This is a genomic window from Pseudoflavonifractor phocaeensis, from assembly GCF_038439875.1.
In the GTDB taxonomy this organism is placed as follows: domain Bacteria; phylum Bacillota; class Clostridia; order Oscillospirales; family Oscillospiraceae; genus Vermiculatibacterium.
In genome coordinates this window covers 113,725-222,887 of the sequence record NZ_JBCDMT010000007.1, presented here as the reverse complement: position 1 = coordinate 222,887, position 109,163 = coordinate 113,725, and the positions used below count along the sequence as shown (strand labels likewise).

At 62.9% G+C, this 109,163-nt stretch carries 116 protein-coding genes and 1 tRNA gene (1 of these 117 running past the window's edge); 93 read left to right on the top strand and 24 right to left on the bottom strand.

All coding sequences use genetic code 11. The features are described 5' to 3' along the window. The 3 genes from AAEU42_RS14250 to AAEU42_RS14240 all read right to left on the bottom strand — a co-directional run. On the bottom strand, positions 1 to 843 hold the 5' portion of the coding sequence (locus tag AAEU42_RS14250) for a relaxase/mobilization nuclease domain-containing protein (protein ID WP_342234231.1). 507 nt of this gene lie to the left of the window's left edge; only the first 843 of its 1,350 coding nucleotides appear in the window; its start codon is at positions 841 to 843; its stop codon lies beyond the left edge, outside the window. Further along, the gene (locus AAEU42_RS14245; protein WP_342234230.1) at positions 804 to 1,133 is read right to left on the bottom strand and encodes a plasmid mobilization protein; all 330 of its coding nucleotides are present in this window, start codon (positions 1,131 to 1,133) and stop codon (positions 804 to 806) included. Before AAEU42_RS14245 ends, AAEU42_RS14250 begins: the two co-directional genes overlap by 40 nt. A 239-nt stretch (positions 1,134 to 1,372) precedes the next feature. Further along, complete coding sequence (locus tag AAEU42_RS14240) at positions 1,373 to 1,729, bottom strand: helix-turn-helix domain-containing protein (protein ID WP_342234269.1); 357 nt, start codon at positions 1,727 to 1,729, stop codon at positions 1,373 to 1,375. A 398-nt stretch (positions 1,730 to 2,127) separates the two neighbouring features. Here AAEU42_RS14240 and AAEU42_RS14235 point away from each other — a divergent pair, with 398 nt between their 5' ends. From AAEU42_RS14235 to AAEU42_RS14210, 6 genes are all read left to right on the top strand, one after another. Then, entirely contained in the window at positions 2,128 to 2,313 is a 186-nt protein-coding gene (locus AAEU42_RS14235; protein ID WP_003431289.1) for a cysteine-rich KTR domain-containing protein, read from the top strand. 16 nt (positions 2,314 to 2,329) lie between these two features. Continuing rightward, on the top strand, positions 2,330 to 3,316 hold the full coding sequence (gene rlmN / locus AAEU42_RS14230; protein ID WP_006774449.1) for a 23S rRNA (adenine(2503)-C(2))-methyltransferase RlmN: 987 nt from the start codon (positions 2,330 to 2,332) through the stop codon (positions 3,314 to 3,316). 469 nt (positions 3,317 to 3,785) lie between these two features. Continuing rightward, complete coding sequence (locus AAEU42_RS14225) at positions 3,786 to 4,223, top strand: sigma-70 family RNA polymerase sigma factor (RefSeq protein ID WP_002604474.1); 438 nt, start codon at positions 3,786 to 3,788, stop codon at positions 4,221 to 4,223. Continuing rightward, complete coding sequence (locus AAEU42_RS14220) at positions 4,207 to 4,449, top strand: helix-turn-helix domain-containing protein (protein ID WP_002604473.1); 243 nt, start codon at positions 4,207 to 4,209, stop codon at positions 4,447 to 4,449. Before AAEU42_RS14225 ends, AAEU42_RS14220 begins: the two co-directional genes overlap by 17 nt. A 590-nt stretch (positions 4,450 to 5,039) precedes the next feature. Then, positions 5,040 to 5,246 (top strand): helix-turn-helix domain-containing protein, encoded by a 207-nt coding sequence (locus AAEU42_RS14215; RefSeq protein WP_003510854.1) that lies wholly within the window; start codon positions 5,040 to 5,042, stop codon positions 5,244 to 5,246. A gap of 20 nt (positions 5,247 to 5,266) precedes the next feature. Continuing rightward, complete coding sequence (locus tag AAEU42_RS14210; RefSeq protein ID WP_342234229.1) at positions 5,267 to 6,661, top strand: site-specific integrase; 1,395 nt, start codon at positions 5,267 to 5,269, stop codon at positions 6,659 to 6,661. 186 nt (positions 6,662 to 6,847) lie between these two features. On the opposite strand, the gene AAEU42_RS14205 is transcribed toward AAEU42_RS14210, so the two are convergent. Both AAEU42_RS14205 and AAEU42_RS14200 read right to left on the bottom strand, forming a co-directional pair. Beyond that, a tRNA-Arg gene (locus AAEU42_RS14205) sits at positions 6,848 to 6,924 on the bottom strand. A 131-nt stretch (positions 6,925 to 7,055) separates the two neighbouring features. Beyond that, positions 7,056 to 7,235: a hypothetical protein gene (locus tag AAEU42_RS14200; protein ID WP_342234228.1), complete on the bottom strand. Its 180-nt coding sequence runs from the start codon at positions 7,233 to 7,235 to the stop codon at positions 7,056 to 7,058. Between the two features lie 133 nt (positions 7,236 to 7,368). Here AAEU42_RS14200 and AAEU42_RS14195 point away from each other — a divergent pair, with 133 nt between their 5' ends. Continuing rightward, a complete protein-coding gene (locus AAEU42_RS14195) occupies positions 7,369 to 8,001 on the top strand; it encodes an HAD family hydrolase (protein ID WP_342234227.1) in 633 nt (210 codons plus the stop codon). A 33-nt stretch (positions 8,002 to 8,034) separates the two neighbouring features. Here AAEU42_RS14195 and AAEU42_RS14190 read toward each other — a convergent pair whose 3' ends face one another. After that, the gene (locus AAEU42_RS14190; RefSeq protein WP_342234226.1) at positions 8,035 to 8,823 is read right to left on the bottom strand and encodes a MerR family transcriptional regulator; all 789 of its coding nucleotides are present in this window, start codon (positions 8,821 to 8,823) and stop codon (positions 8,035 to 8,037) included. A 221-nt stretch (positions 8,824 to 9,044) separates the two neighbouring features. Between AAEU42_RS14190 and AAEU42_RS14185 the strand changes: the two genes are divergently transcribed. From AAEU42_RS14185 to AAEU42_RS14175, 3 genes are all read left to right on the top strand, one after another. After that, positions 9,045 to 10,652 (top strand): peptide chain release factor 3, encoded by a 1,608-nt coding sequence (locus AAEU42_RS14185; RefSeq protein WP_342234225.1) that lies wholly within the window; start codon positions 9,045 to 9,047, stop codon positions 10,650 to 10,652. Positions 10,653 to 10,799: 147 nt separating this feature from the next. Then, positions 10,800 to 11,924, top strand: a complete 1,125-nt coding sequence (locus tag AAEU42_RS14180) for a LuxE/PaaK family acyltransferase (RefSeq protein WP_342234224.1) — start codon at positions 10,800 to 10,802, stop codon at positions 11,922 to 11,924. Next, positions 11,921 to 13,186, top strand: a complete 1,266-nt coding sequence (locus AAEU42_RS14175; protein ID WP_342234223.1) for an acyl-CoA reductase — start codon at positions 11,921 to 11,923, stop codon at positions 13,184 to 13,186. The genes AAEU42_RS14180 and AAEU42_RS14175 overlap by 4 nt, the downstream gene beginning before the upstream one ends. Positions 13,187 to 13,258: 72 nt before the next feature. Here AAEU42_RS14175 and AAEU42_RS14170 read toward each other — a convergent pair whose 3' ends face one another. From AAEU42_RS14170 to AAEU42_RS14150, 5 genes are all read right to left on the bottom strand, one after another. Beyond that, on the bottom strand, positions 13,259 to 14,191 hold the full coding sequence (locus AAEU42_RS14170; RefSeq protein WP_342234222.1) for a TIGR03943 family putative permease subunit: 933 nt from the start codon (positions 14,189 to 14,191) through the stop codon (positions 13,259 to 13,261). Positions 14,192 to 14,208: 17 nt separating this feature from the next. Next, entirely contained in the window at positions 14,209 to 15,255 is a 1,047-nt protein-coding gene (locus AAEU42_RS14165; protein WP_342234221.1) for a CobW family GTP-binding protein, read from the bottom strand. A gap of 146 nt (positions 15,256 to 15,401) precedes the next feature. Beyond that, on the bottom strand, positions 15,402 to 16,019 hold the full coding sequence (locus AAEU42_RS14160; protein WP_342234220.1) for a TatD family nuclease-associated radical SAM protein: 618 nt from the start codon (positions 16,017 to 16,019) through the stop codon (positions 15,402 to 15,404). Beyond that, positions 16,016 to 16,828, bottom strand: a complete 813-nt coding sequence (locus AAEU42_RS14155; RefSeq protein WP_342234219.1) for a TatD family hydrolase — start codon at positions 16,826 to 16,828, stop codon at positions 16,016 to 16,018. Before AAEU42_RS14155 ends, AAEU42_RS14160 begins: the two co-directional genes overlap by 4 nt. Before the next feature lie 513 nt (positions 16,829 to 17,341). Continuing rightward, the gene (locus AAEU42_RS14150) at positions 17,342 to 17,851 is read right to left on the bottom strand and encodes a TIGR04002 family protein (RefSeq protein ID WP_342234218.1); all 510 of its coding nucleotides are present in this window, start codon (positions 17,849 to 17,851) and stop codon (positions 17,342 to 17,344) included. A gap of 113 nt (positions 17,852 to 17,964) precedes the next feature. Here AAEU42_RS14150 and pdxR point away from each other — a divergent pair, with 113 nt between their 5' ends. The 6 genes from pdxR (at position 17,965) to AAEU42_RS14120 (ending at position 26,215) form a co-directional block, all read left to right on the top strand. Continuing rightward, positions 17,965 to 19,326, top strand: a complete 1,362-nt coding sequence (gene pdxR, locus AAEU42_RS14145) for a MocR-like pyridoxine biosynthesis transcription factor PdxR (protein WP_342234217.1) — start codon at positions 17,965 to 17,967, stop codon at positions 19,324 to 19,326. 87 nt (positions 19,327 to 19,413) lie between these two features. Next, positions 19,414 to 20,670, top strand: coding sequence for a putative DNA modification/repair radical SAM protein (locus tag AAEU42_RS14140; RefSeq protein WP_342234216.1), 1,257 nt, complete (start codon positions 19,414 to 19,416; stop codon positions 20,668 to 20,670). 674 nt (positions 20,671 to 21,344) lie between these two features. Then, positions 21,345 to 22,118 carry a TIGR03915 family putative DNA repair protein gene (locus AAEU42_RS14135; protein WP_342234215.1) on the top strand — a complete coding sequence of 258 codons (774 nt, stop codon included), beginning with the start codon at positions 21,345 to 21,347 and terminating at the stop codon, positions 22,116 to 22,118. Further along, the gene (locus AAEU42_RS14130) at positions 22,115 to 22,807 is read left to right on the top strand and encodes an anaerobic ribonucleoside-triphosphate reductase activating protein (protein WP_342234214.1); all 693 of its coding nucleotides are present in this window, start codon (positions 22,115 to 22,117) and stop codon (positions 22,805 to 22,807) included. The genes AAEU42_RS14135 and AAEU42_RS14130 overlap by 4 nt, the downstream gene beginning before the upstream one ends. Before the next feature lie 122 nt (positions 22,808 to 22,929). Further along, a complete protein-coding gene (locus tag AAEU42_RS14125; protein WP_342234213.1) occupies positions 22,930 to 25,314 on the top strand; it encodes a ribonucleoside triphosphate reductase in 2,385 nt (794 codons plus the stop codon). Continuing rightward, the gene (locus AAEU42_RS14120; RefSeq protein WP_342234212.1) at positions 25,307 to 26,215 is read left to right on the top strand and encodes an NAD(P)/FAD-dependent oxidoreductase; all 909 of its coding nucleotides are present in this window, start codon (positions 25,307 to 25,309) and stop codon (positions 26,213 to 26,215) included. Before AAEU42_RS14125 ends, AAEU42_RS14120 begins: the two co-directional genes overlap by 8 nt. 161 nt (positions 26,216 to 26,376) lie before the next feature. Here AAEU42_RS14120 and AAEU42_RS14115 read toward each other — a convergent pair whose 3' ends face one another. After that, the gene (locus tag AAEU42_RS14115; RefSeq protein ID WP_342234211.1) at positions 26,377 to 27,216 is read right to left on the bottom strand and encodes a zinc dependent phospholipase C family protein; all 840 of its coding nucleotides are present in this window, start codon (positions 27,214 to 27,216) and stop codon (positions 26,377 to 26,379) included. A 269-nt stretch (positions 27,217 to 27,485) separates the two neighbouring features. After that, positions 27,486 to 27,671, bottom strand: coding sequence for a hypothetical protein (locus AAEU42_RS14110; RefSeq protein WP_342234210.1), 186 nt, complete (start codon positions 27,669 to 27,671; stop codon positions 27,486 to 27,488). Positions 27,672 to 27,848: 177 nt separating this feature from the next. Between AAEU42_RS14110 and AAEU42_RS14105 the strand changes: the two genes are divergently transcribed. The 47 genes from AAEU42_RS14105 (at position 27,849) to rplQ (ending at position 59,859) form a co-directional block, all read left to right on the top strand. Further along, on the top strand, positions 27,849 to 28,199 hold the full coding sequence (locus AAEU42_RS14105) for an Asp23/Gls24 family envelope stress response protein (RefSeq protein ID WP_342234209.1): 351 nt from the start codon (positions 27,849 to 27,851) through the stop codon (positions 28,197 to 28,199). Between the two features lie 19 nt (positions 28,200 to 28,218). Next, positions 28,219 to 29,892, top strand: coding sequence for a DAK2 domain-containing protein (locus tag AAEU42_RS14100; protein ID WP_342234208.1), 1,674 nt, complete (start codon positions 28,219 to 28,221; stop codon positions 29,890 to 29,892). A 60-nt stretch (positions 29,893 to 29,952) separates the two neighbouring features. After that, on the top strand, positions 29,953 to 30,249 hold the full coding sequence (locus AAEU42_RS14095) for a hypothetical protein (protein ID WP_342234207.1): 297 nt from the start codon (positions 29,953 to 29,955) through the stop codon (positions 30,247 to 30,249). Positions 30,250 to 30,318: 69 nt separating this feature from the next. Next, positions 30,319 to 31,164: a patatin-like phospholipase family protein gene (locus tag AAEU42_RS14090; protein ID WP_342234206.1), complete on the top strand. Its 846-nt coding sequence runs from the start codon at positions 30,319 to 30,321 to the stop codon at positions 31,162 to 31,164. A 2-nt stretch (positions 31,165 to 31,166) separates the two neighbouring features. Continuing rightward, positions 31,167 to 31,379: a DUF4177 domain-containing protein gene (locus tag AAEU42_RS14085; protein WP_342234205.1), complete on the top strand. Its 213-nt coding sequence runs from the start codon at positions 31,167 to 31,169 to the stop codon at positions 31,377 to 31,379. A 59-nt stretch (positions 31,380 to 31,438) separates the two neighbouring features. Beyond that, positions 31,439 to 32,878: a proline--tRNA ligase gene (gene proS / locus AAEU42_RS14080; protein ID WP_342234204.1), complete on the top strand. Its 1,440-nt coding sequence runs from the start codon at positions 31,439 to 31,441 to the stop codon at positions 32,876 to 32,878. 1,016 nt (positions 32,879 to 33,894) lie between these two features. Then, positions 33,895 to 34,914 carry a 3-deoxy-7-phosphoheptulonate synthase gene (aroF, locus tag AAEU42_RS14075; RefSeq protein WP_342234203.1) on the top strand — a complete coding sequence of 340 codons (1,020 nt, stop codon included), beginning with the start codon at positions 33,895 to 33,897 and terminating at the stop codon, positions 34,912 to 34,914. A 51-nt stretch (positions 34,915 to 34,965) separates the two neighbouring features. Next, on the top strand, positions 34,966 to 36,027 hold the full coding sequence (aroB, locus tag AAEU42_RS14070; RefSeq protein ID WP_342234202.1) for a 3-dehydroquinate synthase: 1,062 nt from the start codon (positions 34,966 to 34,968) through the stop codon (positions 36,025 to 36,027). A 500-nt stretch (positions 36,028 to 36,527) separates the two neighbouring features. Continuing rightward, positions 36,528 to 37,805 (top strand): 3-phosphoshikimate 1-carboxyvinyltransferase, encoded by a 1,278-nt coding sequence (locus AAEU42_RS14065; RefSeq protein ID WP_342234201.1) that lies wholly within the window; start codon positions 36,528 to 36,530, stop codon positions 37,803 to 37,805. After that, positions 37,802 to 38,845, top strand: a complete 1,044-nt coding sequence (aroC, locus tag AAEU42_RS14060; protein WP_342234200.1) for a chorismate synthase — start codon at positions 37,802 to 37,804, stop codon at positions 38,843 to 38,845. The genes AAEU42_RS14065 and aroC overlap by 4 nt, the downstream gene beginning before the upstream one ends. Positions 38,846 to 39,094: 249 nt before the next feature. After that, a complete protein-coding gene (locus AAEU42_RS14055; protein ID WP_342234199.1) occupies positions 39,095 to 40,252 on the top strand; it encodes a bifunctional chorismate mutase/prephenate dehydratase in 1,158 nt (385 codons plus the stop codon). After that, positions 40,249 to 40,740 (top strand): shikimate kinase, encoded by a 492-nt coding sequence (locus AAEU42_RS14050; protein WP_342234198.1) that lies wholly within the window; start codon positions 40,249 to 40,251, stop codon positions 40,738 to 40,740. Before AAEU42_RS14055 ends, AAEU42_RS14050 begins: the two co-directional genes overlap by 4 nt. Beyond that, positions 40,737 to 41,168: a type II 3-dehydroquinate dehydratase gene (gene aroQ / locus AAEU42_RS14045; protein ID WP_342234197.1), complete on the top strand. Its 432-nt coding sequence runs from the start codon at positions 40,737 to 40,739 to the stop codon at positions 41,166 to 41,168. Before AAEU42_RS14050 ends, aroQ begins: the two co-directional genes overlap by 4 nt. A gap of 29 nt (positions 41,169 to 41,197) precedes the next feature. Then, positions 41,198 to 42,604, top strand: a complete 1,407-nt coding sequence (gene aroE / locus AAEU42_RS14040; protein WP_342234196.1) for a shikimate dehydrogenase — start codon at positions 41,198 to 41,200, stop codon at positions 42,602 to 42,604. Then, positions 42,601 to 43,473, top strand: a complete 873-nt coding sequence (locus AAEU42_RS14035; protein WP_342234195.1) for a radical SAM protein — start codon at positions 42,601 to 42,603, stop codon at positions 43,471 to 43,473. The genes aroE and AAEU42_RS14035 overlap by 4 nt, the downstream gene beginning before the upstream one ends. A gap of 596 nt (positions 43,474 to 44,069) precedes the next feature. Next, positions 44,070 to 44,384 carry a 30S ribosomal protein S10 gene (gene rpsJ / locus AAEU42_RS14030; protein ID WP_080906407.1) on the top strand — a complete coding sequence of 105 codons (315 nt, stop codon included), beginning with the start codon at positions 44,070 to 44,072 and terminating at the stop codon, positions 44,382 to 44,384. A 118-nt stretch (positions 44,385 to 44,502) separates the two neighbouring features. Next, positions 44,503 to 45,228, top strand: coding sequence for a 50S ribosomal protein L3 (gene rplC / locus AAEU42_RS14025; RefSeq protein ID WP_342234194.1), 726 nt, complete (start codon positions 44,503 to 44,505; stop codon positions 45,226 to 45,228). Positions 45,229 to 45,246: 18 nt separating this feature from the next. Continuing rightward, a complete protein-coding gene (gene rplD, locus AAEU42_RS14020; protein ID WP_342234193.1) occupies positions 45,247 to 45,861 on the top strand; it encodes a 50S ribosomal protein L4 in 615 nt (204 codons plus the stop codon). After that, positions 45,861 to 46,160 (top strand): 50S ribosomal protein L23, encoded by a 300-nt coding sequence (rplW, locus tag AAEU42_RS14015; RefSeq protein ID WP_342234192.1) that lies wholly within the window; start codon positions 45,861 to 45,863, stop codon positions 46,158 to 46,160. The genes rplD and rplW overlap by 1 nt, the downstream gene beginning before the upstream one ends. A 14-nt stretch (positions 46,161 to 46,174) precedes the next feature. After that, complete coding sequence (rplB, locus tag AAEU42_RS14010; RefSeq protein ID WP_342234191.1) at positions 46,175 to 47,005, top strand: 50S ribosomal protein L2; 831 nt, start codon at positions 46,175 to 46,177, stop codon at positions 47,003 to 47,005. 16 nt (positions 47,006 to 47,021) lie between these two features. Next, positions 47,022 to 47,294 (top strand): 30S ribosomal protein S19, encoded by a 273-nt coding sequence (rpsS, locus tag AAEU42_RS14005; protein ID WP_251445526.1) that lies wholly within the window; start codon positions 47,022 to 47,024, stop codon positions 47,292 to 47,294. A 14-nt stretch (positions 47,295 to 47,308) separates the two neighbouring features. After that, on the top strand, positions 47,309 to 47,650 hold the full coding sequence (rplV, locus tag AAEU42_RS14000) for a 50S ribosomal protein L22 (RefSeq protein WP_342234190.1): 342 nt from the start codon (positions 47,309 to 47,311) through the stop codon (positions 47,648 to 47,650). Position 47,651: 1 nt separating this feature from the next. After that, on the top strand, positions 47,652 to 48,512 hold the full coding sequence (rpsC, locus tag AAEU42_RS13995; protein WP_342234189.1) for a 30S ribosomal protein S3: 861 nt from the start codon (positions 47,652 to 47,654) through the stop codon (positions 48,510 to 48,512). Beyond that, complete coding sequence (gene rplP / locus AAEU42_RS13990) at positions 48,513 to 48,950, top strand: 50S ribosomal protein L16 (RefSeq protein WP_342234188.1); 438 nt, start codon at positions 48,513 to 48,515, stop codon at positions 48,948 to 48,950. Next, positions 48,947 to 49,150 (top strand): 50S ribosomal protein L29, encoded by a 204-nt coding sequence (gene rpmC / locus AAEU42_RS13985; RefSeq protein WP_425288225.1) that lies wholly within the window; start codon positions 48,947 to 48,949, stop codon positions 49,148 to 49,150. The genes rplP and rpmC overlap by 4 nt, the downstream gene beginning before the upstream one ends. Positions 49,151 to 49,163: 13 nt before the next feature. Then, positions 49,164 to 49,430, top strand: coding sequence for a 30S ribosomal protein S17 (rpsQ, locus tag AAEU42_RS13980; protein WP_342234186.1), 267 nt, complete (start codon positions 49,164 to 49,166; stop codon positions 49,428 to 49,430). Between the two features lie 12 nt (positions 49,431 to 49,442). Then, positions 49,443 to 49,811: a 50S ribosomal protein L14 gene (rplN, locus tag AAEU42_RS13975; protein ID WP_342234185.1), complete on the top strand. Its 369-nt coding sequence runs from the start codon at positions 49,443 to 49,445 to the stop codon at positions 49,809 to 49,811. A gap of 18 nt (positions 49,812 to 49,829) precedes the next feature. After that, entirely contained in the window at positions 49,830 to 50,147 is a 318-nt protein-coding gene (gene rplX, locus AAEU42_RS13970) for a 50S ribosomal protein L24 (protein ID WP_342234184.1), read from the top strand. 32 nt (positions 50,148 to 50,179) lie between these two features. Then, entirely contained in the window at positions 50,180 to 50,725 is a 546-nt protein-coding gene (rplE, locus tag AAEU42_RS13965; RefSeq protein WP_425288228.1) for a 50S ribosomal protein L5, read from the top strand. Between the two features lie 12 nt (positions 50,726 to 50,737). After that, entirely contained in the window at positions 50,738 to 50,923 is a 186-nt protein-coding gene (locus AAEU42_RS13960; protein ID WP_342234182.1) for a type Z 30S ribosomal protein S14, read from the top strand. Between the two features lie 130 nt (positions 50,924 to 51,053). Continuing rightward, complete coding sequence (gene rpsH / locus AAEU42_RS13955) at positions 51,054 to 51,455, top strand: 30S ribosomal protein S8 (RefSeq protein ID WP_342234181.1); 402 nt, start codon at positions 51,054 to 51,056, stop codon at positions 51,453 to 51,455. 15 nt (positions 51,456 to 51,470) lie between these two features. Then, positions 51,471 to 52,019, top strand: coding sequence for a 50S ribosomal protein L6 (gene rplF, locus AAEU42_RS13950; RefSeq protein WP_342234180.1), 549 nt, complete (start codon positions 51,471 to 51,473; stop codon positions 52,017 to 52,019). 14 nt (positions 52,020 to 52,033) lie between these two features. Then, positions 52,034 to 52,393, top strand: coding sequence for a 50S ribosomal protein L18 (gene rplR, locus AAEU42_RS13945; protein ID WP_342234179.1), 360 nt, complete (start codon positions 52,034 to 52,036; stop codon positions 52,391 to 52,393). Between the two features lie 17 nt (positions 52,394 to 52,410). Then, a complete protein-coding gene (rpsE, locus tag AAEU42_RS13940; protein ID WP_342234178.1) occupies positions 52,411 to 52,911 on the top strand; it encodes a 30S ribosomal protein S5 in 501 nt (166 codons plus the stop codon). 15 nt (positions 52,912 to 52,926) lie between these two features. Then, a complete protein-coding gene (rpmD, locus tag AAEU42_RS13935; protein WP_342234177.1) occupies positions 52,927 to 53,109 on the top strand; it encodes a 50S ribosomal protein L30 in 183 nt (60 codons plus the stop codon). 15 nt (positions 53,110 to 53,124) lie between these two features. Continuing rightward, complete coding sequence (rplO, locus tag AAEU42_RS13930; protein WP_342234176.1) at positions 53,125 to 53,565, top strand: 50S ribosomal protein L15; 441 nt, start codon at positions 53,125 to 53,127, stop codon at positions 53,563 to 53,565. A 1-nt stretch (position 53,566) separates the two neighbouring features. Further along, positions 53,567 to 54,916, top strand: a complete 1,350-nt coding sequence (secY, locus tag AAEU42_RS13925; protein WP_342234175.1) for a preprotein translocase subunit SecY — start codon at positions 53,567 to 53,569, stop codon at positions 54,914 to 54,916. Between the two features lie 19 nt (positions 54,917 to 54,935). After that, entirely contained in the window at positions 54,936 to 55,568 is a 633-nt protein-coding gene (locus AAEU42_RS13920; protein ID WP_342234268.1) for an adenylate kinase, read from the top strand. A gap of 10 nt (positions 55,569 to 55,578) precedes the next feature. Beyond that, the gene (gene map, locus AAEU42_RS13915; RefSeq protein ID WP_342234267.1) at positions 55,579 to 56,334 is read left to right on the top strand and encodes a type I methionyl aminopeptidase; all 756 of its coding nucleotides are present in this window, start codon (positions 55,579 to 55,581) and stop codon (positions 56,332 to 56,334) included. A gap of 1 nt (position 56,335) precedes the next feature. Further along, the gene (locus tag AAEU42_RS13910; RefSeq protein ID WP_342234174.1) at positions 56,336 to 56,602 is read left to right on the top strand and encodes a KOW domain-containing RNA-binding protein; all 267 of its coding nucleotides are present in this window, start codon (positions 56,336 to 56,338) and stop codon (positions 56,600 to 56,602) included. A gap of 4 nt (positions 56,603 to 56,606) precedes the next feature. Next, positions 56,607 to 56,825 carry a translation initiation factor IF-1 gene (infA, locus tag AAEU42_RS13905; protein WP_342234173.1) on the top strand — a complete coding sequence of 73 codons (219 nt, stop codon included), beginning with the start codon at positions 56,607 to 56,609 and terminating at the stop codon, positions 56,823 to 56,825. A 97-nt stretch (positions 56,826 to 56,922) separates the two neighbouring features. Continuing rightward, a complete protein-coding gene (gene rpmJ, locus AAEU42_RS13900) occupies positions 56,923 to 57,036 on the top strand; it encodes a 50S ribosomal protein L36 (RefSeq protein ID WP_006573428.1) in 114 nt (37 codons plus the stop codon). A 21-nt stretch (positions 57,037 to 57,057) separates the two neighbouring features. After that, on the top strand, positions 57,058 to 57,426 hold the full coding sequence (gene rpsM, locus AAEU42_RS13895; RefSeq protein WP_342234172.1) for a 30S ribosomal protein S13: 369 nt from the start codon (positions 57,058 to 57,060) through the stop codon (positions 57,424 to 57,426). A gap of 13 nt (positions 57,427 to 57,439) precedes the next feature. Then, positions 57,440 to 57,838, top strand: coding sequence for a 30S ribosomal protein S11 (rpsK, locus tag AAEU42_RS13890; protein ID WP_342234171.1), 399 nt, complete (start codon positions 57,440 to 57,442; stop codon positions 57,836 to 57,838). A 20-nt stretch (positions 57,839 to 57,858) separates the two neighbouring features. Beyond that, complete coding sequence (gene rpsD, locus AAEU42_RS13885) at positions 57,859 to 58,461, top strand: 30S ribosomal protein S4 (protein WP_342234170.1); 603 nt, start codon at positions 57,859 to 57,861, stop codon at positions 58,459 to 58,461. Between the two features lie 77 nt (positions 58,462 to 58,538). Further along, entirely contained in the window at positions 58,539 to 59,492 is a 954-nt protein-coding gene (locus tag AAEU42_RS13880; protein ID WP_342234169.1) for a DNA-directed RNA polymerase subunit alpha, read from the top strand. Between the two features lie 25 nt (positions 59,493 to 59,517). Beyond that, complete coding sequence (rplQ, locus tag AAEU42_RS13875; RefSeq protein WP_342234168.1) at positions 59,518 to 59,859, top strand: 50S ribosomal protein L17; 342 nt, start codon at positions 59,518 to 59,520, stop codon at positions 59,857 to 59,859. Between the two features lie 83 nt (positions 59,860 to 59,942). Here the strand turns inward: rplQ and AAEU42_RS13870 are convergent, their stop codons facing one another. Together AAEU42_RS13870 and AAEU42_RS13865 are read right to left on the bottom strand one after the other, a co-directional pair. Beyond that, positions 59,943 to 60,569, bottom strand: coding sequence for a flavodoxin family protein (locus tag AAEU42_RS13870; RefSeq protein WP_342234167.1), 627 nt, complete (start codon positions 60,567 to 60,569; stop codon positions 59,943 to 59,945). Between the two features lie 28 nt (positions 60,570 to 60,597). Beyond that, positions 60,598 to 62,223, bottom strand: a complete 1,626-nt coding sequence (locus AAEU42_RS13865; protein WP_342234166.1) for a 2-dehydropantoate 2-reductase — start codon at positions 62,221 to 62,223, stop codon at positions 60,598 to 60,600. Positions 62,224 to 62,507: 284 nt separating this feature from the next. Between AAEU42_RS13865 and AAEU42_RS13860 the strand changes: the two genes are divergently transcribed. From AAEU42_RS13860 to AAEU42_RS13835, 6 genes are all read left to right on the top strand, one after another. Next, on the top strand, positions 62,508 to 63,560 hold the full coding sequence (locus tag AAEU42_RS13860; RefSeq protein WP_342234165.1) for a TRAP transporter substrate-binding protein: 1,053 nt from the start codon (positions 62,508 to 62,510) through the stop codon (positions 63,558 to 63,560). Positions 63,561 to 63,723: 163 nt separating this feature from the next. Continuing rightward, on the top strand, positions 63,724 to 64,242 hold the full coding sequence (locus tag AAEU42_RS13855; protein WP_342234164.1) for a TRAP transporter small permease: 519 nt from the start codon (positions 63,724 to 63,726) through the stop codon (positions 64,240 to 64,242). Further along, positions 64,239 to 65,534: a TRAP transporter large permease gene (locus tag AAEU42_RS13850; RefSeq protein ID WP_342234163.1), complete on the top strand. Its 1,296-nt coding sequence runs from the start codon at positions 64,239 to 64,241 to the stop codon at positions 65,532 to 65,534. Before AAEU42_RS13855 ends, AAEU42_RS13850 begins: the two co-directional genes overlap by 4 nt. Before the next feature lie 32 nt (positions 65,535 to 65,566). Beyond that, entirely contained in the window at positions 65,567 to 66,925 is a 1,359-nt protein-coding gene (locus tag AAEU42_RS13845) for a sedoheptulokinase (RefSeq protein ID WP_342234162.1), read from the top strand. After that, positions 66,922 to 67,683, top strand: coding sequence for an HpcH/HpaI aldolase family protein (locus tag AAEU42_RS13840; protein ID WP_342234161.1), 762 nt, complete (start codon positions 66,922 to 66,924; stop codon positions 67,681 to 67,683). Before AAEU42_RS13845 ends, AAEU42_RS13840 begins: the two co-directional genes overlap by 4 nt. 7 nt (positions 67,684 to 67,690) lie before the next feature. Continuing rightward, on the top strand, positions 67,691 to 68,614 hold the full coding sequence (locus AAEU42_RS13835; protein ID WP_342234160.1) for an AEC family transporter: 924 nt from the start codon (positions 67,691 to 67,693) through the stop codon (positions 68,612 to 68,614). Positions 68,615 to 68,691: 77 nt separating this feature from the next. Here the strand turns inward: AAEU42_RS13835 and AAEU42_RS13830 are convergent, their stop codons facing one another. From AAEU42_RS13830 to AAEU42_RS13810, 5 genes are all read right to left on the bottom strand, one after another. Further along, on the bottom strand, positions 68,692 to 69,831 hold the full coding sequence (locus tag AAEU42_RS13830; RefSeq protein ID WP_342234159.1) for a hypothetical protein: 1,140 nt from the start codon (positions 69,829 to 69,831) through the stop codon (positions 68,692 to 68,694). Positions 69,832 to 69,882: 51 nt separating this feature from the next. Then, entirely contained in the window at positions 69,883 to 74,088 is a 4,206-nt protein-coding gene (locus tag AAEU42_RS13825; RefSeq protein ID WP_342234158.1) for an S-layer homology domain-containing protein, read from the bottom strand. Between the two features lie 252 nt (positions 74,089 to 74,340). Then, positions 74,341 to 75,693, bottom strand: coding sequence for an MATE family efflux transporter (locus AAEU42_RS13820; protein WP_342234157.1), 1,353 nt, complete (start codon positions 75,691 to 75,693; stop codon positions 74,341 to 74,343). Between the two features lie 61 nt (positions 75,694 to 75,754). Then, positions 75,755 to 77,230 carry an APC family permease gene (locus AAEU42_RS13815; RefSeq protein WP_342234156.1) on the bottom strand — a complete coding sequence of 492 codons (1,476 nt, stop codon included), beginning with the start codon at positions 77,228 to 77,230 and terminating at the stop codon, positions 75,755 to 75,757. Positions 77,231 to 77,348: 118 nt separating this feature from the next. After that, entirely contained in the window at positions 77,349 to 78,014 is a 666-nt protein-coding gene (locus AAEU42_RS13810) for a manganese catalase family protein (RefSeq protein ID WP_342234155.1), read from the bottom strand. Between the two features lie 124 nt (positions 78,015 to 78,138). Between AAEU42_RS13810 and AAEU42_RS13805 the strand changes: the two genes are divergently transcribed. Further along, a complete protein-coding gene (locus AAEU42_RS13805; RefSeq protein ID WP_342234154.1) occupies positions 78,139 to 79,263 on the top strand; it encodes a 2-oxoacid:acceptor oxidoreductase family protein in 1,125 nt (374 codons plus the stop codon). Beyond that, complete coding sequence (locus AAEU42_RS13800) at positions 79,263 to 81,491, top strand: thiamine pyrophosphate-dependent enzyme (protein ID WP_342234266.1); 2,229 nt, start codon at positions 79,263 to 79,265, stop codon at positions 81,489 to 81,491. The genes AAEU42_RS13805 and AAEU42_RS13800 overlap by 1 nt, the downstream gene beginning before the upstream one ends. A gap of 103 nt (positions 81,492 to 81,594) precedes the next feature. On the opposite strand, the gene AAEU42_RS13795 is transcribed toward AAEU42_RS13800, so the two are convergent. Next, positions 81,595 to 82,518, bottom strand: a complete 924-nt coding sequence (locus AAEU42_RS13795; protein WP_342234153.1) for a LysR family transcriptional regulator — start codon at positions 82,516 to 82,518, stop codon at positions 81,595 to 81,597. Between the two features lie 348 nt (positions 82,519 to 82,866). On the opposite strand from AAEU42_RS13795, the gene AAEU42_RS13790 reads away from it, so the two are divergent. The 4 genes from AAEU42_RS13790 to AAEU42_RS13775 all read left to right on the top strand — a co-directional run bounded on the left by AAEU42_RS13790 (position 82,867) and on the right by AAEU42_RS13775 (position 86,641). Continuing rightward, positions 82,867 to 83,799: a flavodoxin family protein gene (locus AAEU42_RS13790; protein WP_342234152.1), complete on the top strand. Its 933-nt coding sequence runs from the start codon at positions 82,867 to 82,869 to the stop codon at positions 83,797 to 83,799. A 12-nt stretch (positions 83,800 to 83,811) separates the two neighbouring features. Then, positions 83,812 to 84,651, top strand: coding sequence for an acetyl-CoA hydrolase (locus AAEU42_RS13785; protein WP_342234151.1), 840 nt, complete (start codon positions 83,812 to 83,814; stop codon positions 84,649 to 84,651). Positions 84,652 to 84,709: 58 nt separating this feature from the next. Beyond that, positions 84,710 to 85,186: a hypothetical protein gene (locus tag AAEU42_RS13780; RefSeq protein WP_342234150.1), complete on the top strand. Its 477-nt coding sequence runs from the start codon at positions 84,710 to 84,712 to the stop codon at positions 85,184 to 85,186. A 72-nt stretch (positions 85,187 to 85,258) separates the two neighbouring features. Then, a complete protein-coding gene (locus tag AAEU42_RS13775; RefSeq protein ID WP_342234149.1) occupies positions 85,259 to 86,641 on the top strand; it encodes an LVIVD repeat-containing protein in 1,383 nt (460 codons plus the stop codon). A 41-nt stretch (positions 86,642 to 86,682) separates the two neighbouring features. On the opposite strand, the gene AAEU42_RS13770 is transcribed toward AAEU42_RS13775, so the two are convergent. Then, entirely contained in the window at positions 86,683 to 87,549 is an 867-nt protein-coding gene (locus AAEU42_RS13770) for a LysR family transcriptional regulator (protein WP_342234148.1), read from the bottom strand. A 167-nt stretch (positions 87,550 to 87,716) separates the two neighbouring features. Between AAEU42_RS13770 and AAEU42_RS13765 the strand changes: the two genes are divergently transcribed. Next, positions 87,717 to 89,090, top strand: coding sequence for an FAD-dependent oxidoreductase (locus tag AAEU42_RS13765; RefSeq protein ID WP_342234147.1), 1,374 nt, complete (start codon positions 87,717 to 87,719; stop codon positions 89,088 to 89,090). Positions 89,091 to 89,127: 37 nt separating this feature from the next. Beyond that, positions 89,128 to 90,573 carry an SLC13 family permease gene (locus AAEU42_RS13760; RefSeq protein ID WP_342234146.1) on the top strand — a complete coding sequence of 482 codons (1,446 nt, stop codon included), beginning with the start codon at positions 89,128 to 89,130 and terminating at the stop codon, positions 90,571 to 90,573. A 45-nt stretch (positions 90,574 to 90,618) separates the two neighbouring features. Here the strand turns inward: AAEU42_RS13760 and AAEU42_RS13755 are convergent, their stop codons facing one another. Continuing rightward, positions 90,619 to 91,263: a GntR family transcriptional regulator gene (locus tag AAEU42_RS13755; protein WP_342234145.1), complete on the bottom strand. Its 645-nt coding sequence runs from the start codon at positions 91,261 to 91,263 to the stop codon at positions 90,619 to 90,621. Positions 91,264 to 91,522: 259 nt separating this feature from the next. Between AAEU42_RS13755 and AAEU42_RS13750 the strand changes: the two genes are divergently transcribed. From AAEU42_RS13750 to AAEU42_RS13715, 8 genes are read left to right on the top strand one after another with little or no spacing between them, the layout of a single operon-like run. After that, entirely contained in the window at positions 91,523 to 92,443 is a 921-nt protein-coding gene (locus tag AAEU42_RS13750; protein WP_342234144.1) for a phosphate acyltransferase, read from the top strand. Then, complete coding sequence (gene buk, locus AAEU42_RS13745; RefSeq protein WP_342234143.1) at positions 92,443 to 93,525, top strand: butyrate kinase; 1,083 nt, start codon at positions 92,443 to 92,445, stop codon at positions 93,523 to 93,525. The genes AAEU42_RS13750 and buk overlap by 1 nt, the downstream gene beginning before the upstream one ends. Then, on the top strand, positions 93,525 to 94,715 hold the full coding sequence (locus AAEU42_RS13740) for an MFS transporter (protein ID WP_342234142.1): 1,191 nt from the start codon (positions 93,525 to 93,527) through the stop codon (positions 94,713 to 94,715). The genes buk and AAEU42_RS13740 overlap by 1 nt, the downstream gene beginning before the upstream one ends. Positions 94,716 to 94,731: 16 nt before the next feature. Then, positions 94,732 to 95,412: a hypothetical protein gene (locus AAEU42_RS13735; protein ID WP_342234141.1), complete on the top strand. Its 681-nt coding sequence runs from the start codon at positions 94,732 to 94,734 to the stop codon at positions 95,410 to 95,412. 24 nt (positions 95,413 to 95,436) lie between these two features. After that, on the top strand, positions 95,437 to 95,640 hold the full coding sequence (locus AAEU42_RS13730; RefSeq protein WP_342234140.1) for a 4Fe-4S dicluster domain-containing protein: 204 nt from the start codon (positions 95,437 to 95,439) through the stop codon (positions 95,638 to 95,640). A gap of 13 nt (positions 95,641 to 95,653) precedes the next feature. Then, on the top strand, positions 95,654 to 96,733 hold the full coding sequence (vorB, locus tag AAEU42_RS13725) for a 3-methyl-2-oxobutanoate dehydrogenase subunit VorB (protein ID WP_342234139.1): 1,080 nt from the start codon (positions 95,654 to 95,656) through the stop codon (positions 96,731 to 96,733). 3 nt (positions 96,734 to 96,736) lie between these two features. Then, positions 96,737 to 97,474 carry a thiamine pyrophosphate-dependent enzyme gene (locus AAEU42_RS13720; RefSeq protein WP_342234138.1) on the top strand — a complete coding sequence of 246 codons (738 nt, stop codon included), beginning with the start codon at positions 96,737 to 96,739 and terminating at the stop codon, positions 97,472 to 97,474. A gap of 13 nt (positions 97,475 to 97,487) precedes the next feature. Further along, entirely contained in the window at positions 97,488 to 98,033 is a 546-nt protein-coding gene (locus AAEU42_RS13715) for a 2-oxoacid:ferredoxin oxidoreductase subunit gamma family protein (RefSeq protein WP_342234137.1), read from the top strand. Between the two features lie 109 nt (positions 98,034 to 98,142). Here AAEU42_RS13715 and AAEU42_RS13710 read toward each other — a convergent pair whose 3' ends face one another. Further along, entirely contained in the window at positions 98,143 to 99,747 is a 1,605-nt protein-coding gene (locus AAEU42_RS13710; protein WP_342234136.1) for a leucine-rich repeat protein, read from the bottom strand. Between the two features lie 523 nt (positions 99,748 to 100,270). Between AAEU42_RS13710 and AAEU42_RS13705 the strand changes: the two genes are divergently transcribed. The 8 genes from AAEU42_RS13705 (at position 100,271) to AAEU42_RS13670 (ending at position 108,879) form a co-directional block, all read left to right on the top strand. Next, a complete protein-coding gene (locus AAEU42_RS13705) occupies positions 100,271 to 101,278 on the top strand; it encodes a LacI family DNA-binding transcriptional regulator (protein ID WP_342234135.1) in 1,008 nt (335 codons plus the stop codon). A 37-nt stretch (positions 101,279 to 101,315) separates the two neighbouring features. After that, the gene (locus AAEU42_RS13700; RefSeq protein ID WP_342234134.1) at positions 101,316 to 102,329 is read left to right on the top strand and encodes an ABC transporter substrate-binding protein; all 1,014 of its coding nucleotides are present in this window, start codon (positions 101,316 to 101,318) and stop codon (positions 102,327 to 102,329) included. Between the two features lie 159 nt (positions 102,330 to 102,488). Continuing rightward, positions 102,489 to 103,997: a sugar ABC transporter ATP-binding protein gene (locus AAEU42_RS13695; RefSeq protein ID WP_342234133.1), complete on the top strand. Its 1,509-nt coding sequence runs from the start codon at positions 102,489 to 102,491 to the stop codon at positions 103,995 to 103,997. Between the two features lie 14 nt (positions 103,998 to 104,011). Then, positions 104,012 to 105,070, top strand: coding sequence for an ABC transporter permease (locus AAEU42_RS13690; protein WP_342234132.1), 1,059 nt, complete (start codon positions 104,012 to 104,014; stop codon positions 105,068 to 105,070). A gap of 38 nt (positions 105,071 to 105,108) precedes the next feature. After that, positions 105,109 to 106,149, top strand: a complete 1,041-nt coding sequence (locus tag AAEU42_RS13685; RefSeq protein ID WP_342234131.1) for a Gfo/Idh/MocA family protein — start codon at positions 105,109 to 105,111, stop codon at positions 106,147 to 106,149. A 16-nt stretch (positions 106,150 to 106,165) separates the two neighbouring features. Beyond that, positions 106,166 to 107,080 carry a sugar phosphate isomerase/epimerase family protein gene (locus AAEU42_RS13680; protein ID WP_342234130.1) on the top strand — a complete coding sequence of 305 codons (915 nt, stop codon included), beginning with the start codon at positions 106,166 to 106,168 and terminating at the stop codon, positions 107,078 to 107,080. Positions 107,081 to 107,095: 15 nt separating this feature from the next. Further along, on the top strand, positions 107,096 to 107,911 hold the full coding sequence (locus AAEU42_RS13675) for a sugar phosphate isomerase/epimerase family protein (RefSeq protein ID WP_342234129.1): 816 nt from the start codon (positions 107,096 to 107,098) through the stop codon (positions 107,909 to 107,911). Further along, positions 107,911 to 108,879, top strand: coding sequence for a Gfo/Idh/MocA family protein (locus AAEU42_RS13670; protein WP_342234265.1), 969 nt, complete (start codon positions 107,911 to 107,913; stop codon positions 108,877 to 108,879). The genes AAEU42_RS13675 and AAEU42_RS13670 overlap by 1 nt, the downstream gene beginning before the upstream one ends. Positions 108,880 to 109,163 lie beyond the last annotated feature (284 nt).

Genomic DNA, 109,163 nt, shown 5'->3' with positions numbered 1-109,163 from the left:
CTCAATAGTTGCCCAATGTTTGTAGCCGGCGCTCTGCTGGGCTTTGATGTTGTTCTGGATGTCGATGAGTAAACTGGGCCTCCCGGTGCGCTGTTTCGGCTGGCGGGAAGGACCTGGCCTGCCGGCGATCCGGGCGGTTAGAGCTTCCTCCGCATAGTCCGCACCCAGGGTTTTCAACCGGGTGAACCGCTCCTGCCCCGGAGCCTTGGCGGAGATGTACTTGCCCCGTTTCAGTTCGTACCCTTCACGCTGGAGGCGGCGGAGCAGGTTCTCCAGGTCGGTGCAGCCGGGCAGGAGCCGGTCGATGGCGGAGCGGAGCTTCGCCTTGTAGCTGGTGCCGCTTTGTTCCGCCTGATGCTCGATGTAGCTCTTGCCCTTATCCCGGCCGGGGATAATGACGGACAAACCATGCTCTTTGCAGATACGGTCGCTGGTGCGGCGGATCTCATGGTAGCTTCTCTTGTTGGAGTGGTAATGCCGGTGGTCCTGAAAACTGACCGCATTGAAGATCAGGTGATTATGAACATGATCTTTGTCAATGTGAGTGGTGAGGACAAATTCATATTTGCCGCCCAGGACCTCCCGCGCCAGTTCCATGCCGATCCGGTGGGCTTCCTCCGGCGTGACCTCCCCAGGCTCAAACGCCTGGATGAGGTGCCGGCCCAGGTTCGTTCCCTTGTCGATGGCGTGGCGGCGGGTCCAGGCAAATTCAATGTCGGCGGTCTCGGCGGTGCAGCCGAAGGAGGATACCAGCAGCTTTCCGTCCGTCTTGTCGGGATTGCAGATATAGTCAATCGCCGCTTTCAGCGTTGACTTAATAGGATGCGTCTTTGTAACTGCCATATCTGCTCCAATCTCTCCCGGATTTCCTCCATGTCAGCCTGATAGGTAGGACCTCCGGCGTTGACTCGCTTAGCAATCTGATTGATGTTCCGGCCAATGGCACCCAGGGCTTTCGTCATTTCCTTAATGTCGGCAGTGTCCACTTGAATGATATATCCGTCAATCGCCATCTTGCGCAGATATGCCCCATATCGTTTTGTGGGGAGCTGAGACATCTTCTCGTCAATGAGCCGTTTTTCCTCCTCTGTCACCCAGAACTTCATCTGTATATTCCGTTTTCTGTTTGCCATCGCAGTATCTCGCCTCTTTTCGTATCAGGGTTTGGGATGCTCCCAACAAGCATTTTTCGGGTTTAGGGGGAGGGTTCCCTAAAGCCAAAAATCGCAAGCGGGTACTCGCTTGCTGTGCTTGCTATCTACTCCATATCCCCGCCGAAAGGCGGTATTTGTTGCGCGTTCCTTCGATTTTAGGTACAAAAAAAGATTGCAGCCGCCATGCGCTGCAATCTCCTGTTTCTCATATTGTGAGGTTAGTCCTCTGCTTTTTCGACTTCCGTTATCTCCCTTGCCGTTGCGGTTACAATCCGTATGCCTTTATCGCTCATACCGTCCAGCAGCGCGTCAAGCTGCCGCCGATTGGTAGATTTCTCCGCGTTGCTGTTCGGAAAGAAAAATTGATCTACCGAAATATGATAACGGGTTACAAGGTCATAGAATACTTGCAAACTCGGCTGTTGTCCCTTGTTCTCGATATTCGCAAGGTAGCGCGGGGAAATATATAACTCGTCGCTTACCTTTTTGCGGCTCTCGCCGTATTCATTTCTCGCGGCTTTTATAGCTGCCCCGAAAGCCTTAAAGTCGTACAATGGTACGGGTCTTTTTGCCATTTTCATTCACCCTGTTACATTTTACAGTTCACCTTTCTTTTTGGATATGTCCACACAATTCATATCATTAGGTTAAATACTTCCTGTTGTGTATTGACAGTAGACTGATTTTCTGATAAAATAAAATTTATGTAAAAGGAGGCGGCGTTTATGTTGCATAGCATGCGTATTAGATAAGCATTGAAAAAAAGGATTTTCCCATTTTCAACATGGGCTTTTTTGTCATGCTTATTTTGCGGATGCTATACAAAAAACTAACGACGTATAGATATAGTATAGACATAGTGCAAGCTATGCCTTAGTTTTGTTGTACTGCTCTGTGCATTATAAATGCAGGTCAATGCTCATGTTGAGGATTGACCTGCATTTTTTTGTGTAAAAAGGACGAGTGAAATATAATGCTTAAAAAATATTGGATAAAATGTCCGATTTGTAACGGAAAGACGAGAGTTCAAGTATTTCATAATACTGTATTAAAAGATTTTCCTCTTTTCTGCCCTAAATGCAAATTGACGCATATCATTGATGTAGAAAAATTAGAGATTGTAATCAAAAATACAGAAAAACAAACTTTTATTATTTAGAAGAAAGGATATAAAAATGAAACGTTTACCTAAATATACGCCTGCGGAAGTACGGAATGATCCATACGGATTTACTTACAAAGAAATGTCGGAAGTTATTGGCGAGAATGAAGCAAAAGCCTTATATGAAGAATTATATAAGCAATTACCACGCAAAAAAAATCTATCAATGTTGGTAAAAAATATTTGCAAAAGCAGTGATACTGAAAAGTATGTTTACGAACTGAAAGACAACAAATACATTGAAACGGTTTTTATCAAGCGGCGAGATGGTGGAACTGTTTGCGTGAGCACACAAGTCGGTTGTCCTGTTGGTTGTATTTTTTGTGAGTCCGGGCGAAATGGCTTTGTTCGTAATCTAACATCGTCAGAAATCGTACAACAGATTATATTGTTGCGTCGAAAAGTAAACCGTATCGTTTTTATGGGTATGGGAGAGCCTTTATTCAATTATGACAACTTGATAAAAGCAATCCATATTCTCCGAGATAGATATGGGCTCAACTTTCCAACCGACGGCATTACCATATCAACAGTTGGTCCGGTCGATCAATTAAAAAAATTGCGCGAGGAACATCTTAAAATTCAGTTGACAATATCTTTACACGCAGCAACACAATCTGCAAGAAATCGTATTATTCCTCACATGCGCATATATGCTATTGAAGATGTTGTTAAGCAAGCCTTATCCTATTCTGAAAGGCATAATCGCAAAATTGTCTTTGCGTATTTGCTTTTACCGGGTATAAATGACCGGCCCTCAGATGTAAGACAACTTGCAAAATGGTTTCGGGGCAAAAAAGTTATGATTAACGTGTTACAATACAACCCAACAAGCAATTCAAGAATTAAAGCACCACAGAAACGGGAAATAGTTGCATTCAAACATCAATTAGAGCAAGCAGGACTTGAAGTTACTATGAGAGTTTCTCATGGCAGAGAGATTAACGCGGCTTGTGGACAGTTAGCTAACACATATAATAAATTCAAAAAAAATGATTAAAAGTGCCAGACGCATAGACGCAGAGCCGATAACGCATTAGGTCAAAAAACCTATGTGTTATCGGCTTTTTTATTTAATATTGCGCAAAAGCCGCTGTTCCCTATTATAGAATGGATTGCGGGTAGTGTATTAAAGTCGCCCTTTTTTAAGGATACGGCGGTATCGGGGAGGTATCGCCGTGTCCATTTTTATTTACTGTAACCCGCCTAATGCTTTGCGGTCAAAAAAAGCTATGCTCCGCAAGCGGGATATTCCGGCTATGAATGTGAACTGTCAATACATTTAGCTACTGCTTACATTTCCTTTGCGCCCGTCCGCGTCTTGCGGACGGGCGCATTTTGCTTTTTTCAACTTTTTTCTGAAAAGCGCACTCAAGAGCCATCTCCCGAACGGGTACGGAGCGAAAGGGGCAGAGAGGACAAGCCCTTAACTCCCGTCCTCTACTCCACGCGGGAAGGAGGTGAACTCTATGGAGCTATCTTCTTCCGACAAGGAAAGAATACAACATCAGTACGACGCATTAGCAAAGAAAACTTTGGTTGGCGAAGCGAAAAGCCACCGCCGCACTCTTGCGAAACGCGCAGCACGCGAAGTTACTTTTTCGGATTTGAGCGAAAGCGAACTCGCGCAACTTTTCACAACGGACGAATACGAAAGCGATTATTTCCGTTTTCAAGTGTCCGGCTTTGATGTACTCGTCAAAAATGAATTGCTTGCCGAAGCACTTAACGCTTTGCCCGAAAGAAAACGCGACATTATCCTGTTGTCCTACTTCTTGGACATGAGCGACGCGGAAATTGGCGAACTGCTGAATGTTGTACGCACGACGGTTTTCCGGCACAGGAAATCCGCGCTTGCGAAAATCAAACAGTATTTGGAGGGAAAAGCAGATGATGAATACCGTTAGGAAATCTGAAAATCTGTTGCCGTTCCCTGTCATTTCCGCAGCGGCAAACGGCGACACAACCGCCATGTGCGCGATCTTGAAGCATTACGAGGGTTACATAGCGAAACTTTGTACCCGCACGCTGAAAGACGACGCGGGCAATACCTATTCCTATGTGGACGAGGAAATGCGTAACAGGCTGCAAGTGCGCCTTATTACCCGCACCCTTGCTTTTCATGTAGGATAATCTTTTAGCCCATGCGGGGAGCGTGTCCCCTTTCCACGCTTCCCGTTATGGGCTGTTTGTCGTTCCGTAAAAGCATATCGGAAACGGTATGTTTTTACAGGCTGACAAAGCCTTACTGTTCCTTGTCAAAGAAAGCCCGGCGGGAGGCCTCCGGTGCAGCATAAGGCAGACGGATACGATCTGTCTGTGTGGAGCCGGTCGGCCGGTGCGCCACGACCCTGTTGCAAGTCCGCAGGACGGGACCCCTACCAAACAGGTGAGCGACAAAACCGAGCCGTAAAACAGGTGTGGCAGCCTGTGGGCGAGGATGCGCAGGCAGGATAATGAGACTCCCGCGTTGAACGCCCTCAAAGCATTGCGCGGCGCACCCATCAGCATGGGCCGGGGTGAAATTCCCGTGGAGCTGCGGCCAGCAGCCATCCGCTTTCTGCCTCTTTCTTTTTAAGTAATCCTGTTGCTTTTGAGTTTATGGATAATTCATAAACTTTTTGATTAGCAGCAGACAAACCCGGAATGGCGCGTTAGAATGAGGATAGGCAAGTTATGACTTTCCTTCAACGCGCCGTTCTTGTTTTAGAAAGGGGGCTGCCATGTCACAAGCATGGAACGGTACGAAGAAGGAGTCCCCGGAGCGAAGAACTTATACGGTGGAGGACATTACTCAAATTCTGGGTATTGGCCGAACATCCGCCTATCTTCTCGTGAAGGAAGGACACTTTAAGATCGTACGAATTGGCAACGCCATACGCATTTCCAAGCGGTCATTCGATGAGTGGCTGGAGTCACTTGACCTATGACTTAGAAAGGAAGTATCGTTATGGCTTCGATTATCAAACGGAAAAAGAATTATTCCATCGTCTACAACTACACGGATGAAAATGGTGAGACCCGGCAGAAATGGGAAACCCGCACCTCTTACCAGGACGCATTGAAGCGCAAGGCGGAGGTGGAAAACCAGCAGTTTACGGGGACCTTCCTGCCGCCCAGCAACCAGACCATCGCAGAATTTCTTTTGGACTTTGTTTCTCTTTATGGGGAAAAGAAGTGGGGCGTGTCCATGTACGACAGCCAAAACTCGCTGATTGCCAACTACATCAACCCCATCATCGGGGATATGAAGGTGCAGGATGTCACCCCGCGGGTAGTGGACAAGTACATCCAGACACTGCAAAAAACCCCGGCGGTAAATACCAGGACCCATCACGCAAAGACAGACCTGGTCACCAACGCCACCATTGAGAAGATTATCAAGCTCCTGCGCTGCGCCTTCAAGCAGGCAGTACGGTGGGAGCTCATCGCCAAGAACCCCTTTGACAATGTGGTACTGCCCAAGACGGAGTATAAGAAGCGGGACATCTGGACCGCCGATATGATCCGCACCGCCCTGGATCAGTGTACGGACAGCAAGCTCTATGTAGCGATGAACCTGTCCTTTGCCTGCTCCCTGCGGATGGGTGAGATCCTGGGGCTGACCTGGAACAATGTCCACATCTCCGATGACGATATTGCCGATGACAACGCCTATGTTTTCATTGACAAGGAGCTGGCGCGGGCCTCCAAGCGGGCCATTGAGATGCTGGGGCAGAAGGATGTCTACCACATCTTTACGCCGCTGTTTCCCAACACCAGCACCAGGGTGATTCTGAAAAAGCCCAAGACGGATTCCAGTATCCGCAAGGTGTGGCTGCCCAAGACGCTGGCCTACATCCTGCGGGAATGGAAGAAAGCCCAGGATGAGCTGCGGGGCTTTCTCGGTGACGAGTATCAGGATTATGACCTGGTAGTGGCGCTGCCCAACGGCCGACCCTGCGAGGACCGCATCATCCTGAAGGAGTTTGAGAAGCTGCGGGAGAAGGCAGGGCTGCCCAGGGTGGTCTTTCATTCCCTCCGTCATTCCAGCACCACCTACAAGCTGAAACTGAACCACGGCGACCTGAAGGCCACCCAGGGCGACACGGGCCATGCGGAGATCGACATGATTACCAGCGTGTATGCCCATATCCTGGACGAGGACCGCAAGATCAACGCCCAGAAGTTTGAGAGCGCCTTCTATGCCAATCCCAACCTGCGCGCGGTCCATCCCCCGGAGGAGCCGAAGGAACCGGCACCGGCGACACTCGACCTGGAGGCCCTGGTGGAACAGCTCCGGCAGTCGCCGGAACTGGCAAATACCCTGGCTGCGCTGCTCTCGGCGGCACCGGGCGGCAGGTAAGTCCGAAAACTCCAATTAGCAAAGATAGGATTTTTCTTAGCAAGGACGCGGAAATCGTTCGTTTCTTCTTAGCAGGATATACATTGCAGCGCATAAAATTCTCCCGGTCCCAAACGAGCAAGAGACCGGGAGAAGCAAAATAAAAAACGCTGCAAACCAGCGAAAAATGGCTTGCAGCGGTGTTTTTGGCGTCCCAGACACGACTCGAACGTGCGACCCCGGGCTTAGGAGGCTCGTGCTCTATCCAACTGAGCTACTGGGACATATATCAAAAATATTCAATTTTCCTCCGCCCACGGACTCGAACGAACTGCCGCTTAGGAGGCGGTCGCTCTATCCTGCTGAGCTACAGGCGCGTATGACCTACCTATTTTAGCCCACCGGGCGGGGCCTGTCAACCGCGGAGTTGGGGCAGGGAGAAGAGAAGCAGGCCCAGCAGGCCGCCCAGCAGGAGGATGGTGCCCACCAGACGGGCCCTCTTATCCTGCTTTCCACGGCGGGCGGCGGCGTCGATCTTGTCGGAAAAGAGGGCGATAATGGCCCCCAAAAGAATCAATATCCAGAAAACGCCCACCTCAAACACGCCCTTTCTTACGTATCTTACTATAACAGACTATAAAAAGGCAAGCCCTTTCCCCATTTACAACGCCGCCAAACCGCTATATAATACGAAAGCGTGACCAAACCTGATAAAAAGGAGCGTCTTCATGTTTGACGGCATCTTATTCGACTTAGACGGCACCCTCTGGGACGCCGTGCCCGAGATCACCCTGTGCTGGAACCAGGCCATCTCCGCCGCCGGGGTGGACCGGCCGCCCCTCACCGAGGGGGAGGTGCGCTCCTGCATGGGGATGCAGATCGCCGACATTGCCGCCCGCCGCCTGCCGGGGCTGAGCTTTGAACGGCAGATGGCGGTCATCGACGACTGCGTGGCGGTGGAGAACGTCTATCTGGCCCGGCACGGCGCCGCGGTGTATCCCGGGGCCGGGGAGACCCTGGTCGCCCTGTCGGAGCGGTGCCCCCTCTTCGTGGTGAGCAACTGCCAGGACGGCTATATACAGGCCTTTTTCCAGGGCACCGGTCTGGGGGGATATTTCACCGATTTCGAGTGCGCCGGGCGCACGGGGCGGCCCAAGAGCGAAAACATTGCCCTGGTGGCTGCCCGCAACGGGCTGAAACGCCCGGTGTATGTGGGGGACACCGACCTGGACCGCCGGTCCGCCCAGGAGGCCGGAGTGCCCTTCGTCCACGCCGCCTACGGCTTTGGAAAGGTGGATGGGGTCCCCGCCGTCCACAGCTTCGCCCAGCTGCCGGGCGTGCTGGAGGAATTGAGCCGGTAAAAGAACGGGAGCGGCATTGCCGCTCCCGTTCTTTTACTTCTTTTCGATGGGGAAGAGGACCCCGGTCTCATACTCCTCGGGGTTGGAGACCATGTTCTCATCCTTGAGGTACCGCTCTAGAGCGGGGCCGCAGATCTGGTACTCGGGATGCTGGGCCATCCAGGCGCACAGGGCGTCGTAGGCGTACTTGATGTCCTCATAAGGGCCCCGGTGGATCACCGCGGCGCAGGTGCGGGCGGGCTTTTCCGTGACGCCTGGGGCGTCCCCGGAAACCACCATCTGGGCCTCCACGTCCATGCGCTCGTAGGAGAACTCCTGACAGTGATAGAGCTGCTGGGTGGGGCCGGCCTGCCTGAGCCCCAGGGCCGCCGCCTCCCGGTGGAGCTCCTGGAACAGCTCGTGGATCTGGGCCACGTTGATGGTGCGGCGGATGGAGAAAACCTTCTGAGCGGGGTCGTCCATAAGAATGACGTGATACTGTTCGTACATGATGCTGCCCTCCATGTGGAGCATGTCCGCCTCCATCCGGCGCAGGGACTTGCGAAGCCGCTCCATTTCCCCGTAGACCTCTATTTCCCGGCGGTGGATGCGGCGGGAGAGGGCTTCCTCGGAAAGGTCCAGCAGGTCTCTGACCTCCGAGAGGGGGAATCCGTAGTCCTTCAGCCGCTCGATCCGTACCAGATCCATAAGCTGGCTCTCGCTGTAATAGCGGTAGCCGTTCTCTCCCACCCGGTCGGGGCGCAGGAGGCCCATGGCGTCGTAGTAGCGCAGCATCCGGGCGGAGACATGGCTCAGCCGGGAAAATTCGCCGATGGTGAGCATAACAATCGCTCCTTCGTATTTGTGGGGGCCGGTCCCTGAAACTAACATAGACCTTGCCACTGTGTAAAAGTCAAGTGGTTTTTCAAAAATTTCCGCACGGAGTTTACAACCTGGGCGGAATACAGTATAATATCTAAGCATCATTTTTGAGAAAAAGGGGAATCCCAATGTAACGAACTGCCGGTTTACGTGACGAAAATCAAGTTATGGAGGGATCACCCTTGTCAAAATATGAAAATGAGATCAACCGCCGGCGTACCTTCGCCATCATCTCCCACCCGGACGCCGGCAAGACCACCCTCACCGAAAAGTTCCTCCTCTACGGAGGGGCCATCGCCCAGGCCGGGCAGGTGAAGGGCAAGAAAAACACCCGGGCCGCCACCTCTGACTGGATGGAGATCGAAAAGCAGCGCGGCATCTCCGTCACCTCCTCGGTGATGCAGTTCCAGTACGAGGGCTACTGCGTCAACATCCTGGACACCCCCGGCCACCAGGACTTCTCCGAGGACACCTACCGCACCCTCATGGCCGCCGACTCCGCCGTCATGGTCATCGATGCCGCCAAGGGCGTGGAGGCCCAGACCCGGAAGCTCTTCAAGGTCTGCGCCATGCGGGACATCCCCATCTTCACCTTCATCAACAAGATGGACCGGGAAGCCCGGGACCCCTTTGAGCTGTGCGAGGAATTGGAAAAGGAACTGGGCATCGAGACCTGCCCCATGAACTGGCCCATCGGCTGCGGTAAGGAGTTCAAGGGCGTCTACGACCGGGAGAAGCGGGAGATCATCCACTTCACCTCCAACGGCGGGGCCAAGGCGGCCACCGCCACCGAGGTCTCCCTGGGGGACCCCAATCTGGACGAACTGCTGGGCCAGCGGCTCCACAGCCAGCTGACCGACGACGTGGAGCTGCTGGACGGGGCCTCCGCCGAGTTCGACCTGGAGAAGGTGCGCCACGGCAAGCTCTCCCCGGTGTTCTTCGGCTCCGCCCTCACCAACTTCGGCGTGGAGCCCTTCCTGGAGGGCTTCCTCAAGATGACCACGCCCCCCCTGCCCAGGATGGCGGGGGAAAAGCTGGTGGACTCCATGGACGACGACTTCTCCGCCTTCGTCTTTAAGATCCAGGCCAACATGAACAAGGCCCACCGGGACCGCATCGCCTTCATGCGGGTGGTCTCCGGCCGCTTCGACGCGGACAGGGAGGTCTACCACGTCCAGGGGAAGCGGAAGCTCAAGCTCTCCCGGCCCCAGCAGCTTATGGCCGCCGAGCGGGAGATCATTGAGGAGGCCTACGCCGGGGACATCATCGGCGTCTTTGACCCCGGTGTCTTCTCCATCGGGGACACCCTGTGCGCCCCCGGCAAAAAGTTCAAGTTTGACCCCATCCCCACCTTCGCCCCCGAGCACTTCTGCCGGGTCCGGCCCCTGGACACCATGAAGCGCAAGCAGTTTTTGAAGGGGGCGGAGCAGATTGCCCAGGAGGGCGCCATCCAGATGTTCAAGGCCCCCTACACCGGCATGGAGGAGATCATCGTCGGCGTGGTGGGCACCCTCCAGTTCGACGTGCTGGAATACCGCCTCAAGGGCGAATACGGGGTGGACATCTTCATGGAGGGCCTGCCCTACGAGTACCTGCGCTGGATCACCACCGCCGACGGCGAGCCGGTGAAGGAGGAGGACCTGATCCTGGGCACCGACACCAAGCTGGTGGAGGACTTCAAGGGCCGCCAGCTCCTGCTCTTCGGCTCCCAGTGGGCGGTGAACTGGACGGGGGAGCGCAACAAGCAGCTCACCTTCTCCGAGTTCAGCGCCCCGGAAGAGGACGAATGATAGAAAAGGAAGGGCCCTCCCGCCGGGAGGGATCTTCTTTTTTGCAGGAAAAAAAGGGGCGGGACGGGCCGATTTGTCTGTCCCATGACGGCAAAGCTTGCGGCTTTTCCGGTTTCGGGCTATGATAGAAGAAAAGGAGGCGGTATGATGCCCAGCAGACAGGCCCTTTTCTGGCACCGGGACCCCTACGATTTGGCCGGGACCGACGCCCTCTTTCTCCGGGCGGCGGCGGACAACTGCGCCTATCACATCCGCCACTGCCCCGGCTACGCAGCCATCTGCGCCCACCTGGGCTTCTGCCCGGATGAGCTGCGGAGCATGGACGACCTGGAAAAAATTCCCGTCCTGCCCACCCTCTTTTTCAAGCGCAAGGCCCTCTTCTCCATGCCGCAATGGCGCATGGCCATGCGTGTCACCTCCTCGGGCACCAGCGGGCGGTTCAGCCAGATCGGCTTCGACTGGGGCTGCATCCTGGCCGAGGTCCCCATGGTCCTGGGGCTGGGCGGACGGCACCACCTGGTGTCCCCAAAGCCCGCCAACTACGTGGTGCTGGGCTACCAGCCGGACAAGTCCAACCACACCGGCGTCACCCGCACCATGTACGGTCTGACCTGGTTCGCCCCGCCCCTGCGGCGGACCTACGCCCTCAAGATGACGGACGGGGGCTACGTCCCCGACCTGGACGGCGTGGCCGCCGCCCTGGCCCGGTATGCCGCCTCGCCCCTCCCCACCCGCATCATCGGCTTCCCCTCCTACCTCTGGTTCGGCCTGAAGCGGATGGAGGAGCTGGGCCTCTCCGTCAAGCTGCGCCCCGGCTCCCGCATCATCCTGGCGGGGGGCTGGAAACAGCACTACGCCCAGCAGGTGGAAAAGCCGGTGCTCTACGCCCTGGCCCGTCGGGTGCTGGGCATCCCGGAGGAGAACATCAACGAGCTCTTCGGGGCGGTGGAGCACCCCATTTTCTATAACGCCTGCCAGCGCCACCACTTCCATATCCCCATCTACGGCCGGGTCCTCATCCGGGACCCGGACACCCTGGAGCCTCTCCCCATGGGGCGGGTGGGACTTGTGAACCTCATCTCCCCGCTGATGACCGCCACCCCCACCCTCAGCGTCATGACCGACGACCTGGGCTATCTCACCCCGGGGGAGGACTGCGGCTGCGGCATCGCCTCGCCCTACCTGACCATCCTGGGCCGGGTGGGCATGGCCGACATCCAGACCTGCGCCGCCGGGGCCTCGGAGCTGCTGGGAAAGGGGGAGATGGGATGATATTCGCCAAGGGAAAGCTTCTCCCGGACAGCGACCGGGCCAAGGTCCTGGCGGGGCTGGAAACGGAGATCAACGCCACCCGCATGTCCAGGACCCTTCTGCCGGAAACGGTGCTCTCCGCCGTGGACGCCCTGGGCCGCCGCCTGCGCTCCGGGGAGCTGGACGCCTTGGCCGCCCAGGTCCTCCCCGCGGGGGAGCTGGCGGAGGTGAAGGCCCTCCTCTGCCGGGAGACCTTGGAGGAAAAGCTGGACGCCGAGCTGGGGCCGGACTTCCTCCGCCCCAGGGAATTTGCCCGGACCACCGCCCATATTCTGCCCCTGGGGACCCTCCTCCACGTGGCCCCCGGCAACCAGCTGGGCCTGGGGCTTTACAGCGTGGTGGAGGGCCTCCTCACCGGCAACGTGAACCTGCTGAAGCTGCCCCGGGCCGACAAGGGGGCCTCCCTGGCGGCCCTCTCCCTCCTGGCGGAGGAGGCCCCGGAGCTGGCGGACTTCCTCTACGCCTTCGACCTGCCCTCCAGCGAGACCGAGGATTTGAAAGCCCTGGCGGCCCTGGCCGACGGGGTGGTGACCTGGGGCGGGGAGGGGGCGGTCTCCGCCCTGCGGGAGCTGGCCCCGCCCGGGGCCAAGCTCATCGAGTGGGGCCACCGCCTCAGCTTCGCCTATGTCTCCGGCTATGCCGACAAGGACCGGGAGCTGGCGGGGCTGGCGGAGCACATCGTCGCCACAGGCCAGCGGCTTTGCTCCTCCTGCCAGGTGATTTTCCTGGATACGGAGGACCTCGGGGAAGTTTGCCGGTTCTGTACAGAATTTTTGCCCTGGCTGGAGCGGGCGGCGTCCGCCCGCACCGGCCCCGGGGCGGGGGCCCAGGCCACCCTGAGCGGCCGCACCGCCCTCCTGGAGCGCATCGTGGAGGGCCGCGCGGCGGGGGAGGCCCACTTCCCCGGCCGGGGCTGCTCGGTCACCGCCCGGCCCGACCGGGAGCTGGAGCTGTCCCCCATGGAGGGGAACGTGCTGGTGAAGGCCCTGCCCCGGGCGGAGCTGCTTCCCACCCTCCGGCGGCAGAAGGGGCGGCTCCAGACGGCGGGGCTCATCTGTGCCCCGGCGGAGCGGGAGGCCCTTACGGCCCTCCTGGCCCGGGCGGGGGTGACCCGGATCACCCGGGCGGGGGATATGTCCGCCTCCTTCCCCGGAGAGGGGCATGACGGGGAGTATTCTCTGCGGCGGTATATCCGTATTGTAGATGTGGAGAAAGAAAAATAGAGCCCTGGAACAGGAAAAAGCGCGCGCCGCGGAATGGGGGAACCATTCCGCGGCGCGCGCTTATTTATTTTGTTAAAAGGAGACGACCTCTTGCCGGGCCGGAGAACAGGGCCGGACGGTGAGGAGCTCCATAACGGGCCCCTTCCCCTGGTATGCGGGGTGTTCCTCCACCCCCATGCGGGCGGTGACCTCCATCCAGTCCCGGTCGTGGAAGGGGGCCAGAAGGGCCTCCCCCCTGGCCAGGAGGCCCAGGAAGGTCACGTCGTCGGCGCAGCAGACCATGGCGAAGCGGCCGGGGCAGGGGACGCCGCCGTAGCGCTGGGAGCGGGCCATCACCAGCTTGGCGTGGATGGTCTTGCCCGCGTAGCGCTCGGGGTGGTCCATCACATCCACGTAAAAGAATCCGAAGTCGTCGTCGGGGATCTCCACCGGGTCCTGGCTCAGGTCGAAGGGGCACTCGTCTCCGGTGAGATAGTCCTCGCTGGTGCCGTCCTCGTTTTCCAGATAAATGCTGGCCTGGCGGTTCACCATCCGCAGGTTCCGGGCCCGGAGGGCCTCCCGGAGCTGGGGGGTGCAGCGGTTGAAGATGAGAAGGTCGGCGTTGGTGATCTTCTCCATCATCAGCTGTCCCATGTTCTTTACATAGACCTCGAAGGTGGCGGCCTCCACCAGGGTCATGATCTGATAGAGGATCCAGTTTTCCGGCAGGACCTCCCGGTAGAGCCGCTCCAGGCTCCACATGCCGTTGTACTCGATCATCACCTGCTGGGGGCGGTACTTGCTCTGGCACTGTTCCAGAAAGGCCCGGTTCAGATCCGCCTCCGCCCCAACGTCCACCACGGTGACGTTGTCCAGGGCCCCGTGCTCGTATTCCTCCTCCCCCTCCTCACAGCGCAGGAGGAGGGTCCGCTCGGAGCGGGCGAAGCCGTCCTCCAGGGCGCCGTTGATGAAGGAGGTCTTTCCGGCGTCCAGAAAGCCGGTGATCAGATAGACAGGAATTTCCACGCTTGACCCCTTTCCGCTTACAGGCCGAAGAGCTCGGCCAGCTTGTCCTCCCGAAGCTCGGCGCCGATGACGCAAAGCCTGCCGGTGTAGTCCGGCTTTCCGGGGCGCAGGTCGTGCTCCTGGGGGACATAGTCGAACTCCAGCCAGCCCTCCTGGCCGGGGACGATGCCCTTGGCCCGGAGGATCTTGCCGCAGCCGCCCTCATCCAGGGCGGTGAGGATGGCCTCCAGCTCCTCCCGGGAGAAGCGCTTGGGGGTCTCCCGGCCCCAGCTGGAGAACACCTCGTCGGCGTGGTGGTGATGGTGGTGCTCGTGGTCGTGGTCATGACAGCCGCAGGTACACTCCGGGCCGTGGCCGTCCTCGTGGTCATGGTGGTGATGATGCTCGTGGCCCTCGTGGTCATGCGCGTGGTGGTGATGGTGTTCCGGCTCATGCTCCAGCGTCTCCAACAGCTGGTCGGCCAGGGAAGTCCCCTCCACGGCGGTGAGGATGGCCGTTCCGTCCAGCTCCTCCCAGGGGGTGGTGAGGATGGCGGCGCCGGGGTTCTTCTCCCGCAGAAGGGCCACGGCGGCCTCCAGCTTTTCCTGGGGGAGCTTTTGGGTCCGGGAGAGGATGATGGTCCCGGCGGTCTCCACCTGGTCGTTGTAGAACTCCCCGAAGTTTTTCATGTAGACTTTTACCTTGGAGGCGTCGGCCACGGTGACGAAGCTGTTGAGCTTCATCTCCGGGTCCCCGGCGGCGGTGTCCCGCACCGCGGCGATCACGTCGGAGAGCTTGCCCACCCCGGAGGGCTCGATGAGGATGCGGTCGGGGTGGAACTGGGCCTCCACGTCCTTCAGGGCCTTGCTGAAATCCCCCACCAGGGAGCAGCAGATGCAGCCGGAGGACATCTCGGAAATCTGGACCCCGGCCTCCTTCAGAAAGCCCCCGTCCACGCTGACCTCGCCGAACTCGTTTTCGATGAGCACCAGCTTTTCGCCGGAGAAGGCCTCGGCCAGTAGCTTTTTGATGAGCGTGGTCTTTCCGGCTCCCAGGAAGCCGGAGATGATGTCGATCTTGGTCATAGAAGTGTTTCCCTCGCTTTGCTGTTTTTTGAATATACCAACTATATCACGAAACGGAGAAAATGCAATCGGCGGAAGGGAAGATTCCCGCCGGAAAAAAGACCGGACCGGCGGAATCCCGCCGGTCCGGTCCGATGGTCTGATGGTCAGTCAGGGATATACTCCCGCACCCGCAGGGTGGCCCCCAGGCTCTCCGCCAAGGCACGGGCCCGGTCGATGTCCTCCGGGGTCTTGTCCTTGTCCACGATGGTCATCACCACCGAGGGGACGTACTGGGCCGACTTCCGGGTGAAGTCCAGCATGTCCGCCCACCCCAGCGCCCCGGTGGAGGGCTGGGTCACGGCGGTGTACTCCGCCTCGTCGGCACCGTTGAGGGAGATGGAAATGATATCCACCCGGCCCTGGAGCTCGGGGGTGATGTCCCGTCCCAGGATGCGGTTGGCGTGGCCGTTGGTGTTGAAGCGCACCGGGGGCAGCTTCACGCCCCGCTCCTTCAGGGTGTCGATGAGCCAGGCGTCGTCGTCCCAGCGGAACATGGGCTCGCCAAAGCCGCAGAACACCAGGTTTTTATACTGGCTCATGTCCCGCTTCAAGAGGTCTTCCAGGGCCTCTTCCCGGCTGGGCTCGTGCTCCAGCCACAAATCGTCGGCGTAGATGCTGCCCTTGTGGCCGTTGTGGCGCAGGCAGAAGACACAGGCGCAGTCGCACTTGTTGGTGAGGTTTACATAAAGTGAACCCTCGTACTCGTAGGAAATGGTCATCATAGGGGAGTGTCCTCCAATCCAAAAAATCGCAGTCCGTTTTGATATGTGGCCTCCGCCACAGCTTCCGGGGTCAGTCCCTTCACCTGGGCCACCGTCTCGGCCACCCGGTAGACATAACTCGAATCGCACCGCCGGCCCCGGAAGGGCTCGGGGGCCATGTAGGGGGAATCGGTCTCCAGCATGATACGCTCCAGGGGGACGGCGGCGATGACCTCCAGGGCCCGGCGGGCGTTTTTAAAGGTGACGCTGCCGGTAAAGGAGACGTGCCAGCCCAGCTTCACCACCGCCTTGGCGTCCTCGGCGGAGAGGGCGCAGCAGTGGAACACGCCCCGGGCCCCCGGGTGGGCGCGGACCAGGTCCACCGTGTCCTTGTGGGCGTCCCGGTCATGGACGATGGCGGGCAGGTTCAGCTCCTCGGCCAGGGAGAGCTGGGCGTCGAAGAAGTCCCGGGAGTTGGCCCGGGCCTCCGGGGTTTTCACCCAGTAGTAGTCGAGGCCGATCTCGCCCACGGCCACGCACTTGGGGTGGGCGGCCAGCCCGCGCACCTCGTCCAAATCGGCCAGGGAGGCCCCCTCCAGGTTTTCCGGGTGGAGCCCGGCGGCAAAATAGAGGAAGGGATATTGCTCCGCCAGGGCCAAACTTTGGCGGGAGCTTTCCAGGTCGCAGCCGGGGCAGACCACCCGCCGCACCCCCTTTGCGGGGAGAGCGGAGAGCACCGCGTCCCGGTCGGCATCGAAGGCGTCGTCGTAGTAGTGGGCGTGGGTATCGAACAGCTCCATGGGCATCACCTCGGCTTCAAGTAAGGACATGATACCCCGTTCCGGCGGAAAATGCAAGGGAGGGCCCTCTCAGTCCGGCAAAGCCGGACAGCTCATTGGCGAGAGGGGACTCCTTTTTTCATGCCGTTTGTTTGTCGGGTGGCGGCGGGTGGCTATCAGCTACCCGCCCCCGCCCCCTTAGCCTTCCCTTCGGGGGAAGGTGGCAGCCCGAAGGGCTGACGGATGAGGGGAACTGTGGAAAATACGAAAGGCTCTACTAGAAAGATAAGTTCCCCTCATCAGTCTGCTTCGCAGACAGCTTCCCCCAGGGGAAGCCTAATTTGCTCCTACTCAGGCGCGCCTATGAGTTGCAAACGCTGTCCGTACAGCAGGAGCCAGCGGCAGCGGCGCTAAGAGGAGTACGAGTTGACAGACGTGAGCGCTGGTCGTATAAACGCCACCACCCATAAATTTAGTTCGGCGCTTTTCTTTGGCATCCAAAACCGTTTCTTTTGGCAAGACAAAAGAAATGGGTTTGGGCCCCGCAGGGCGGCAACCCTGCGCTCACACCGCCAGCATCCGCTTTTTGAGGCCCACCCGGTCCACGCCGTAGGCCAGGACGGCAAAGACCAGGCCGCTGCCCACTGCCTGGACCAGGGTGCCCAGGAACTGAGGGAGGAAGGCGGCGGCGGTGCCGGTGAAGATCACGTTGGCCACGCCGTAGAGGGCGGGGGAGAGGAGCCCGGAGATAAAGATGGCCGCGATGTTCCGGCCGCAGAGGACCCGCTGGCTTTTGCTGGTGAAGGGCAGGCATACCAGGGCCTTGACGATGAGGGTGGGCAGGACCCACATAGGGGCGGTCAGCAGGTCGGCCAGCCCAGCCCCAACGGCCCCGGCGGCCATGGCCCAAGGGGCTGGCAGCAGGCAGGCGGCCAGATAGATGAGGGCGTCCCCCAGGTGGACGTAGCCCCCCGTGGGCAGGGGGATGTGGAGGATGTAGGCGGTGGTGACGGCGATGGCGGCGGCGAAGATGGCCGCCATGACCAGCTGGTGGAGCTTTTCATTTTCTCTCATTGGAAGGACCTCCTTGACGGTCAGGTTGGATTCTGGTACTATAATAACAAAAACTGGCCCTTTGGAAATATCCAGTTTCCAACTTTTTTAAAGGGCCAGATGGAGGGGTGGACATGACAGAACTGACCCCCAGTTTCCACGAGGATGCCCCGCTCTATGAGCAGCTCTACCGCTACATCGTCTCCCAGATCCGCTCCGGCGCCCTGGCCGAGGGGGAGAAGCTGCCCTCCAAGCGGCGGCTGGCGGAGCATCTGGGGGTGAGCCTCACCACCGTGGAGCGGTCCTACGGCCTGCTGACGGCGGAGGGCTATCTGGAAGCCGCCCCCCGCAGCGGCTACCGGGTGACCCCCGCCCTCACCATGATCCCCACCGAGCCGCCCCCGGCCCCTCCAGCTCAGGAGCGGCGGGAGACGCTGAACGACTGCTTTTCCACCTCGGCGGTGGACACCTCCGTGTTCCCCTACGCCACCTGGGCGAGGCTCTCCAAGGAGGCGGTCTACGAGAACCCGGAGCTGCTCCAGCGGGGGGACGGCCAGGGGGACTGGGCCCTCCGGGCCACCCTGGCGGGCTTCCTCCACCAGTACCGGGGGGTGAACTGCGCCCCGGAGCAGGTGGTGCTGGGGGCGGGGCTGGAGGCCCTCATGTGGGTCCTCATCCAACTGCTGCCCGACGCCGTGTTCGGCCTGGAGGACCCGGGCTACGCCTTCCTCCAACGGCTGCTGTCCAACCTCCGGCGGCCCTACGTCCCCGTGCCGGTGGACGGGCACGGCATGGACCCGGCGGCCCTCCGGGCGTCCGGGGCCGACGTGGCCTACGTCACCCCCTCCCACCAGTTCCCCCTGGGGGTGACCACCCCGGTGGGCCGCCGCTCCGACCTTCTGCGCTGGGCCTATGAGCGCCCCGGCCGCTACCTGATCGAGGACGACTACGATTCCGAGTTCCGCTATGCCTCCCGTCCAATCCCCGCCATGCAGGGATTGGACGAGGGACGGAAGGTGATCTACGTGGGCACCTTTTCCCGGACCCTGGCCCCCTCCATCCGGGTGGCCTACCTCATCCTGCCCCCCGCCCTGCTGGAGCGGTACCGGGCCAAGTTCGGCCACGCCGCCGCCACCGTCTCCCGCTTCGAGCAGGAGGCTCTGCGCCGTTTCCTGGCCGCGGGCAGTTACAGCCGCCACCTGCGGCGGGTGGGCAACCTCTACCGCCACCGGCGGGACGCCCTGGTGGCCCAGCTGGAGCCCTGGGGGGAGGTTCGGGGGGCGGACGCGGGGCTCCACCTCCTCTTCACCCTGCCGGGCCGGGAGGACCGGGAGCTGGCGGCCCTGGCCGGGGCGGCGGGCTACCGGGTCCGGGGCCTGAGCGAGTACTGCCTGCGGGCAATCCCCCGTCCCGGCACCCTGGTGCTGGGCTTCGCCGGACTTCCGGCGGAGGAGGCGCCCGGTGCTGCGGCGGATCTGAAAAAGGCCTTTTTGTAAAATATCCGGCCCTCCAGTTTTCTCCTCTTGACATATCGAACGCACGTACTATAATAAAAGTACAAACGTTCGAGAGGGGAACCCGGCATGGAAATGATGGACAAGCTGACCATCCTGGCTGACGCCGCCAAATATGACGCCGCCTGCACCTCCAGCGGGGTGGTCCGGGGGGGTGTGCGGGGGGGTATCGGAAACGCCACCAACTCCGGCTGCTGTCACACCTTTTCCGCCGACGGGCGGTGCGTGTCCCTGCTGAAGGTGCTGATGACCAACCACTGCTGCTACGACTGCGCCTACTGTGTCAACCGCCGCTCCAACGACGTGCCCCGGGCGGCCTTCACCCCCCGGGAGCTGGCGGAGCTCACCATCCAGTTCTACCGGCGCAACTATATCGAGGGGCTTTTCCTCTCCTCGGCGGTGCTGAAGGACCCGGACTTCACCACCGAGCGGATGATCGGGGCCCTGCGGCTGCTGCGGAGGGAGTACCATTTCAACGGCTACATCCACGCCAAGGCCATCCCCGGCGCCGACCCGGGGCTGACCTACGAGCTGGGCCTGCTGGCCGACCGGCTCAGCGTGAACATCGAGCTGCCCTCCGAGGCCTCCCTTCAAAAACTGGCCCCGGAGAAGAAAAAGTCCGCTATCCTGGCCCCCATGGCCCAGATCCGGGACGGAGCGGCCCAGTCCAGGCAGGAGTTGAAGCTCTACCGCCACGCCCCCCGCTTCGCCCCGGCGGGGCAGGCCACCCAGATGATTGTGGGGGCCACCCCGGAGACAGACCGCCACATCCTCTCCCTGACCCAGGGGCTCTATCAGAAATACCGGCTCAAGCGGGTGTTTTTCTCCGCCTATATGCCGGTGTCCGACAGCAAGCTGCTCCCCGCCCCGGCGGACTTCAAGCCGCCGCTGCTGCGGGAACACCGGCTCTACCAGGCGGACTGGCTGCTGCGGTTTTACCACTTCAAGGCGGAGGAGCTGCTGGACGAGGGCCACGAGAATTTCGACAACGCCCTGGACCCCAAATGCGACTGGGCCCTGCGGCACATGGAGCATTTTCCGGTGGAGGTGAACAAAGCCGACTACGAGACCCTTCTGCGGGTGCCGGGGCTTGGGGTGCGCAGCGCCCAGCGCATCGTCACCGCCCGGCGGTGCGGGCCGCTGACCTTCGAGGGGCTCAAGCGGCTGGGGGTGGTGCTGAAGCGTGCCCAGTACTTCCTCACCTGCGGGGGGCGGATGATGCCGGGGCTGCGGTGCTCGCCGGAGGGGGTGTACCGCCGGCTGGCGGGGCTGGAGCGGGAGGCCCTGCCCCAGGCCGGGTGGGAGCAGATGACGCTGTTTGAGTGAGGGTTCTCCCACCTTGGAAGGTGGGGAAATCATGGGGGGAGGTCTTTTCTGGAAAAGACCTCCCCCCAGACCCCCCAGAAAAGCACCAGGGGGAGAGAGTTCCGACTCTCTCTCCCCCTGGACCCCCTCTCTCAACGGCCAAAGGAGGGGAAACTGCAGTTTCCCCTCCTTTGGAAACCTCCCCAAGCTGTCCACAAGGGGGTGGAAAAACCCCGTCCCCTTACTCCGTAACGGGTCCGGGGTTCGGCGGGCCTTAGGCTTCCCCTGGGGGAAGCTGTCGAGCGAAGCGAGACTGATGAGGGGAACTTATCAGGTTGGCAGGGCCTTTGTTGTTATCCCCAGTTCCCCTCATCCGTCAGCCCTTCGGGCTGCCACCTTCCCCCGAGGGGAAGGCAAAGGACCAGGCTGTGTCAAGCACACATCAGCGGCCGAGCGGCGCAAGAGGGACCACGTGTCGAACAGACGCTCCCGTGCTTGTACCCCTATCGACGGGCAGTAGACCTTTTACTAAAGAGGGAATCTGCGGGCAAGTTAGCACCCGAGACTTTTCTTTGGGGGTCTGGGGGACATTTCTTTTCCTCGGGAAAAGAAATGTCCCCCAGAAGGCTGCACCTCCCGACGTGCAGCCATCCAACACCAAACACCCCTACCCACCCAACCAGAAAGGTGTTACAATGATACAAGTCTGTTACCGCTACGACGGCACCTTCCCCGGCTTCCTGACCTGCGTCTTTGAAGCCTACGCCAACCACGAACCGCCGGCGGCCTTCCTGTGCCAGTCCGACCCCACAGCCACCCTCTGGCCGGAGCGGGAAGTGGAGACCGACCGCCCCCACGCCCGGCGGGTCTATAAGGCCCTGGGGGAGAAGATCTCCCCCGAATTCCGCCACCTGGTGGAGCGGGCCTTCCTCACCTGCCTGCCGGAGCGGGAGCTGGCCCTCTACGGCCTGATCCGCCGGGGGCTGGACGGGGAGGGGGACCGGGTGCGGCGCGACCTGGCCGATCCCACCATGGCCAAGGTGACCCTGGCCCTTCAAAAGCTGGCCACCGAGGAGGACCATTTGAAGGGCTTCGTCCGCTTTTCCGACCTGGACGGGGTGCTGGTGGGGGAGATCGAGCCCAAGAACCGGGTCCTGCCCCTGCTGGCCCCCCACTTTGCCGCCCGCCTCAACGGGGAAAAGCTGGCCCTCTATGACCGCACCCACAAAGAGGCCTTCTTTTCCGCCAACTTCCAATGGCGCATCGTCCCGGTGGAGGATTTCCATATGGGCCCCGCCGGGGAGACCGAGCGGGCTTGGCGGGCCCTGTGGCGGAAGTTCTACGCCACCATCGCCATTGAGGGCCGAACCAACCCCAAGTGCCAGTCCGCCCACATGCCCAAGCGCTACCGGCATGTGATGACCGAATTTCAGAGCGACGACGAAAGAGAGAGGAAGTCCCTGCCATGAAGATCGAAGGCCTGCAAAACCTCACCCTGCTGGACTACCCCGGCCAGGTGGCCTGCACCCTGTTCACCGCCGGGTGCGATTTCCGCTGTCCCTTCTGCCACAACGCCTCCCTCGTTCTGCCCGGCCAGGCCCCGGAGGCCATTCCGGAGGAGGACTTTTTTGCCCTGCTGGAAAAACGGCGGGGGGTACTGGACGGGGTGTGCGTCACCGGAGGGGAGCCCACCCTCCAGCCCGACCTGCCGGACTTCCTGCGCCGGGTCAAGGCCCTGGGTTACGCCGTGAAGCTGGATACCAACGGCGGCCGGCCCCAGGTCCTCCGGGCCCTGGCGGAGGAGGGGCTTGTGGACTACGTGGCCATGGACATCAAAAACTGCCCGGACCGCTACGCCGAGACGGCGGGGGTCCCCGGCCTGGACCTGGCCCCCATCCGGGAGAGCGTGGAGTTCCTCATGAGGGGGGATTTACCCTTCGAGTTCCGCACCACCGTGGTCCGCCCCTTTCATGACGAGGGCTGCTTCCGTGCCATCGGGGCGTGGCTTGCGGGGGAAGAGCCCTATTTCCTCCAGCTCTTCCAGGATTCCGGCGACTTGATCGGCGGCGGCTTATCCGCCTTTGGTGAGGAAGAAATGAGGGGATTTCGCCAAATCCTGCTAAATTTCATCCCAAATACAGCCCTAAGGGGTATATAACAATATCTTGTGGCAAAAAGATTCAGCATAACCACATATTGACGAAACCGGGCTTGATGATATAATAAAAGAACTCGAGTTTAGAAAACATGAGAATGTGTAAAAGCAGGGGGAGCGTTACCATGTATCAGGTCATCAAGCGGGACGGCACGGTCGCCGACTTCGACATCGCCAAAATCTCGGCCGCCATCACCAAGGCCTTCGAGGCCCAGCTCAAGGAGTATCACCCCAGCGTCATCGATCTGCTGGCCCTCCGGGTCACCTCGGATTTCGAGGGGAAGATCAAGGACGGCAAAGTGGCGGTGGAGGATATCCAGGACAGCGTGGAGAAGGTCCTCAGCGAGGCGGGGTACGCCGACGTGGCCAAGGCTTATATCCTCTACCGCAAGCAGCGGGAGAAGATCCGCAACATGCGCTCCACCATGCTGGACTATAAGGCCGTCATGGACTCCTACGTGAAGGTCACCGACTGGCGGGTGAAAGAGAACTCCACCGTGACCTATTCGGTGGGGGGCCTTATCCTGTCCAACTCCGGGGCCATCACCGCCAACTACTGGCTCAGCGAGATCTACGACGACGAGGTTGCCGCCGCCCACCGGGCGGGGGACATCCACCTCCACGACCTGTCTATGCTCACCGGCTACTGTGCGGGCTGGAGCCTGAAGCAGCTGATCCAGGAGGGTCTGGGCGGCGTGCCCGGAAAGATCACCTCCTCCCCGGCCAAGCACCTGTCCTCCCTGTGCAACCAGATGGTCAACTTCCTGGGCATCATGCAGAACGAGTGGGCGGGAGCCCAGGCCTTCTCCTCCTTCGACACCTATCTGGCCCCCTTCGTCAAGGTGGACAACCTCTCCTATTACGAGGTCAAGAAGTGCGTCGAGTCCTTTATTTACGGTGTCAACACCCCGTCCCGGTGGGGCACTCAGGCCCCCTTCTCCAACATCACCCTGGACTGGACGGTGCCCAATGACCTGAAGAACCTGCCCGCCATCGTGGGGGGCAAAGAGATGCCCTTCACCTACGGCGACTGCAAAAAAGAGATGGACATGGTCAACAAGGCCTTTATTGAGACCATGATCGAGGGGGACGCCAACGGCCGGGGCTTCCAGTACCCCATCCCCACCTACTCCATCACCCGGGACTTCGACTGGTCGGAGACCGAGAACAACCGCCTCCTCTTCGAGATGACCGCCAAGTACGGCACCCCCTACTTCTCCAACTACATTAACTCCGACATGGAGCCCTCCGACGTGCGCTCCATGTGTTGCCGCCTGCGGCTGGACCTCAGAGAGCTGCGGAAGAAATCCGGCGGCTTCTTTGGCTCCGGCGAGTCCACCGGCAGCGTGGGCGTGGTCACCATCAATCTGCCCCGCATCGCCTACCTGGCCGCCGACGAAAAGGACTTCTACAAGCGACTGGACCGGATGATGGATATCGCCGCCCGGAGCCTGAAAACGAAGCGCACCGTCATCACCAAGCTCCTCCACGAGGGGCTCTACCCCTACACCAAGCACTACCTGGGCTCCTTTGACAACCACTTCTCCACCATCGGCCTCATCGGCATGAACGAAGTGGGCCTCAACGCCAAGTGGCTGAGGAAGGACCTGACCCACGCCGAGACCCAGCAGTTCGCCCAGGAGGTGCTGGACCACATGCGGGGCCGCCTGTCCGACTATCAGGAGGAGTACGGCGACCTCTACAACCTGGAGGCCACCCCCGCCGAGTCCACCACCTACCGCTTCGCCAAGCACGACGTGGAGAAGTACCCCGACATCATCACCGCCGCCGAGCCCGGCGGCACCCCCTATTACACCAACTCCTCCCACCTGCCGGTGGGCTATACCCAGGACATTTTCTCCGCCCTGGATGTCCAGGACGACCTCCAGACCCGGTATACCTCGGGCACTGTGTTCCACGCCTTCCTGGGGGAGAAGCTGCCCGACTGGAAGGCGGCGGCCGCCCTGGTGAAGAAGATCGCGGAGAACTACAAGCTGCCCTACTATACCCTCTCCCCCACCTACTCGGTGTGCAAGGACCACGGGTATCTGGCCGGGGAGCAGTACTCCTGCCCCCACTGCGGCCGGACCACCGAGGTTTACAGCCGCATCACCGGCTATTACCGCCCGGTGCAGAACTGGAACGACGGCAAGCTCCAGGAGTTCAAGGAGCGGAAGGTCTACGACATCGGCACCTCCAAGCTGACCCACTCCGGCCCGGTGAACGCCCCGGAGCAGGTCCAGACCAGCGCTCCCGCCGGGGAGGGCAGGGTGCTTTTGTTCACCACCAAGACCTGTCCCAACTGCCGTCTGGCGGTGTCCACCCTGGAGCGGGCGGGCATCGGCTTTGAGAAGGTGGACGCCGAGGAGCAGGCCGACCTGGCCCGGTCCTACGGCGTGATGCAGGCCCCCACGCTGGTGGTCACCACCCCCGACGGGCAGGTGGAGAAGATCGCCAACGCCTCCAACATCAAGGGCTTTGCCGAGCGCTGTTCCGCCGCCCATGTATGATCTGCTGATCGTTGGGGGCGGCACCGCCGGCCTCACCGCGGCGGTGTACGCCCGCAGGGCGGGAAAAAGTGTCCTGGTGCTGGAGGGCAGCGCTTTCGGCGGCCAGATCACCGCCTCCCCCCTGGTGGAAAACTGGCCGGGGACCAAGGCCGTCAGCGGCATCTCCTTTGCCGACGGCCTCATGGAGCAGGCTTTGGACCTGGGGATGGACGCTGAGCTGGAGCGGGTCACCGCCGCCCAGCGCACGGAGGGGGGATTTTCCCTCACCGCCGGCGGGCGGGAGTTTGAGGGGCGGACCCTCATCCTGGCCACCGGGGCCAAACACCGGAAGTTGGACCTGCCCCGGGAGGAGGAACTCTCCGGCCAGGGGGTTAGTTACTGCGCCGTCTGCGACGGGGCCTTCTTCGCCGGGCAGGATACCGCTGTGGCCGGCGGGGGCGACGCCGCCCTCCAGTCCGCCCTGTTTCTGTCGGGACTGTGCAGGCGGGTGTATCTCATCCACCGCCGGGACCAGTTCCGGGCGGAGCCCAGCCACGTCAGGGCCATGGAGGGGCGGGCCAACATCGTCCCTCTCCTCTCCCGCCGGGTGACCGGGCTGCGGGGAGAGGAGGCGCTCACCGGCCTGGAGCTGACGGACACCGCCACCGGTAAGACCGAGGAGCTGGCCGTCTCCAGCCTGTTTGTGGCTGTGGGACAGGAGCCGGACAACGGGGCCTTCGCCTCTCTGGTGGAGCTGGACGGGGCGGGGTACGTGAAGGCGGGGGAGGACTGCCGCACCAGTTGTCCCGGGGTGTTTGCCGCCGGGGACTGCCGGACCAAGACCCTCCGCCAGCTTACCACAGCCGCCGCCGACGGCTCTGTGGCCGCTGTGGCGGCCTGCGGATGGCTGGATCAGATTTGAAAAACAAGACCCCCTGCCCAGCGTGAGCTGGGCAGGGGGTCTTGCTGCGTTGGTCCGTCCTGTGTGACGCCCAGTATCCCGAAAGAGAAAGGCTTGAAAGAAAAAGCGGGGCCCATCCCGGCGGTAAGCCGCCGGGATGGGCCCCGAACCGTTTAAAAGCGTTACCGGGTGGCCGCTCTCCGACCCACCAGCTGCTGGTCGGTCTTCCACTGGCCGCCGAAGGGGCGGTCGTACCAGCCGTCCAGTCCGGTGCCCCGGGCCACGGCGGCAAAAAAGCGGCTGAGTTCCTGGGCGGTGGGAGAGACCTCCTCCTCCAGCAGGGCCAGGAGGGTCCGGGTGGTCTCGGTGTACACCGGATCGGGGGCGGGGGAGAGCACCGTCCCCCGGACCTTGGAAAACTTGTGGGATCTGCCTCCCGCCCAGTTGGCGAAGCGGTGGACCTTGGTCCCCGCCGCCCGGGTCTGAAGCCGGCTCACCCGGCGGAACAGCTGCAAGCCCTTTTCAAACTGGACCGGCTTGACCCCGGGGTAGACGGCGGCGGCTGTCTCATAGAAGGACGGGGGCAGGTCGGCGCTGGGCATGGGGGTCTCGTGAAGGGGGTCCACCCCGTCAGCCACCATCAGGGCCCGGTCCAGCTCCACCTCCATCCCGGCGTGGGACAGGCCCCAGCGGGCCACCTGCTCCTCCACGTAGTAGTGGCATCGGCTGTCCAGGGCAAAGTGGCACAGGAATCCGGCGGCATAGCCCCGGGCGTAGGGGAGGTCGTCCTCCACCGCCCGCCGCAGCCGCTCAGCCGCGGGGCGTACCGGTTGCTTGTGCATGGCGATTCCCGTGGCGCGGGCGTGATTGCGGGTCATGGGGTGGTAGAAGAACAGGGGGTCGGGACCATAGAGCCCCACGTCGAAGGCGGCCCGCTCCGCTTCCAGCTGGCTTCTCAGCACGGCGGGAAGCTGGGACAGGACCGCTCGGCCAAAGATCAAATGGGCGTAATAATTGGGCATAAAGTCACGTTCCTTTTGGAATTTCAAGGCCGCCGCTTGGCAAAGCGGAAAGAAAGAGACAAGGATATGGTTTTCAAAATTAGATTACCCTACTATTATAGCATCCCCCTGTCAAAAAGGGAAGGGGGAAAAGCGGCCCGTCGGGCTGTATTACTCCGCCCGTTCCGGCGGCAAAGGCACTCCCCGTTTCAAAATGAAAGGGAAGTGCCTTTGCCGGTTTTCCTTTATTTTACGCGCGCGGGTGCCGGGACGGCCCCTTTTGTCGGGCCTTACTCGTCCCAATCGGCGTAGTCGTCGTACTCGGAGGGGCGGCTGCAGCACCGGCAGCCCAGTTTTTCACCGATGGCGTGGACCCCCTCGGTGATTTTGTCCCAATAGGCGATGACGCAGCAGGCGGCAGCCGCCGCGGCCAGGCAGAATCCCACGATTTTCAGTACGAAGCGGGCAACTTTCATGTTCCCGTCGCCTCCTTTTCAGAGATGGTTGAGTCTAGTGTACACGGTTTTTGGAGAAATTACAATCGTTTGAAGCGACTTTTTCCCTTGTATTTTTGGCAAAAATAGAATACAATAGCACCACGATATAATCGAGTCACTATGAAAAAATGCGGGCTTGCGGAAAGGAAGGGTCTTATGAAGCTGCAAACGGAAAAGGGTGTCATCACCATCAGCAGCGACGTATTTACCAATATCACCGGCGCCGCCGCCACCAACTGCTACGGCGTCAAGGGCATGGCCATCCGCTCCACCACGGACGGGCTGGTGCATCTTCTGCGCCGGGAGTCCATGGCCAAGGGCGTGAAGGTGATCTACAACGACGACGCCACCATCTCCCTGGAGCTGCACATCATCGTGGACAATGGGGTCAACCTCATGGCGGTGAGCCGTTCCATCATGAGCGAAGTGCGCTATAACGTCAGCCGTGCCACAGGCGTGGAGGTCAAGAGCGTGGACGTATTCGTGGACTCCATGGTCATCGGCTGAAAGGAAGGTACCAGAAACAATGATAACTACCATTGACGGGGCGCTGTTTGCCAAAATGGTCATCCACGGCTCGGCCTGCATCAACGCCCAGAAACAGCAGATCAATGAGCTCAACGTCTTCCCGGTGCCCGACGGGGACACCGGCACCAACATGTCCATGACCATCGGCACCGCCGCCGAGGAGTTGAAAAAGAAGTCCCACGCCGGGGTGGGAGACGCCGCCATGGCCACCGCAAACGCCCTCCTCCGGGGGGCCCGGGGCAACTCCGGCGTCATCCTCTCCCTCCTCTTCCGGGGCTTTGCCAAGGCCGTGAAGGAGAAGGAGACCATCGACGGCCGGGATCTGGCCATCGCCCTGGATTTCGGCGTGGCCGCCGCCTATAAGGCGGTGATGAAGCCCGCCGAGGGCACCATCCTCACCGTCTCCCGCCTCTCCGCCGCCGCCGCGGCCGCCGCCGCACGGGAGGACTCCGGCGCCGAGCACGTGCTGGACGCCGCCATCCAGGCCGGATTGGTGGCTCTGGACGACACCATCAACCAAAACCCGGTGCTGAAGAAGGCCGGCGTGGTGGACTCCGGCGGCAAGGGCTTCCTGGTGATCCTCCAGGGGATGCTGGACGAGATGCGGGGGGAGGCCCTCCCCGAGGGCGCCGCCGCGGCCGAGACCAAGAAGCCCAAGACCGACTACGCCGCCATCGCCGCCGAGGAGATCACCTTCACCTTCGACACGGTATTCATCGTCCGCCGGACGGGCAACAAGGGCATTGAGCCCTTCCGGGCGTATCTGAACAGCATCGGCGACAGCCTGGTCATCGGCGAGAGCGACGACGCCTTCAAGGTCCACGTCCATACCGACATCCCCGGCGCGGCCCTCACGGAGGCCCAGAAGTACGGCACTCTGGAGCTGGCCAAGATCGAGAACATGCGCACCCAGGCCGAGGACCTCTCCGCCGGGAAGCACGTCCAGAGCACCGACGACCTGGAAGAGGAGGACGACCATCACCCCGCCGAGCGGAGGATCGCCCCGCCGGAGAAGAAGTACGGCGTGGTGGCCGTGGCCGCGGGCGAGGGCCTGGCCGCCGTGTTCCACGACTTGGGCGTGGACGGGGTCATCAGCGGCGGGCAGACCATGAACCCCGCCACCGAGGACATCCTCCGGCAGATCGACGCCACCCCCGCCGAGGTGGTTTTCGTCCTGCCCAACAACAAGAATATCATCATGGCCGCCCAGCAGTGCATCCCCTTGGCCGAGGGGAAACAGGTGGTGGTCCTGCCCAGCAAGACGGTCCCCCAGGGCATCTCCGCCCTCCTCATGATGGACCCGGAGGCCGGGGTGGAGGCCAACGAGGAGGCTATGACCGCCGCCATGGAGGGGGTCTCCACCGCGGAGGTGACCTACGCCGCCCGGGACTCCGATTTCGGCGGCTTCGCCATCAAGCACGGGGACTATATGACCCTTCTGAACGGACAACTCTTCGACACGGAGCGGAACCTGGACAAGATGCTCAAAAAGCTGGCCAAGGAGGACACTTACCAGCAGGCCGAGTTCATCAATATCTACTATGGCGAGGATGTGAAGCAGGGGGACGCGGAGAAGACGCTGAAGCTCTTCCACGCCGCCTGCCCCAAGGCGGAGATCACCCTCCTGGCCGGTGGCCAGCCGGTCTATTACTACATGATCTCTGCAGAGTGACAAAAAATCGTGAGGGGGGCCGAGAGGCCCCCTTTTCGAATTTCAAAGGGGAGAGATAAAATGGAGATCTTACCCAGTGAGTTTCCCGTTTTATTGACGCTGCTGTCCCGGAGGATGGGGGAAGGGGCGATGGGCCTGACCCCCATGCCGCCGGAGGGCATCATGGAGCGGATGCTCCAAAATGCCTCCACCCGGGAGGATCTGACGCTCTTTCGGGATCTGCTGCGGGCGGATTCGGAGGGGCGGTCCCGGGCGGCCGGGGAGGACCCGGCCGTTACCCAGGCGGTGGAGGCGCTGGACGGGATCTCCGCATCGCTCTTAAAGCGGGTCGAGCAGGCGTTGGAAGTCATGGAGTGAGGGACCCGGTCTCTCAGAAAACCGGATTTTTCATAGGAACAGAAAGGAGAGCGTATCGGTTTGCTTGGTATGATCGATGTGGGCGGCGGGATGCGGGGAGCATTCACCGCGGGGATCTACGACTACCTGATGGACCAGGGGGTCCAGCCCTTCGACTACTGCCTGGGCGTTTCGGCGGGCAGCGGGAACATGGTCACCTATCTGGCGGGTCAGCGGGGGCGAAACCTGCGCTTCTACCTGGACTACGCCTTCCGCTCCAAGTATATGTCCATGGGTAATTTTCTCCGCAAGGGCTCTTACATTGACCTGGACTATCCCTACACCGTTCTCTCAGCCCCCGGTGGGGAGGACCCGGTGGATCTGGCGGCCTTCAACGCCAGCGCGGCCCGGTATGAGGCGGTGGTCACCGACGCCGCCAGCGGCGAGCCGGTCTATTACGACAAAGCGGAGATGGCCGATGGGAACTTCGATGTCATCAAGGCCTCCTGCGCCGTCCCCGGCGTCTGTAAGCCTTATCCCGTAAAGGGCCGCCCCGGCTTTGACGGCGGCGTGGCCGACCCGGTGCCCTATCAGCACGCCCTGGACATGGGCTGTGACCGGCTGGTGGTGCTGCTGACCCGCCCGGCGGACTTTGTCCGCCCGCCCCTGGACCACCCCAGAGCCATGGAGCGGAGCCTCCGCCGCTGGCCTGGCACCTTCGCCGCCCTCAAGCGCCGCTATATCCGCTATAACCAGGACGTGGCGGCGGTGAAGAAGATGGAGAAGGAGGGAAGGGCCCTTTTGGTGGCCCCTTCCGATATTTCCGGCATGTCCACGCTGAAACGGGACAGGGCCGCCATCCAGCGGCTTTACGACATGGGCTACGGGGAAGGCCGGCGGGTCCTTTCCTTCGCCCTGGACGGAAAGGGGAAATAACTGTGGAACGTTACGAATACCAATTTATTGCCGTCCCCGCCCAGGGCGGGCTGAAGGTGAAGCCCGGCGACACCTTCGAGGCCTGCAAGGAGATCATCCAAACGAAAGCGGCGGAAGGCTGGCGGCTCAAGCAGGTGGTGACCCCCTTCAACGAGAAGATGGGGGTGGGCGGAGCGCTGGGCTACCAGCTTATCTTCGAGCGGCCCGCCCCTTGACTTTCCGGGCGTTCCCGCTTACAATAAAAACCAACTTTGGATAAAAGGATGGAGAGACAATGGCTCAGGACAAGAAGCAGGTGGAGCAGATCACCGACATGGAGGTGGACTTCGCCCAGTGGTTCACCGACGTCTGCCGCAAGGCGGAGCTCATCGACTATACCAGCGTGAAGGGCATGTTCATCTACCGCCCCTACGGCTACGCCATCTGGGAGAACATCCAGCACACCCTGGACGGGGAATTCAAAAAGACCGGGCACGAGAACGTGTACCTGCCCATGCTGATCCCCGAGAGCCTCCTCCAGAAGGAGAAGGACCACGTGGAGGGCTTCGCCCCCGAGTGCGCCTGGGTCACCATGGGCGGCGACGACAAGCTGGAGGACCGCATGTGTGTCCGCCCCACCTCGGAGACCCTGTTCTGCGAGCATTACGCCCACATCATCCACTCCTGGCGGGACCTCCCCAAGCTCTACAACCAGTGGTGCTCGGTCCTGCGCTGGGAGAAGACCTCCCGCCCCTTCCTCCGCCACCGGGAGTTCCTCTGGCAGGAGGGCCACACCATGCACGCCACTCCCGAGGAGGCCCGGGAGGAGACCATGCGGATGCTGAACATCTATGCCGACTTCTGCGAGAACGTGCTAGCCATGCCCGTGGTGAAGGGCCGCAAGACCGACAAGGAGAAGTTCAACGGTGCGGAGGAGACCTACACCGTGGAGTGCATGATGCACGACAAGAAGGCCCTCCAGGCCGGCACCTCCCACTACTTTGGCGACGGCTTCGCCAAGGCCTTCGATATAACCTTCACCGGCAGGGACAACCAGCCCCACTACCCCCACCAGACCTCCTGGGGCGTGTCCACCCGGCTCATCGGCGGCATCATCATGACCCACGGCGACAACAGCGGCCTGGTGCTGCCCCCCCGCATCGCCCCCACCCAGGTCATCGTCATCCCCGTGGCCCAGCACAAGGAGGGCGTCATCGAGGCCAACCGGGCCGTGATGGAGCGTCTGCAGAAGGCGGGCTTCCGGGTGAAGATGGACGACTCCGACCAGTCCCCCGGCTGGAAGTTTGCCGAGTACGAGATGAAGGGTGTGCCCCTGCGGCTGGAGCTGGGCCCCAAGGACATGGAGAAGAACCAGTGCGTCCTGGTCCGCCGGGACTCCGGCGAGAAGGCCTTCGTCTCCCTGGACAATATCGAGGAGACGGTGGGCCAAATGCTGGACGCCATCCACGACGGGCTGTACGCCCGGGCCCTCAAGAACCGGGAGGAGAACACCTACCCCTGCGCCACCCTGGCCGAGGTCAAGGAGAAGATGGCCGCCCAGGGCGGGTTCGCCAAGACCATGTGGTGCGGCGATTTGGAGTGCGAGCTCAAGATGAAGGAGGAGGCCGGGGTCACCTCCCGGTGCATCCCTCTGGAGCAGGAGCATTTGGGGGATACCTGCGCCTGCTGCGGGAAGAGCGCCAAGCACATGGTCTATTGGGGCGTGGCTTATTGAGTTTTAACGCACGTTTCAGCGTACGGGGAAGCGTGGGGGGCTATTCTTTCTGGAAAGAATAGCCCCCCACACCCCCCAAGAAAGCACTCGGGGGAGAGAGTTTCGACTCTCTCTCCCCCGAGACCCCCTCTCTCAACGACCAAAGGAGGGGGACTGCGGTCCCCCTCGCTTTGGAAACCTCCCCAAGCTGTCCACAAGAGCGTGGGAAAACCCCGGCGGCGCACTTCGTAGCGCCGCCGGGGTTCGTTTTTGTTTTTACCAAGGTATATAAAACCCTCCCACCCCGTAGGGGCGGATATTATCCGCCCGCCCCGCACCCTTAGCCTTCCCCCCCCGGGGAAGGTGGCAGCCCGAAGGGCTGACGGATGAGGGGAACTGCGGATATGGAAAAGGCTCTACCAAAATGATAAGTTCCCCTCATCAGTCTGCTTCGCAGACAGCTTCCCCCAGTGGAAGCCTATTTGACAAACTTCCACCCGCCCAGGCGCGCCAATGAGTTGCAAAGGCTGTCTGTACAGCAGGAGTCAGCGGCAGCGGCGCTAGGAGGAGACGGAGTTAACAGACGTGAGCGCCGGTCATTAGGAGTCACTACTTGTATATTTACTCGGCGCTTTTCTTTGGCATCCAAAACCGTTTCTTTTGGCAAGACAAAAGAAATGGGTTTGGGCCCCGCAGGGCCGCCCTGCTCCCCCGTCCCCGCCCCCGGGCGGGGACTTTCACCCCCCTAATAAACTTTCTATTGCCTTTTCCCCCCAACCGGAGTATAATAACCACAATCTTTCCAGAAGTGGGGCAGAAGCATGAACCGAACCACCCTCACAACTGCATCCTTTTTTACCTTTAGCTGGGCTCGATTTATGAGCGCCGGCTATTTTGCCATGGGTGAAAAAGGATGGACGAAATGAGCTTGTCCGGCTGACCGCCGGGCGAGAATACCCGTATACAAAAGGGGCTCATTGATGTTCATTCATCAATGGGTCCCTTTTTTGCCTTCAAATGAGAAAGGAAGATGTAAAATGGTAGTCGTTATGAAGCCGGGCACCCAGCAGCGGGAAATTGATAAATTGGTGGCCCAGTTCCAGCTCCAGGGCCTCCAGGTGGGCATCACCAACGGCGTGGGGTGCACCATCCTGGGCCTCGTCGGGGACACCACCGCCGTGGACATGGACAAAATCTCCATCAACGAGCACGTGGAGCGGGTCATGCGGGTCCAGGAGCCCTTCAAAAAGGCCAACCGCAAGTTCCACCCCGAGGACACCGTGGTCACGGTGGGGGACGCCAAAATCGGCGGCGGGAACTTCTCCGTCATCGCCGGCCCCTGCTCGGTGGAGAGCGAGGAGCAGATTGTCGCCGTGGCCGAGGACGTCCAGCGCTCCGGCGCGGCCCTGATGCGGGGCGGCGCCTTCAAGCCCCGCACCTCCCCCTACTCCTTCCAGGGCATGGGCACCGAGGGTCTGGATCTCCTGCTGAAGGCCAAGGCCGCCACGGGCATGCCCATCGTCACTGAAATCATGAGCCCCAAGTACTGCCAGCTCTTCGAGGACAAGGTGGACGTCATCCAGGTGGGGGCCCGGAACATGCAGAACTTCGACCTTTTGAAAGAGGTGGGTAAGCTCTCCAAGCCCGTTCTCCTGAAGCGGGGCCTCTCCAACAGCTACGAGGAGTGGATCATGTCCGCCGAGTACATCATGTCGGAGGGCAACGAGAACGTCATCCTCTGCGAGCGGGGCATCCGCACCTTTGAGACTTACACCCGCAACACCCTGGACGTCTCCGCCATCCCGGCGGTGAAGAAGATGAGCCACCTGCCGGTGATTGTGGACCCCTCCCACTCCGCCGGGATGTACTGGATGGTGGAGCCCCTGGCCCTGGCCGCCGTGGCGGCGGGGGCGGACGGCCTCATCATTGAGGTCCACAACGACCCGGCCAACGCCAAGTGCGATGGCCAGCAGTCCCTGACCCCGGAGCGCTTCGACAATCTGATGGGCAAGGTGTCCGCCCTGGTTGACCTGGTGGGCAAAACTCTGATAAAATAACGTAGGGGCGGATAGTATCCGCCCGTCACCCTCCAAAAAGGAAGTGTCCGCATGAAGACCCTCCGCGTCAGCTTACAGGAGCGCTCCTACGACATCCAAATCGCCCCCGGCCTCCTAACCTCCGCCGGCGATGCCATCCGTGCCGTTTGCCCCAGGGCCACCCGCCTCTTCGTGGTGACGGACTCCAACGTGGCCCCCCTCTACCTCTCCCGGCTGATCCCCGTCCTGGAGCGCTGCGGCTTTGAGACCGCCTGCCAGGAGCTCCCCGCCGGAGAGGCCTCCAAATCCGCCAAATGGCTCTCCGAGCTGTGGGAGGCCATGCTGGACTTCGGCCTTACCCGCACCGACGGGGTGGTGGCCCTGGGCGGCGGCGTGGTGGGGGACCTGGCGGGCTTCGCCGCCGCCACCGTCCTCCGAGGGGTGGACTTCATCCAGCTCCCCACCACCCTCCTGGCCCAGGTGGACTCCTCCGTGGGCGGCAAGGTGGCGGTGGACCTCCGGGCGGGGAAGAACCTGGCGGGGGCCTTCTGGCAGCCCCGGCTGGTGCTGATGGATACCGACACCCTCGCCACCCTCCCCGACGCCACCTTCTCCGACGGCATGGCGGAGGTCGTCAAATACGGCTGTATCTGGGACAAGTCCTTCTTCGATTTCCTGGCCGCCCGCCCCACCCGGGCCGCTCTCACGGCGGAAATTGAATCCATCCTGTATACCTGCTGTGAAATTAAACGCCAAGTAGTGGAATCCGACGAGCGGGACACCGGCAAGCGGATGCTCCTGAACTTCGGCCACACCCTGGGCCACGCCTACGAGCTGGCGGGAAATTATGAAAAATGGACCCACGGCCAGGCGGTGGCGGCGGGCATGGTGGCCGCCGCCCGCCTTGGCGTGACGCTGGGCGTCACGCCCGCGGACGTCCCCGCTGAGCTGGAAGCCGTCCTCGCCGCCCTGGACCTCCCCACCGCCATCCCCTGCGACAGGGCGACCTACGCCGCCGCCATCGGCCGGGACAAAAAGGGTGTGGGGGAGGACATCTCCCTCATCCTCCTGGAGTCCCTGGGCCATGGGGTGATCCGCAAGCTTCCCAAGGCGGAGCTGTTGGAGTTGCTTTAACAGTGTTTCCCGCCCCAGGCGGGAAGGAATGGCAGGGCGGCCCTGCGGGGCCAAAACCCATCTCTTTTTTCGTGAAAAAAACGGTTTTTGATACCAAAGAAAAAAGCCAAAACTAAATGTATGGCTGGTTCTTCTGTATGACCGGCGCTCCCTTGGCCGACCCATGTTTTTCTTAGCGACGAGTGGCACTGCACTGACGACTTTTGCAACTCATCGGCGCGCCTGGGCCCGGAAAGTTTGTCAAATAGGCTTCCCCTGGGGGAAGCTGTCGAGCGCAGCGAGACTGATGAGGGGAGCTTGTCGTTTCGCAAGGCCTTTCCCATGTCCGCAGATCCCCTCATCCGGCAGCGGCTTCGCCGCTGCCACCTTCCCCCTGGGGGAAGGCTGGGATTAGCCTTCTGTCAAGAACACATTAGCGGTAGCGGGAAGTTCGGACAGCTAATAGCCGCCCAAACTTCCCCACAACGATCCCCCCAATCACCAGGAAAGGAGCCACCCCGATGACCCTCACCCTCACCCCCCACAAGCTGTCCGGGAGCGTCACCCCGCCCCCATCCAAATCCCAGTCCCACCGCTACCTCATCGCCGCCGCCCTGGCGGGAGCGGGGAGCGTCATCCACAACCTGGCCGACTCCCAGGACATCCAGGCCACCCGCCACTGCATGTCCGCCCTGCTGGACGCCGGGAAGGCGTGGTGGCCCCTCTTTGAAGTCCCGAAGGACATGCCGCCGGAGGAACTCAAGGCCTGCCAGGCCCGCCAGGAGCGGGCCCTTCAAGCCACCGGCGGGGACCTCCCCCTGCTTTTCTGCGGCGAGTCCGGTTCCACCCTCCGCTTCCTCATCCCCGTGGCCCTGGCCCTCCGGGGCGGGGCCCGCTTCTGGGGGGAGGGCCGCCTTATGGAGCGGCCCCAAAAGCCCTATTTTGACCTCTTCGAGGAGAAGGGCGTCTACTACCGCCAGCGGGAAAATATTCTGGGCGTCCGGGGTGTCCTCGCCCCCGGCGAATATCGCCTTCCCGGCGACGTCTCCTCCCAGTTCATCACCGGCCTGCTCTACGCCCTGCCTCTGCTGGAGGACGACTCTAAAATTATGTTAACCACAGACCTGGAGTCCCGGAACTACGTGGACATGACCCTGGAGGCCCTGGCCGCCTTCGGGGTCAAGGCCGACTGGCTGGAAGACCGCGCCCTGGTCGTCCCCGGCGGGCAGACCTACCGCCCGGCGGAGGTGGCCATCGAGGCCGACTGGTCCCAGGCGGGCTTCTGGTACGCCGCCAACGGCCTGGGGAATGAGGTTGACATAAAAAATATGAACCCCCGCTCCACCCAGGGCGACAGGAGGGCGGCGGCCTATTATGAAAAATTATGTCAATCTGGAACAGTGGACCTGGACGTCTCCCAGTGCCCCGACCTGGTGCCTGAGCTGGCCGTCCACGCCGCCCTTCGGGCGGGCCAGACCACTCATATCGTGAACGCCGCCCGCCTGCGGATGAAGGAGAGCGACCGCCTTGCCGCCGTCCGGGAAGAATTATGTAAATTGGGCGCCCGGGTGACCGAGGGCCCCGACAGCCTCACCATCCAGGGGGTGGACGCCCTCACCGGCGGCAGGGTAGACAGCCACAACGACCACCGCATCGCCATGATGCTGGCGGTGGCCGCCACCCGATGCTCCGGCCCCGTGACCCTCACAGGGGCGGAGAGCGTGCGGAAATCCTATCCGAATTTCTGGGAAGACTATACAGCCTTGGGCGGCCGGACCGCCCGGGAGGAGGACGTATGAAGTATACCATTTTCGGCGAGTCCCACGGCCCCGCCATCGGCGTGGTGCTGGAGGGGGTGCCCGCCGGTCTGGAGCTGGACCTGGAGGCCATGGGAAAGGACCTCTCCCGCCGCTCCACCGGGAAGGACGCCCTCTCCACCGCCCGGAAGGAGGCGGACGAGGTGAACGTTCTCTCCGGCGTCTTTGAGGGCAGGACCACCGGCGCCCCCCTGGCCCTGGTCATCGCCAACTCCGACCAGCACTCCGGGGACTACGAGGCCCTGCGCTACACCCCCCGGCCCAGCCACGGCGACTTCGCCGGCTTCATCCAGAGCAAGGGCTGTCTCGACTACCGGGGCGGCGGCCACTTCTCCGGCCGCCTCACCGCCCCCCTGGTGGCGGCGGGGTCGGTGGCCAAGCAGCTTTTGGCCGAGAAAAACGTCTGGGTGGGGGCCCACATCAGCGCCGTCTACGGCATCACCGATGCTGCCCTGAACGATCCCCAGGAGCTTCGGGGGGTGGCGGATAAACCCTTCCCCGTGCTGGACGACGCCAAGGGCGAGGAGATGAAAAAGGCCATTCTGGAGGCCAAGGAGGGCCAAGACTCCGTGGGCGGCTCCATCGAGTGTGCCGTCACCGGCCTGCCTGTGGGCCTGGGGGCTCCGGACTTCGGCCGCAACGTGGAGGGGATCTTTTCCCAGTATCTCTTTGCCGTCCCGGCCGTGAAGGCGGTGGCCTTCGGCGCCGGAGTGGCCTTTGCCTATATGCGGGGCACCGAGGCCAACGACCCCTTTGAGGTGGTGGACGGTAAGGTAGTCACCCGCACCAACAACGCCGGCGGGATCAACGGGGGCATCACCAACGGGATGCCGGTGACCTTCGAGGTGACCATGCGCCCCACCCCCTCCATCGCCCTGCCCCAGGAGAGCGTGGACCTGCGCACCGGGGAAGAGGTGGAGATCGAGATCAAGGGCCGCCACGACCCCTGTGTGGTCCACCGGGCGGTGCCGGTGATCGAAGCTGCCGCTGCCTTAGCTGCCTGCGAGGTTTTGGGCATCTAGGGGCGTGGCGGCCCGCGAGCGTAGGCGAGCCGCCGCGGAAAGCGGCGTAAATCCGAAGGGGAGCGGAGGATTTCCGCAGGCGGGATTTACTCCCGCCGAGGATGTGAAATAGAAGGGGCCCCCGGAAAGCGCGGCGCGCTTTTTGGGGAAGTGCCACGACCCCTGCGTGGTCCACCGGGCGGTGCCGGTAATCGAGGCGGCGGCGGCCCTGGCGGCCTGCGAAGTGCTGGGAATTTGAGGAGTGATCGCATGAGTGAGTTAGAGGACTACCGCCGTCAGATCGACGACATCGACGCCCGGCTGGTGGAGCTGTTTTTGAAGCGGATGGAGGTCACCGGCCGGGTGGGGGCCTACAAAAAGACCAACGGGATCCCGGTGCTGGACGCCGAGCGGGAGCGGCGGGTCATCGCCGCCAAGACGGCCCTGACCGACGACCCGGCCCGCCGGGCCGACCTGGCCGTCCTGTATGAGTCCATCATGGCCATCTCCCGCCGCCAGCAGCGCACACTGGTGCGGGAGGGGGCGGAGGACGCGGGCTATGCCCGGTGGCTCAAGGCTTTGGAGCGCCGCCGCCCGCCGGTGCGGGACCCCCGGGTGGTCTACCAAGGGGAGCCGGGGGCGTACAGCGAGGAAGCCGCCGCCGGATTCTTCGGGGAGGGCGTCCGGGCCAAGGGCCTGCCCTGGTTCGGGGACGTGTTCGAGGCCCTGGCGGCGGGGGGCGCCGACTATGCCGTTCTCCCCATCGAGAATTCCTCTACCGGCTCCATCCGGCAGGTCTACGACCTGCTGGCCCAATATGATTTCTCCCTGGTGGGGGAGTGGCAGGTGAAGGTGGAGCACTGTCTGGCCGCGCTCCCCGGCGTGACGATGGAGGAGATCGACACGGTCTATTCCCATGAGCAGGGCCTGATGCAGTGCGACAAGTTCCTGGACAGCCACCGCCACTGGCGGCGGGTGCCCACCCTGGACACCGCGGGCTCCGCCAAGCAGGTGAAGGAGACGGGGGACATGAGGGCCGCCGCCATCTGCTCCAAGCGGGCAGCAAAGCTTTACGGGCTCCGGGTCCTGGCCGAGGGCATCAACCATAACGCCGCCAACGTCACCCGGTTTGTGGTGGCCTCGCCGGTACCCGAGCTTCGGGAGGGGAGAAATAAGCTTTCCGCCCTCTTTTCCCTGCCCCACCAGACCGGCTCCCTCCACGAGATCCTGACCATTTTCGCCGTACAGGGATTGAACCTTCAGAAGATCGAGTCCCGCCCCATCCCCGGCCGGGGGTGGGAGTACCTCTTCTTCCTGGAGTGCACCGGCGACCTGCTGGCCCCCGGCATGGACGGGGTGCTTCACGAACTCTCCCAGCTCACCGCCGATTTCCGGGTGCTGGGCAATTTTCGGGGGTATGAGGGATGAAAAACATCATACTGATCGGCATGATGGGCTGCGGCAAGACCACCGTGGGACATCTGCTGGCGGGCAGGCTCAAACGGACGCTGGTGGATACCGACCAGCTGATCGAGGCCCGGGAGGGGCTGACAGTTTCCGAGATCTTCGCCACCGAGGGGGAGGGGTATTTCCGCTCCCTGGAGCTGGGCGTGGCCCAGGCTCTTTCCCTGCGCGGCGACCTTATCATTGCCTGCGGCGGCGGTCTTCCCCTTCAGGACGCCGCCATCTCGGCGCTGAAGGAGAGCGGCACCGTGTTCTGGCTGGACCGGGACGCCGGGGAGATCTACGACAGCGAGAGCCTGGCCGACCGGCCCCTGGCCCAGGACGGACGGGAGGCCTTCCTGGCGAAGGCGGCGGAGCGGCGGAGCGTCTATGAGAAGTGGGCCGACCGCGTCATCACGGACTTTACCTCGTCCGTCTCAACGGCGGCGAGGGTCATGGAGGGATTGGAATGAAATTTCTCATCATCAACGGGCCCAACCTGAACCTGCTGGGCAGGCGGGAGCCGGGCATCTACGGCCAGGAGAATTACGAGAGCCTGTGCCAGCGGCTTCGGGCCTTTGCCGCCGCTCACGGCAGCACGGCGGAGTGCTTCCAGTCCAACCACGAGGGGGCCATCATCGACGCCATCCACGCCGCCGACGGAGTCTATGACGCCATTATCATGAACCCCGGGGCCTTTACCCATTACAGCTACGCCATCCTGGATGCCTTGAAGGCGGTGGGCGTGCCCTGCGTGGAGGTCCACATCTCCAATGTCCACCAGCGGGAGGAGTTCCGGCACAAGTCGGTCACCGCCCCCGCCTGCGTGGGGCAGGTGTGCGGCCTGGGCCTCTATGGCTATGAGGCGGCCATGGGGTACTTCCTGGACCAGAAGGACTGAAACAGGCTTGCCGGAGACGGAGGGAGACCATGACAAAAGTGACCGTGCCCAAGGTGGGTATGCGTGTGATCAAGACGGCGGTGGCGGTGATGCTCTCCTACCTGCTGTTTGTCCCCTTCGGCCTTCTGTACGACAGCGGCCGGCCGGGGGTGCTGGGGTACGTGGGGCCCCTCTACGCCTGCATCGCCTGTATCGTGTGTATGCAGAGCAGTATGGGCCAGACCCTTCGGCAGGGGGTCTCCCGCTTCATCGGCGTCTTTGTGGGCGGGCTCCTGGGGGCGGCCACCCTGCTGCTGGGGGAACGGCTGGATGCCCCGCTGGTCCTGGTGCCTGTGCTGGGGCTGGTGTGCGTGGCGGGGCTGTGGATCTGCCAACTCATCGGGCGGCCCGCCGCCTGCGGCATGGCCTGCATCGTGCCCTGCGTCATGCTCATCACCGGGGTCACCGGCGTGGCCCGGTATTACTACGCCGCCGCCCGGATCATGGAGACGGTGGTGGGGGTGGCCGTGGCCTTCACGGTCAACGCCGCCCTGCCCGATCACCGGCCGCCGGAACAGGGGGAGGAAAAAGGGATGCGCGTGGAAGTGAAAAACACCACCCGGAAGCTCTGTGTCATCGGCGACCCGGTGCTCCACTCCAAGTCGCCCATTCTTCAGAACGCCATGATCTCCGCCCTGGGCCTGGACTATATCTATTTATGTCAACCTGTTCCGAAGGGGGAGGCGGGCCGGTGGCTGGAGTGTGCCGCCTACGCGGGATATGCCGGGTTCAACGCCACCATGCCCCACAAGGAAGAGCTCTTTCCCCTGATGGACCAGGTGGACGAGGGGGCCCGTCGGTGCGGCGCGGTGAATACGGTTTGTATTCGTGACGGGAAATATTATGGATATAACACCGACGGAGCCGGATTTCTCCGGGCCCTGGCGGATCTGGGCGTGGATCCCGCCGGGAAGCGGGTGACCCTGCTGGGCTCCGGCGGCGCCGCCAAGGCGGTGGCACTGGCCCTGGCCGGGGCGGGGGCCAAGGTCACCGTGTGCAACCGAACGGTGGAAAAGACGGAGGCGCTGTGCGCCGCCGACCCGGCCAGCCTGACCCCCGCCGGGTTTGAAATTGAAACCTTATGTAAACTTGCTTCTGAGAGCGATGTGCTGGTGAACTGTACCTCCCTGGGGATGGCGGGCACCGGAACCCAGTTTGCCGACCTGTCCTTCCTGGACTGCCTGCCCCCCCACGCGGCGGTGTGCGACGTCATTTACGCCCCGGAGGAGACCGAGCTGCTCCGGCGGGCCCGGGCGGGGGGGCACCCGGCCATGAACGGCCTGGGGATGCTCCTCCATCAGGCCATCCTGGCTTTGGAGCATTTCACGGGGGAGAAGCTGGACGAGGAGAAAGCCAAGGCGGCGGCCCTGGCGGCGCTGGAGGCGGAGGGGACATGAGATACGAGGGCACCGTCTACCGCCCGCCGGGGGAGTGGCGGAGCTACCTGCTCCAGGTCACGGTGGGGTGCTCCCACAACGGGTGCACCTTCTGCGGGATGTACAAGGGCAAGCGGTTCCACACCCGGCCCCTGGCGGACATTTTGGAGGATATCCAGATGGCCAAGGCCCAGTACGGGGACGTGGACCGGGTGTTCCTCTGCGACGGCGACGCCGCGGCCCTGCCCATGGAAGAATTGCTGACCATTCTGAAGGCTCTCTATGACGCCTTTCCCGGCCTCATAAAGGTCACCAGCTACGCCGGGCCCCGGACCATTCTGGACAAGACCCCGGAGCAGTGGCGGGCCCTCCGGGCGGCGGGGCTCCAGCGGGTCTATCTGGGGGTGGAGACGGGGAACGACGCCCTGCTCCGCGCCATCCGCAAAGGGGTGGGCGCCCGGGAGATGCTGGAGGCCGGGAAGCGGGTCCGGGAGGCCGGGCTGGACCTGTGGGTCATGGTGATCCTGGGGCTGGCGGGACCGGGGGAGGCCTCCCGGCGGCACATCCTGGACACGGTGGACATGATGAACGAGATGAAGCCCCGGCACCTGTCGGCCCTGTCCCTGATGCTGGAGGAGGGGACACCCCTCTGGCGGGACTGGCGGGCGGGGCGGTTTACGCCGGTGACCGCCCGGGAGAGCCTCCAGGAGGCCCGGCTCCTGATCGAGGGGCTGGACGTGATGCCCCTCCACTTCACCTGCGATCACGCCTCCAACTACCTGCCCCTGAAGGGAAGCCTGCCCGCCGAGCGGGAGAACTTTCTCGCCGCCATCGACGCCGCCCTGGCGGGGGAGCGGGGGATCCGGCCCGAGTGGAGCCGGGGGGTATGAGGATATATATAAGGTAGGGGGGAGGGATGGGTTCCCCTCATCAGTCAGCCTGCGGCTGACAGCTTCCCCCGAGGGGAAGCCTAAAAGATACCTTGGCCTGCGGCATATGACCTCAACGACTTTGCTTGCATCAAAGCGGGCCTAAGCTGTTGCTGAGGGCCATTCGGCCCCGGGGGAAGCCTTGGGGAAGTGGGTTTCCTTATTCCTCAGCCCGCGGTTGAGCGCGCGTTCCGGGGCCCCCCGCAGGTAAGCCACGGAGGGCGAAAATTCCTCAAAAAAATTGAATATTTTGCTTGACTTGCAAAGAGGTTTGCTGTATTATTATCAAGCGCCTGTTTAGGGGCGCACTATGCGATGATGCGGGAGATTGCGGTCTGTGACCGGTAACTTCCGCGGAGTATGTCCGTTGAATCGGGCGGCTGAGAACCTCTGTGCCAGCGTATATCGTCACGCTGAGGCAGAACCGGCCGGCTTTATCCTGCCGGTTTTCTTTCTGTCGTGGAGTGATACGCACGAGATAGTGGTCAGAAAAAGTTCTCACCGTACGAAGGGCGGCACCCAACACCACCACTCGTATGTTAAGGAGGAAACAAACCATGGCAGCTCAGAAAGAAATGATCCGCATCCGTCTCAAGGCCTACGACCACCAGCTCATCGACCAGAGCGCCGAGAAGATCGTGGAGACCGCCAAGCGCACCGGCGCCACCGTCTCCGGCCCCATCCCCCTGCCCACCAAGAAGGAAGTCGTCACCATCCTGCGGGCCGTCCACAAGTACAAGGACAGCCGGGAGCAGTTCGAGCGCCGCACCCACAAGCGGCTCATCGACGTCATCAAGCCCTCCCCCAAGACCGTGGAGGCCCTGATGAGCCTGGAGCTCCCCGCCGGCGTGGATATCGAGATCAAGCTGTAAGATCCCCGCCCCCGCGTTTTAATTTTGTGTACCGCGGCCCATCGCTTTTTTGAGATGGGCGGGTCAAGTCGCGGCACCCGGTGCCCCGACCAATAACCTTAATTAAGGAGGAAAACACATGGAAAAGGCCATCATCGGCAAGAAGGTCGGCATGACGCAGATCTTCGACGAAGCCGGACACGTGATCCCGGTCACCGTCATCGCCGCCGGCCCCTGCACCGTAGTGCAGAAGAAGACCGAGGAAAAGGACGGCTACAACGCCGTACAGCTGGGCTACGAGGACGTGGCCGAGCGCAAGCTCACCAAGCCCGAGCTGGGCCATCTGAAGAAGGCCGGCGACGGCGTTCTGAAAAAGACCCTCAAGGAGTTCAAGCTCCAGAACTGCGACAGCCTCAACGTGGGCGACACCGTGGACTGCTCCGTCTTCGCCGAGGGCGACCGGGTGGACGTCACCGGCATCAGCAAGGGCCACGGCTACGCCGGCGTCATCAAGCGCTGGGGCGCCCAGCGGACCCCCACCAGCCACGGCGGCGGCCCTGTCCACCGTCACGCGGGCTCCATGGGCTCCAGCACCGATCCCTCCCGGATCTTCAAGGGCAAGATCGGCGCCGGCCACATGGGCGTTGACCAGGTCACCGTGCTGAACCTGGACATCATCAAGGTGGACACCGAGCTGGGCGTCATCGCCGTGCGGGGCGCCGTTCCCGGCCCCAAGGGCGGCGTTGTGTATCTGCGCAACAGCGTGATCAACGTCAAGGAGAAGGGCGCTGCCGCCGCGGAGAGCAAGAACCCGCAGAAGGCGTCCGGCCGTAACCCCCAGAAGGCTTCGGCCCGCAACGCTTAAGGAGAGGAGAGAAAAGACATGCCTAAGGCTAACGTTTTTGATATGGCCGGCAAGCAGGTCGGTGAGATCGACCTGAGCGACGCCATCTTCGGCATTGAGCCCAACGTCAGCGTCATGCACGACGTTGTGAAGAACCACCTGGCCAACTGCCGGCAGGGCACCCAGAGCGCCCTGACCCGCGCGGAGGTCTCCGGCGGCGGCCGCAAGCCCTGGCGCCAGAAGGGCACCGGCCGGGCCCGTCAGGGATCTACCCGGGCTCCCCAGTGGACCCACGGCGGCATCGTGTTCGCCCCCAAGCCCCGCTCTTACCGCTACACCCTCAACAAGAAGGTGAAGCGCCTGGCTCTGAAGTCCGCTCTCTCCGCCAAGGCGGCTGAGGGCAAGGTCTTTGTGGTGGAGGATCTCGGCATGGACGAGATCAAGACCAAGACCTTCCAGAGCTTCCTGAACACCATGGGCGCCGGCAAGGCCGTCGTGGTCACCGCCTGCCCCAACGTGGTGAAGTCCGCCCGGAACATCCCCGGCGTCGTGACTTCCCCCGCCACGCTGATCAATGTGTATGACATTGTCAACGCCAACGAGTTCATCGTGGACAAGGCCGCCCTGGCCCAGATCGAGGAGGTGTTCGCGTAATGGCTGCTACCGCTTATGACATCATCAAGCGCCCCATCATCACCGAGCAGTCGATGGGCGAGACCGAAAACAAGAAGTACACCTTTGAGGTGGCCAAGGACGCCAACAAGATTGAGATCGCCAAGGCGGTCGAGGAGATCTTCGGCGTGAAGGTTGCCAAGGTCAACACCCTGAACATGTATGGCAAGGAGAAGCGCACCGGCCGTTATCCCGCCGGCCGCCGCGCCTCCTGGAAGAAGGCTATGGTCACCCTGACCGCCGATTCCAAGTCCATCGAGTTCTTCGAGGGTATGGTGTAAGGAGGAGAAGGAAAATGGCGATCAAGACTTATAAACCGACGACCCCCTCCCGGCGCCACATGACCGTGTCCGCTTTCGAGGGGATCGACAAGAAGGCCAAGCCCGAGCGCAGCCTTCTGGAGAACCTGAAGAAGAACGCCGGCCGCAACAGCTACGGCCGCATCACCGTCCGCCACCGCGGCGGCGGCAACAAGAAGAAGTACCGCATCGTGGACTTCAAGCGGGACAAGGCCGGCCGGGCCACTGTGGTGAACCTGCAGTACGACCCCAACCGCTCCGCCAACATCGCCCTCATCAAGTATGACGACGGCGAGCTGCGGTATATCCTGGCTCCCGTGGGCCTGAAGGCCGGGCACATCATCATGACCGGCTCCGGCTCCGACATCCTGCCGGGCAACGCCATGCCCATCAGCGAGATCCCCGTGGGCACCATGATCCACAACATCGAGCTCTACCCCGGCAAGGGCGGCCAGCTGGTCCGTTCCGCCGGTGTGGCCGCTCAGCTGATGGCCAAGGAGAACGGCATGGCCCAGGTCCGCCTCCCCTCCGGCGAGATGCGCTATATCCGCCCCGAGTGCATGGCCACCATCGGCCAGGTGGGCAACACCGACCATGAGAACATCCAGCTGGGTAAGGCCGGCCGGAAGCGCCACATGGGCTGGCGGCCCACCGTCCGCGGCTCCGTCATGAACCCCAACGACCACCCCCACGGCGGCGGCGAAGGCAAGTCCCCCGTGGGCCGTCCCGGCCCTGTCACCCCCTGGGGCAAGCCGGCCATGGGTTACAAGACCCGGTCCAAGAAGGCCAAGACCGAGAAGTTCATCGTCAAGCACCGCACGAAGTAAGGGAGGAGAGTAAAACATGTCTAGAAGCGTTAAGAAAGGCCCGTTTTGCGCCCCCGAGCTGCTTAAGCGGGTCGACGAGCTCAACGAGAAGAACGAGAAGAAGGTTCTGAAGACCTGGAGCCGCGCCTCCACCATCTTCCCCTCCTTCGTGGGCCACACCTTTGCCGTCCACGACGGCCGCAAGCACGTGCCCGTTTACGTCACTGAGGATATGGTGGGCCACAAGCTGGGCGAGTTCGCCCCCACCCGCACCTTCAAGGGCCACTCGGGCAGCAAGACTGGTAAGTAAGGAGGAGAGAGAATATGGAAGCGAAAGCAGTTCTGAGATACGCCCGTATCTCTCCCCGGAAGGTCGGCATCGTGTGCGACCTGATCCGCGGCAAGAGCGTGGCCCAGGCCACCGCCATTCTCATGACCACGCCCAAGGCCGCCTCTGAGCTTCTTCTGAAGCTCCTCAAGAGCGCCGCCGCCAACGCCGAGAACAACCACCAGATGGACCCCGAGAAGCTGTACGTGTCCGAGACCTTCGCCACCCCCGGCCCCATCATCAAGCGGATGATGCCCCGGGCCCAGGGCCGCGGCTACCGGATCAACAAGCGCACTTCTCACATCACCATCACTGTGGCGGAAAAGGAGGCCAAGTAATATGGGACAGAAAGTCAATCCGCACGGCCTCCGCGTCGGCGTCATCAAGGATTGGGATTCCCGCTGGTACGCCAAGAACGAGAACGTGGGCGACCTGCTGGTGGAGGACCACAAGATCCGTGAGTACCTGAAGAAGACCCTGTACTCCGCCGGAGTGCCCAAGATCGAGATCGAGCGCGACAGCGCCAAGGTCCGCATCTACCTGCACTGCTCCAAGCCCGGCGTGGTCATCGGCAAGGGCGGCACCGAGATCGAGCGCATCCGCCTCCAGGTGGAGAAGATGATCGGCAAGCCCGTGGCCCTCAACATCGTCGAGGTCAAGAGCATGGACACCAACGCCCAGCTGGTGGCCGAGAACATCGCCCAGCAGCTTGAGGCCCGCATCGGCCACCGCCGGGCCATGAAGAACGCCATGGGCCGCGCCATGCGCGCCGGTGCCCTGGGCATCAAGGTCTCCTGCTCCGGCCGTCTGGGCGGGCGCGAGATCGCCGGCAACGAGCACTATCACGACGGCACCATCCCCCTGCAGACCCTCCGGGCCGACATCGACTACGGCTTCACCGAGGCTGCCACCACCTACGGCCGCATCGGCGTGAAGGTGTGGATCTACAAGGGCGAGGTGCTGACCCAGACCCTTCGCTCCACCCCCCGCACCCTGGACACCAAGACCTTTAAGGAGCGCCCCGAGCGTCCCCGCCGGGATCGCCGTGACGGCGACCGCCGGGGCGGCGGCTTCCGCCGTGACGACCGCCGCGGCGGCCCCAGCCAGCCCACCTTTAACCGGGTGCAGAGCCGGCCCGCCCCCCGTCCCGCCGCTCCCGCTCCCGCTGCCCCTGAGACTCAGGAAGGAGGCCAGAATTAAATGCTGCTGCCCAAGAGAGTAAAATACCGCCGCGTTCACCGTGGCCGCATGACCGGTAAGGCCACCCGCGGCAACACCGTGACTTACGGCGAGTGGGGCCTCCAGTCCACGGAGCCCGCCTGGATCACCTCGAACCAGATCGAGGCCGCCCGTGTGGCCATGACCCGTTACACCAAGCGCGGCGGTAAGGTCTGGATCAAGATCTTCCCCGACAAGCCCGTGACCAAGAAGGCCCTGGGTACCCGTATGGGCTCCGGTAAGGGCGCCCCTGAGTACTGGATCGCCGTGGTCAAGCCCGAGCGCGTGATGTTCGAGATCGGCGGCGTGTCCGAGGAAGTGGCCAAGGAGGCCCTCCGTCTGGCCAGCCACAAGCTGCCCGTCAAGTGCAAGATCGTGAAGAAAGAAACCCCTGTTGTGACCGAGAATGGTGGTGAATGAAGATGAAAGCGAATGACGTCCGTAAAATGAGCGCCGCCGAGCTGGAGACCAAGCTGGGCGACCTGAAGAAGGACCTGTTCCAGCTCCGTCTTCAGCACGCGACCAACCAGCTCGATAACCCCGTGAAGATCGCTCAGGTCAAGCGGGACATTGCCCGGGTCAAGACCATCATCCGCGAGCAGCAGCTCGCCAGCCGATAAGGAGGAGTAGAACATGAGCGAAGAGAAGCGTACTTCTTCCCGCAAGACCAGAGTCGGCATGGTGGTTTCCGATAAGATGGACAAGACCGTTGTGGTGGCCATCGCCGACCGTGTGGCCCACCCGCTGTACAAGAAAATCGTCAAGAGGACCTATAAGCTCAAAGCCCACGATGAGCAGAACGCCTGCGGCGTGGGCGACCGCGTGCGGGTTATGGAGACCCGGCCCCTGTCCAAGGACAAGCGCTGGCGCGTGGTCGAGATCCTCGAGAAAGCCAAATAAGGAGGTGCCAGTATGATTCAGCAGGAAAGTTATCTGAAGGTGGCCGATAATACCGGCGCCAAAGAGATCAAGACCATCCGTGTCCTGGGCGGCTCCAAGCGGAAGTTCGGCAACATCGGCGATGTCGTTGTGGCCTCTGTCCGCAAGGCTCAGCCCGGCGGCACCGTGAAGAAGGGCGAAGTGGTCCGGGCCGTTATCGTCCGTACCGCCAAGGGCATCCATCGTGCCGACGGCAGCTACGTCCGGTTCGACGAGAACGCCGCCGTCCTCATCAAGGACGACAAGAACCCCAGAGGCACCCGTATCTTTGGGCCCGTGGCCCGGGAGCTCCGGGACAAGGATTACATGAAGATCCTGTCCCTGGCCCCCGAAGTGCTGTAAGGGGGGTAGGAGAAGAACATGAACACTATGAGCATCAAGAAGGGCGACACCGTCGTCGTTCTCTCCGGCAAGGACAAGGGCAAGCAGGGCAAGGTCCTGGAGGCCATGCCCGAGACCCGCAAGGTCGTTGTGGAGAAGGTCAATGTGGCCACCCGTCACCAGAAGCCCCGCAAGCAGGGCGAGGAGGGCGGCATCATGAAGAAGGAAGCCCCCATCTACGCCTGCAAGGTCATGCGGGTGTGCCCCAAGTGCAACAAGCCCACCCGCCCCGCCAGCAAGGTGGGCGCCGACGGCAAGCGTGTCCGCGTCTGCAAGAAGTGCGGCGCTGAGATCTGAGAGAGGAGGAGTAACAAATGGCTGATCAGAAAATGCCTAACCTGAAGGCGAAGTACCAGAAGGAAGTCGCTCCTGCTCTGATGCAGAAGTTCGGCTACAAGTCCGTCATGCAGATCCCCAAGCTGGAGAAGATCGTGGTCAACTGCGGCTGCGGCGAGGCCCGGGACAACGCCAAGGTCCTGGAGGCCGTCGTGGGCGATCTGAACAAGATCACCGGCCAGAAGGCCATCATCACCAAGGCCAAGAAGTCCGTGGCTAACTTCAAGCTGCGGGAGGAGATGCCCATCGGCGCCAAGGTCACCCTCCGGGGCGACCGGATGTGGGAGTTCCTGGACCGCCTGTTCAACGTGGCCCTCCCCCGTGTCCGTGACTTCCGGGGCATCAACCCCAACTCCTTCGACGGCCGCGGCAACTACGCCCTGGGCATCAAGGAGCAGCTCATCTTCCCCGAGATCGAGTACGATAAAATCGACAAGATCCGCGGCATGGATGTGGTTTTCTGCACTACCGCCAACACCGACGAGGAGGCCCGGGAGCTGCTGACGCTCATCGGCGCGCCCTTCGCCGCCCGGGCGTAAGGAGGCAATCGAATGGCTAAGAAATCTATGATCCTCAAGCAGCAGGCTGAGCCCAAGTTCTCCAGCCGCCGCTATAACCGCTGCAAGATCTGCGGCCGTCCCCACGCCTACCTGCGGGACTACGGCGTCTGCCGTATCTGCTTCCGCGAGCTGGCTTACAAGGGTCAGATCCCCGGAGTCAAGAAGGCGAGCTGGTAAATACCAGCCCGCCTCTTCCCCGGTTATTTGAACGAACCCCCGCCGGCGGCAACAGGTCTAAGTTACCTAGCTTGGATACCTTCCGCTGACACAGGCGGAACGCCTGTAACTCTAATAGGAGGTAACACACATGCATATCACCGATCCTGTTGCGGATATGCTCACCCGCATCCGCAACGCCAACAACGCCAAGCATGACACTGTGGACGTTCCCGCGTCCAACATGAAGAAGTCCATCGCGCAGATCCTGCTGGATGAGGGCTATATCAAGAACTACCAGCTCATCGACGATGGCACCCAGGGCATCATCCGGGTGGCCCTGAAGTACAACCAGCCCAACAAGGAGAAGGTCATCACCGGCCTGCGCCGGGTGTCCAAGCCCGGCCTGCGGGTCTATGCCGGTGCCGACGAGCTGCCCCGGGTCATCAAGGGCCTGGGTATCGCCATTGTCTCCACGTCCAAGGGCGTCATGACCGACAAGGCTGCCCGCGCGGCCCACGTCGGCGGTGAAGTCCTGGCTTTCGTGTGGTAAGGAGGGGAAAAGAGAATGTCTAGAATTGGTAGAATGCCGATCTCTGTCCCCGCCGGTGTGGACGTGAAGATCGAGGCGGGCAACCTGGTGACCGTCAAGGGCCCCAAGGGGACCCTGAGCCAGCAGTTGTGCCCCGCTATGACCATTACCCAGGAGGGTTCCGAGCTCCACGTGACCCGTCCCGACGACGCCAAGGAGAACCGCAGCCTTCACGGCCTGACCCGCACCCTGCTCAATAACATGGTGGTGGGCGTGACCGACGGCTTTAAGAAGAACCTGGAAGTCAACGGCGTGGGTTACCGCGTGGCCAAGGACGGCAAGAAGCTGGTCATGAACCTGGGCTTCTCCCATCAGGTCATCGTGGAGGAGATCGACGGCATCACCATCGACGTGCCCGATGCCAACCACATCGTTATCAGCGGGCCCGACAAGCAGAAGGTGGGCCAGTTTGCCGCCGAAGTGAGAGAGAAAAGACCTCCCGAGCCTTACAAGGGCAAGGGGATCAAATATGCTGACGAGGTCATCCGCCGCAAGGAAGGCAAGACCGGCGTCAAGAAGAAGTAAGGAGGTGTGCCAATATGATCAAGAAAATCGATACCAACGCCCAGCGGCTTAAGCGCCACAAGAGAGTGCGCGCCAAAATCTCCGGCACGCCCGAGAGACCCCGTCTGAACGTGTTCCGCAGCGCGACCAACATCTATGCCCAGGTCATCGACGATGTCAACGGCAAGACCCTGGTCGCCGCTTCCTCCCTGGACAAGGCCTTCGAGGGCGCCGGCTCCAACTGCGAGGCGGCCAAGAAGGTGGGCCTGATGGTGGCCGAGCGCGCCAAGGCCGCCGGCATCACCAACGTGGTGTTCGACCGCGGCGGCTATGTCTACCACGGCCGTGTCGCGGCCCTGGCCGAGGGCGCCCGTGAGGGCGGCCTGGAATTTTAACGGGAGGAGGAAACGAAATGCCTAGATTTGAAAAAGAGCAGAGCGAGTACAGCGAGAAGCTCGTTTCCCTGAACCGCGTGTCCAAGACCGTCAAGGGCGGCCGTGTCATGAAGTTCGCCGCCCTCATGGTGGTCGGCGACGAGAAGGGGAATGTGGGCTTCGGCACCGGTAAGGCCGCCGAAGTTCCCGAGGCCATCCGCAAGGGCATCGAGGATGCCAAGAAGAACATGATCAAGGTGAGCGTCTCCGGCACCACCATCCCCCACGAGGTTACCGGCATCTTCGGCGCCGGCAAGGTGATGCTCAAGCCCGCCGCCCCCGGTACCGGCATCATCGCCGGCGGCCCGGTCCGCGCCGTCATGGAGGCTGCCGGCATCCGTGACATCCGCGCCAAGTGCCTGCGCTCCAACAACCCCCAGAACGTGGTTTCCGCCACCTTCGAGGGCCTCAAGTCCCTGCGGACCCCTGAAGAGGTGGCCCGTCAGCGCGGCAAGAGCGTAGAAGAAATCGTCGGTTAAGGAGGAGGTCGCAAAATGGCTAACGTGAACATCAAGCTGATCAAGAGCCTGAACGGCCGCATCGCCAAGCACAAGGCCACGGCGGAAGCCCTGGGCCTGCGCAAGATCGGCGACACTACCGTCCAGCCGGACAATGCCGCCACCCGCGGCAAGATCGCCAGCATCGGTTACCTCCTGCAGGTCACCGAGGACAAGTAAGGAGGAGCAACAATCATGAATCTGCATGATCTTTCTCCCGCGGCCGGCTCCACCCAGGTGGGCAAGCGCAAGGGCCGCGGCCCCGGCACCGGCAACGGCAAGACCGCCGGTAAGGGACACAAGGGCCAGAAGGCCCGCTCCGGCGGCGGCGTCCGCGTGGGATTTGAGGGCGGCCAGATGCCTCTGGCCCGCCGGCTGCCCAAGCGCGGCTTCAACAACATTTTCGCCAAGCCCCTGGAGGCCATCAACGTGGCTTCTTTGAACAAGTTTGAGGACGGCGCCACCGTCAATGTCTGTGACCTGCTGGAAATGGGCATCCTTTCCAAGTGCGAGTACGGCGTGAAGGTGCTGGGCAACGGGACTCTGACCAAGAAGCTCACTGTCCGCGCCACGGCTTTCTCCGCCTCCGCCAAGGAAAAGATCGAAGCGGCGGGCGGAAAGGCCGAGGTGATCTGAGTTGATCCAGACACTGAGAAACGCCTGGAAGGTCCCTGAGCTCAAGAGCAAGATCCTCTTTACGATCTTCGCCCTGCTCATCTTCCGGTTCGGTTCTGCCATCCCGGTGCCGTTCATCAACACCGAGGGGCTCACCAATTATATCAACTCTATGTCCGGCACCATCTTCGGCCTTCTGGGCACCATGAACGGCACGGCCTTCTCCATCGCCGCCGTGTTTGCCCTGGGCGTGCAGCCCTATATCAACTCCTCCATCATCATCCAGCTCCTCACCGTGGCCATCCCGGCCCTGGAGCGGCTGCAGAAAGAGGGCGGAGAAGAGGGCCGCAAGAAGATCGCCGCCATCACCCGCTACGTCACCGTGGCCATCGCCCTCCTTCAGGGCTTCGGCTACTACACCATCATCCGGACCAACAACCTGCTGGCTCTGGGCGGCATGAACGGCATCTGGGGCGGCATCGTCATCGTCGCTACCTTTGCCGCCGGTTCCGCCTTCGTCATGTGGCTGGGTGAGCAGATCACCGATAAGGGCATCGGCAACGGCATCTCCATCATCCTGTTCGCCGGTATCCTCTCCCGGATGCCCACCATGATCACCGAGCTCTACACCGGCGTGAGCAACTGGGCCCACCATGTGGATACCAGCGACTTCACCGAGCAGCAGCTCAAGAATTTCTTCGTGCTGCCCCCCTGGGGCCTGGTCCTCATCATCGCGGGCATGCTGGCCATGATCCTCTTCGTGGTGTGGATCCAGAACGCCGAGCGCCGCATCCCCGTCCAGTACGCCAAGCGCGTGGTGGGCCGGAAGATGTACGGCGGCCAGTCCAGCCACATCCCCCTGAAGGTGAATATGTCCGGCGTTCTGCCCATCATCTTCGCCCAGTCCATCGCCTCCCTCCCCGCCACCATCGCGGCTTTTGCCGGGGTCCAGGCCGGGGACGAGGGCTTCTGGGGCTCCTTCCTGCGGGTGTTTGACGCCAACGGGGCGGTGTACACTGTGGTGTACTTCCTCCTGATCCTGGCGTTCAGCTACTTCTACTCCACCATGCAGTTCGATCCCACGGAGGTGGCCAACAACCTCAAGAAGAACGGCGGCTTTGTCCCTGGCTTCCGCCCGGGTAAGCCCACCGCCGACTTCATCCACAAGGTGCTCAACAAGATCACCTTCTTCGGGGCTATGTTCCTCTCCGTCATCGCCATCGCCCCCATCGTCACCGGCGGTATCATCGGGATGCAGAACCTGGCCATCGGCGGCACCTCCGTCATCATCGTGGTGGGCGTCGCTCTGGAGACCAGCAAGGCTCTCGAGGCCCAGCTCATGATGCGCCACTACAAGGGCTTCCTTGAGTAATCGGGAGGACGGGGACATGATGAAACTGATCTTCCTGGGCCCTCCGGGCGCCGGTAAAGGCACTCAGGCGGCCATTGTGAGCAAGAAGCTGGGCATCCCCACCATCTCCACCGGCGACATGCTTCGCGCCGCCGTGAAGGAGGGGACCGAGGTGGGCCGGCAGGCCAAGTCCTTCATGGACGCGGGCAAGCTGGTCCCCGATGAGGTCATCATCGGCATCGTGGCGGAGCGGGTGGAAAAGCCCGACTGCGCCATGGGCTACATCTTGGACGGGGTGCCCCGCACCATCGCCCAGGCCAAGGCCCTGGAGGAGATCGGCATCCAGTTCGATCACGTCATCTCCATTGAGACGGCGGACTCCGTGGTCTCCGAGCGGCTGGTGGGCCGGAGAATGTGTCAGAACTGCGGCGCCACCTTCCACATCACCAACAATCCCCCCAAGGCGGAGGGGGTGTGCGACGTGTGCGGTCACTCGTTGATCCAGCGGGATGACGACAGAGCCGACACCGTCCGCCACCGCCTGGAGGTCTACCACCGCGAGACCGAGCCCCTGAAGGATTTCTACCAGCAGCGGAACGTCCTGCGGATGGTGGAGAACGAGGGGGGCATCGAAAGCGTCAACCGCCGGATCATGGCGGTCCTGGGGAAGTGACGATATGGACATGATCTCCATCAAGTCCCCCAGCGAGATCGAAAAGATGCGCGCGGCCGGGCGGCTCACCGCCCAGGCCCGGGCTCTGGCCGGTTCCCTGGTGAAGCCGGGGATCTCCACCCTGGAGATCGACCGGGAGGTCCGCAAGTTCATCGAAAGCCACGGCGCCAAGCCGTCTTTCCTGGGCTACGGCGGCTTCCCCGGCTCGGCGTGCATCTCCATCAACGAAGTGGTCATCCACGGCATCCCCGACCACCGGAAGCTGAAGGAGGGCGACATCGTCTCTGTGGACGTGGGCGCCTATCTGGACGGCTTCCACGGCGACTGTGCCGCCACCTTCCCCTGCGGGGAGGTCTCTGACGAGGCCGGGAAGCTCATCGAGGTCACCCGGCAGAGCTTCTTCGAGGGCATCAAGTTCGCCAAGGTGGGACAGCGGGTGTCCGACATCGGCCACGCCGTCCAGCAGTACGTCGAGAGCTTCGGCTACGGCGTGGTGCGGGACTTTGTGGGCCACGGCGTGGGCAGCAAGCTCCACGAGGCGCCGGAGGTCCCCAACTATGGGGCCGCCGGACATGGCGCCCGGCTCCTGCCGGGTATGGTCATCGCTGTGGAGCCCATGGTGTGCGCCGGCGACTGGCGGGTGAAGGTGCTGAAGGACGGCTGGACCACCGTGTCCGCCGACGGAAGCCTTACCGCCCACTATGAGAACACCATCCTCATCACCGAAGGCGAACCCGAGATCCTCACCGATCCGGGCGAGGGCTGATATGGTGGGAGGGCTGGTCCGTTCTCTGGCCGGACATGACAAGGGCGATGTGTTCTGCGTCGTCGGCGAGGAGGAGGGGTTCCTCCTTCTGGCGGACGGCAAGCGCAGGCCCCTGGGGTCCCCCAAACGGAAGAAGCGTATGCACACTGAGGCCGCGGGGGAGTTCGACCACCCGGCGCTCCAAAAGCTCAGCCGGCGCGAGCCGGTGACCGACAATGAGATTCGGAGGGCGCTGGCCGCTTTCCGAGCCCAGTCAAGGAGGGTTTGACGCTTTGGCAAAGGACGATATGATCGAAGTGGAGGGCGTCGTCGTCGAGTCCCTTCCCAACACCACATTCCACGTGGACATCGGAAACGGCCACATCATCCTGGCCCATATCTCCGGGAAGCTGCGGATGAACTTCATCCGCATCCTGCCCGGCGACAAGGTCACGGTCCAGATGTCGCCCTACGATGTGACACGAGGCAGAATCACCTGGCGGACCAAATAAGGACCGCTTTTGTACGTTCCCATTCACGACCGGCGAGGGCAGAAGGGGCCTTGCCCCCTCCCCGCTGGGGCCATCAAGGCTATCAGGAGGTTTCAAAATGAAAGTAAGACCGTCCGTGAAGCCCATGTGCGAGAAGTGCAAGATCATCAAGCGCAAGGGCAAGGTCATGGTTATCTGCGAAAACCCCAAGCATAAACAGAGACAAGGTTAAAGTAGGAGGTGCTGAAACAGTATGGCTCGTATTGCTGGCATTGACCTGCCGAAGGATAAGCGGATCGAGATCGGTCTGACCTATATCTACGGCATTGGGCGCACCAGCGCCAATAAGATCCTGGAGGAATCCGGGATCAACCCCGATACCCGGGTCAAGGATCTGACCGAGGCCGAGGAGGCCAAGCTGCGTGAGATCATTGGCCGCAGCTATACCGTGGAGGGCGACCTCCGGCGGGATCTGGCTATGGACATCAAGCGGCTGACCGAGATCGGCTGCTACCGGGGCGTGCGGCATCGCCGCGGCCTGCCCGTCCGGGGCCAGCGGACCAAGACCAACGCCCGTACTCGCAAGGGTCCGAAGCGTACCGTCGCGAATAAGAAGAAGTAAGGAGGGATAGCAAATGGCTGCGAATACCGGCAAGAAAGTGGTGCGTCGGCGCCGCGAAAAGAAGAACGTTGAAAAGGGCCAGGTGCATATCCGCTCCTCCTTCAACAACACTATGGTCACCATGACCGACATGCAGGGCAACGCCCTCTCCTGGGCGTCCTCCGGCGAGATGGGTTTCCGGGGCTCCCGGAAGTCTACCCCCTTCGCTGCTCAGACCGCCGCCGAGACGGCCGCCAAGGCCGCCATGGAGCACGGGCTGAAGACCGTCGAGGTCTACGTGAAGGGCCCCGGGTCCGGCCGTGAGGCCGCCATCCGTGCGCTGCAGGCCGTGGGCCTGGAGGTCACCCTCATCAAGGACGTGACCCCCGTTCCCCACAACGGCTGCCGCCCGCCCAAGCGCCGCAGAGTGTAAGAAGGAGGAGAAATCAGAATATGGCTAAGAATATGCAGCCCATCGCCAAGCGCTGCAAGGCGCTGAACATTTCTCCCGCGGCCATGGGCTATGACAAGAAGACCACCAACCGCAAGCCCAAGGCCAACGTCCGCCGCAAGCAGAGCGAGTACGCTATGCAGCTGCAGGAGAAGCAGAAGGTCAAGTTCGTCTACGGCATCATGGAGAAGCAGTTCCGCTCCTACTATGAGAAGGCCGCCCGCATGCCAGGCAAGACCGGCGAGAACCTGCTGGTCCTCGTGGAGCGCCGCCTGGACAACGCGGTGTACCGTCTGGGCTTCGCCATGACCCGCCGTGAGGCCCGTCAGCTGGTGAACCACGGCCACTTCACCGTCAACGGCCACAAGGTCAACATCCCCTCCTACCTGGTGAAGGTGGGCGATGTGATCGAGGTCAAGGAGTCCAGCCGTTCCAGCGTGAAGTTCAAGCGCTTCGTGGGCGAGGACGCCATCATCGTCAACGTTCCCCAGTGGCTGGAGAAAGAGAAAAACACCCTGAAGGGCACCGTGACCAAGATGCCCGCCCGGGAGGACATCGACCTGCCCATCGAGGAGCACCTCATCGTCGAGTTGTACTCCAAGTAAGCCTTACCCTCGAATCCGAGCTCGCAACCAACCAGGCGGCGGCAGGAACGCCGCCGTCCCAAGAAGGAGGGTAATCTATGGTTGAAATTGAAAAACCCCGCATTGAATGTGTGGAGAACCCCGGCGACAACACCTACGGCAAGTACGTGGTGGAGCCGCTGGAGCGGGGCTATGGCACCACCCTGGGCAACGCCCTTCGGCGGGTGCTTCTCTCCTCCCTGCCCGGCACCGCGGTGACTTCCATCAAGATCGCCGGGGTCCAGCATGAATTCTGCACCATTCCCGGCGTGAAGGAGGACGTGACGGAGATCGTCCTCAACGTCAAAGCCATCATCGCCAAGCTCCACGCCGAGGGCGTGAAGACGGTGTATATCGAGGCCACCGGCGAGTGCGAGGTCACCGCCGGGGACATCAAGGCCGACGGTGAGGTGGAGATCCTCAATCCGGAGCTCCACATCGCCACCCTGGGGCCCGGCGCCAACCTCAATATGGAGCTGACGCTCTCCCACGGCCGGGGCTACGACCCCGCCGACCGGAACAAGACCCCCCAGACCGTCATCGGCGTCATTCCCGTCGATTCCGTGTACACCCCGGTGAAGAAGGTCAACTACACCGTGGAGAACACCCGTGTGGGCGACCGTACCGACTTCGACAAGCTGACGCTGGAGGTCTGGACCAACGGCACCATCGACGCCCGTGACGCCGTCAGCCTGGGCGCCCGCATCCTGGTGGATCACTTCCTGCTGTTTACCGATCTCAGCGAGACCATGGGCTCCGCCTCCACCGTGGTGGAGAAGGCCGAGGCTCAGCGGGACAAGGTGCTGGAGATGACCATCGAGGAGCTGGACCTGTCCGTCCGCTCCTTCAACTGCCTGAAACGGGCCAACATCAACACTGTGGAAGACCTCATCTCCAAGACCCAGGACGAGATGATGAAGGTCCGCAATCTGGGCCGCAAGAGCCTGGAGGAGGTCATCAACAAGCTGGCCATGATGGGCCTGAGCCTGGCGGATGACGAGAACAACAACTAATACACGCCGAGAGGAGTGAGACAACATGCCCGCGAATCGTAAACTGGGAAAGCCTACCGACCAGCGTATGGCTATGCTCCGCGCCATGACCACTTACCTGCTGGAGAACGGCCAGATCAAGACCACCGTGACCCGCGCCAAGGAAGTGGCTCCCATCACCGAGAAGATGATCACCCTGGCTAAGAAGAACGACCTGGCCGCGTACCGGCAGGCTTTGAGCTTCATCACCAAGGAGGATGTGGCGAAGAAGCTCTTCGACCAGATCGGTCCCAAGTACGCCACTCGTGACGGCGGCTATACCCGTGTGGTCCGGATCGGGCCCCGCCGCGGCGACGCCGCTGAGATGGCCATTGTCCAGCTGGTGTAAGACCAGATCGGCATAACCCAAACGCAAAAGCCCCTATCGTATCCCCGGTACACCTGGGATACGATAGGGGCTTTTCCTTTTTCTCAGCGGATGAAGTTGGTCCTGTACTGCCGCTCGGCCTGGGGCGGCTGGAACCCCGCCTCCCTGCCCGCCTGGATGCAGCGAAGGAGCCAGGCCATGTTCCGGCCCAGGTTGCGCATGATCTGAAGGCCCTCCATGTCCTGTTTTACCTCGTCCGGGGTGTTGCCGTGAACCATGTTCCAGTAAGAGGAGGACACCACCGGCATCTGGGCGATGGTAAAATACTTGTTCACCGCATCCAGGGAGGCGGTGGTGCCCGCCCGGCGGGCGGAGGCCACGGCGGCACCCGGCTTGTGGTGAAACGCGTCGCCGCCGGCATAAAACATACGGTCCAGAGCGGAAAAAAGCCGGCCAGAGGGATGGGCGTAGTAGACCGGGGTGCCAAAGACAAAGCCGTCCGCCCGGCGGGCTTTCTCCAGCAGGCCGTTGATGGGGTCATCCCCAAAGACGCAGGCCCCTTCCAGCCTGGCACAGGCGCCGCAGCCGACGCAGTCCCGAAGGGGATCGGGTCCCAGGGTCACGATCTCGGTGGAAATCCCCTCAGCCTCCAAGGTGCCGGCCACCTCGGCCAGGGCGGTGGCGGTACAGCCCTGGGGTCGGGCGCTGCCGTTGAGCAGTAAAACGTTCATAAAAACCTCCTATCTGTTTGGGGCCGTCTCAGCCCTCTCTGCCGAAGCACTCCAGCACCGAGTTGGCGATGCTCTCCGCGTCCAGGATGTGGGTCTCCAGCTGGGCCAGGCAGCCCCGGTCGCCGGAGAGGAGCAGTTCATAGATCCGCCGGTGCTTCTCGAAAAACTCCATGGCGTACCGTTCACTGTAACCGGTGAGGGTGTTGAAATTCATCAGGGTATAGAAGATCTCGGCGTTGCTCTCCCAGGCGTTGGAGAGAAAGATGTTCTCCGCCGAGGCCACCAGGGCCCGGTGGAAGCGCACGTCCAGATCGTACCAGTCCACCGTCTCGGGGGAGGAGGCGCAGCAGGACTCGATGACGCCAAGGACCTCCGCCAGCTTGGGATAGACGGAGCCGCTCTTCTCCAGGGCCAGCTCCAGGGCCCGGTTTTCAATCATCCAGCGGAAGTCGTAGAGATTCTTGACCTGCCGCTCGGAAAACTCCACCACCTCCCGGCGGCCGTTGGGGTGGGTGATGATAAGGCCCTCGCCGGAGAGGATCTGCAAAGCGGTGCGGATGGAGCTGCGGCTGGCGCCGTACTGCTCCGCCAGGTTTTTTTCCACCAGCTTGTCGCCCGCCTTGTATTTACGCTTGATGATGTCGATGCGGATGAGGCTGGCGATTTTTTTGGGCGTGGCCACGGGGCTCTTCTCGGCGGAGGAGAGGTCCCCCTCGCCGTCCGCTCCGCCCTTTCCGGCGTCCCGGTCCCGCTCCATCTGCTTGATGCGGGCGTTCAGCCGGGCGTTGATGGGGGTGGGGACTCCCAGCTTTTCCCCCAGGCGGCATACGTAGTCCCCCAGGATGTTCGTCTCCAGGGGCCGGCCGGTCCAGTAGTCCTGGAGCATGGAGGAGCGGCCGTCGGGGGAGAGGGCGGCCAGGGTCCGCTCCCACTGGGTGATGGTGTCCTCGTCCAGCGGTACGCCGCAGCGGTTGGCCAGGGCGATCACCTCCCGCTGGGCGCTGCGCATGAGCTCCATGGCCTCCCGGTTCTCCCGGAATTGGCCGTAGGTCAGCTGATAGACCGTGCTGGTCTGGTTGAACCCTGCGTTTACCAGGAATTTGGACCACATGTGGTAGAGAATGTCCGGAGCCCACCGGGCGGGGACGGAGCAGCGGCGGAAGAATTCCTCCAGCCGTTGGACGGCGGGGCTGGACTGGCGGTCCTTTTCCCCAAAGAGAAGGGTGCCCGGGCTCTGACAGCGGATTTTACGGCCCTCCCGGTTGGTGTCCGCCCCCACCACGGTGGAGCAGAGCACGTGGCCCGGGCCGAAGGCCTGGGTCAGCGCCTCCTCGCTGGTCATGCCGTTGAGGAGGGCCAGGATGAGGGTGTCCTCCCCCACCAGGGGGGCCATATCCGAAATGACCTTGTCCAGATCATAGGACTTGACGGTCACCAGGATGAGGTCCACCGGCCCGCCCTCCAGGTCACGGCAGGACCGGTAATCGATGTTCAGGGGCCGGTCGTTCAGGATCACCGGCTCCCGCTGGCTCCGCGCGGGATCCCGGACGATGCCGTAAAGGGTGACGGAGGGGTCCCCCCGCCGGATCTGGTCGGCGTAACAGGCCCCCAGGGCGCCCAGGCCGATGACGGCCACACGCTGAATGGGTTTCATGGAGCTCGCCTCCTTTTTCTGTGAGTGCATTATATCAAATAAATGTCGACAATTCCAGCTTTCCTGACCTTCGGACTGAAAAGCAGGATAGACGTGTGCAAAATAGACAGATTTCGACAACCTGTTTTGTGCTGCTTGACCAAGTAAGAGGACAATTATAAATAAATGTCGACATTTATAAAAAAGTATTGACAATTAAAGGGACGAAGTCTACAATGACGGTAAGGAAGCCGTCCGAAGGGCGGCAAGAGAGAAATCCATGAAACATGAAAGGGGTATTTGAAATGAAAAAGAGAGCGTTTCTTGCGTCTGTCCTGACCCTGAGCATGGCCTTCAGCCTGGCCGCCTGCGGCGGCGGGGACAAGGACAAGGGAACGGCCACGCCTCCGCCGGCCGCCGAGAGCCAGCCCCAGGGCAGTGAGCCCGCCGGCGATGTGGAGACCGTCTATCTGAAGGCCAGCCACGTCTTTGCCGAGGGCCATCCCGTCTACCAGGCCTTCCAGGAGTCCGCCGACCTGCTGTACGAAAAGACCAACGGCCGCTACGGCCTGACCATCTATCCCAACGGCACCTACGCCAACTACTCCGACTCCATCACCGCCTGCCAGATGGGCGATCTGGACATCGCCTGCCTGGACTCCGCCGCCGACTGGCTGGAGTCCGCCGGCGTGCTGCTGGCCCCCTACTGCTTCCAGAGCTACGACCACTGGGCTGCCTATAAGGCCAGCGACCTGTGTACCGAGATGCGCCAGGCCATCGGCGACGCCGTGGGCGGCGTGGTGCAGCTGAACATGTACAACTTCGGCTTCCGCAACCTGACGGCCAACAAAGAGATCCGCAATCTGGACGACATTTCCGGCCTGACCCTGCGGTGCGTCAACTTCGCCCCCTACTCCACCCTGGCCGACGTGTTCAACGTGCCCATCACCTCCATCCCCATCGAGGACGTGTACATGAGCCTCCAGACCGGCCTGGCCGACTGTGAGGAGAACCCCCTGACCCAGATCGTCACCATGAAGTTCTACGAGGTGCAGAAGTACCTGATGAAGACCCAGCACATGCTGGCCGTCTCCTCCACCATCATCAACCAGGACTTGTGGAACTCCCTCTCCGACGAGGACAAGGCCATCTTCCAGGAGGTCTTCACCCGCCAGGGGGACCGCATCGATGAGCTGACGGTGGAAAATGAGAACGCCCTCATCCAGACCTGCGTGGACAACGGCATGACCGTCATCGACGACGTGGACACCACCCCCTTCCGTGAGAACGCGGCCAAGGTGGTGGAGAGCTATCCCGCCTGGAAGGATTGGTACGATCAGATCCAGGCCATGGCCTGATTCGGGTGCGCCGGTAAAATAGGACGGAGGCCCGCGGCTTCCCGTGTGATTTGGCGGGGGACCGCGGGCCTCCTTTACCCTTTCGGGCGTACGGCCCACAATTTCGGGCGCCCGGCTGACCGGCCGCGGCCCACGACATTCTCGACAGAAGGGCAGGTTTCTCATGGAACGGTTTTATCACGGATTTTCCGCGGTGAACAGCGCGCTGAAAAAGGCGGAGATGTTTTTGGGCTGTTTGTCTCTGGGCGTGCTGTTCCTCATCATGATCTTTAACGCCGCCCTGCGGTATCTCATGGGCAGCGGTCTCAACTGGTCGGACGAGCTCAACGGCTTCTTGTTCGTCTGGTTCGGGTTCCTGGCGGCCGCCTACGCCATGAGCACGGACTCCCACCTGCGCATCACTGCCTTCGTGGGGCTCTTTCCCCCTGTGGTGCGCTACGCCCTCAAGCAGATCATGAACATCCTCATGATCGCCATGTTCCTCCTCTATATGGGGCCGCTGGCCAACCTGATGGCGACGCTGCCCATCTCCAACGTCCTGCGCTTCCCCATGAAGTGGGTCTATCTGATCCTGCCCATCGGCTTCGGCCTGATGTGCGTACATATCCTGTTCAACATGCTCCAGGATACCATGGAGCTGATCCGCGGCAAAAAGGAGCCGGGAGAGGGGGAAAAGGCATGAGCCCGTTGATGGTGTTCCTCATCAGCTTTGTGGTGCTGTTCCTGCTGGGCATGCCCATCGCCGGCGCCATGATCACTTCCTCCTTCCTGTACGCCTTCGGCGCGGGCATCAGTCTCTCGGTCATGGGGACCCGGATGTTCACGGGGCTCAATAACTTCGCCCTGATCGCCATCCCCCTGTTCATCCTCACCGCCGAGGTGATGAACCGCACCTCGGTGGCCGACCGCATCTTCGGCTTCTGCCGGGACCTGGTGGGCTACATCCCCGGCGGCATGGGCCACGTGAACATCGCCACCTCCATCATCTTCGCCGGCATGTCCGGCTCCGCCGTGGCCGACGCAGGCGGCATCGGCAATCTGGCCTACCAGGCCATGGTGGACGAGGGCTTTGACGAGGAGTTCAGCGCCTGCACCACCATCGCCTCCTCCACCGTGGGCCCCATCATCCCCCCCAGCATCCCGGCGGTGGTGTACGCCATGGTGGCCAACGTGTCCGTGGGCAAGCTCCTCTTCGGCGGCATCGTCCCCGGATTCTTCATGGGCTTCGTCATGATGGCCTACGTCTTCGTCTGGTCCAAGCGCCACAACGGCCCCAAGCTGGAGTGGCAGGGCTGGCGGTACTACCTGGTGCACCTGCTCCACGCCTTCATCTCCTGCCTGCTGCCCCTGCTGACCCCGGCCATCCTGCTGGGCGGCATCTACCTGGGCGTGGTCACCACCACTGAGGCCGCTGCCGTGGCCGTCCTCTACTCCCTCATCCTGGGCGTGGTCATCTATAAGACCATGGGGTTCAAGGACCTGACCGCCAGCCTGAAGAGCGTCTTTATCGCCAGCGGCTCCGTGCTCCTCATCATCCCCGCCTCCAAGTGCTTCAGCTTCGTGCTGACGGCGGAAAGCCTTCAGGATAAGCTCTACCAGGCATTTTCCAGCTTTGCCGGGGACAGCAAATTTTTGACTGCCCTGTGCGTTACGGTGCTGTTCCTCATCCTGGGCTGCCTGAGCGATCCCAACGTGAACATCATGGTCTTTGTGCCCATGGTGCTTCCCCTGCTCAACGCCGCCGGGTTCGACCCCGTCCACGCGGGCATCTGCATCATCGTCATCGCCATGATCGGCAACATCACCCCGCCCGTGGGGGTGGTGCTGATGACGACCTGCAGCCTGCAGCACTTGAACATCGAGCGGGTCAGTAAGGCACTGCTGCCATGGATCGCGGTCCTGATGGGAGAAGTGGTCATCCTCTGGCTCTGCGAGCCCATTGTGACCTTTGTCCCCAATCTGCTGATGGGGTGACCCCGGAAAGGCCCGGACACGAGGAGACGAGTATGAGTAAAAACATGATCGCCCTGGACTTGGGCAGCACCTTCATCAAAGCCGCCGTCTTTGACGTGGAGCGGCAGAAAGTGCTTTTTTCCGAAAAGTGCCACACGCCGGAAAAACGTCCCAATGAGGACCCGGCGGTATTCGAGAACGACGCCGAGGCCTTCGTGGACGCGGTAAAGGCCATGATCCGCCGGTGCGCCCGGGAGGTGCCCCAGCTCCGGGGGCTCCTGCTCTCCACCCAGCAGCACGGCTGTGTGCTCTGCCACCCCCAGCTGGAGCGGGACACCTATATTTCCTGGCAGGACACCCGGTGCCTGGGGCTGGACCCCGGGACGGGAAAGAGCTACCTGGAGGAGCTGCAAGAGCTGCTCCCCCCCCAGGTCATGGAGAATACCGGCGTTCCGGTGAAGCCGGCCCTGGCCCTTTGCAACCTGTATGCCCTGTTTCAGCAGGGGGGGCTGGAGCGCCGGGAGGAGACCCGGGTCTATACCCTGGGGGCCTATATCATCGAGCGGCTCACCGGCAATAACGTCTGCCACATCACCAACGCCGCTCCCATGGGCTTTGCGAATATCCTGGACCGCACCTGGCGCAGGGACATCCTGGCCCGGACCGGGCTGGATTTCATCCGCCTGCCCCGGATCACCGCCGGGCTGGAGTGCTGCGGCGTCTATACCGACGGGGACCTCCGGCTGGAGGTCTATCCCGACGTGGGGGATGTGCAGACCAGTGTCTATGGAACGGGGGCCAGGTCGGGGGATATGATCGTCAACATCGCCACCAGCGGCCAGCTCATCTATATCAGTGACGAGTATGTCCCCGGCGATTACGAGATCCGCCCCTATTACGACGGCAACTACTGCAACGTCATCTCCCGGATGCCCGGCGGGCGCAACTTCGATGTGCAGATCGACTACATCCGGGACGTGGGAGAAAAGGTCTTTGGCCAGAGCTTGAGCCGTGAGGCGGTGTGGCGTCAGGTGCAGGCGCGGATGACCGGACCGGAGGAGGACGGCGGGCTGGCGGTGGACTGCAGCTTCTATGAGCTGCCCGACCGGCTGGCCGACGGGGCCATCTCCCATATCAGCCACGTCAACCTGACCCTGGAGCACGTCATCGCCGCCACGGCCCAGGACTTCGGCCGCCAGTACCGCCGGTTTGCCGGGACCCTGTGCGACTTTTCTGAATTTTCCGGCACCCTCTACCTGTCCGGGGGCGCCATTCTGAAAAACCCAATCCTGCGCCAGGCGGTCACCGGCGCCATGGGGGCGGAGCGGACGGTGGCCGCCTCGGCGGACGAGGTCTATGGAGGCATGTTCAAGCTGGCGCAAAAATGTGTCTGCGGGAGGGAGTGCGCATGAAGATGAAGGAGACGATCCACAGCGGGGAAATGGTCTTAGGGGCCTTTTTGTCGGAGATCCCCGCCCCCAACCTGACCCGGCTCATGAAGGCCTCGGGGCTGGATTTTGTCATTGTGGACTGTGAGCACGGTTACTTTGATTATTCCCAGGTGGCGGCGCTGGCCGCCGTGGCCAACGGCATCGGCTTCCCCCTGGTGGTCCGGGTGCCCGGGATCAGCCGGGAGTGCGTCCAAAAATACCTGGACGCGGGGGTGGACGGCCTGCTGGTCCCCATGCTGGAGACCCGGCGGCAGGCCGAGGACCTGGTGCGCTATGGGAAATACGCCCCCGAGGGGGCCAGGGGCATCTCCACCATGCGGCCCCACAGCGACTATGACCCGGGCAGGCTCACCGAGTATACGGCCAAGGCCAACCGGCGCACCCTGTTCTTTGCCCAGATCGAGACCCGGACCGGTGTGGAGAACGCCGCCGATATCGCGGCGGTCCCCGGCCTGGACGGGCTTTTCGTGGGCCCCAACGATCTGGCCTGCGACCTGGGCTGCACCGGAAATTTTGACACCCCGGAGATGGAGGCGTCCATTGAGCTCGTGGTGGAGGCTGGCCGCAAGGCGGGCAAGCCCACCGGCATCATCGCCTCCAGCCCCGCCTTCCTGCGCCGCTGGCACGAAAAGGGCATGACCATGTTCAGCTGCGACAGTGAGCTGGGGCTCCTGAAAAAGGGCATCCAGTCCATGGCCCGGGACGTGCGGGGGGCGTGAGCCCCTCATGTGGGAAGTGATATGGAGGGCGGGCTCGTTCCTGCTGGTGATCTGTGCCGGATACCTGCTCCGGCGGCTGGGCATTTTCGGGCCCAGAGAATATGACGTGCTTCTGCGGGTGGTGATGAACCTCACCATCCCGGCGGCCATCATCATCAGCTTCGCGGATTTCCGGATGGACTTGTCCCTGCTGGGGGTGGCCCTGCTGGGCCTGGGTCTGAACGTACTGATGATGGCGCTGGCGGCGGCGGTGACCCGGAACCGGGACCGGAATACCCGAATCCTGCACCTGATGAATCTTTGCGGCTACAACGTGGGCTGCTTTGCCCTGCCCTTTCTCCAGGGCTTTGTGGGCCCCTACGGGGTGGCGCTGGCCTGCCTCTTTGACGTGGGCAATTCCCTGGTGGCCACCGGGGGCGGCTACGCCGTGGCCGAAAGCCTGCTCCGGGAGGGGGAGCGCCGCTCCTTTTCCCTGTGGGACACGCTGAAAAAGCTCCTCCGGGTGGTGCCATTCGTCACCTACCTCTGCCTGATCGTCTATACGGCGGTGGGGCTTCGGGTGCCCGGGGCGGTGGTGACCCTTCTCACCCCCATGGCCAACGCCAACGCCTTCGCCGCTATGCTGATGATCGGCCTCATGGTGGATTTCCGCATGGAGCGGCGGGAGCGGGGCACCGTCCTGCGGGTGGTGGGCCTGCGGGGCGGGCTGAGCCTTCTCCTGGCGGCGGGGCTCTATTTCCTCCTGCCGGTGGGGGAGGAGACCCGGCGGGTATTGGCCATCCTGGCCCTCTCGCCCATCTCCATGCTCTCCTCGGGCTTTACGGCCCAGCTGGGCGGGCCCGTGGGGACCTCGGCGGCCATCAACTCCATCTACGCGGTGTTCAGCGTGGCGGCCATGTCGGTGCTGGTGGTCCTCTTTGGGATCTCCTGACCGGCGCCGGAGCCTGGGCCATAATAAAAAGCAGTCCGTCCCCAACTGGGGACGGACTGCTTTTTATTTGAAATAACTCATCCGCAGAGGGTGAGGCCGTGGCGGGCGATGGCCCGGGCGGCCTCCAGCCCCATGGCCCGCCAGCGGGCCCACCAGCCCTCGGGCAGCGGCTGGTGGTCCAGCCAGAAGCCGAAAGCCCCGGCCAGCATGTCCCGGCATTCGGCCTGGAAAAAGAGCCCCGACTTTTCACACACGCCCCCCTTGGTGGCAAGCTGGGCGGTCATCCGGTCCAGCTCGGGCCGGGAGAGGAGGCAGAGGGTCACCAGGTAGGCCTCGGCCCGGTAGGCCCGGACCACGTGCCCGGCGTCATCGGGGAGGGCGGCCTCCGGGGCGAAGTCGCATACCCCCTTCAGCCAGGTGACGGCGCAGTCGGCCACGAATTGGGCGCAGTGGGGGTCCAGGCTGTCCATGGAGCAGGGGACCAGCGCCCGGGGCAGGTCGTCCCAGGTCCGGCGCAGGGCGGCGCGCATGACGCTGGCGGCCTCCTGATGGCCGCCGGAGAGCCCACGGGCGGAGAGCATGTCCGCGAACAGGTAGCACATGTCGTAGTAGCAGTGGGCGGCGTTGCGCATACCCAGATAGGGGACGGAGTCCTCTTCCCGCACCTCAATGGTGTTGACCAGGGGGGAGAGGAAATCGTAGAGCCGGGCCCGGTTGGCCTCCGGCCAGGGGTGGGCGTCGCTGAAGGTGATGAAATTGGCCTCCAGATAGGCCGAGGAAAGGCCCGCCACGGAGTAGAACATATTGGGCAGGACCTTGACGGCGTTGACGTCGGGGCCCAGCCGCTCATAGAAATAATCCACGCTGGGGGTGGGGGCGAAGCTGAGGATGTCGGGCAGGACGCCGCCCCTCTCCCGCTGTTCCCGGCAGTAGGGGGCCAGGGAATCGGTGACCACTGGAGGGATCTGCCTGGGGGGCGGGCAGACCAGCACCAGGTCCGGTTCCATCCGGCGCAGGGCGTCCAGGGTGCCGCCCACGGCGACCTCACAGTCAAAGTCCCGCTCCAGCGCCGCCAATCCGTTGGGAGTGGCCTTATTCAGAAGGACATTTCCGCGCAGGACTCCACCCGCCGCCCGCTGGTAGCAAATGCGCATGTAGGTGCCGATGTGTCCCGTGCCGATGACCACGAGCTTGAGTGCTCCGCAAGGTTTTATCATAGGTTCCTCCCATGTGTGTTTGTATGTGGGGGAAGGGGATAAAGACGGGGCTTATGCCCCGGAGGGCATCAGGGAGATCAAACGCAGAAGGACCACGGAGACCTCGGCCCGGGTGGCGTTGGCCTGAGGGCGCAGCGTGCCGTCGGGATAGCCGCCCAGAAGGCCCTGTTCCACCGTCCAGGACATGGCATCCCGGGCCCAGGCGTCGATTTCAGCGGCGTCGGTGTGGGCCTGGAGTCGCTCCGGGTCGGCCTGGGGGGCCAGCCCGGCCAGCTTGGCGTACTGGTACAGCATGACCGCCATCTGCTCCCGGGTCACCAGGTTTTCCGGGGAGAAGCCGCTGTCCGTTCCCGTCACGATCTGAGAATCGGCGGCCCAGGCCACCGCCCCGGTGTACCATGTGTCCGCCGGGACGTCAGCGAAGGCGGAGTCCGCCTTGGTTACCGGCTGGCCCGCCAGCCGGTAAAGAACGGTGACCATCATGGAGCGGGTCATGCCCCCGTCGGGGGCAAAGGTGTCCTCGCTGAGGCCGTTGAAGAGGCCCCGCTCCACCACGGCGCGAATGCTGTCGGCGGCCCAGTGGGAGGACACGTCGGTCAGCTTGGCGAAGATTTGGGCGTTGGTGGATTCGGCGGGGGCCGTATCGGGCGCCGGCTCCGGGGTCTGCGGGGCCGCGTCCGGCTTGGCTTCCGGCTTGGGGGAGGGGGAGCCGCCGCCTCCGCCACCTCCGCCGCCCCCGCCGCCGCCGATGCCGTCGGGGGCATTGGCGGCCGGCAGTTTGGCGATGGTTTTGGAGATCGTGAGTTCGGCTGTCTCGCCGCTGTCCCGGGCCAGGGCGGCGGGTGCGCCGTTCTGCGCCAGCAGGATCGTGCCGGAGATGCTGCCCGGGGCGGAGGCGGTGGCGGGCGTCTTGGCAAAGCCGGCCCCCTCTTTCCAGACTGCGGTCAGGCGGGGGTCGGTCAGACAGGCCTTGACTCCGTTCAAAATGTCATCGGCCGTGGTGTCGTTGGTAACGGTCAAGCCGTCCAGCCAGGTCTGGGCGGCGGCCTTGGCCTGGGCGGGGCTCTGGATCTTGTTCAGTGTAATATCCACGTCGGTTCGGACGGGCGGGATGCGGATGACGTCCTTCCCCTCGGGGGAATCCAGAGGGGGAGCGGTGCCGTAGACCGCGTCCAGATAGCCCGGGGCCGTGGCCCGGACCTGATAGACCCCCGCGGGGACCATCCAGCCGTAAGCCCCGTCCGCGCCTGTGGTCTGGGGGTTGACCTGCAAGTGGCTGTTGGCGTCCCAGGGGGTGTCAAACCATTTGCCGTTGGTTTCGTCCCACTGATAGAGGGTGACGGAGGCCCCCGCTATGGGCTGGCCGGACTGGTCGTAGATGACGCCCGAGGGGTCGATGAGGACCGTGACCTGGGCGATGACGAATTGGTAGACCTCCTCCTGCGCCGTCACCGTGGCGATGACCTGCTTGACGCCCGTGGTGGACCAGCCGGAGAGGGTGGCGGTGTAGTAGCCTTTTTCGTTCTTGACCGCCTGCACGACGATGCCGCCGAAGTGGAAGGCCACGCTGGGCGGGGGAGTGCCCTCCTCCGGGTCCGGGAGGCTCCCATCCTTGAATTTTACAAAGAGGGTGAAGGGATTGCCGATCAGCCTCGCGTTGGTCCAGGCGGTGAAAGTGGGGACGCCCACCTCCGGGTTTTTCTCGATCAGATTGCTCCACCCGTTGTTGACGATGACATGGTCGATGACGGGATAGGCGTCCCGGCTGACGACGGTAGCGGGCTCGGAACAGTAGGTTTTTCCGGAGCGGGTGGCTTGGAGGCGGAAGTCGAAGGTGCCGGAAGTTTGGAGCTTAAGCATGGCGGTATACCAGGAGTCCGACTGCTTGATCGCGGTATAGAACATGCTGGCGCCGGCCGTCTGCCAGCCGGAGTCATCGGGTGTGCCCTCCTCCGGGTGGCTGCGGTACTGGATGTCCAGTGTCGCGTTGGGTACGGTCTCTCCGTAGACGCCGAAGGGCTCACCGGCCTTGATGGCGGTGGGGAGGTTGATGGTGGCCCGCAGGATACGCACGGTGAAGACGTCGACCTGCGTGCGCTCGCCGCCCAGAGGGGTGAGGTAGGCCTTCGCCGTCACGCTGTCGGTGGCGTCGCTGGACAGGCGGAAGGAGACGGACAGCTCCAGCTGTTCGTCCCGGCCCAACGGCTGCTCCAGGGTCAGACTGGTGTCACCGATGGGTTCGACGCCGGGAAGGTCCAGGGAGAGGACGGAGCCCGCCGGCAGGGGGGAGTCCATGTTTCGGAAGGTGAGCTTGAGATTGGTGACGCTGTCCGGCAGGGCGTAAGGGGGCGCCTGCAGGACGGCCATGACTTTGTAGTTTCCCACCGGGATGGAGGGGACCGCCAGGGAGTCCTCGCCGGGCTCCTGGCCCTGGAACCAGACGGTGGCCCCGCTCTCCCGCAGCAGGTCCAGCTCGGCCTGGACATAATCGCCGGCAAGGAACCTGTTCTTGGACAGGTCGATAAAGAGGAAGGGGGCCACATCTGTTTCCACAAGGGGGTCCTCACTTACCGACTGCGCCTTGCTTACCAGAAGCCTCAAAAAGGACGGGTTGGACAGGCCCAGCCCCGACAGGTGCAGGGAGCGGACCTGTTTCAAGAGCTGGGTGGGTTGACCCTCTTTTCCTTCCTCATTCGTTTCCCACAGCAGGGCGAGGGCGGCCCCCATCCCGTCTCCGCCCCCTTCCGGATAGAGGTTATTTACGTTCAAGGCTTGTACCGGAAGGGAAGAAAGAGCGGCCAGGCTGCCGACGCTGGGGCTGGTGCCGCTTAGGTCAAGCTGTTCCAGGCCGGTCAGGTTTTTCAGGGGGGAGACGTCGGTGATGCCCGGATTGCCGTCCAGCCAGAGGAGCTTGAGGTTGGACAGATTTTTTAGGTCCTGCAGACTGGTGACGGCGTTATCACTCAGCTCCAATACCTGGAGCGAAGCCTTGCCGCTCAGCGGCGACAGGTTGGAAATCTGGTTGCCGCTGAGACGGGCCGCCTCCAGATTCGGGATGGAGGAAATGCCGGTAATGTCTGTAAGCGCATTGTTTTCCAGTTCCAGGGTATTGAAGTTCCTCTTTCCAAAGTCGCTGAGATTGTCAAGGGGAGGAAAGGAGGTAATATTCGTTCCCTTGATGGAGAGGCGCTCCAGATTCAAGTTGTGCACCTGTGTCAGTGGGGTCAGATCCGACAGCTCGCCGCCCTCGATCATCAGGCCCCGCAAACCGTCCGCGTACTCCAGTCCGTCCAGATTGGACACGTTCTCCAGCGTGACCACGCCCAGACGGCGCATGTCGCCCTTGGTGACGACGTAGGGCGCATCCTCCCGGTCGGCCGCTCCGATCTGGTCCATCACGAACTTGCGCAGGGCCGGGTCCGTGACACCGGCACTCTCCAGTGTGTCAGGCTCGGGGGGCTCGCCCACGGTGAGGACTGCCTGGCTCACGCCCGCGTAATTGGTGTTGGTGACGCTGGCCTCCACGGTGTAGCGGCCCTCATCGACGGGCAGGGTGTCGGCGCCGTTATAGGTGATGGCGTAGGGCAGGCCCTCCGGCTCGGTCTGGGCGGTCAGGGGCTCCACCGCGCCGGGCTCCTGGGCCAGCTCGCCCTGGATGACGATGGTGCACGGGGCCGGGTCGATGGTGGAAGTGACCGGATAGGCCTCAAAGTCGTAGTCGGGGTCCAGCTCGTAATTTTTATCCCATGGCTTGGTCAGGGTGAGATTGCTGACCAGAACCCGTTTGTCCTTCCCCGCGTCGGGGGTTTCAAAGGTAAAGTCGGCGTCGGCCTGGGGGTATTCCCCGTTTACTCCCGGTGCCAGGATCACGATTCCGCCGACTTCGGTGGTCCCGTCGTAGCCCTTTTTGCTGACCATATAGCCAAATTCGGGGTCCAGGACTACCTTGGCCTTTTGAATGGTGAAGTCCACCGTCACAGGCTCGGCGTCATACCGTTCCGGGTCCGCCGCGGTGATGGTGACGGCGTAGGTATCCGCGTCCTTGGGCTGTAAGGAATAGCTCAGCTCCACGCCCTCCGGCTGTGTCACGGCGGTGGGATACTGGACCTCGCCGCTGTATACCGCTTCCTGGGTGAGCTCGGCCACGATGGTCACGGGCGTTTTCCCCGGTGCGTCCCCATCCGCCGCCGACGCGCCTGCCGCGCAGAACTGAAGCGCCATAGACAGGGCTGCCGCCAGTGCTAGGAATCGTTTCATATCCTTCATCTCCAGCTGTTTGTTTTCAGTTTACATATTTTGCATAGTAACATTATCATATCACTACGCGGGCAACAAAGCAATGAATATCACTTGATTTTGAACACAATTCAGCTAAAAATGCACATAAACGCTATAAATAGGGCAATGAAATGGGCCGTAATACCAGATGTGCCTGTCACCCCCGGCTGGCCGGGGGGCGTCCGATAAAAAACCCTTCGCCGGTGGTTGGGCGAAGGGCTTTTTGACACGCTATTCTCCCCCTTTGCTCCTTGCCCGCCTTGTGGTGACCGCCAAATAGACCCGGCAGAGGCCCAGGGAGAGCAGGCTCGCCGCCGGGGCGGCGAAGCCGATATAAAAGAGGTCGGCGTGGGGCACCCGGCTCAGATACCAGGAGAGGGGGACCCGTACCAGGCAGGTGGAGGCCAGGGAGTGGACCAGCGGAAAGACGGGGTGGCCGCCGCCGCTGAAGTAGGCGTTGAGGCAGAAGACGAAGCAGACCACCACGCAGTCCAGGCTGTAAGAGCGCAGATACCGGGCCCCGGCGGCGATGACGCTGGGGTCCTTGGAGAAAAGGCCCACCAGGGCGGGCCCGGCAAATTGGGCGGCGAGGAAACAGGCCAGGCCGAACAGCAGGGAGAGGAGGATGCCCACCCCCAGGCACCGCCGGGCCCTGCCCATGAGCCCGGCGCCCTTGTGCTGGGCGGTGACGGCGGCAATGGCGGAGGCGAAGGCGGTGGTGGGGAGCATGCTGAACACGATGAGCTTTTCCGCCACGCCAACGGAGGCGGAGGCCACCAGCCCCATGTGGTTGATGAGGGCCGTGATGACCAGGAAGGAGGCGTTGACCAATCCCTCCTGGACGGCAATGGGCAGACCAGCCGACAGCATTTCCCGGGCCGCCACGGCCTGAAACCGGGGCCTGCCCCGGCGGTATTTGGCCAGGTGGCCCTTGGCCAGCAGGTAGCACCCCGCCAGGGCCAGGCTGGCGATCTGGGCGATGACCGTGGACACCGCCGCGCCGGGGGCGCCCATGCGCAGCACGCCGACGAAGAGGAGGTCGGTGGAGACGTTGATGACGCAGGCCAGGGTGATGAAAAGAAGGGGGGTCCTGGAGTCCCCCAAGCCCCGCAGGATGCCGCTGACGGCGTTATAGCCCACGATGAAGGGAATGCCGCAGGCGCAGATGCGCAGATAGTCCCGGGTGAGGGAGAGGGCCTCCGGGGGGACCTGCATGAGGGCGCAGATGGGGTCCAAAAACCACAGGGTCCCCGCCGCCATGACGGCGGACAGCGCGCCGAAGAGCAGCAGGCAGGTTTTCACCGCGTCCACCGTGTCCCGGCCCCGCCGCGCGCCGTAATACTGGCCGATGAGGACCGTGCCGCCGGTGGTGAGCCCCACCGACAGGCCGGTGATGGTCTGCATCACCTGTCCGCCGGTGGAGACCGCCGAAACGCCGGCGGAGTCCGCGAAGCGGCCCACCATGAAGAGGTCCGAGGCGCCGTAGAGGGCCTGGAGCAGATTGGCCAGCAGAAAGGGGAGGGAAAAGCGCAGAATGGTCCCCCAGACGTTTCCCTCCGTCAAACGCGCGCCCGTACGACTCAAAGCAATGCCCCCTTGTCCGCCTCACCGTTGGTTGGAGTATATGCGGACAAGGAGGGCGGTATCACCCCTTGGACAGGAGAAAGGCGACGGCGTAAAGGGCCAGGACCAGGGCCACGGCAATGCCCACCGCCGCCCGCCAGAAGCGGTACTCCCGGTCCATGGCGGCTTTTTCATCCAGGGAGGGAGGCAGAGGCGGGGGCGGGAAGGAGCCGGCGGGCCCGGCGGAACGCCGCCCCGGACGGCAGACGGCCAGCCCCAGGACGCACCAGGCGGCCCCCATTGCCGCGCCGGAGGGTTCCAGCTGGGTCATCATCAGGAGGTAGACGGCGATGCTGACCGGTGCGCCCAGCCGAATGAGGGGGGCCCGGTAGGGACGGGGGAGGTCGGGCCGCCGGCGCCGCAGGCCGAGGGCGGCGGCGATGCCGATGACGTAGTAGAGGAGGGTGGCAAAGAGGGAGAGAGAGGCGATGTGGTCGATGGAGCCGGTGCTCACCAGCAGGAGCATCAGGGCGCCCAGGGCCAGGATGGAGACGTATGGGGTGTGGTATTTGGGGTGGACCTTGGCGAAGGCGGCGGGGAGGACGCCGTCCCGGGCCATGGTGAAGAGGTAGCGGGCGGGGGCGGATACGCTGGCGTTGAGGGTGGAGAAGTCCCCGCCGAAGGCGATGCCCAGGCACAGCAAAATCAGCGGAAAGCCCGCCACGCCCGCCAGCTCCATGCCCTTGGCGTAGGGGGCGGCGGCCCCGGCCAGGGCGGGCAGCCCCTCGGGCGGGACGATGCAGACCAGCACCCACTGAAAGAGGCCGTTGACCGCGAAGACCAGGAAGGGGGCCAAAAAAAGGGCCCGGGGCAGGTTGATTTGGGGGTGTTTGATCTCCTCCCCCATGGCACAGCAGGTCTCGAAGCCGGCGAAGCACCACCACACCAGGGCCACGCAGGGGAGAAAGCCCTGCGGCGTCACCCCCGGCCCGGCGGCGAAATAGGAGAACTGGAGCCTGGGGGCCATGGAGCAGACCCACACCAGGGCCACCCCCCAGAAAAAGAACAGAAATCCGTTTTGCAGCCTGCCGCTCCACTCCACCCCCCGCAGGGCCAACAGCAGGAACCCGGCCAGCCCCAGGCAGGCCACGGCCCTGTCCCCGATGGGGAGGGGGATGCCCAGGGCTTGGAAGAGGGTGCGCAGGTAGAAGGCGAAGGCCAGGGCCTCGCCGCTGGCCACCGAGACCATGGAGATGATGAAGTTCCAGCCCGCCAGCACGCCGAAGGGCCGCCCCAGGCCCAGGGAGGCGTACTGGTAGGTGCCGCCCGCGTAGGGGAGCGCGCCGCCCATTTCCGCGTAAAGGAGGGAGGGGTAGATGCTGATGCCCAGGGCCAGCAGGGTGGCCAGGAACACCCAGGGGCCCAGCAGGCCGACCACGTTGGCTCCCAGGGTGAAGAGCCCCACGCCGATGACGGTGCCCACGTTGATGGTGATGGTCTCCCAGAGGCCGAAGCAGCGTTTGAGGGAGGGGGCGGAGGTTTCTCGGCTTTTTTTCATAAAATCCCGCCTTTCTGTCCGTGACAGGGCAGTCTATGAAAGGGACGGGCGGCGGGTGCGTACCGAGGGCGGAAAAGACAGAGGGGCCCGCCCTTCGGCGGGCCCCTCTGTCCGGGGATCAGATATTGAAGCTGGGCGGCTGTTTTTTGGCGGGGTCGAAGCTCTGGGTGCCGGGGTGGGATAAATCGAAATAGATGCGGGAGTCCACCGTGGCGCCCCAGTCCTTTTGGGAGCCTGAGTCCTGGATTTTGTTGAAGGCCTCCCGGAACATGGTGTTGTGGGCCTCCTCCCGGTTGAGGAGGAAGTCGATGGTGTCCCGCACGCCCTTGTCGTCAATTTGGCGGTAGAGGTTTTGATAGACCACCTTGGCCCGCTGTTCGGCGGCGATGTCCGAGAGGATGTCGGCGGCGGCGTCGCCGGTCTCGTTGACGTAGGCCGCCGTCCACAGGTAGCCGCTGGCGTTGGCCAGCATGGGGGTGAGGCCGGTGAGGACGTGGGCCTCCACGTTGCCCACGGTGGCCTTCATGGCGTCCGGGTCGTGGCCGTTGAGCATGTTCACCGCCGCGGCCACCATCTCCATGTGGCACAGCTCCTCGGCGGCCACGTCCAAAAAGAGGTCCTTGATTTCCGGGTCCTTGATGCGGAAGCTCTGGGCCAGGTATTGCATGGCGCTCTTCAGCTCGCCCTGGGGGCCGCCCAGCTGTTCCTGGAGCAGGGCGGCGTAGTTGGGGTTGGGCTTGTCCACCCGGACCGGGTGCAGGTAGGTTTTTTCGTGCTTGAACAAGTGGCATCCCTCCTTTAGTCTGATTCTCCGTTCATTGTTCCGCGAAGGGGGCAATTTATGCGGGCGAATAGCGAAGGCGGGGGATGGAAAACCTATCCCCAAATAAGCGCTGGGAGGCTATGCCATGTCAAACGGGACAGTCGGGGAGCCGCGGGCGGCGGCCGCGGTCAAGCTCCCCCGAGTGAACGACAACGGGTACTATGAGATGCGCCTGGAGAGCATCGGCGGGCTGGGGGCCAACCTCTGCGGAAAGCTGCTGGGGGAGTTGGGAGCGGCCCGCCTGGGGCTGAACGCCGCCTCCTTTTCCAGCTACGGCTCGGAAAAGCGGGGCTCGCCGGTGAAGGCCAACGTGCGCTTCAGCGCGCCGGGCCGGGAGATCCTTCACAACAGCCCCGTGGAGCGGCCTCACCTGCTGGCCCTGTTTCACGAGGCTCTGGCGGGAAAGCTGCCGGTGACGGCGGGAGTGGGGGAGGACTGCGCCGTCGTCATCAACACCCAGGCCTCCCCCGAAGCCGTCCGGGACAAGTTGGCCCTATTCGCCGGAAGGGTCTGCTGTGTGGACGCGCTGGGCCTGGCCCTGGAGAGCAAGAGCCGGATCAACATGGTCCTGCTGGGGGCCATCGCCAAGGCCTCCGGCTTCATTTCCCTGGAGGCGGTGAAGGCCATTGTGGCGGACACGCTGGGCAAAAAATATCCCGCCCTGCTGGAGCAAAATCTGGCCGGGGTGGAGCAGGGGTACGGGGCCCTTCGGGAGAAGAACTTTCCCCCGGACGGGAAATACGCCCCCGTGCCCTACGAGGAGCCCCGGAGCCGGTGGGGCTACGCCAACGCCCCTCTGGGTGGGGCCAACCCCCATTTCGGGAACATGGTCTCCAACGACCTCTCCGCCTCCCGGGAGGGGTATATCCCCCTCTTTTTGCAGGAAAAGTGCATCCACTGCGGCCTGTGCGATACCACCTGCCCGGACATGGTGTTCCAATTCCTGCCCGGGGAGTACCGGGGGAAGCCCGCCATGGTCAACAGCGGCCTGGACTACCACCACTGCAAGGGCTGTCTGAGATGCGTGGACGTGTGCCCCACGGGGGCCCTGGCGGCGGGCCGGGAGCGGGAGCATCCCGAGAAGCGGTGGTTTCTGCGCAACCAGGACCTTATCGTGGACCGGCTGGAATATGAGGACGCGGGGGCCAACTCCTGGGTGACCAGCGAGTCGTACCTGGACGAAAAACGTGTGGACGGAGGGCTGATGTGATGGAGCCGAAAGGGCAGAAGCTGCTGTTTGAAAGCGGCAACGAGCTGGCGGCCTATGCCGCCAAGCAGATCGACTACCACGTGATGGGCTATTACCCCATCACCCCCTCCACCCAAATCGCGGAATACCTGGACCAGATGGGGGCGGACGGGGAACATCATATCTCCCTCATGGCCGCCGAGGGGGAGCACAGCGCCGCGGGCATCTGCTACGGGGCCTCGGCCGGGGGCGGGCGGGTCTTCAACGCCACCTCGGCCAACGGCCTGCTCTACGCCCTGGAGCAGCTCCCCGTCCAGTCCGGGACCCGGATGCCCATGGTGCTCAACGTGGCCTGCCGCACGGTGTCCGGCCCGCTGTCCATCAAGGGGGACCACAGCGATCTGATGTACGCCCTCAACGCCGGGTGGGTCATCCTCTTCGCCCCGTCGCCCCAGGCGGTGTACGACTTCAACCTCTGCGGCCTGAAGATCGCGGAGCGGCTGGACCTGCCCGTCATCGTGGCCTTTGACGGCTTTTTCACCAGCCACCAAAAGCGCAACTGCTCGGTGTTCGAGCGGGACGAGGACGTGCGGGCCTTTCTGGGCCCCTGCCGCCGGGAGGTGACCGCTCTGGACCCGGAGCGGCCCGTCACCATCGGCTCTTATATGAACGAGCCGGACACCCTCAACAACAAGTATCAGCTCCACCTGGCCATGGAGGAGGCCCGGCGGGTGATCCCCGAGGTCTTCGCGGAGTACGCGGCCCTGTCCGGCCGGGCGTACGGCGTGGTTCCCAGCCACCGGGCCGGGGACGCCGACGTCCTCCTCTTTGTGCTGGGCTCCAGCTATTTCACCGCCATGGCCGCCGTGGACCGGCTGCGGGAGGAGGGGAAAAAGGTTGGGGTGTTCACCCTCTCCGCCCTCCGGCCCTTCCCCGCCGACGAGGTGGCGGCGCTGTGCCGGAACGCCAAGACCGTTCTGATGGCGGACCGCCAGGACAGCTATGGGGCGGGGGGCGGCAACATGACTCTGGAGCTGCGGGCGGCCCTCCAGAAGGGGGGCCTGACCTGCCGGACCCTGAGCCGGGTCTACGGCCTGGGGGGCCGGGACTTCTACGAGGCCGACGCCCGGGCGCTGCTGGAGACCTGCTTTGACGAAACCGCCCCGGAGTTTGACTACCTGGGGGTCTATCCGGGGGAGGAGGGCTTCACGCCGGAGCCCTATTTCAAGCCCGTGGCGGGGGCGGCCGCCGCCCCCGGCCTGACCCGGTGCGTGGCGGACGGGGACGCCCTTCGGGTGGAGGGCGGCCGGGTCAACGAGACCACCGCCATGCCCAAGCGCTTGGCGCCCGGCCACGGGGCCTGTCCCGGCTGCGGCATCCCCGTCAACGTGAACCTGCTGCTGCGGGGCATCGAGGGCAACGTGGTGCTCCTCTTCCAGACCGGCTGCGGCATGGTGGTCACCACCCCCTACCCCAAGACCGCCTTCAAGGTCCCCTATGTCCACAACCTCTTTCAAAACGGCGCCGCCACGCTGGCGGGTCTGGCGGAGATGTACCACCAGCGGCAGAAGCGGGGGGAGCTGCCCGAGGGGGACATCACCTTCATCATGGTCAGCGGCGACGGCGGGCTGGACATCGGAATGGGCTCCGCCCTGGGCACCGCCCTGCGGGGGGATCACGTGATCCTTTTCGAGTACGACAACGGCGGCTATATGAACACCGGCTACCAGCTCTCCTACTCCACCCCCAAGGGGGCCAGGAGCGCCACCTCCCACCTGGGGCCGGAGCAGTACGGCAAGCGGTTTTTCCACAAGGATATGCCCCAGATCATGGCGGCCACGGGCCTGCCCTACGTGGCCACTTGCGCGGAGTCCAACCCCGCCGACTTCATCCGCAAGGCGGCCAAGGCCCAGTATTACGCCGCCCGGAGGGGCACCGCCTACGTCAAGTGCCTCTCCGCCTGCCCCCTCAACTGGGGGGACAAGCCCAGTACCGAGCGGAAGGTCATCGGCGCGGCGGTGGACTGCTGTTATTTTCCCCTTTATGAGATCGAGGAGGGCAGGACGTCCCTCTCCTATGACCCGGAGAAAACGGGGAAGAAGGTCCCCGTGGTGGACTGGCTGGCCATGATGGGCCGCACCCGGCATTTGAAAGAGGCGGCCTACCGGGACGTGGTGGCGGACATCCAGGCCGAGGTGGACCGCCGCTGGGCCCGGCTGAAGGCCCGGGCGGAGAACCCCATCCTGTAAAAAGAAAGTCGGGACGTTTCCTCCTGGAAACGGCCCGACTTTTTACATTGTGGGGAAATTGGTAGCGGCGGCAGAGCGGCCCGGCAAAGAAAGAGGGGGGGCTTTAAAAACCGGGCGAAACAGGCCCCCGGGGCTCGTTGGCGTTTTTGGCCCACCGCTCCACGACCTCCACCAGGAAGGGGAGGGAGGGATTGAGGTCATCCTTTCTCCAGATGAAGGAGTGCTTGGAAAAGGGCACCCCCACCAGGGGGACGAAGGCGGCCTGCCCCTTGGCCAGATAGGCCAGGTCGTCGGTCAGGGTGGTCACCCCCAGGCCGCAGGCCACCAAGGTCAGCAGGCTGGGGATGTGCCGGGCCTCGGCCACCACGTTGGGCACGAAGCCGGCGTCGGCGGCCATGTGCCATAAAAAGTCGTGGCCGGGCTGGGAGGCGGTGCGGGACATGACCACGAAGGGCTCGTCCCGCAGCTCCTCCATTCGCAGAAGGGGCTTTTTGGACAGGGGGGAGGACAGGGGCAGCACCGCGCACTGCTGGTTGTGGCACAGGGTGACGGAGCGGGCCTGTTCTTCGGGAAAGGCGTCCATCCCGAAGTTGACGATGGCGTCCAGGGCCCCGGCCTCAAAGTAGCGGACCAGCTCCGAGTGGCTGTACTCCTGCAGGGTGAGGCGGATCTTGGGGTAGGCGGCCTTCATCTCATGGAAGATGCCCACCACGGCGGGGTCGAAGGCGTCCTGGAGGACGCCCAGGGTGACCTGGCCCTGGTAGCCCTGCTGGGCCAGGCGGGCGGCTTCCAGGCTGTGGCGGTAGCTCTCGAAGATGTGGGGGCACTCCCGGAGGAAGGCCGTCCCCGCCGGGGTCAGGGAGACGCTGCGGGAGTTGCGGTAGAACAGCTGCACCTCCAGCTCCTGCTCCAGGGCCGAGATGGTGCGGCTCAGGGCAGGCTGGGCCATGAACAGGGCCTCCGCCGCCTGGGTGAAATTGAGCCGCTGGGCCAGCACCACAAAGCACTCCAACTGGTTGAGGGTCATCGGCTTCCACTCCTCTGCCGTCTGATTTTCTCCAGTATAACACAAAACAGCCGCCCTGTCCGCATCATGGATGCGAAATTCGCATAGCAGCGATGCTTGTAGTGGGAAATATTCGTGATTTTGACCACATCGGGCCGGGGCGCTGCAGGTTTTTGCACAAAAAGGAGAGCTTCCCTTTGCGGTTAGGAAAAGCTAACGATGGCCTTTTGAAAAAACAAGTCAAAAAACGTATCGCTGGCATCGGTTTTCCGCATTTCCCAAATCAAGTGAAACCTTCTATTCTGTACAAGGAAAGAACGCCCGCTCACGAAGGCGGGGTCAAGCTGAAAAGAGAAAGGGAAATGCGACATGAAGATTCTCGGGATTTCCGGCGGCATGAGAAACGGCAGCAACGACGGGCTGTGCAAGGAGGCGCTGATGGGCGCCAGGGAGCAGGGGGCCGAGGTGGAGTTCATCCAGCTCCAGGACCTGCACATCGAGCACTGCACCGGCTGCACTGCCTGCGTCCAGAGCGTGCTGGGCGGCAAGGGCGGCGGCTGCGTGCTGAAGGACGACTTCGACTGGCTGCTGGACAAGATGCTGGACGCGGACGGCATCATTTTCGCCACTCCCATCTTTGAAAAGGGGGCCACCGGCCTGTTCCACACCATCACCGACCGCTTTGGCCCCCGGATGGACCGGGGCAACAACATCATCGGCACCAAGATCGCCCAGGAGACCGGCGGAAAGGCCCCCGACCCCCGCATCTTGAAGGATAAGGTCATCTCTTTCATGTGCATCGGCGGCTCCGACTGGACCACCCGAGTGCAGTGCGACGCCGGGATGCTGGCGCTGACCCCCATGTGGAAGGTCATCGACAACAAGCTCTTCCCCTGGGCCCTGTCCATCCTGGTGGACGACGAGCGGGTAGCCCAGGCCCATCAGGTGGGCGTGAACATCGCCCAGGCCGCCCAGGACTTCGACAAGGCTACATACCAGGGCGAACCGGGGGTCTGCCCCCACTGCCACAGCCGCAACTTCTACCTGGCCGACGGCGAGGCCATCTGCTGCCTGTGCGGGGCCCACGGCGAGGTGAAGAACGTGGACGGCAGCTACACCTTCACCTTCCCCGAGAGCCAGATGGAGCACCTCCACGATACCCTGCCCGGCAAGTTCCACCATGGCAACGACATCAAGGAGAACACCGGCAAAAAGTTCGAGAGCATGAAGACCGAGAAGTACCAGGCCCGCCAGGCGGCCTATAAGGCCTTCATTCAGCCCATGAAGCCCGAGGGCAAATAAGGAGGAAGCGGCATGTCAGTGGAATTTCGCCCCATGCGCAGCGTCATCTACGTGGACGTGTGCCGGGAGGAGTACCGCCATCGGCTCCAGCATTGGCTTTACGGCCACCACATCCAGGACAGCATCTCCAACTTCGGCCCCTACGTCACCAAGTACGCCTTCTACAACGCCCTGCCCGTTCCCCCGGAGGGGGAGCGCTTCGGCACCCGGCGGATGCAGATGACCGAGCACTACTGGCTGGTGAACGAGATGGTGCCGGAGATGCGCAACAAGGCCATCGCCGAGTATATGCCCCTGGACGTGCTGCGGTGGCAGGGCTGCGTCCCCGACACCGACGAGACCCCCAGCGAGAACATCGACGGCGACGCGGGCCGGGCCGTGGGCGGCGACAACGGCTGCCCCCCCTTCGTCTTCGCCCACGTGCCCATCAACTGGGAGGAGGACTTCAAGGGCAAGGGCCGCATGGTCTGCGACGGGCCCAACTACCGCTGGCAGTTCGTGCTCCAGTATTCCGAAGAGGCCGGCGAGGCCGAGGGGGAGCGCTGGTTCCACGAGGAGGTGGTGCCCTACTTCCAGAGCCGGCCGGAGGTCAACCGCTTCCTGTCCAGCAAAATCTACCACGACGTGGTGGGCTGCACCTTCCACCGGCTGGTGGAGCTGTGGTTCGACGGCCCGGAGGAGTGGTACGCCGCGGCGGTGGAGGGGGCCAAGGCCCTGAAAAAACCCGCCTGGGCCCAGCAGGAGGCATTCCCCTTCCTGAAGCCCCAGTTCAACATCGTGGGCATGTTCCTCACGGACATCCCCGCCTGCGACAACCTCACCCAGTTCCGGGGCTACATCACCATGCGGTAAAAAAGGTTTGCGGAACCCGCTGCAAACAGCACTTCAACTATTTTTGGAGGTATGTTTTATGTTTCGCAAGGATCAATTCGGCCTCGTATTCAACACGATTTTCAGCCTGATGTTCGCCATCGTCCTGCCCATCTTCATGGAGCTGCGCAACGGAAACTTCGGCCTGGAGCAGTTTTTGATGGACTTCATCCCCGGCTTTACCGTCCCCTTCGCCATCGGCACCTTCATCGACCTCAAGGGCATGGGGGACGGCTTCGCCCGGTTCTGCCGGGTGAAGAATGAGAACGGCCTGCTGTTCCACATCCTGCGGGTGGCGTCCATCACCTTCGTGCTCACCTTCGTCATGAGCTTCCTGATGATGTTCCTGGGCGTGGGCTTCTCCCTGGGCCCCGTGTTCTTCATCGCCTTCGCCGCCAGTTTCCCGCTGACCTATCTGGTGGCCCTCATCACCGCCTTCATCACCTTCGCCGTGGGGATGCCCATCTGCGGGGCCCTGTGCACCAAGGCCCCCCGGATGCCCCAGATGGCCCATTGACAACTGCACTCTGCCTTTGGACGTGATCGTACGATCACGTCCAAAGCCCGTTTTTCAAAGGAGGAAATTTTTATGGCAGCACCCTTTTACGCGAAAAGCCCCGGCAACCAGGGCTACATCAAAAATATGGACGTGGTGGGCTTTTGCGACCTCAACGGCGTCAACGCCTTTCAGATGGCCCTCAACAAGACCGAGGGCGGCAGATATTATATGTACTGCGGCTCCTTCCGGGGCCCCGGCTGGAACATCGTGGACGTGACCGACCCCACTAAGCCCACGGTGGTCAACTGGCTGGAGGCCTGCGACCCCAAGGAGTACCCCGCCACCAACACCCCCAAGATCCAGGTGGCCGACGGGCTGATGATCGGCGCCACCGGAGGCGGGGTCAGCTTCCTTCACGGCTGTAAGCCCGGAGATAAGAGCCTGGGCAGCCTCCAAATCTTTGACATCAAGACAGACCCCGTACACCCCAAATTTCTGGGCAAGTGGGAGACCGGCGTGGAAAACGGCATGGGGGTCCACCGCTTCATGTACAACGGCGGCCGCTACGTCCACCTGTCCGCCGACTGTCCGGGCTTTACCGGCAACATCTACCGCATCCTGGACATTATCGACCCCACCCACCCGGTGGAGGTGGGCCGCTGGTGGGACCCTAAGCAGTTCACCGACGGCATGAAGGAGGGGGAGTACCCCGTGGACGGCCCCGAGGGCCACTGGCAGTTCATGGACTGGCCCCAGCTCCACGGCCCTCCCTTCGTGGTGGGAAATTTGGCCTATCTGTCCTACTACTCCGACGGCCTCATCGTGTTGGACATCTCCGACATCACCCGGCCCAGGAAGATCGGCCAGCTCCAGCTCAAGGGGCCCTTCTCCGGCAAGTACGCCGGCGCCCGCACCCACACCTGCCTGCCCCTGCCCGGCCGCAATTTCCTGGTGGCCACCAACGAGGGGGAGCGGTTCCCTTTCTACAATAAGGAGATTCTCTCCCAGGGCCCCGGCAAGGGCGCCCAGCCCATGAACAACCTGCACATGGTGGATATCTCCGACCCCACCGACCCCCAGCTGGTGGCGGAGTTCCCCTATCCCGAGGTCCCGGCGGACTTCCCCTGGCCCAACTTCAATACCGCCGGCCTGGACGGCGCCCAGGGTCCCTTCGGCCCCCACAACATCCACGAGCCCATGTCCGGCAAGCCCTGGCTGGACCAGGACCCCAACCGGGTCTACTGCTGCTATTTCCACGCGGGGATGCGGGTCTACGACGTGTCCGACCCCTATTACATCAAGGAGCTGGCCTATTTCATCCCCCCCAACCCGGAGAAGCTGCTCTTTGATATCCCCGTCCCCGGCCCCATGCTGGCCACCACTGAGGACTGCGTGGTGGACGACCGGGGGTACATCTACCTGGACACCTGGCACGACGGTATGTATATCGTCAAGCTGAAAGACGGCATTTGAATAAAACCCCCTCCGGCGCATGCGCCGGAGGGGGTTTTCAGTTAAAGGGAAGAGAGGAAAAGCGGCACCGCCGGGTTGCGGCTTCCGTCCTGCCAGCAGGCCATACGTATTACAGATAGGTCCTCGGGCAGGGGGAAAAACAGCAGATCCCTGTCGGAGTACCAGATGTTTTGATTCATCAGAGAAAAGCCGTCCCCCATGGCCAGGCGAAGGTACATGGTGGAGTAGGAAGGCACCATCTGTGTCCGGGCGGGATGGATGCCGCACTTCTCGCATTGGCCCAGCACGAACCGGGCCCCCTCCGGGACCAGTTCGTCTCCCACAACGATCAGTGGGAGGTCGTTGAGGACGGTCAAATCATCAAGGCATTGGGCCAGTGGGTGCTGCTGAGCCAAAATGATATAGCTGGGCATCTTCCGCACCGTCCGCACCCGCAGTCCGGCCAAGTCTGTCTCATTGAAGCACAGGAGGAGGGCCAGGTCCATCCGGTCCTGGCGCACCTCATTGAGCAGCTCACGGTAGGGCAGGCACTCCACATCCAGCGCCACCTGTGGGTAACGCAGACGAAAGCCCCGGATCTGCTCCAGCACGTGCGAGTCCATGCTCTGCCCTTCCTGGATGCCGATGCGCAGCGCCCCGGTCTTTCCCTCGTTGGCCAGCTTGGCCCGGTTTAAAAGCTCCTGGTAGCCTTCAGAGAGCTGGCCCAGCCCCTTAAGGATCACCACCCCGCCGGGGGCCAGGGTCACCTCGTGCTTGCTGCGCAGAAAAAGCGGAAACCCCAGTTCTTCCTCCAGCCGGGCGATTTGCTTGCTGAGCGCAGGCTGAGAGATATACAGCTTTCGGGCCGCCTCAGTAAAATTGAGGCAGTTTGCCACCTCGCAAAAATAGCGATAGTCCCGTTCTGTCATTGTATCCCGCCTCCTTTTGATATTCTATTATAACTCGTATTTTTTATTTTGTAAAATATTATAACTCTTAAGCTATGACGTTATAGATTAAAAAGTATTTCCGTTATTGCCTTTTATAGGTTATATTGCACAGTAGAAGGCCAAACAGTTAGAAGGAGGCAGATCACATGCAGCGGACTTATTTGGAACAGCAGGCTCAAATCCCCGTTTTGGCGGAGGCCGACGTGGTGGTGGTGGGCGGCGGCTCGGCGGGAGCGGCGGCCGCCATCGCGTCGGCGCGGGCGGGGGCGAAAACCATTTTGCTGGAGCGTTATGGCCAGCTGGGCGGCATGCCCACCGGCGGCGAGGTCATCCTCATCCCGTCCCTCAGCAGCGGTGACACGGTGATGATCCGCGGCGTGATGCTGGAGATCATGGAGCGGCTCACCCAGCTGGGCGGCGTATGCGGCCCCGACGCCGCCGACGCCGGACGGACGGACCCGGAACTTTTGGCCCATTGGAGCAAATACTTCAATATGACCTGGGACAACAAGGTCTGCTACGGCGGCTATGTGGACCCTGACCTGATGAAGATCGTCCTCTCTCAGATGGTCGAGCAGGCGGGGGTGGACCTCTACCTCCACAGTTGGGGGTGCAAGGCCATCTGCGAGGACGGAACAGTGAAGGGCGTGTGTTTTGAAAGCAAGCAGGGGCGCGCCGCCGTTCTGGGCAAGGTAGTGGTGGACTGCACCGGCGACGGCGACATTTTTGCCTCCGCCGGCGCGGAGTTCGAGGTGGATAAATCCAGCATGGAGTCCGCCGTGGGAGACGCGGACATCGTCCACGACGTGAGCCGCACCGCCTCCATGGCGGTGGTGTACCGGCTGGGCGGCGCCGACTTTGAGAAGCTGGCGGCCTATGCCCAGGCGGACCCCGCCGGCCTGAAGGCCCACGAGGCCGAAATGGCCCGCATCGCGGGCTATTCCCTCAAGGTGTTCCCCACCTCCCGCAACGACGTGGTGTGGGTGGACAACTGGGTGCTGGGGTACAGCAGCATCGAGGTCAAGGGCCTCACCGCCGTGGAGACCATCGTGCGCCGGACGCTGTTGGATGTGATGGACTATATGCGCAGGGAGAAGATCCCCGGCCTGGAAAATGTCTGGCTCTACGACACCGCGCCCCAGCTGGGCACCCGGGGCAGCCGCCGGGTGCTGGGGGTCCACCACCTCACCGAGGAAGACCTTTTTGGCCGCAGGCAGTTTGACGATGTGATCGCCGTCATCCCCTCCACGGTGAATCCCGCGATGCCCCAGGTGCCGTCCCAGATCCCCCTGGGGACCCTGATCCCCAGGACGGTGGACGGCCTTTTGGTGGCGGGGCGGTGCTTCTCCTCCGAGCTGACGGCCAACAGCCTGACCAACTTGGTGCCCCACTGTTTTGCGTACGGCCAGGCCGCCGGCGTGGCCGCGGCGGTGGCCGCCAAGGAGGGTGTGCAGCCCCGGCGGGTGAACGTGAAGGAGGTACAGCGTATCCTGCGGGAGCAGGACGTGTATTTGGGATAAGAGAAAAATAGGAAGTTTTGAGAGGGGAGAACAAGACATGAAGAACAAAAAGACGATACACTTTTTGATCGCGATTCTTCTGGATGTACTCATTTCCCTGCTGGTCCCCGCCACCAACGGCCTGACGGACATCGGCGTGCGGGCCATCGGCGCCGCCGTGGCCACCGTCTATCTGTGGACCTTTGTGGCCACGGACTGGACCAGCATCTTTGCCGCGCTCCTGTTCGCCATCGCGGGGGTAATGCCCTTCGCCACGCTGCTCACCACCGGCGCGGTGCCCGTCCTGCTCATCATCACCATGAGCGCCATCACCATTCCCCTGAGCCGCACCGGCTTCATCGCCCGGGTCATCAACTGGTTCGTCACCCGCAAAATCCTGCGGGGCAGGCCGTGGCTGTTCTTTGCCTTCTATTTCGCGGCGATCTACATCATCGGCTGTTTCCTGGACGTGGCTGCCTGCGCACTGATCGCCCTGCCCGTGGCCAGAGAGCTGTGCCGGGAGATCGGCTACGAGGACGACTCCAAGTTTGCCTCCACCATGTACCTGGGCATCATTTGGTACAGCATGTGGGGCTATGCGGCCACCCCCATCGCCCACACGGTGTCCATTATCATCATGGGCCTTGTGGAGTCCGCCACCGGCATGACCATCTCCATGATGGACTATATGGCCGTGGGTGTTCCCTGTACCATTATTCTAGGTGTGCTCAGCTTCCTGGTGTTCCGCTTTATTGTCCGCCCCGACGTGAGCAAGTTCATCAACTACGACCCCGAAAGCCGCGCCCAAAAGGTCAGCGCCAAGATGGGCAAAGGGGAGCGCAACGCCGTTATCATCTTCGCTCTGGTCATTGCCGCCATTTTGTTCCCCGACCTGTGCAGGGGCTTCCTCCCCGAGGCCGCGGCCTTTGTGTCCGCGCTCACCATCAACGGCCCCGCCGTGGCGGGCATCGCGCTGATGTTCGTTGTTACGGACGAGCACGGCGACCGTCTGCTGGACTTCAGCAAATCCATCAACGACATCCCCTGGGGGGCGGCCCTGCTGGTATTCGGTATGTTCGTGGTGGCCCCCTGCCTCACGGCGGAGAACACCGGGATTCCCGTGTGGATCGCAAATCTTTTGAATCCCATGACCTCCACGATGACGAGCTGGGTGCCGCTGGTCCTGGTGGTGGCCGCCTTCTGCGCCATCTTTACAAACTTCATGTCCTGCAACGCCATCGCCAACATCGCTTTTTCCCTGATGGCCCCCATCGCCCTGGGGCTTTCCCCCATGGTCAACGTGGCCGCCCTGGCCATCGTGGTGGCCATCGCCGCCAACATCGGCATCATGACCCCCGCCGCCTCGGCCGCCTCGGCGGTGGTGCTGGGCAGCGGAGCCTCCACCGGTCATGCCATGAAATATGGCGCGGTAATGATCCCCATTTCGGTGGTGGTCTGTTTGGCCGCGGTTTATCCCCTGGCCAGTCTTGTGTTCCCGATCTAAGGCGCAAAAAAACTGCCGGAACTTCTGTTCCGGCAGTTTTGCATATCAGGCATCCAGATGGGAGAGGATGGCCGCACTGGACCTGGCGGCGTTTTCCGTGAGGATGCGGCACACGCTGTCGGCGTCGCCCTGGCGGACGGCGGCCAGGATGGCGGCGTAGTCCGCCTCGTCCCTGTCCCGGTCTGCGCCCTGGGTGGCGTAGAGGTAGCGCAGCAGCAGTTGTTGGCCCTGGATGGAGATCATGCTGTCGTCCAGCCGCCGGTTGCCGCAGTTGTGGTAAAAGACCCCGATGAAGTGGTTCACCGCCATCACCTGGGCGTTGACGCTCTTGGCCTTGCGGTAGTCCTCCAGATGCTTTTCCAGCTGCCCGGCCAGAAAATCGGTGTCACAGCGGGTCAGCGCCAGCCGGGCGGCGGCGCAGTGGAGGGTGACGGCCAGGTACTCGATCTCCTCCACGTCGTGGGCGTCCAGGGACAGGACGCTGGCCCCCACGTTGGCCTGATAGCGCACCAGGCCCTCCTGCTGGAGCCGGTTCACCGCCTCCCGGATGGGGGTACAGCTCACCTGCAGCTCCCCCTGGAGTTCGTTGACGTTCAGCCGGCTGCCCAGGGGCCGCTGAAGGGTGATGATCTCCCCCCGCAGGGTCTCATACACCTGGTCCACCAGAGAACTTTTCTTGATCGCCGCCATATGCCGCACCTCGAAATCTTATTTCTTGCTAAATATAAACCATCATAACAGCCTTTCAGGGAAAAGGCAAGGGGCGGCAAATAACAAAATAGCCAAACCGTTCCCGCATTTTTTGGAGAATCCTCCGAAAGTGGAACGGGGGGCTTGCAATCCTGATACAACGTGGTAAACTAGGCTTACAAATCTTGCAAGATATATAATGCAAAATATATATTGCAAGTGCTGAACGCTTGAAAAACGGGAGGAGCGGATGGAATTTATGATATACAAAACGTTTGAGGAAGTGGTGGGGAAGGTCAAGGACCTGGACGGCCGCACCCGCATGGCGGTGGCCGCCGCCGGAGACGAGCACACCCTGGAAGCGGCCCTCCACGCCCGCAAAGAGGGCATCGTGGAGCCGGTGCTGGTGGGGGATAAGGCGGTTATCCTGGACATCCTCGCCAAGCTGGGGGAGACGGTGCCCGAGGAGGACATCTACGATGAGCCGGACCTGGCCAAGGCCGCGGAAAAGGCGGTGGCCCTGGTCCGGGAGGGCAAGGCCCAGTTCCTTCTCAAGGGGCGGCTGGACACCGGCGTGCTGCTCAAGGCGGTGGTCAACAAGGATCACGGCCTTGGCAAGGGGGGCGTGATGAGCCACTTCACCGTGTTTGAAGTGCCCTCCTACCACAAGCTCCTGGCCCCCGTAGACGGCGGCATGGTGACCTACCCCACCCTGGAGCAGAAGAAGGCTATCATCGAAAATAGCGTGGAGGCCCTGCGGGCCATCGGCTACGACTGCCCCAAGGTGGGGGTGCTGGCCTGCGTGGAAAAGCTCAACCCCAAAATGCCGGAGACGGTGGAGGGGGACGCCCTCAAGCAGATGAACCAGCGGGGGGAGCTGGCCCACTGCGTGGTGGAGGGCCCCATCTCCTACGACTGCGCGGTGTCCAAGGAGATCGCGGCCTTCAAGGGCTTTGAGAGTCCCTGCGCCGGGGACTGCGACATCCTGGTGGCCCCCAACATCCACGCCGGCAACGTCATGGGCAAGATGCTGGCGGTGACCTGCGGGGCCAAGATGGCCGGCTTCATCGTGGGGGCCAAGTGCCCCATCGCCATGACCAGCCGGGGCTCCACCGCCGAGGAGAAGTACAACTCCATCGCCCTGGCCGCCCTGGCCGCCCGCGGAATGGAGGGACTTTGATGGAACGCCTGCTGATTTTGAACCCCGGCTCCACCTCCACGAAAATCGCCGTCTACGACGCCGAGAAGCCCCTGTTCACCGAGTCCATCGTCCACACCCCCGATGAGCTTGCCCCCTTCGACCGGGTGGCCGACCAGTACGAGTTCCGCAAGGAGCTGGTGCTGAAGTGCCTGGGGGAGCACGGCGTGGCCCTGGACAGCCTCAGCGCCGTTGTCTCCCGAGGCGGGCTGCTGACCCCCATCGAGGCCGGCGCCTACGAGGTGAACGACGACATGGTCTGGCAGCTGAAAAACAAGCCCCAGAACGAGCACGCCTCCAACGTGGGGGCCATGATCGCCCGCTCCATCAGCCTGGAGCTGAACATCCCCGCCTACATCTACGACGGCGTCACCGTGGACGAGCTGACGCCCATCAATAAGATCACCGGCCTGCCCGCCCTGCGGCGCAAGGGCATGGGCCACAACCTGAACACCCGGGCCGCCGCCCTGCGCTACGCCAGGGAGCAGGGCAGGGACTACAAGGACGTCACCGTTATCGTGGCCCACCTGGGGGGCGGCATCTCGGTGAACCTGCACCACAACGGGAAGGTGGAGGACTTCATCAACGACGAGGAGGGCCCCTTCTCCCCCGAGCGGGCGGGCGGCTTGCCCATGTTCGACGTCATCAAGATGTGCTTCTCCGGGGAGTACACCTACCAGTCCATGATGAAGCTGGTGAAGAACCAGGGGGGGCTGATGGCCCACCTGGGCACCACCGACAGCCGGGATGTGGAGAAGAAAATTGCCGAAGGGGATACCCACGCCAAGCTGATTTACGACGCCATGGCCCTCAACGTGGCCAAGAACATCGGCAAGCTGGCCCCCGGCGTCTACGGCAAGCTGGACGCCATCCTCCTCACCGGCGGCATCGCCTACTCGGAGTACTTCACCAAGGCGGTCACGGAGTACGTCTCCTTCCTGGCCCCCGTGGTGGTCTATGGGGGAGAGAACGAGATGGAATCCCTGGCCCTGGGCGGCCTGCGGGTCCTGCGGGGCCAGGAGAAGGCCAAGACCTTTGTCAAAACAGAGGAGCCGGGATTCTGATGAAAAAGCGGTTTGGTTACGCCCTGGTGGGCGTGGTGCTGATGCTCTTCGCCGGGTTCGTCTACGCCTGGAGCATCCTCTCCGCCCCCATCGCGGCGGAGTTTCCCCAGTGGAGCAACGCCCAGCTCTCCCTCACCTTCACCCTGTGCATGGCCTTCTTCTGCCTGGGGGGCATGGCGGCGGGGTTGTTGTCCAAAAAAATTCAGGTGCGGATGAACGTGCGGATATCCGCCGTGCTGTTTCTGATCGGCTTTTTCCTCACCTCCCGGGCCCAAAGCCTGCCCATGCTCTACGTCAGCTACGGCGTGCTGTGCGGCACGGCCTCCGGCTTTGCCTATAACTCCATCATGAACGTGATGCCCCAGTGGTTTCCCGACCGGCAGGGGCTTATCTCCGGGGTGCTGCTCATGGGCTTCGGGGCCAGCAGCATGGTGATCGGGGCGGTGTTTACCGCCGTCACGCCGGACACGGTGGGGGCCTGGCGGACCACCCTGCTGGTGCTGGGGGTGGTCATGGCGGCGCTGCTCTTTGCCGGTTCTTTCGCCTTCCACACCCCCAAGCCCGGCGAGCTGCCGGCGGCCGGGCCCCAGACAGGGGCGGAGGCGGGGGAGGAGTTCACCCCCGGCCGGATGCTCCGCCGGAGCAGCTTTTGGTGTTTCTTCCTCTGGGCGGTCACTCTGTCCGCCGTGGGACTGGTCATCATCGCCCAGGCCCGGGGCATCGCCCTCACCGCCTCGCCCGCCATGGACGCCGGGACCCTGTCCCTGGCCGTGGGCCTGATCTCCGTGTGCAACGGCCTGGGCCGGGTGCTCTTCGGGGCCCTCTTCGACAAGGTGGGGCGGGGGGTCACTATGGCCCTGGTGGTGGTGAGCTTCGCCCTGGGCACGGGGCTGCTGCTGCTCTCCCTGAACGGGCGGCCCGCCCTGCTGATCCCCGGCTTCCTCTTCATCGGCCTGGGTTACGGCGGCGGCCCCACCATGGGCGCCGCGGTGACGAAGCGGTTCTACGGCAAGGAGAACTACCCGGTGAACTTTTCCATCATGAACCTCAACCTGCTGGTGGCCTCCTTCGCCTCCACCGCCGCCGGGGGCATCTTCGACGCCACCGGCAGCTACACCACCATTTTTGTCCTGCTGTTCGGCCTCATCGCGGCGGCGCTGGTGGGGATGCTGGCCATCCGCAGGCCGTAAGAAGGGAGGCGCGGACATGAAAGAGACCAACTTTGTCTTTCTGGGGGAGGCGGGGAGCGGCAAGAGCGAGATCGCCCTCAATCTGGCCATCACCCTGGCACGCCGGGGGGAGAAGCCGGTGCATTTCTTTGACCTGGACATGACCAAGCCCCTGTTCCGCTCCCGGGACGCGGCGGAGCCCCTCACCCGGGCGGGGGTCACCGTCCACTTCGAGGAGCAGTTCATGGACGCGCCCACCACCGCGGGGGGCGTGAGCCGCCTGCTGCGGGACGAGGGGAGCTTCGTGGTCATGGACGTGGGGGGCGACCACATCGGCGCCCGGTCCGTGGGGGGCTACGCGCCCCTGCTGAACCGGCCGGAGACAGCGGTGTGCTACGTGGTGAACCCCTACCGGCCCTGGTCCATGGACCTGGAGCACATCGACAGGGTGCTGGGCGAGGTGCTGGGGGTTTCCCACGTACAGCTGGAGACCCTGCACATGATTGGAAATCCAAATCTGGGCGCGGAGACCACCGCCGGGGACGTGCTGGAGGGCACGCGGCGGCTGGAGGAGCTCATCGGGCCCTACAAAAGCATCGAGCGGGTCTGCGTCCCGGCGGAGCTGGCGGAAGGGGTAAAACCCCGGCTGGACCTGCCCGTCTGGCCCATTCACTTGTATCTCACCTACCCCTGGCAGGACGGCCAGGCGATGGGATAATCATTCGGAGTAAGGAGTGGAAACATGGCAAAGGTAGAGATCGTAGCGGAGCGGTGCAAGAGCTGCGGGTACTGCATCAAGTTCTGCCCCAAGGGGGTTCTGGCCATCGGGACAAAGGTGAACTCCAAGGGGTATGAATACGTGGAGCCGGTGAAGCCGGAGGCCTGCATCGGGTGCGCCATCTGCGCCCGGATGTGCCCCGACGGGGCCATCGACGTGTACAAATAAGGAGGGAAAGAACATGGCGAGAGTATTTATGAAGGGCACGGAGGCGGTGGCCGAGGCTGCCGTCCGGGCCGGGTGCCGGTTCTTTGCCGGCTATCCCATCACCCCCCAGAACGAGGTGCCGGAGTACTTCTCCCGGCGGCTGCCGGAGGTGAACGGGGTGTTCGTCCAGGGGGAGAGCGAGGTGGCGTCCATCAACATGGTCTACGGGGCGGCCTCCATGGGGGTGCGGTCCATGACCTCCTCCTCCAGCCCTGGTATCTCTTTGAAGAGCGAGGGCATCAGCTATTGCGCCGCCGCCCGGGTGCCCATGGTGTACGCCAACTTCGCCCGGGGCGGCCCGGGGGTGGGCTCCATCCAGCCCGCCCAGCAGGACTACCTCCAGGCCACCAAGGCCAGCGGCAACGGCGGCTTCCAGATGATGGTCTTTGCCCCCTCCACTGTCCAGGAGGCGGTGGACATGACCTATCAGGCCTTCGACTACGCCGACCGGGACCGCAACCCCGTCCTCATCCTGGCCGACGGCGTCATCGCCACCATGATGGAGCCGGTGGTGCTGCCGGAGATGAAGTCGGACGCCGAGATCGCCGCCATCAAGGAGGGCAAGAAGAGCTGGGCCTGCGTGGGCCACCCGCTGGACTACGCCCACCGGGCCTGGATCCAGCCGGGCCAGTGGTCCACGGCGCGGATGCAGGAGGAGAACGAGGCCGCGGAGGCCCTGTACCGCTCCTGGGAGAAGGACGCCCGGGCGGAGGAGTACCTGGTGGAGGACGCCGAGCTGGTCCTCACCGCCTACGGCATCTCCGCCCGCATCGCCAAATCCGCCGTAAACCTGCTGCGCCAGCAGGGGATCAAGGCCGGCCTCATCCGGCCCATCACCGTCCATCCCTTCCCCTACGCCGCCTACGACCACATCGACTACAAGAAGGTGAAGGCGGTGCTGGACGTGGAGATGTCCATCCCCGCCCAGTTCGTCAATGACGTGCTGGTGGGCGTGAAGGACCGCTGCAGGGTGGAGAAGTGCCTTTGCTCCGGCGGCAACATCATGAGCCGTGAGGCCATTCTCGCCGCGGCCAAGACCATCATGGAGGGCTGAGCAATGGAAAAGATCTATACGAGGACCAAGACCATCCAGGAGGACAAAGTCTCCGGCTTCTGCCCCGGGTGTATGCACTCCACCGTCATCAAGCTCATCGGCGAGGTGCTGGAGGAGATGAACTGTGTGGACAGGGCCGCCGCCGTGCTGGGCATCGGCTGCTGCGGGCTGCACATGGACTACATGGCCTACGACAACACCACCGCCCCCCACGGCCGGGCCTGTGCGGTGGCCACGGGCATGAAGCGGGCCAACCCGGACACTTTGGTGTATACTTACCAGGGGGATGGCGACCTGGCCTCCATCGGCCTGGCCGAGACCATGTCCGCCGCCAACCGGGGGGACAACATCACCGTCATCTTCATCAACAACGGTATTTATGGAATGACCGGCGGCCAGATGGCCCCCACCACCCTGGTGGGGATGAAGGCCTCCACCGCCCCCAAGGGCCGGGACCCCAAGGAGCACGGCTACCCCATGCACATGTGCGAGATTTTGAACCAGCTCACCGCCCCGGCCTACCTGGAGCGCACCAGCTGCAACACCCCCCAGAACGTGATGAAGACCAAGAACGCCATCAGGAAGGCGTTCCAGAACCAGCTGGACGGCAAGGGATTCTCCATGGTGGAGATCGTCACCGGCTGTCCCACCAACTGGGGCATGGACGCCCTGCAAAGCCTGGACTTCATCGAGGAAAAGATGCTGCCCGAGTTCCCGCTGGGCGTCGTGCGGGACCGCTGAAGGAGGAGAGAACATGGAAACCAATCTTTGTGTGGCCGGCTTCGGCGGCCAGGGGGTCATGACCCTGGGGAAGTTCCTGGCCGACGCCACCTGCAATTCCACCGATAAGAAAGTGACCTTTTTCCCCTCCTATGGCGCCGAGCAGCGGGGCGGCACCGCCAACTGCTACGTGGTCATCTCCGATGAGGAGGTGGGCGCCCCCCTGGGGGACGTGATGGACGACCTGATCGTGATGAACGGCCCGTCCCTCAATAAATTCCTGCCCAAGCTGAAGAAAAACGGCACCCTGTTCATCAACAGCTCCATCGTCTCCGACCAGATCGACCGCGCCGACGTGAAGCTGGTGAAGGCCCCGGTGACCGAGCTGGCCCTGGAGATGGGCAACGCCAAGGTGCTCAACGTCATCATGCTGGGGGTGTACGTGGGCTACACCGAGGTCATCGCCCCGGAGATCGTCTGGCAGACCATCGAGCACAAGCTCGCCAGCAAGCCCAAGCTCCTGCCCCTCAACAAGCAGGCCTTCGACAAGGGTTTGGAACTGGGAAGAGCACAGAAGTAAATCAAGTGATTCCTCCACGCTTTTGTGGATCGGTTTCAGCAGCAAAAGGGACCGGGCCCGCCGTACAACGGCAGGTCCGGTCCCTTTTATTAGAATGCCGCGGGATAAATTATTTTGCCAGCTTGTAGAGCCGCAGCATGGTCAGTATGCTCTGCTCCCGGGTGTACTCGCCCTGGGGGTCGAAGCGGTTGTCCCCCACGCCGCCCATGATGCCGCTGCCCTGGACCAGGCCCACCGCCTCGAAGGCCCAGGAGGAGATGTCGCCGTTATCGGCAAAGGTGGGGCTGGCGGCGGCGGGGCGTGACCCTACCGTCTCCGAGGCAGACACCTCGGTCTGGGCCGCCTGGACGGTCACGGTTACGGACTCGTTCTCGGTGGCGGAGGTGTCCTGGACGGCCAGGCGGATACCCGCGGCGGAGGCCAGCCGGGAGAGCATGGTGGCCGCCTGCTCCCGGGTCAGTTTGCCGTCGGGGTCGAAGCGGTCGTCGCCCACGCCGGTAACCACGCCGATGTAGGCCATTTTCAGCACGTCGGGGTCGGTGGTATCGCTGAAGATGGGCCGCCCCTGGAACATCTCCAGCCCGGTGGCCTTCTCATAGAGGGCCACCGCCAGGGCGCAGAACTCGGCCCGGGTGGCCGTCTGGGTGTACCCCTCCCGCAGCCCCTCGGGGATCAGTCCGGCGTTGTAGGCGGTGGTGAGCCCCTCCCGGGCCCAACTGCTGGCGGCGGTCAGATTGGGGGCGTCCTCCACGGGTTTGGGGGGATTGCGCTTGGAGATTCCGGTGGAGACAAAGGCGAAGCCCTGCTCCTTGGCGAAGGTCTCCGCCGCCGAGCCGGTGTCCCCGTAAATGGTGAGGGTGTCCTCCAGCCCGCTGAAGGCAAATTCACCGATGGAGGAAACATTGTCGGGGATGGTAACTTTGGTGAGGTTGTCGCAGTCAGTGAAGGCCAGGTCGCCGATGGTCTCCACCTTGTCGGGGATGGTGACCTCCGTCAGGCCCTCGCAGTAGCGGAAGGCCCCCTCTCCAATCTCTCTCAGCTCCCTGGGCAGGGTGAGGGAGGTCAGGCCGGAGCAGCTGGAGAAGGCGTCCGCGCCGATGCTGGTCACCCCATCGGGGATCCTCAGCTCCGTCATGCTGTAACAGCCGGCAAAGGTGCCGCGCTCGATCCGGGTGACCCCCTCCGGGATGATCACGCCGGTCAGGAGGTCGCACTTATAGAAGGCCTCCTCCCCAATCTCGGTCACCCCGGCGGGGATCACCACGCCGGTCATGCGCTGCTGCCAGGACAGGGCGCCCCTGCGGATGCGGGTCACGCTGTCCGGGATCACCAGGGTGTCCCGAAAGCCGTAGCCGGGCACATCGACGCCCAGCAGCTCCCCGTTTTCGATGCGGAGCATGCTCTCCTGGGGCGGATGGGCAGAACTGCCGGAGGAGGGGTCCTTTACCGGGGGCGTGTCCGCCGGAGGGGTATCGGCGGGGGGCGTGTCGGTCTCCGGCGGGGTGGTGTCGCCGGAATTCAGATCCCAGTGGATATTGCCGTAGCCGTCCACATAAAAGCGGTATCCGTCCTCGTCGGTGTGCCAGCCCTCGCCATACTCCATCCACCAGCCCCAGGGCTTGTCCTCCGCATGGACAGCCGTGGGCAGCAGCGTCAGGCCCAGGGCCGCGGACAGCGTCAGGGCGAACAGGGGTTTTGCAAATCTTCTCTTCATGATGTCCTCTCCTTCCATCAGGTTTATCCCGCCGCTGTATCAGCGGCTTTATCATGACCTGTTCTTCCGTTTCCCGGAGTGTTTAAAGAGTGTGTTTCATGGGCCCGCCGCTTTGCGTCTTGCCCCTTGCCCTTGGCGGCTCGGCATGGTCACGGTATTCGCCAGGCGCCGGAAGGAGGGGGGCGCAGGGCCGCTCGGGGATGATGGATCCTGCTTTGGTTACTTCTTATTATAGCAAGGGCAAGGATTGCTGGCAAATATTTTTATGCCGAAGTTTTTTGGAAGGCAAAAGGGGCTTTTCAACGTCCGGCCCGCTACTCCAAAAATACCAACTGGCAAAGGAATCTGCGGAAATCCTGCAAAGTTTCTCCCTTTGTAAACGTTTTCACAACCAGAAATGCAGGATTTTGCCCACAGGCAAAATCCTGCTTGTGAAGTTGCCAAAAATGCCCCGGGCCCATTGACTATCTTTTGTTGAAATGGTATAGTGCGCTTACCGGATGTAATCGTTTACAGAAGGAGGATGACCGTGAGCACCATATCGGACGTGGCCAGAGAGGCCGGGGTCTCGGTGGCGACGGTGTCCCGGGTCATCAACCGGAACGGCGCGGTCTCCCGGGCGACGGAGGAGAAGGTCCGCTCGGCCATCGACAAGCTGGACTACCAGCCCAACGTGTGGGGGCGCAGCCTCCGCCGGGGGGAGAGCCGGATGCTCCTGGTATTCGTCCCCAACGTCACTAACCCCTATTACGCCAACATCATCGCCGGCATCGAGGATACCGCCCGGGCCGGCTTCTATAACACCATGCTCTGCATTGGCGGCGGCGTCCAGGTCCGCCGGGCGGAATACCTAGAACTGCTGCATAACGGCCGGGCCGACGGGGCCGTCTTTTTGGACGCGGCGCTGGACTCCAAGGTGGTCCCGGCGGCGGCGGCGGAGTTCCCTGTGGTGCAGGGCAGCGAATACTGCGCCGACGAGTCCATCAGCCACGTGTCCATCGACAACCGCTCCGCGGCGGAGGAGGTGGCGGAATACCTCCTCTCCCTGGGCCACCGCCAGATCGGCTTTGTGGGCTCCACCAACCACTTCATTTCCACCCGCCAGCGGCGGGAGGGCTGCGAGGCCGTCCTCCGACGGGCGGACATCAAGCCCCTGGAGGCTTTCGCCGATAAGGACTACTCCTTCCTCTCGGGCGTCCGGGCGGCGGGGGAGCTTCTGGACAGGAAGGACCGGCCCACGGCCCTCTTCTGCATCTCCGACGTGCTGGCCCTGGGGGCCATCCGGGCGGCGGAGGAGCGGGGCCTGCGGGTCCCCGAGGACCTGACGGTGGTGGGCTTTGACGACGTGGAGTACGCCACCATGTTCCGGCCCATGCTCACCACGGTGAGCCAGCCCTGCTACGAGCTGGGCCAGGCCGCCTGCGAACTGCTGCTGCGGCAGATCCGGGGCGAGGGGGCGGGCACGGCCCGTTTCCTGCCCCACAAAATGATCCTGCGGGATTCCTCGGCGCGCCGCGCCGTTGAGTCATAAACACCTGCTCACAAAATTAAAGGAGGAATCAATCGCAATGAAACTGAAGAAACTTGCCGCCCTTGCTCTGGCCGGCACCATGTCTCTCTCCCTGGCCGCCTGCGGCGGCGGCGCCAAGGAGACCCCCGCTCCCGAGGACAGCACGCCCCCCGCCTCCGCCGCTGTGGAGACCCCCGCCCCTGAGACCAAGGTCCACAAGATCGGCATCCTGGCTCCCGCCGTCACCCACGGCTGGTCCGCCGCCGTGGCCTACAACGCCGAGCTGCGCTGCAAGGAGCTGGGCCTGGAGTATAAGGTCAACGTCAGCAACAACGCCGACGAGATGACCACCGGCCTGGACGAGCTGAAGTCCTGGGGCGCCGAGGCCATCGTGGCCTTCCCCCAGTGGGAGGGCATGGAAGTGCCCATCCAGCAGACCATTGACGAGGGCATCCCCGTGGTGAACTTCGACATCGCCATCGACGCTACGGGCGTGTACCGCGTCTCCGGCGACAACAAGGACATGGGCGTCCAGGGCGCCAAGTACGTCGTGGACAAGATCGGCACCACCGGCACCGTGGTCATTCTGGACGTGCCCACCTCCGGTTCCGTGGCCCAGCTGCGCAAGGAGGGCTTCCTGGAGACCCTGGCTGAGATCGCCCCCGACATGAAGACCATCGAGTACGCCACCCAGTTCACCCGCGAGGCCGGCCTGACCGACATGGCCGACATCCTCACCGCCAACAGCCAGATCGACGCCGTCTACTCCATGGACGACGAGACCTCCATCGGCGCCATCCAGGCCATCATGGACGCCGGCCGCACCGACATCAAGGTCATCACCGGCGGCGGCGGCGCCCAGGAGTACTTCAACATGATGAAGGATGAGCAGTACGGCGATCTGTGGATCGAGTCCGCCCTGTACTCTCCCGCCATGGTGAAGGACGCCGTGGACATGGCCGTGGACATCCTGGACGGCAACCCGCCCGCCGAGGACGTGAAGATCATCCCCACCACCATCGTGGACAAGGACAACGTGGACCAGTTCCTCGACGCCAACAGCCCGTACTAATCACATACCGAACGCTCAAAGGGGGCTATGGCCGGATAGCCATAGCCCCCCTTCTTATCAAGGGAGGACCGCTGAGAGCGGCGGGCACGCAACCTCGTTGACCGCCGGCCTCGGCGGCCCTGCCGTCCTCCCCACCTTCTAAGAAAGGGACGTGAGAGCATGAATCTGGAAATGCGCGGCATTTACAAATCCTTCGGCGCCAACGACGTGCTGAAAAACGTGGACTTCACCCTGGGCCAGGGGGAAATCTGCGCCCTGCTGGGGGAAAACGGGGCGGGGAAATCCACCCTCATGAACATTCTGGGCGGGGTGCTCCCCGCCGACCGGGGGACCATCTCCCTGGACGGGAAGGAGGTCCAGTTCCACTCCCCGGCGGAGTCCCTCCACGCCGGCGTGGCCTTCATCCATCAGGAGCTCTCCCTCATCAACGACCTGGCCATCTACGAGAATATGTTTATCGGCCGGGAGCTCAAGCAGAAAAACGGCCTGCTGGACGCGAAAAAGATGATTTCCCTCACTCAGGAGGTCTTTGACCGGCTGGACCTCAAGCTGGACCCCAAGACCATGGTCCGGGACCTGGACGCCTCCTACAAGCAGATCGTGGAGATCTCCCGTGCCATGATGATGGAGGCCTCCATCATCATCATGGACGAGCCCACCACCTCCCTCACCGACCCGGAGATCGAGCGGGTCTTCGAGATGATGCGGATGCTCAAAACCCACGGGGTGGGCATCATCTTCATCTCCCACAAGCTCAAGGAGGTCATGGAGATCTGCGACCGCTTCACCGTTCTGCGGGACGGCAACATGGTCCAGTCCGGCCCCGTGGCCGAGGTCACCACCGACGACCTGGCCCGGTTCATGGTGGGCCACGACGTGCGCACCGAGGCCCTCCAGCGGGACAAGACCACCGCCCACGAGGTGCTCCGGGGGGAACGCCTCTCCGACGGCCGCGCCTTCAAGGACGTGTCCTTCTCGGTGCGCTCGGGGGAGGTGCTGGGGGTCACGGGCCTGCTGGGGGACGGCCGCAGCGAGCTGTTCCAGGCCGTCTTCGGCGCCGGGCCCTATGAGGGGGAGGTCTTTTTGGAGGGGAAGCCGGTCAAGGTGACCTCCACCCCCCAGGCCATCTCCCTGGGCATCGGCTACGTGCCCCGGAACCGGAAGGAAAACGGCATCATCAAGGATATGGACATCGTGGAGAACGGCTCCATGGTCACCCTGCCCCGCCTTGCCCGCCGGGGCGTCATCGACCGGGCCCGTCGGGACAAGGAGTTCGACGCCCAGGCCGAGGACCTGCACATCAAGATGGGGGCGAAAACCGACCTCATCACCAGCCTCTCCGGCGGCAACCAGCAGAAGGTGGTGCTGGCCAAGTGGCTCTCCGCGGGGCCCAAGGTCCTCATTATGGACAATCCCACCCAGGGCGTGGACGTGGGCGCCAAGGAGGAGATTTACGACATCATTCTCCGCCTCGCCAAGGAGGGGGTGGCCGTGGTGGTCCTCTCCAGCGAGGCCCAGGAGATCATCCGGGTCTGTGACCGGGCCCTCGTGATGTACCACGGGGAAATCCAGGGCGAGGTCTCCGGCGCGGAGATGAACGAACAAAAAATCATGCATCTGGCCACCGGCGGGGCCCTTGCCGACCGCCCGGCCGACGCGGCAAATTGATGGGGGAGACGATTATGGGACAGAAATTGGAAAACAAAGCGGAAAAGCAGAGCCCGCTGGCCTGGTTCCAGAGCAACTGGAAGCAGCACCCGCTCTTCAGCACCGGCGTGGTCCTCATTCTGATGATCATCATCCAGACCGGGGTCATGATCGCCAACTCCAGCGGCGGCACCTTCGGGGAGCTGTGCCTCTCCCTGCTCACCAACTGGATCAACATCCTGAAAAACAACGCCAGCGTAGGCATCATCGCCCTGGGCATGACCTTCGTCATCATCTCCGGGGGCATCGACCTGTCCGTGGGCTCCACCCTGGTGGCCATCGGCGCGGTGGTCATGCTGTTCATCGACGGCAGCGCCACCGGCCTGCTGTCCGGCCTGGGCATCACCGGCGTGCCCGCCTATCTTGTGGGCATCCTGGCGGGCCTCCTCTTCGGCGCGGTGCTGGGGGAGGTCAACGGCGCCCTCATCGCCTACGGCAAGCTGCCCCCCTTCATCGCCACCCTGGGCATGATGAAGATCTGCCGCAGCGTAACCCAGCACTTCACCCAGCACGCCAATCCCGCCGTGCCCAAGGGCTTTCTGAACATCGCCAACCTGAAGATCGGCGGCTTCGCCATCATGCCCATCCTCTACTGGGCGGCCCTGGCGGCCCTGCTGTACCTGGTGTCCCGCCGGACCACTTTCGGCCGCCACGTTTACGCCATCGGTTCCAACGCCCGCACGGCCAAGCTCTCGGGCATCGACGTGAACAAGGTCAAGCGCCGGGTCTACGTCCTCACCGGGGCCCTGGTGGCCGTGGCCGCCGTCATCCAGGTCTCCCGCATCGGCTCCATGGACTACGCCAGCGCCGGCAGCGGCTATGAGATGGACGCCATCGCCGCCGTTATCGTGGGCGGCACCAGCATGTCCGGCGGCCGGGGCTCCATCATCGGCACCGTCTTCGGCATGCTCATCATCGGCGTGATGAATAACCTCCTGACCCTGATGGGGGTGCCCCCCTTCCTGCGGGAGGCCTGCAAGGGCGTCATCGTCATCGCGGCGGTGCTGCTCCAGAAGAAGGAAGCGGACTCCTAACCACATCCCACCACAGACCAAAAAGCGAGGTGTAAGTCATGTTCAACATCGGAATCATCGGCTGCGGGAAAATCGCCCAAGTGCGCCACATCCCGGAGTACGCCGCCCACCCCCAGGCGAAGCTCTGGGGCTATTACGACCTGAACCAGGACCGGGCCAAAGAGCTGGCCGAACAGTACGGCGGCAAGGTCTACCCCTCCTGGCGGGACCTGCTGGCCGACCCTGAAATCGACGCGGTGAGCGTGTGCGCCGCCAACAACGCCCACGCCGAAATCACCATCGCCGCCCTGGAAGCGGGTAAGCACGTGCTGTGCGAAAAGCCCATGGCCACCACCCTGGCCGAGTGCGAGGCCATGGTGGCGGCGGCGAAAAAGAGCGGCAAATACCTGATGATCGGCCACAACCAGCGCCTTGCCAAGGCCCACGCCCGGGCTCGGAAGCTGGTGGAGGAGGGGGCCATCGGGGATATCGTCACCTTCCGCACCACCTTCGGCCACGGCGGGCCGGAGACCTGGAGCGTGGACCCGGGCAAGGCCACCTGGTTCTTCGACAAGAAGAAGGCCGCCATGGGCGCCATGGCGGACCTGGGCATCCACAAAACAGACCTCATCCAGTTCCTCACCGGCCAGAAGGTGGTGGAGACCACCGCCGTGGTGACCACCCTGGACAAAAAGGGCCCCGACGGCCAGCTCATCGGCGTGGACGACAACGCCGTATGCATCTACCGCATGAGCGGCGGGGCCGTGGGCACCATGACCGCCTCCTGGACCTACTACGGCGCGGAGGACAACTCCACCATCCTCTACGGCACCAAAGGCATCATGCGCATCTATGACGACCCGGCCTACTCCATCAAAATCACCACCGCCGACGGGGAAAACATTCTCTACGACATCGACCAGATTCAGACCAACGACAACCAGACCAAGTCCGGGGTCATCGACCTCTTCATGGACAGCCTGGTGAACGGCACCCCCCCGGAGATTTCCGGGGAGGAGGCCCTCTCCGCCATGCGGGCGGTCTTCGCCAGCATCCGCTCCGCCGAGACGGGGGAGCGGGTCACGGTCAAACAGGATTGAGGGAGGAGCGAGCGAGATGAAATTGGGATTTGTCAGCGCCATCCTGGACGGGTGGAGCTTTGAAGAGATGATTGACGCGGCCCACGACATGGGCTACCAGTGCGTGGAGGTGGCCTGCTGGCCCCAGGGGAAGGCGGAGCGCCGCTACGCCGGGGTGAGCCACATCGACGTGGACGCCCTCACCGACGAGAAGGCCGCCCATATCCTGAGCTACTGCCGGGAGAAGGGGGTGGAGATCTCCTCCCTGGCCTTCTACCCCAATACCATGGACGAGGATTTGGAGAAGCGGGCCGCCGCCATCGAGCACCTGAAAAAGGTCATTCTGGCCAGCGAAAAGCTGGGGGTGGGCATGGTCACCACCTTCGTGGGCCGGGAACAGCACAGGACGGTGGAGGAAAACCTGGAGACCTTCGCCCAGGTCTGGCCCCCCATCATCCGCTTCGCGGAGGAACACAAGGTCAAAATCGCCATTGAGAACTGCCCCATGCTCTTCGATCGGACTAACTGGCCCGGCGGGCAGAACCTCTTCACCCGCCCCGACATCTGGCGCAAGTGCTTCGAGCTCATCCCTAGCCCCAGCTTCGGCATCAACTACGACCCCAGCCACTTCGTCTGGCAGATGATGGACTACATCGCCCCCCTCTACGAGTTCAAGGACCGCATCTTCCACGTCCACTACAAGGACATTAAGCTCTTCCCGGAAAAGCTCAAGGAGGTGGGCACCATGGCCTACCCCCTGGACTACATGGCCCCCAAGCTCCCCGGCCTGGGCGACGTGCGGTGGGACAAATACGTCTCCGCCCTCACCGACATCGGCTACGACGGCTACACCTGCGTGGAGGTGGAGGACCGGGCCTTCGAGGGGAGCTGTGAGCGTATCCTGGACTCCCTGCGCATTTCCAAGCGGTATCTGGACCAGTTCGTGATTTGAGAAAGGGATGGTATCGTGTTAAAGCGCGTCATCGCGGTCAACTCCAACTGTTACCACGGCTATTCCATCGAGGAGGCCATCGACTCCATCGCCGCCGCCGGCTTCCACTATATCGAGCTCACCGCCACCAAGGGCTGGACGGAGCACGTCTTCCCCGACCAGAGCTTTGAACAGCTTTGGAGCGTGAAGGACCGCCTGGCCCAAAAGGGCCTCATCCCCTTCGCCCTAAGCGGCCACTGCAACCTGATGGACCCCGCCCGCATCCCGGACTTCGTCTCCAACATCCGCCTCGCCGCCTTCTTCGGCTGCGACTACATCGTCTCCTCCATCGGGGAGGCCCACCTGGCCGACCAGGCGGTGGCCTCCAACGCCGAGGTGGCCGAGCACGTCAAGGCCCTGGTGCCGGAGCTGGAGCGATACGGCCTCACCCTGGTGCTGGAGGTCCACGGCGACCACGGCAGCGGGAAGATTTTGAAGGAAATCGTGGACCTCATCGGTTCGGAGCGGGTCAAGGTCAACTACGACACCGCCAACGCCATCTTCTACGGGGACGTGGACCTGTCCGCCGACCTGGACGAGACCATGGACCAGCTGGGCTATGTCCACCTGAAGGACAAGGGCGGGGCCAAGAACGTCTGGGACTTCCCGGCCCTGGGCAAGGGCTGGATTGACTTCCCTATGATTTTCGACAAGCTGGAGCGGGCGGGCAATGCCTGCCCCTTCAGCATCGAAATCGAGTTCACCCAGGCCGGGGCTAAGGACCTGGCCGAAATCGACCAGGCGGTGCGGGACAGCGCCGCCTATCTCAAGAGCAAGGGGTTTGAGCTGTGATGACACGCATCGGCATCGTGGGGGCTGGGGGCATGGGCACCGTCCACCACAGCAATTACGCCCATATCCCGGACTGCCAGGTGGTGGCCGTGGTGGGGGCCTCCGACAAGGACCGGGAGAACGCCGCCGCCTGGGGCCTGCCCCTCTACGCCACCATCGCGGAGATGGCGGCGGCGGAGGACCCCGACGTGGTGGACGTCTGCACCCCCACTTTCCTCCACAAATCCCACGCCTCCGAGGCGCTAAGCCTGGGGAAAAACGTCATCCTGGAGAAGCCCTGCGCCCTGACCAAGGCCGACGCCGCGGCCCTCTTCGACCTGGCCAAGGCCAAGGGGGTGCACCTCTACGTGGCCCAGGTGGTCCAGTTCACCCCCGAGATCGCCGTCCTGCGGCAGGTCCTGGACAGCGGGGTCTACGGCAAGCCCCTGGACGCCGTGTTCGAGCGGCTCTCCGCCTGCCCCAAGTGGGCCCAGGGAGGCTGGCTTTTTGACAAAACCAAGAGCGGCCTGGTGCCCTTCGACCTCCACATCCACGACCTGGACGTGATCGTCAGCCTCTTCGGCAAGCCCAAAACCGTCTCCTACACCACCTGCGGCGGGGCGGACAAAGGCTACGCCGAGCAGTACCGCTTCACCTACGGCTACGACGGTCTGAATGTAGTCGGAGAGGCGGCCTGGTTCAACGCCGACATCCCCTTCACCGCCCGCTGGCGGGTCTACTTCGAGGACGGGATGCTCATCAACGACGGCCAGACCGTTACCGGCTACCGCTTCGGGGAGGCTCCCCAGGTCTTCGACACCGAGGAGAAGGTGAAAATCCCCACCGGCATCAACGTGCCCCCCACCGGCTGGTACCTCACCGAGCTGACCCACTTCCTGGACTGCATCCGGGCGGGGGAAGCCACCCCGAGGGTCACCCGGGAGCAGGTCTTGAACGTCCTGGAGATTTTGGAGGCGGCCATTCAATAAAAACAAAGGCCCGGCGCCGTGGAAACGGCGCCGGGCCTTTCTGTGCTTGACCGCCCTCCCAAGGTGTGGGCAGTAGTTGGATTCGCGGGGGTGTCCCTGCCAACCCCGCGAATCCAGCTAAAAAAAGAACGTAAAAAGCATCTGATTTCCGAAAAAATCAGATGCTTTTTTGGTTGCGGGGACAGGATTCGAGCCTTCGGCCTCCGGGTTATGACGTCGAGGAGAATGACCTCATCCATTATTGCGGGTCTTATTGTTTTCAAGAAGTTTTCTGAAAGGGACAG

What these genes read in the sequence shown, in the direction of transcription:
- AAEU42_RS14245 (WP_342234230.1), bottom strand. Translation starts at nt 1,133, where the DNA reads ATGGCAAACAGAAAACGGAATATACAGATGAAGTTCTGGGTGACAGAG.
- AAEU42_RS14240 (WP_342234269.1), bottom strand. Translation starts at nt 1,729, where the DNA reads ATGGCAAAAAGACCCGTACCATTGTACGACTTTAAGGCTTTCGGGGCA.
- AAEU42_RS14235 (WP_003431289.1), top strand. Translation starts at nt 2,128, where the DNA reads ATGCTTAAAAAATATTGGATAAAATGTCCGATTTGTAACGGAAAGACG.
- rlmN (WP_006774449.1), top strand. Translation starts at nt 2,330, where the DNA reads ATGAAACGTTTACCTAAATATACGCCTGCGGAAGTACGGAATGATCCA.
- AAEU42_RS14225 (WP_002604474.1), top strand. Translation starts at nt 3,786, where the DNA reads ATGGAGCTATCTTCTTCCGACAAGGAAAGAATACAACATCAGTACGAC.
- AAEU42_RS14220 (WP_002604473.1), top strand. Translation starts at nt 4,207, where the DNA reads ATGATGAATACCGTTAGGAAATCTGAAAATCTGTTGCCGTTCCCTGTC.
- AAEU42_RS14215 (WP_003510854.1), top strand. Translation starts at nt 5,040, where the DNA reads ATGTCACAAGCATGGAACGGTACGAAGAAGGAGTCCCCGGAGCGAAGA.
- AAEU42_RS14210 (WP_342234229.1), top strand. Translation starts at nt 5,267, where the DNA reads ATGGCTTCGATTATCAAACGGAAAAAGAATTATTCCATCGTCTACAAC.
- AAEU42_RS14195 (WP_342234227.1), top strand. Translation starts at nt 7,369, where the DNA reads ATGTTTGACGGCATCTTATTCGACTTAGACGGCACCCTCTGGGACGCC.
- AAEU42_RS14190 (WP_342234226.1), bottom strand. Translation starts at nt 8,823, where the DNA reads ATGCTCACCATCGGCGAATTTTCCCGGCTGAGCCATGTCTCCGCCCGG.
- AAEU42_RS14180 (WP_342234224.1), top strand. Translation starts at nt 10,800, where the DNA reads ATGCCCAGCAGACAGGCCCTTTTCTGGCACCGGGACCCCTACGATTTG.
- AAEU42_RS14175 (WP_342234223.1), top strand. Translation starts at nt 11,921, where the DNA reads ATGATATTCGCCAAGGGAAAGCTTCTCCCGGACAGCGACCGGGCCAAG.
- AAEU42_RS14165 (WP_342234221.1), bottom strand. Translation starts at nt 15,255, where the DNA reads ATGACCAAGATCGACATCATCTCCGGCTTCCTGGGAGCCGGAAAGACC.
- AAEU42_RS14160 (WP_342234220.1), bottom strand. Translation starts at nt 16,019, where the DNA reads ATGATGACCATTTCCTACGAGTACGAGGGTTCACTTTATGTAAACCTC.
- AAEU42_RS14155 (WP_342234219.1), bottom strand. Translation starts at nt 16,828, where the DNA reads ATGTCCTTACTTGAAGCCGAGGTGATGCCCATGGAGCTGTTCGATACC.
- AAEU42_RS14150 (WP_342234218.1), bottom strand. Translation starts at nt 17,851, where the DNA reads ATGAGAGAAAATGAAAAGCTCCACCAGCTGGTCATGGCGGCCATCTTC.
- pdxR (WP_342234217.1), top strand. Translation starts at nt 17,965, where the DNA reads ATGACAGAACTGACCCCCAGTTTCCACGAGGATGCCCCGCTCTATGAG.
- AAEU42_RS14140 (WP_342234216.1), top strand. Translation starts at nt 19,414, where the DNA reads ATGGAAATGATGGACAAGCTGACCATCCTGGCTGACGCCGCCAAATAT.
- AAEU42_RS14135 (WP_342234215.1), top strand. Translation starts at nt 21,345, where the DNA reads ATGATACAAGTCTGTTACCGCTACGACGGCACCTTCCCCGGCTTCCTG.
- AAEU42_RS14130 (WP_342234214.1), top strand. Translation starts at nt 22,115, where the DNA reads ATGAAGATCGAAGGCCTGCAAAACCTCACCCTGCTGGACTACCCCGGC.
- AAEU42_RS14125 (WP_342234213.1), top strand. Translation starts at nt 22,930, where the DNA reads ATGTATCAGGTCATCAAGCGGGACGGCACGGTCGCCGACTTCGACATC.
- AAEU42_RS14120 (WP_342234212.1), top strand. Translation starts at nt 25,307, where the DNA reads ATGTATGATCTGCTGATCGTTGGGGGCGGCACCGCCGGCCTCACCGCG.
- AAEU42_RS14115 (WP_342234211.1), bottom strand. Translation starts at nt 27,216, where the DNA reads ATGCCCAATTATTACGCCCATTTGATCTTTGGCCGAGCGGTCCTGTCC.
- AAEU42_RS14110 (WP_342234210.1), bottom strand. Translation starts at nt 27,671, where the DNA reads ATGAAAGTTGCCCGCTTCGTACTGAAAATCGTGGGATTCTGCCTGGCC.
- AAEU42_RS14105 (WP_342234209.1), top strand. Translation starts at nt 27,849, where the DNA reads ATGAAGCTGCAAACGGAAAAGGGTGTCATCACCATCAGCAGCGACGTA.
- AAEU42_RS14100 (WP_342234208.1), top strand. Translation starts at nt 28,219, where the DNA reads ATGATAACTACCATTGACGGGGCGCTGTTTGCCAAAATGGTCATCCAC.
- AAEU42_RS14095 (WP_342234207.1), top strand. Translation starts at nt 29,953, where the DNA reads ATGGAGATCTTACCCAGTGAGTTTCCCGTTTTATTGACGCTGCTGTCC.
- AAEU42_RS14090 (WP_342234206.1), top strand. Translation starts at nt 30,319, where the DNA reads ATGATCGATGTGGGCGGCGGGATGCGGGGAGCATTCACCGCGGGGATC.
- proS (WP_342234204.1), top strand. Translation starts at nt 31,439, where the DNA reads ATGGCTCAGGACAAGAAGCAGGTGGAGCAGATCACCGACATGGAGGTG.
- aroF (WP_342234203.1), top strand. Translation starts at nt 33,895, where the DNA reads ATGGTAGTCGTTATGAAGCCGGGCACCCAGCAGCGGGAAATTGATAAA.
- aroB (WP_342234202.1), top strand. Translation starts at nt 34,966, where the DNA reads ATGAAGACCCTCCGCGTCAGCTTACAGGAGCGCTCCTACGACATCCAA.
- AAEU42_RS14065 (WP_342234201.1), top strand. Translation starts at nt 36,528, where the DNA reads ATGACCCTCACCCTCACCCCCCACAAGCTGTCCGGGAGCGTCACCCCG.
- aroC (WP_342234200.1), top strand. Translation starts at nt 37,802, where the DNA reads ATGAAGTATACCATTTTCGGCGAGTCCCACGGCCCCGCCATCGGCGTG.
- AAEU42_RS14055 (WP_342234199.1), top strand. Translation starts at nt 39,095, where the DNA reads ATGAGTGAGTTAGAGGACTACCGCCGTCAGATCGACGACATCGACGCC.
- AAEU42_RS14050 (WP_342234198.1), top strand. Translation starts at nt 40,249, where the DNA reads ATGAAAAACATCATACTGATCGGCATGATGGGCTGCGGCAAGACCACC.
- aroQ (WP_342234197.1), top strand. Translation starts at nt 40,737, where the DNA reads ATGAAATTTCTCATCATCAACGGGCCCAACCTGAACCTGCTGGGCAGG.
- aroE (WP_342234196.1), top strand. Translation starts at nt 41,198, where the DNA reads ATGACAAAAGTGACCGTGCCCAAGGTGGGTATGCGTGTGATCAAGACG.
- AAEU42_RS14035 (WP_342234195.1), top strand. Translation starts at nt 42,601, where the DNA reads ATGAGATACGAGGGCACCGTCTACCGCCCGCCGGGGGAGTGGCGGAGC.
- rpsJ (WP_080906407.1), top strand. Translation starts at nt 44,070, where the DNA reads ATGGCAGCTCAGAAAGAAATGATCCGCATCCGTCTCAAGGCCTACGAC.
- rplC (WP_342234194.1), top strand. Translation starts at nt 44,503, where the DNA reads ATGGAAAAGGCCATCATCGGCAAGAAGGTCGGCATGACGCAGATCTTC.
- rplD (WP_342234193.1), top strand. Translation starts at nt 45,247, where the DNA reads ATGCCTAAGGCTAACGTTTTTGATATGGCCGGCAAGCAGGTCGGTGAG.
- rplW (WP_342234192.1), top strand. Translation starts at nt 45,861, where the DNA reads ATGGCTGCTACCGCTTATGACATCATCAAGCGCCCCATCATCACCGAG.
- rplB (WP_342234191.1), top strand. Translation starts at nt 46,175, where the DNA reads ATGGCGATCAAGACTTATAAACCGACGACCCCCTCCCGGCGCCACATG.
- rpsS (WP_251445526.1), top strand. Translation starts at nt 47,022, where the DNA reads ATGTCTAGAAGCGTTAAGAAAGGCCCGTTTTGCGCCCCCGAGCTGCTT.
- rplV (WP_342234190.1), top strand. Translation starts at nt 47,309, where the DNA reads ATGGAAGCGAAAGCAGTTCTGAGATACGCCCGTATCTCTCCCCGGAAG.
- rpsC (WP_342234189.1), top strand. Translation starts at nt 47,652, where the DNA reads ATGGGACAGAAAGTCAATCCGCACGGCCTCCGCGTCGGCGTCATCAAG.
- rplP (WP_342234188.1), top strand. Translation starts at nt 48,513, where the DNA reads ATGCTGCTGCCCAAGAGAGTAAAATACCGCCGCGTTCACCGTGGCCGC.
- rpmC (WP_425288225.1), top strand. Translation starts at nt 48,947, where the DNA reads ATGAAGATGAAAGCGAATGACGTCCGTAAAATGAGCGCCGCCGAGCTG.
- rpsQ (WP_342234186.1), top strand. Translation starts at nt 49,164, where the DNA reads ATGAGCGAAGAGAAGCGTACTTCTTCCCGCAAGACCAGAGTCGGCATG.
- rplN (WP_342234185.1), top strand. Translation starts at nt 49,443, where the DNA reads ATGATTCAGCAGGAAAGTTATCTGAAGGTGGCCGATAATACCGGCGCC.
- rplX (WP_342234184.1), top strand. Translation starts at nt 49,830, where the DNA reads ATGAACACTATGAGCATCAAGAAGGGCGACACCGTCGTCGTTCTCTCC.
- rplE (WP_425288228.1), top strand. Translation starts at nt 50,180, where the DNA reads ATGCCTAACCTGAAGGCGAAGTACCAGAAGGAAGTCGCTCCTGCTCTG.
- AAEU42_RS13960 (WP_342234182.1), top strand. Translation starts at nt 50,738, where the DNA reads ATGGCTAAGAAATCTATGATCCTCAAGCAGCAGGCTGAGCCCAAGTTC.
- rpsH (WP_342234181.1), top strand. Translation starts at nt 51,054, where the DNA reads ATGCATATCACCGATCCTGTTGCGGATATGCTCACCCGCATCCGCAAC.
- rplF (WP_342234180.1), top strand. Translation starts at nt 51,471, where the DNA reads ATGTCTAGAATTGGTAGAATGCCGATCTCTGTCCCCGCCGGTGTGGAC.
- rplR (WP_342234179.1), top strand. Translation starts at nt 52,034, where the DNA reads ATGATCAAGAAAATCGATACCAACGCCCAGCGGCTTAAGCGCCACAAG.
- rpsE (WP_342234178.1), top strand. Translation starts at nt 52,411, where the DNA reads ATGCCTAGATTTGAAAAAGAGCAGAGCGAGTACAGCGAGAAGCTCGTT.
- rpmD (WP_342234177.1), top strand. Translation starts at nt 52,927, where the DNA reads ATGGCTAACGTGAACATCAAGCTGATCAAGAGCCTGAACGGCCGCATC.
- rplO (WP_342234176.1), top strand. Translation starts at nt 53,125, where the DNA reads ATGAATCTGCATGATCTTTCTCCCGCGGCCGGCTCCACCCAGGTGGGC.
- AAEU42_RS13920 (WP_342234268.1), top strand. Translation starts at nt 54,936, where the DNA reads ATGAAACTGATCTTCCTGGGCCCTCCGGGCGCCGGTAAAGGCACTCAG.
- map (WP_342234267.1), top strand. Translation starts at nt 55,579, where the DNA reads ATGATCTCCATCAAGTCCCCCAGCGAGATCGAAAAGATGCGCGCGGCC.
- AAEU42_RS13910 (WP_342234174.1), top strand. Translation starts at nt 56,336, where the DNA reads ATGGTGGGAGGGCTGGTCCGTTCTCTGGCCGGACATGACAAGGGCGAT.
- rpmJ (WP_006573428.1), top strand. Translation starts at nt 56,923, where the DNA reads ATGAAAGTAAGACCGTCCGTGAAGCCCATGTGCGAGAAGTGCAAGATC.
- rpsM (WP_342234172.1), top strand. Translation starts at nt 57,058, where the DNA reads ATGGCTCGTATTGCTGGCATTGACCTGCCGAAGGATAAGCGGATCGAG.
- rpsK (WP_342234171.1), top strand. Translation starts at nt 57,440, where the DNA reads ATGGCTGCGAATACCGGCAAGAAAGTGGTGCGTCGGCGCCGCGAAAAG.
- rpsD (WP_342234170.1), top strand. Translation starts at nt 57,859, where the DNA reads ATGGCTAAGAATATGCAGCCCATCGCCAAGCGCTGCAAGGCGCTGAAC.
- AAEU42_RS13880 (WP_342234169.1), top strand. Translation starts at nt 58,539, where the DNA reads ATGGTTGAAATTGAAAAACCCCGCATTGAATGTGTGGAGAACCCCGGC.
- rplQ (WP_342234168.1), top strand. Translation starts at nt 59,518, where the DNA reads ATGCCCGCGAATCGTAAACTGGGAAAGCCTACCGACCAGCGTATGGCT.
- AAEU42_RS13870 (WP_342234167.1), bottom strand. Translation starts at nt 60,569, where the DNA reads ATGAACGTTTTACTGCTCAACGGCAGCGCCCGACCCCAGGGCTGTACC.
- AAEU42_RS13865 (WP_342234166.1), bottom strand. Translation starts at nt 62,223, where the DNA reads ATGAAACCCATTCAGCGTGTGGCCGTCATCGGCCTGGGCGCCCTGGGG.
- AAEU42_RS13860 (WP_342234165.1), top strand. Translation starts at nt 62,508, where the DNA reads ATGAAAAAGAGAGCGTTTCTTGCGTCTGTCCTGACCCTGAGCATGGCC.
- AAEU42_RS13855 (WP_342234164.1), top strand. Translation starts at nt 63,724, where the DNA reads ATGGAACGGTTTTATCACGGATTTTCCGCGGTGAACAGCGCGCTGAAA.
- AAEU42_RS13850 (WP_342234163.1), top strand. Translation starts at nt 64,239, where the DNA reads ATGAGCCCGTTGATGGTGTTCCTCATCAGCTTTGTGGTGCTGTTCCTG.
- AAEU42_RS13845 (WP_342234162.1), top strand. Translation starts at nt 65,567, where the DNA reads ATGAGTAAAAACATGATCGCCCTGGACTTGGGCAGCACCTTCATCAAA.
- AAEU42_RS13840 (WP_342234161.1), top strand. Translation starts at nt 66,922, where the DNA reads ATGAAGATGAAGGAGACGATCCACAGCGGGGAAATGGTCTTAGGGGCC.
- AAEU42_RS13835 (WP_342234160.1), top strand. Translation starts at nt 67,691, where the DNA reads ATGTGGGAAGTGATATGGAGGGCGGGCTCGTTCCTGCTGGTGATCTGT.
- AAEU42_RS13830 (WP_342234159.1), bottom strand. Translation starts at nt 69,831, where the DNA reads ATGATAAAACCTTGCGGAGCACTCAAGCTCGTGGTCATCGGCACGGGA.
- AAEU42_RS13825 (WP_342234158.1), bottom strand. Translation starts at nt 74,088, where the DNA reads ATGAAACGATTCCTAGCACTGGCGGCAGCCCTGTCTATGGCGCTTCAG.
- AAEU42_RS13815 (WP_342234156.1), bottom strand. Translation starts at nt 77,230, where the DNA reads ATGAAAAAAAGCCGAGAAACCTCCGCCCCCTCCCTCAAACGCTGCTTC.
- AAEU42_RS13805 (WP_342234154.1), top strand. Translation starts at nt 78,139, where the DNA reads ATGTCAAACGGGACAGTCGGGGAGCCGCGGGCGGCGGCCGCGGTCAAG.
- AAEU42_RS13800 (WP_342234266.1), top strand. Translation starts at nt 79,263, where the DNA reads ATGGAGCCGAAAGGGCAGAAGCTGCTGTTTGAAAGCGGCAACGAGCTG.
- AAEU42_RS13795 (WP_342234153.1), bottom strand. Translation starts at nt 82,518, where the DNA reads ATGACCCTCAACCAGTTGGAGTGCTTTGTGGTGCTGGCCCAGCGGCTC.
- AAEU42_RS13790 (WP_342234152.1), top strand. Translation starts at nt 82,867, where the DNA reads ATGAAGATTCTCGGGATTTCCGGCGGCATGAGAAACGGCAGCAACGAC.
- AAEU42_RS13785 (WP_342234151.1), top strand. Translation starts at nt 83,812, where the DNA reads ATGTCAGTGGAATTTCGCCCCATGCGCAGCGTCATCTACGTGGACGTG.
- AAEU42_RS13780 (WP_342234150.1), top strand. Translation starts at nt 84,710, where the DNA reads ATGTTTCGCAAGGATCAATTCGGCCTCGTATTCAACACGATTTTCAGC.
- AAEU42_RS13775 (WP_342234149.1), top strand. Translation starts at nt 85,259, where the DNA reads ATGGCAGCACCCTTTTACGCGAAAAGCCCCGGCAACCAGGGCTACATC.
- AAEU42_RS13770 (WP_342234148.1), bottom strand. Translation starts at nt 87,549, where the DNA reads ATGACAGAACGGGACTATCGCTATTTTTGCGAGGTGGCAAACTGCCTC.
- AAEU42_RS13765 (WP_342234147.1), top strand. Translation starts at nt 87,717, where the DNA reads ATGCAGCGGACTTATTTGGAACAGCAGGCTCAAATCCCCGTTTTGGCG.
- AAEU42_RS13760 (WP_342234146.1), top strand. Translation starts at nt 89,128, where the DNA reads ATGAAGAACAAAAAGACGATACACTTTTTGATCGCGATTCTTCTGGAT.
- AAEU42_RS13755 (WP_342234145.1), bottom strand. Translation starts at nt 91,263, where the DNA reads ATGGCGGCGATCAAGAAAAGTTCTCTGGTGGACCAGGTGTATGAGACC.
- AAEU42_RS13750 (WP_342234144.1), top strand. Translation starts at nt 91,523, where the DNA reads ATGATATACAAAACGTTTGAGGAAGTGGTGGGGAAGGTCAAGGACCTG.
- buk (WP_342234143.1), top strand. Translation starts at nt 92,443, where the DNA reads ATGGAACGCCTGCTGATTTTGAACCCCGGCTCCACCTCCACGAAAATC.
- AAEU42_RS13740 (WP_342234142.1), top strand. Translation starts at nt 93,525, where the DNA reads ATGAAAAAGCGGTTTGGTTACGCCCTGGTGGGCGTGGTGCTGATGCTC.
- AAEU42_RS13735 (WP_342234141.1), top strand. Translation starts at nt 94,732, where the DNA reads ATGAAAGAGACCAACTTTGTCTTTCTGGGGGAGGCGGGGAGCGGCAAG.
- AAEU42_RS13730 (WP_342234140.1), top strand. Translation starts at nt 95,437, where the DNA reads ATGGCAAAGGTAGAGATCGTAGCGGAGCGGTGCAAGAGCTGCGGGTAC.
- vorB (WP_342234139.1), top strand. Translation starts at nt 95,654, where the DNA reads ATGGCGAGAGTATTTATGAAGGGCACGGAGGCGGTGGCCGAGGCTGCC.
- AAEU42_RS13720 (WP_342234138.1), top strand. Translation starts at nt 96,737, where the DNA reads ATGGAAAAGATCTATACGAGGACCAAGACCATCCAGGAGGACAAAGTC.
- AAEU42_RS13715 (WP_342234137.1), top strand. Translation starts at nt 97,488, where the DNA reads ATGGAAACCAATCTTTGTGTGGCCGGCTTCGGCGGCCAGGGGGTCATG.
- AAEU42_RS13710 (WP_342234136.1), bottom strand. Translation starts at nt 99,747, where the DNA reads ATGAAGAGAAGATTTGCAAAACCCCTGTTCGCCCTGACGCTGTCCGCG.
- AAEU42_RS13705 (WP_342234135.1), top strand. Translation starts at nt 100,271, where the DNA reads ATGACCGTGAGCACCATATCGGACGTGGCCAGAGAGGCCGGGGTCTCG.
- AAEU42_RS13700 (WP_342234134.1), top strand. Translation starts at nt 101,316, where the DNA reads ATGAAACTGAAGAAACTTGCCGCCCTTGCTCTGGCCGGCACCATGTCT.
- AAEU42_RS13695 (WP_342234133.1), top strand. Translation starts at nt 102,489, where the DNA reads ATGAATCTGGAAATGCGCGGCATTTACAAATCCTTCGGCGCCAACGAC.
- AAEU42_RS13690 (WP_342234132.1), top strand. Translation starts at nt 104,012, where the DNA reads ATGGGACAGAAATTGGAAAACAAAGCGGAAAAGCAGAGCCCGCTGGCC.
- AAEU42_RS13685 (WP_342234131.1), top strand. Translation starts at nt 105,109, where the DNA reads ATGTTCAACATCGGAATCATCGGCTGCGGGAAAATCGCCCAAGTGCGC.
- AAEU42_RS13680 (WP_342234130.1), top strand. Translation starts at nt 106,166, where the DNA reads ATGAAATTGGGATTTGTCAGCGCCATCCTGGACGGGTGGAGCTTTGAA.
- AAEU42_RS13670 (WP_342234265.1), top strand. Translation starts at nt 107,911, where the DNA reads ATGACACGCATCGGCATCGTGGGGGCTGGGGGCATGGGCACCGTCCAC.